At 62.5% G+C, this 115343-nt stretch carries 101 protein-coding genes and 1 pseudogene (2 of these 102 running past the window's edge); 44 read left to right on the top strand and 58 right to left on the bottom strand.

Annotated features, from left to right (window positions below):
• Window positions 1-1522 carry the 5' portion of a hydantoinase/oxoprolinase family protein gene (locus GGQ66_RS09575; RefSeq protein ID WP_183791829.1) on the bottom strand. 572 nt of this gene lie to the left of the window's left edge, so only the first 1522 of its 2094 coding nucleotides appear in the window; the start codon lies at window positions 1520-1522; its stop codon lies off the left edge, out of view.
• Window positions 1523-1690: 168 nt separating this feature from the next.
• On the opposite strand from GGQ66_RS09575, the gene GGQ66_RS09570 reads away from it, so the two are divergent.
• The gene (locus GGQ66_RS09570) at window positions 1691-2365 is read left to right on the top strand and encodes a TetR/AcrR family transcriptional regulator (RefSeq protein ID WP_183791828.1); all 675 of its coding nucleotides are present in this window, start codon (window positions 1691-1693) and stop codon (window positions 2363-2365) included.
• On the opposite strand, the gene GGQ66_RS09565 is transcribed toward GGQ66_RS09570, so the two are convergent.
• The 3 genes from GGQ66_RS09565 to GGQ66_RS09555 all read right to left on the bottom strand — a co-directional run bounded on the left by GGQ66_RS09565 (window position 2338) and on the right by GGQ66_RS09555 (window position 6955).
• On the bottom strand, window positions 2338-3102 hold the full coding sequence (locus GGQ66_RS09565; RefSeq protein ID WP_183791826.1) for an IclR family transcriptional regulator: 765 nt from the start codon (window positions 3100-3102) through the stop codon (window positions 2338-2340). The genes GGQ66_RS09570 and GGQ66_RS09565 overlap by 28 nt on opposite strands.
• Before the next feature lie 152 nt (window positions 3103-3254).
• On the bottom strand, window positions 3255-4904 hold the full coding sequence (locus tag GGQ66_RS09560) for a hydantoinase B/oxoprolinase family protein (protein WP_183791824.1): 1650 nt from the start codon (window positions 4902-4904) through the stop codon (window positions 3255-3257).
• Window positions 4904-6955, bottom strand: a complete 2052-nt coding sequence (locus tag GGQ66_RS09555) for a hydantoinase/oxoprolinase family protein (protein ID WP_183791822.1) — start codon at window positions 6953-6955, stop codon at window positions 4904-4906. Before GGQ66_RS09555 ends, GGQ66_RS09560 begins: the two co-directional genes overlap by 1 nt.
• Window positions 6956-7434: 479 nt before the next feature.
• On the opposite strand from GGQ66_RS09555, the gene GGQ66_RS09550 reads away from it, so the two are divergent.
• The 4 genes from GGQ66_RS09550 to GGQ66_RS09535 all read left to right on the top strand — a co-directional run bounded on the left by GGQ66_RS09550 (window position 7435) and on the right by GGQ66_RS09535 (window position 12699).
• Complete coding sequence (locus GGQ66_RS09550) at window positions 7435-8964, top strand: ABC transporter substrate-binding protein (protein ID WP_183791820.1); 1530 nt, start codon at window positions 7435-7437, stop codon at window positions 8962-8964.
• A 126-nt stretch (window positions 8965-9090) separates the two neighbouring features.
• Window positions 9091-10038 (top strand): ABC transporter permease, encoded by a 948-nt coding sequence (locus GGQ66_RS09545; RefSeq protein ID WP_183791818.1) that lies wholly within the window; start codon window positions 9091-9093, stop codon window positions 10036-10038.
• A complete protein-coding gene (locus GGQ66_RS09540) occupies window positions 10035-10850 on the top strand; it encodes an ABC transporter permease (RefSeq protein ID WP_183791816.1) in 816 nt (271 codons plus the stop codon). The genes GGQ66_RS09545 and GGQ66_RS09540 overlap by 4 nt, the downstream gene beginning before the upstream one ends.
• A 16-nt stretch (window positions 10851-10866) precedes the next feature.
• Complete coding sequence (locus GGQ66_RS09535; protein WP_183791814.1) at window positions 10867-12699, top strand: ABC transporter ATP-binding protein; 1833 nt, start codon at window positions 10867-10869, stop codon at window positions 12697-12699.
• A gap of 3 nt (window positions 12700-12702) precedes the next feature.
• Here GGQ66_RS09535 and GGQ66_RS09530 read toward each other — a convergent pair whose 3' ends face one another.
• From GGQ66_RS09530 to GGQ66_RS09490, 9 genes are all read right to left on the bottom strand, one after another.
• On the bottom strand, window positions 12703-13518 hold the full coding sequence (locus GGQ66_RS09530; protein ID WP_183791813.1) for a DeoR/GlpR family DNA-binding transcription regulator: 816 nt from the start codon (window positions 13516-13518) through the stop codon (window positions 12703-12705).
• A gap of 138 nt (window positions 13519-13656) precedes the next feature.
• Window positions 13657-14082, bottom strand: a complete 426-nt coding sequence (locus GGQ66_RS09525) for a RidA family protein (RefSeq protein ID WP_183791811.1) — start codon at window positions 14080-14082, stop codon at window positions 13657-13659.
• A gap of 34 nt (window positions 14083-14116) precedes the next feature.
• Window positions 14117-15433, bottom strand: coding sequence for an NAD(P)/FAD-dependent oxidoreductase (locus tag GGQ66_RS09520; protein ID WP_183791808.1), 1317 nt, complete (start codon window positions 15431-15433; stop codon window positions 14117-14119).
• 169 nt (window positions 15434-15602) lie between these two features.
• Window positions 15603-17054, bottom strand: coding sequence for an aspartate ammonia-lyase (locus GGQ66_RS09515; RefSeq protein ID WP_183791807.1), 1452 nt, complete (start codon window positions 17052-17054; stop codon window positions 15603-15605).
• A gap of 1 nt (window position 17055) precedes the next feature.
• Complete coding sequence (locus GGQ66_RS09510; protein ID WP_183791804.1) at window positions 17056-18372, bottom strand: NAD(P)/FAD-dependent oxidoreductase; 1317 nt, start codon at window positions 18370-18372, stop codon at window positions 17056-17058.
• A 123-nt stretch (window positions 18373-18495) separates the two neighbouring features.
• Window positions 18496-19242 carry an amino acid ABC transporter ATP-binding protein gene (locus GGQ66_RS09505; protein WP_183791802.1) on the bottom strand — a complete coding sequence of 249 codons (747 nt, stop codon included), beginning with the start codon at window positions 19240-19242 and terminating at the stop codon, window positions 18496-18498.
• Window positions 19239-20051, bottom strand: coding sequence for an amino acid ABC transporter permease (locus GGQ66_RS09500; RefSeq protein ID WP_183791800.1), 813 nt, complete (start codon window positions 20049-20051; stop codon window positions 19239-19241). The genes GGQ66_RS09505 and GGQ66_RS09500 overlap by 4 nt, the downstream gene beginning before the upstream one ends.
• A 3-nt stretch (window positions 20052-20054) precedes the next feature.
• Window positions 20055-20780, bottom strand: a complete 726-nt coding sequence (locus tag GGQ66_RS09495) for an amino acid ABC transporter permease (protein WP_370686321.1) — start codon at window positions 20778-20780, stop codon at window positions 20055-20057.
• 10 nt (window positions 20781-20790) lie between these two features.
• Window positions 20791-21621 (bottom strand): transporter substrate-binding domain-containing protein, encoded by an 831-nt coding sequence (locus GGQ66_RS09490; RefSeq protein ID WP_183791796.1) that lies wholly within the window; start codon window positions 21619-21621, stop codon window positions 20791-20793.
• Between the two features lie 199 nt (window positions 21622-21820).
• Here GGQ66_RS09490 and GGQ66_RS09485 point away from each other — a divergent pair, with 199 nt between their 5' ends.
• Window positions 21821-22591 carry an IclR family transcriptional regulator gene (locus tag GGQ66_RS09485; protein WP_183791794.1) on the top strand — a complete coding sequence of 257 codons (771 nt, stop codon included), beginning with the start codon at window positions 21821-21823 and terminating at the stop codon, window positions 22589-22591.
• Here GGQ66_RS09485 and GGQ66_RS09480 read toward each other — a convergent pair.
• Complete coding sequence (locus tag GGQ66_RS09480; RefSeq protein ID WP_183791792.1) at window positions 22585-23286, bottom strand: SDR family NAD(P)-dependent oxidoreductase; 702 nt, start codon at window positions 23284-23286, stop codon at window positions 22585-22587. The two genes, GGQ66_RS09485 and GGQ66_RS09480, sit on opposite strands and share 7 nt — an antisense overlap.
• 479 nt (window positions 23287-23765) lie before the next feature.
• On the opposite strand from GGQ66_RS09480, the gene GGQ66_RS09475 reads away from it, so the two are divergent.
• The 8 genes from GGQ66_RS09475 to GGQ66_RS09440 all read left to right on the top strand — a co-directional run bounded on the left by GGQ66_RS09475 (window position 23766) and on the right by GGQ66_RS09440 (window position 31084).
• Window positions 23766-24830, top strand: a complete 1065-nt coding sequence (locus GGQ66_RS09475) for an extracellular solute-binding protein (RefSeq protein ID WP_183791790.1) — start codon at window positions 23766-23768, stop codon at window positions 24828-24830.
• A gap of 85 nt (window positions 24831-24915) precedes the next feature.
• Complete coding sequence (locus GGQ66_RS09470) at window positions 24916-26052, top strand: ABC transporter ATP-binding protein (protein ID WP_237358853.1); 1137 nt, start codon at window positions 24916-24918, stop codon at window positions 26050-26052.
• Window positions 26049-26930 carry an ABC transporter permease gene (locus GGQ66_RS09465; RefSeq protein ID WP_183791787.1) on the top strand — a complete coding sequence of 294 codons (882 nt, stop codon included), beginning with the start codon at window positions 26049-26051 and terminating at the stop codon, window positions 26928-26930. The genes GGQ66_RS09470 and GGQ66_RS09465 overlap by 4 nt, the downstream gene beginning before the upstream one ends.
• A 13-nt stretch (window positions 26931-26943) precedes the next feature.
• A complete protein-coding gene (locus GGQ66_RS09460) occupies window positions 26944-27735 on the top strand; it encodes an ABC transporter permease (protein ID WP_183791785.1) in 792 nt (263 codons plus the stop codon).
• Window positions 27736-27762: 27 nt separating this feature from the next.
• Window positions 27763-28497, top strand: a complete 735-nt coding sequence (locus tag GGQ66_RS09455) for an HpcH/HpaI aldolase family protein (protein ID WP_183791783.1) — start codon at window positions 27763-27765, stop codon at window positions 28495-28497.
• Between the two features lie 17 nt (window positions 28498-28514).
• Complete coding sequence (locus GGQ66_RS09450) at window positions 28515-29336, top strand: carbon-nitrogen hydrolase family protein (protein WP_183791781.1); 822 nt, start codon at window positions 28515-28517, stop codon at window positions 29334-29336.
• An 11-nt stretch (window positions 29337-29347) separates the two neighbouring features.
• Entirely contained in the window at window positions 29348-30019 is a 672-nt protein-coding gene (locus GGQ66_RS09445) for an RraA family protein (RefSeq protein ID WP_183791779.1), read from the top strand.
• A 126-nt stretch (window positions 30020-30145) separates the two neighbouring features.
• Complete coding sequence (locus GGQ66_RS09440) at window positions 30146-31084, top strand: LysR family transcriptional regulator (RefSeq protein WP_183791777.1); 939 nt, start codon at window positions 30146-30148, stop codon at window positions 31082-31084.
• Window positions 31085-31143: 59 nt separating this feature from the next.
• On the opposite strand, the gene GGQ66_RS09435 is transcribed toward GGQ66_RS09440, so the two are convergent.
• Together GGQ66_RS09435 and GGQ66_RS09430 are read right to left on the bottom strand one after the other, a co-directional pair.
• Window positions 31144-31968, bottom strand: coding sequence for a transporter substrate-binding domain-containing protein (locus GGQ66_RS09435; protein WP_183791775.1), 825 nt, complete (start codon window positions 31966-31968; stop codon window positions 31144-31146).
• A gap of 179 nt (window positions 31969-32147) precedes the next feature.
• Window positions 32148-33068, bottom strand: coding sequence for a LysR family transcriptional regulator (locus tag GGQ66_RS09430; protein WP_183791773.1), 921 nt, complete (start codon window positions 33066-33068; stop codon window positions 32148-32150).
• 207 nt (window positions 33069-33275) lie between these two features.
• Here GGQ66_RS09430 and GGQ66_RS09425 point away from each other — a divergent pair, with 207 nt between their 5' ends.
• The 9 genes from GGQ66_RS09425 (at window position 33276) to GGQ66_RS09385 (ending at window position 41842) form a co-directional block, all read left to right on the top strand.
• Window positions 33276-34448: an NAD(P)/FAD-dependent oxidoreductase gene (locus GGQ66_RS09425; RefSeq protein WP_370686320.1), complete on the top strand. Its 1173-nt coding sequence runs from the start codon at window positions 33276-33278 to the stop codon at window positions 34446-34448.
• Entirely contained in the window at window positions 34445-34699 is a 255-nt protein-coding gene (locus tag GGQ66_RS09420; protein WP_183791771.1) for a 2Fe-2S iron-sulfur cluster-binding protein, read from the top strand. Before GGQ66_RS09425 ends, GGQ66_RS09420 begins: the two co-directional genes overlap by 4 nt.
• The gene (locus GGQ66_RS09415) at window positions 34692-36035 is read left to right on the top strand and encodes an FAD-dependent oxidoreductase (protein ID WP_183791769.1); all 1344 of its coding nucleotides are present in this window, start codon (window positions 34692-34694) and stop codon (window positions 36033-36035) included. The genes GGQ66_RS09420 and GGQ66_RS09415 overlap by 8 nt, the downstream gene beginning before the upstream one ends.
• A complete protein-coding gene (locus GGQ66_RS09410; RefSeq protein ID WP_183791767.1) occupies window positions 36032-37429 on the top strand; it encodes an aldehyde dehydrogenase family protein in 1398 nt (465 codons plus the stop codon). The genes GGQ66_RS09415 and GGQ66_RS09410 overlap by 4 nt, the downstream gene beginning before the upstream one ends.
• A gap of 10 nt (window positions 37430-37439) precedes the next feature.
• Window positions 37440-38180 carry a 4-hydroxy-tetrahydrodipicolinate reductase gene (locus tag GGQ66_RS09405; protein ID WP_183791765.1) on the top strand — a complete coding sequence of 247 codons (741 nt, stop codon included), beginning with the start codon at window positions 37440-37442 and terminating at the stop codon, window positions 38178-38180.
• A gap of 10 nt (window positions 38181-38190) precedes the next feature.
• A complete protein-coding gene (gene dapA, locus GGQ66_RS09400; RefSeq protein ID WP_183791763.1) occupies window positions 38191-39108 on the top strand; it encodes a 4-hydroxy-tetrahydrodipicolinate synthase in 918 nt (305 codons plus the stop codon).
• Between the two features lie 192 nt (window positions 39109-39300).
• Window positions 39301-39966, top strand: a complete 666-nt coding sequence (locus GGQ66_RS09395; RefSeq protein WP_183791761.1) for an amino acid ABC transporter permease — start codon at window positions 39301-39303, stop codon at window positions 39964-39966.
• A gap of 11 nt (window positions 39967-39977) precedes the next feature.
• Entirely contained in the window at window positions 39978-40760 is a 783-nt protein-coding gene (locus tag GGQ66_RS09390; RefSeq protein ID WP_183791759.1) for an amino acid ABC transporter ATP-binding protein, read from the top strand.
• Window positions 40761-40771: 11 nt separating this feature from the next.
• Window positions 40772-41842 (top strand): saccharopine dehydrogenase family protein, encoded by a 1071-nt coding sequence (locus GGQ66_RS09385; protein WP_183791757.1) that lies wholly within the window; start codon window positions 40772-40774, stop codon window positions 41840-41842.
• 4 nt (window positions 41843-41846) lie between these two features.
• On the opposite strand, the gene GGQ66_RS09380 is transcribed toward GGQ66_RS09385, so the two are convergent.
• Both GGQ66_RS09380 and GGQ66_RS09375 read right to left on the bottom strand, forming a co-directional pair.
• The gene (locus tag GGQ66_RS09380; protein ID WP_183791754.1) at window positions 41847-43109 is read right to left on the bottom strand and encodes a DUF3422 family protein; all 1263 of its coding nucleotides are present in this window, start codon (window positions 43107-43109) and stop codon (window positions 41847-41849) included.
• A 215-nt stretch (window positions 43110-43324) separates the two neighbouring features.
• Entirely contained in the window at window positions 43325-44485 is a 1161-nt protein-coding gene (locus GGQ66_RS09375; protein WP_183791752.1) for an acyl-CoA dehydrogenase family protein, read from the bottom strand.
• A gap of 154 nt (window positions 44486-44639) precedes the next feature.
• Between GGQ66_RS09375 and GGQ66_RS09370 the strand changes: the two genes are divergently transcribed.
• Together GGQ66_RS09370 and GGQ66_RS09365 are read left to right on the top strand one after the other, a co-directional pair.
• On the top strand, window positions 44640-45662 hold the full coding sequence (locus GGQ66_RS09370; protein WP_183791750.1) for a zinc-binding dehydrogenase: 1023 nt from the start codon (window positions 44640-44642) through the stop codon (window positions 45660-45662).
• A 10-nt stretch (window positions 45663-45672) separates the two neighbouring features.
• Window positions 45673-46449, top strand: a complete 777-nt coding sequence (locus GGQ66_RS09365) for an enoyl-CoA hydratase-related protein (protein WP_183791748.1) — start codon at window positions 45673-45675, stop codon at window positions 46447-46449.
• A gap of 166 nt (window positions 46450-46615) precedes the next feature.
• Here GGQ66_RS09365 and GGQ66_RS09360 read toward each other — a convergent pair.
• The 3 genes from GGQ66_RS09360 to acuR all read right to left on the bottom strand — a co-directional run bounded on the left by GGQ66_RS09360 (window position 46616) and on the right by acuR (window position 49774).
• Window positions 46616-47775, bottom strand: a protein-coding gene (locus GGQ66_RS09360) for an IS3 family transposase (RefSeq protein WP_237358852.1) whose coding sequence is annotated in 2 segments (ribosomal slippage) — window positions 46616-47502 and window positions 47502-47775 — 1161 coding nt in all. Because the reading frame shifts where the segments join, the coding sequence is not laid out codon by codon here.
• 348 nt (window positions 47776-48123) lie between these two features.
• Complete coding sequence (gene acuI, locus GGQ66_RS09355; RefSeq protein ID WP_183791746.1) at window positions 48124-49101, bottom strand: acrylyl-CoA reductase (NADPH); 978 nt, start codon at window positions 49099-49101, stop codon at window positions 48124-48126.
• A gap of 25 nt (window positions 49102-49126) precedes the next feature.
• Window positions 49127-49774 (bottom strand): acrylate utilization transcriptional regulator AcuR, encoded by a 648-nt coding sequence (gene acuR, locus GGQ66_RS09350; RefSeq protein ID WP_183791744.1) that lies wholly within the window; start codon window positions 49772-49774, stop codon window positions 49127-49129.
• 405 nt (window positions 49775-50179) lie between these two features.
• On the opposite strand from acuR, the gene GGQ66_RS09345 reads away from it, so the two are divergent.
• Window positions 50180-51346, top strand: a complete 1167-nt coding sequence (locus GGQ66_RS09345) for an aminotransferase (RefSeq protein WP_183791742.1) — start codon at window positions 50180-50182, stop codon at window positions 51344-51346.
• A 118-nt stretch (window positions 51347-51464) separates the two neighbouring features.
• On the opposite strand, the gene recQ is transcribed toward GGQ66_RS09345, so the two are convergent.
• On the bottom strand, window positions 51465-53327 hold the full coding sequence (gene recQ, locus GGQ66_RS09340; RefSeq protein WP_183791741.1) for a DNA helicase RecQ: 1863 nt from the start codon (window positions 53325-53327) through the stop codon (window positions 51465-51467).
• Window positions 53328-53528: 201 nt separating this feature from the next.
• Here recQ and GGQ66_RS09335 point away from each other — a divergent pair, with 201 nt between their 5' ends.
• On the top strand, window positions 53529-54200 hold the full coding sequence (locus tag GGQ66_RS09335) for a DUF6656 family protein (protein ID WP_183791739.1): 672 nt from the start codon (window positions 53529-53531) through the stop codon (window positions 54198-54200).
• Here the strand turns inward: GGQ66_RS09335 and hutC are convergent.
• The 11 genes from hutC to hutI all read right to left on the bottom strand — a co-directional run bounded on the left by hutC (window position 54181) and on the right by hutI (window position 65866).
• Window positions 54181-54918 (bottom strand): histidine utilization transcriptional repressor HutC, encoded by a 738-nt coding sequence (gene hutC / locus GGQ66_RS09330; RefSeq protein WP_183791890.1) that lies wholly within the window; start codon window positions 54916-54918, stop codon window positions 54181-54183. The genes GGQ66_RS09335 and hutC overlap by 20 nt on opposite strands.
• Before the next feature lie 37 nt (window positions 54919-54955).
• Entirely contained in the window at window positions 54956-55744 is a 789-nt protein-coding gene (locus GGQ66_RS09325) for an ABC transporter ATP-binding protein (protein ID WP_183791737.1), read from the bottom strand.
• Complete coding sequence (locus GGQ66_RS09320) at window positions 55741-56514, bottom strand: ABC transporter permease (protein ID WP_183791735.1); 774 nt, start codon at window positions 56512-56514, stop codon at window positions 55741-55743. Before GGQ66_RS09320 ends, GGQ66_RS09325 begins: the two co-directional genes overlap by 4 nt.
• A gap of 160 nt (window positions 56515-56674) precedes the next feature.
• Window positions 56675-57616, bottom strand: a complete 942-nt coding sequence (locus tag GGQ66_RS09315) for an ABC transporter substrate-binding protein (protein WP_183791733.1) — start codon at window positions 57614-57616, stop codon at window positions 56675-56677.
• A 97-nt stretch (window positions 57617-57713) separates the two neighbouring features.
• The gene (locus tag GGQ66_RS09310) at window positions 57714-58268 is read right to left on the bottom strand and encodes a HutD/Ves family protein (protein ID WP_183791731.1); all 555 of its coding nucleotides are present in this window, start codon (window positions 58266-58268) and stop codon (window positions 57714-57716) included.
• Between the two features lie 6 nt (window positions 58269-58274).
• Complete coding sequence (locus GGQ66_RS09305; protein WP_183791729.1) at window positions 58275-59399, bottom strand: acyl-CoA dehydrogenase family protein; 1125 nt, start codon at window positions 59397-59399, stop codon at window positions 58275-58277.
• Window positions 59396-60598, bottom strand: coding sequence for a CaiB/BaiF CoA transferase family protein (locus tag GGQ66_RS09300; protein WP_183791727.1), 1203 nt, complete (start codon window positions 60596-60598; stop codon window positions 59396-59398). The genes GGQ66_RS09305 and GGQ66_RS09300 overlap by 4 nt, the downstream gene beginning before the upstream one ends.
• Window positions 60599-60601: 3 nt before the next feature.
• Window positions 60602-62275: a urocanate hydratase gene (gene hutU, locus GGQ66_RS09295; protein WP_183791725.1), complete on the bottom strand. Its 1674-nt coding sequence runs from the start codon at window positions 62273-62275 to the stop codon at window positions 60602-60604.
• Window positions 62276-62287: 12 nt separating this feature from the next.
• The gene (gene hutG / locus GGQ66_RS09290) at window positions 62288-63088 is read right to left on the bottom strand and encodes an N-formylglutamate deformylase (protein ID WP_183791723.1); all 801 of its coding nucleotides are present in this window, start codon (window positions 63086-63088) and stop codon (window positions 62288-62290) included.
• A 1-nt stretch (window position 63089) separates the two neighbouring features.
• Complete coding sequence (hutH, locus tag GGQ66_RS09285; RefSeq protein ID WP_183791720.1) at window positions 63090-64625, bottom strand: histidine ammonia-lyase; 1536 nt, start codon at window positions 64623-64625, stop codon at window positions 63090-63092.
• Entirely contained in the window at window positions 64622-65866 is a 1245-nt protein-coding gene (hutI, locus tag GGQ66_RS09280; RefSeq protein WP_183791718.1) for an imidazolonepropionase, read from the bottom strand. Before hutI ends, hutH begins: the two co-directional genes overlap by 4 nt.
• Window positions 65867-65948: 82 nt before the next feature.
• Here hutI and GGQ66_RS09275 point away from each other — a divergent pair, with 82 nt between their 5' ends.
• Window positions 65949-67292: a formimidoylglutamate deiminase gene (locus tag GGQ66_RS09275; protein WP_183791716.1), complete on the top strand. Its 1344-nt coding sequence runs from the start codon at window positions 65949-65951 to the stop codon at window positions 67290-67292.
• 85 nt (window positions 67293-67377) lie between these two features.
• On the opposite strand, the gene GGQ66_RS09270 is transcribed toward GGQ66_RS09275, so the two are convergent.
• The gene (locus GGQ66_RS09270; protein WP_183791714.1) at window positions 67378-68340 is read right to left on the bottom strand and encodes a class 1 fructose-bisphosphatase; all 963 of its coding nucleotides are present in this window, start codon (window positions 68338-68340) and stop codon (window positions 67378-67380) included.
• A 162-nt stretch (window positions 68341-68502) separates the two neighbouring features.
• Complete coding sequence (locus GGQ66_RS09265; RefSeq protein WP_183791712.1) at window positions 68503-69516, bottom strand: zinc-binding alcohol dehydrogenase family protein; 1014 nt, start codon at window positions 69514-69516, stop codon at window positions 68503-68505.
• 104 nt (window positions 69517-69620) lie between these two features.
• On the opposite strand from GGQ66_RS09265, the gene GGQ66_RS09260 reads away from it, so the two are divergent.
• The gene (locus GGQ66_RS09260) at window positions 69621-70034 is read left to right on the top strand and encodes a winged helix-turn-helix transcriptional regulator (RefSeq protein ID WP_183791710.1); all 414 of its coding nucleotides are present in this window, start codon (window positions 69621-69623) and stop codon (window positions 70032-70034) included.
• 5 nt (window positions 70035-70039) lie between these two features.
• Here the strand turns inward: GGQ66_RS09260 and GGQ66_RS09255 are convergent, their stop codons facing one another.
• Entirely contained in the window at window positions 70040-70834 is a 795-nt protein-coding gene (locus tag GGQ66_RS09255) for an SDR family NAD(P)-dependent oxidoreductase (RefSeq protein WP_183791708.1), read from the bottom strand.
• Between the two features lie 113 nt (window positions 70835-70947).
• Between GGQ66_RS09255 and GGQ66_RS09250 the strand changes: the two genes are divergently transcribed.
• Entirely contained in the window at window positions 70948-71901 is a 954-nt protein-coding gene (locus GGQ66_RS09250; protein ID WP_183791706.1) for a GlxA family transcriptional regulator, read from the top strand.
• A 41-nt stretch (window positions 71902-71942) separates the two neighbouring features.
• Here GGQ66_RS09250 and GGQ66_RS09245 read toward each other — a convergent pair whose 3' ends face one another.
• The 3 genes from GGQ66_RS09245 to GGQ66_RS09235 all read right to left on the bottom strand — a co-directional run bounded on the left by GGQ66_RS09245 (window position 71943) and on the right by GGQ66_RS09235 (window position 77261).
• Window positions 71943-75128, bottom strand: coding sequence for an efflux RND transporter permease subunit (locus tag GGQ66_RS09245; protein ID WP_183791704.1), 3186 nt, complete (start codon window positions 75126-75128; stop codon window positions 71943-71945).
• Between the two features lie 120 nt (window positions 75129-75248).
• On the bottom strand, window positions 75249-76430 hold the full coding sequence (locus GGQ66_RS09240) for an efflux RND transporter periplasmic adaptor subunit (RefSeq protein ID WP_183791702.1): 1182 nt from the start codon (window positions 76428-76430) through the stop codon (window positions 75249-75251).
• A gap of 42 nt (window positions 76431-76472) precedes the next feature.
• A complete protein-coding gene (locus GGQ66_RS09235; protein ID WP_183791888.1) occupies window positions 76473-77261 on the bottom strand; it encodes an alpha/beta hydrolase fold domain-containing protein in 789 nt (262 codons plus the stop codon).
• Window positions 77262-77403: 142 nt separating this feature from the next.
• Here GGQ66_RS09235 and GGQ66_RS09230 point away from each other — a divergent pair, with 142 nt between their 5' ends.
• Window positions 77404-78348: a LysR family transcriptional regulator gene (locus tag GGQ66_RS09230; protein WP_183791700.1), complete on the top strand. Its 945-nt coding sequence runs from the start codon at window positions 77404-77406 to the stop codon at window positions 78346-78348.
• A gap of 75 nt (window positions 78349-78423) precedes the next feature.
• Here GGQ66_RS09230 and GGQ66_RS09225 read toward each other — a convergent pair whose 3' ends face one another.
• Complete coding sequence (locus GGQ66_RS09225) at window positions 78424-78930, bottom strand: hypothetical protein (protein ID WP_183791698.1); 507 nt, start codon at window positions 78928-78930, stop codon at window positions 78424-78426.
• A 137-nt stretch (window positions 78931-79067) separates the two neighbouring features.
• Here GGQ66_RS09225 and GGQ66_RS09220 point away from each other — a divergent pair, with 137 nt between their 5' ends.
• Window positions 79068-80789, top strand: coding sequence for an amidase (locus GGQ66_RS09220; protein WP_237358850.1), 1722 nt, complete (start codon window positions 79068-79070; stop codon window positions 80787-80789).
• Window positions 80790-80812: 23 nt separating this feature from the next.
• Here the strand turns inward: GGQ66_RS09220 and GGQ66_RS09215 are convergent, their stop codons facing one another.
• The 8 genes from GGQ66_RS09215 to GGQ66_RS09180 form a co-directional block, all read right to left on the bottom strand.
• Entirely contained in the window at window positions 80813-82303 is a 1491-nt protein-coding gene (locus tag GGQ66_RS09215) for a sensor domain-containing diguanylate cyclase (RefSeq protein ID WP_183791696.1), read from the bottom strand.
• A gap of 182 nt (window positions 82304-82485) precedes the next feature.
• Window positions 82486-82641, bottom strand: coding sequence for a hypothetical protein (locus tag GGQ66_RS09210; protein WP_183791694.1), 156 nt, complete (start codon window positions 82639-82641; stop codon window positions 82486-82488).
• Between the two features lie 74 nt (window positions 82642-82715).
• A complete protein-coding gene (locus GGQ66_RS09205; protein WP_183791692.1) occupies window positions 82716-83858 on the bottom strand; it encodes an RHE_PE00001 family protein in 1143 nt (380 codons plus the stop codon).
• A 191-nt stretch (window positions 83859-84049) separates the two neighbouring features.
• Window positions 84050-84232, bottom strand: a complete 183-nt coding sequence (locus GGQ66_RS09200; RefSeq protein WP_183791690.1) for a hypothetical protein — start codon at window positions 84230-84232, stop codon at window positions 84050-84052.
• Between the two features lie 156 nt (window positions 84233-84388).
• Entirely contained in the window at window positions 84389-85795 is a 1407-nt protein-coding gene (locus GGQ66_RS09195; protein ID WP_183791688.1) for an adenylate/guanylate cyclase domain-containing protein, read from the bottom strand.
• Window positions 85796-85895: 100 nt separating this feature from the next.
• A complete protein-coding gene (locus tag GGQ66_RS09190; RefSeq protein ID WP_183791686.1) occupies window positions 85896-87539 on the bottom strand; it encodes a metallophosphoesterase family protein in 1644 nt (547 codons plus the stop codon).
• Window positions 87536-88021, bottom strand: a complete 486-nt coding sequence (locus GGQ66_RS09185; RefSeq protein WP_183791684.1) for a class I SAM-dependent methyltransferase — start codon at window positions 88019-88021, stop codon at window positions 87536-87538. The genes GGQ66_RS09190 and GGQ66_RS09185 overlap by 4 nt, the downstream gene beginning before the upstream one ends.
• A 3-nt stretch (window positions 88022-88024) precedes the next feature.
• The gene (locus tag GGQ66_RS09180) at window positions 88025-89365 is read right to left on the bottom strand and encodes a nucleotide sugar dehydrogenase (protein ID WP_183791682.1); all 1341 of its coding nucleotides are present in this window, start codon (window positions 89363-89365) and stop codon (window positions 88025-88027) included.
• A 143-nt stretch (window positions 89366-89508) separates the two neighbouring features.
• On the opposite strand from GGQ66_RS09180, the gene GGQ66_RS09175 reads away from it, so the two are divergent.
• Together GGQ66_RS09175 and GGQ66_RS09170 are read left to right on the top strand one after the other, a co-directional pair.
• On the top strand, window positions 89509-90597 hold the full coding sequence (locus tag GGQ66_RS09175) for a glycosyltransferase family 4 protein (RefSeq protein ID WP_183791885.1): 1089 nt from the start codon (window positions 89509-89511) through the stop codon (window positions 90595-90597).
• Window positions 90594-91319: a polysaccharide deacetylase family protein gene (locus GGQ66_RS09170; protein ID WP_183791680.1), complete on the top strand. Its 726-nt coding sequence runs from the start codon at window positions 90594-90596 to the stop codon at window positions 91317-91319. The genes GGQ66_RS09175 and GGQ66_RS09170 overlap by 4 nt, the downstream gene beginning before the upstream one ends.
• A 3-nt stretch (window positions 91320-91322) precedes the next feature.
• Here the strand turns inward: GGQ66_RS09170 and GGQ66_RS09165 are convergent, their stop codons facing one another.
• On the bottom strand, window positions 91323-92306 hold the full coding sequence (locus GGQ66_RS09165; RefSeq protein WP_237358849.1) for a glycosyltransferase family 32 protein: 984 nt from the start codon (window positions 92304-92306) through the stop codon (window positions 91323-91325).
• A 189-nt stretch (window positions 92307-92495) separates the two neighbouring features.
• Between GGQ66_RS09165 and GGQ66_RS09160 the strand changes: the two genes are divergently transcribed.
• The 9 genes from GGQ66_RS09160 (at window position 92496) to GGQ66_RS09120 (ending at window position 103945) form a co-directional block, all read left to right on the top strand.
• Entirely contained in the window at window positions 92496-94385 is a 1890-nt protein-coding gene (locus GGQ66_RS09160; RefSeq protein ID WP_183791678.1) for an ABC transporter ATP-binding protein, read from the top strand.
• A complete protein-coding gene (locus GGQ66_RS09155; RefSeq protein ID WP_183791676.1) occupies window positions 94382-96292 on the top strand; it encodes an ABC transporter substrate-binding protein in 1911 nt (636 codons plus the stop codon). Before GGQ66_RS09160 ends, GGQ66_RS09155 begins: the two co-directional genes overlap by 4 nt.
• Window position 96293: 1 nt before the next feature.
• Entirely contained in the window at window positions 96294-97292 is a 999-nt protein-coding gene (locus GGQ66_RS09150; protein ID WP_183791674.1) for an ABC transporter permease, read from the top strand.
• Window positions 97289-98449: an ABC transporter permease gene (locus GGQ66_RS09145; protein ID WP_183791672.1), complete on the top strand. Its 1161-nt coding sequence runs from the start codon at window positions 97289-97291 to the stop codon at window positions 98447-98449. Before GGQ66_RS09150 ends, GGQ66_RS09145 begins: the two co-directional genes overlap by 4 nt.
• Window positions 98450-98515: 66 nt before the next feature.
• Window positions 98516-99718, top strand: coding sequence for a glycosyltransferase family protein (locus GGQ66_RS09140; RefSeq protein WP_183791670.1), 1203 nt, complete (start codon window positions 98516-98518; stop codon window positions 99716-99718).
• A gap of 3 nt (window positions 99719-99721) precedes the next feature.
• On the top strand, window positions 99722-100972 hold the full coding sequence (locus GGQ66_RS09135) for a glycosyltransferase (protein WP_183791668.1): 1251 nt from the start codon (window positions 99722-99724) through the stop codon (window positions 100970-100972).
• Entirely contained in the window at window positions 100969-102144 is a 1176-nt protein-coding gene (locus GGQ66_RS09130; RefSeq protein ID WP_183791666.1) for a glycosyltransferase family protein, read from the top strand. Before GGQ66_RS09135 ends, GGQ66_RS09130 begins: the two co-directional genes overlap by 4 nt.
• 233 nt (window positions 102145-102377) lie before the next feature.
• Entirely contained in the window at window positions 102378-102992 is a 615-nt protein-coding gene (locus GGQ66_RS09125) for a hypothetical protein (RefSeq protein ID WP_183791664.1), read from the top strand.
• Window positions 102989-103945, top strand: coding sequence for a hypothetical protein (locus tag GGQ66_RS09120; protein ID WP_183791662.1), 957 nt, complete (start codon window positions 102989-102991; stop codon window positions 103943-103945). Before GGQ66_RS09125 ends, GGQ66_RS09120 begins: the two co-directional genes overlap by 4 nt.
• A gap of 238 nt (window positions 103946-104183) precedes the next feature.
• Here the strand turns inward: GGQ66_RS09120 and GGQ66_RS09115 are convergent, their stop codons facing one another.
• The 7 genes and pseudogenes from GGQ66_RS09115 to GGQ66_RS09085 form a co-directional block, all read right to left on the bottom strand.
• The gene (locus tag GGQ66_RS09115; RefSeq protein WP_183791881.1) at window positions 104184-105095 is read right to left on the bottom strand and encodes a polysaccharide lyase family 20 protein; all 912 of its coding nucleotides are present in this window, start codon (window positions 105093-105095) and stop codon (window positions 104184-104186) included.
• Between the two features lie 162 nt (window positions 105096-105257).
• Complete coding sequence (locus GGQ66_RS09110; protein WP_183791660.1) at window positions 105258-106961, bottom strand: adenylate/guanylate cyclase domain-containing protein; 1704 nt, start codon at window positions 106959-106961, stop codon at window positions 105258-105260.
• Window positions 106962-107050: 89 nt separating this feature from the next.
• Window positions 107051-107914: an MBL fold metallo-hydrolase gene (locus GGQ66_RS09105; protein ID WP_183791658.1), complete on the bottom strand. Its 864-nt coding sequence runs from the start codon at window positions 107912-107914 to the stop codon at window positions 107051-107053.
• A 34-nt stretch (window positions 107915-107948) separates the two neighbouring features.
• Window positions 107949-108407, bottom strand: a complete 459-nt coding sequence (locus GGQ66_RS09100; RefSeq protein WP_183791656.1) for a cyclic nucleotide-binding domain-containing protein — start codon at window positions 108405-108407, stop codon at window positions 107949-107951.
• 34 nt (window positions 108408-108441) lie between these two features.
• Complete coding sequence (locus GGQ66_RS09095) at window positions 108442-111165, bottom strand: ABC transporter transmembrane domain-containing protein (RefSeq protein WP_183791654.1); 2724 nt, start codon at window positions 111163-111165, stop codon at window positions 108442-108444.
• A gap of 149 nt (window positions 111166-111314) precedes the next feature.
• A pseudogene (locus GGQ66_RS09090) lies at window positions 111315-112295 on the bottom strand (NAD-dependent epimerase/dehydratase family protein); the annotation flags it as partial.
• 230 nt (window positions 112296-112525) lie between these two features.
• The gene (locus GGQ66_RS09085; protein ID WP_210287215.1) at window positions 112526-113575 is read right to left on the bottom strand and encodes an NAD(P)H-dependent flavin oxidoreductase; all 1050 of its coding nucleotides are present in this window, start codon (window positions 113573-113575) and stop codon (window positions 112526-112528) included.
• A 101-nt stretch (window positions 113576-113676) separates the two neighbouring features.
• Here GGQ66_RS09085 and GGQ66_RS09080 point away from each other — a divergent pair, with 101 nt between their 5' ends.
• Complete coding sequence (locus GGQ66_RS09080; RefSeq protein WP_183791648.1) at window positions 113677-114579, top strand: LysR family transcriptional regulator; 903 nt, start codon at window positions 113677-113679, stop codon at window positions 114577-114579.
• A gap of 62 nt (window positions 114580-114641) precedes the next feature.
• Here GGQ66_RS09080 and GGQ66_RS09075 read toward each other — a convergent pair whose 3' ends face one another.
• On the bottom strand, window positions 114642-115004 hold the full coding sequence (locus GGQ66_RS09075; protein ID WP_183791646.1) for a ribbon-helix-helix domain-containing protein: 363 nt from the start codon (window positions 115002-115004) through the stop codon (window positions 114642-114644).
• A gap of 24 nt (window positions 115005-115028) precedes the next feature.
• Window positions 115029-115343 carry the 3' portion of a DJ-1/PfpI family protein gene (locus GGQ66_RS09070; protein ID WP_183791644.1) on the bottom strand. It continues 243 nt past the right edge of the window, so only the last 315 of its 558 coding nucleotides appear in the window; its start codon lies beyond the right edge, outside the window; it ends in the stop codon at window positions 115029-115031.

The raw sequence follows: 115343 nt of genomic DNA, 5'->3' as shown, positions 1-115343 counted from the left end.
CATGGGCCGCGATATGCGTTTCCACGAAGTCATGGCGCAAATCGGAGATAAGCTGGCCAAGCGCGCAGAGAATGCCGGGCGTGGGCGGTACCATCACACGCGGCATTCGAAGGTCCCTCGCCACGGGGCTGCCATGCATCGGCCCCGCGCCACCGAAGGGCACCAGCGCGAAATCACGCGGATCATAGCCGCGTTCAACCGAAACGACGCGGATACCGCGCACGATATTGGCATGGGCCACGCGGAGAATGCCGGCCGCCGCCTCGTAGACATCGAGGCCGAGCGGCTTCGCGATGTGGTCTTCGATGGATTTGCGCGCCCCGTCGAGATCAAGCGTCATCGTGCCGCCGAGGCGCGACTGCGGCGAGAAGCGGCCGAGCACGAGATTGGCGTCCGTAACCGTGGGAAGCGTACCGCCGCGTCGATAGCAGACCGGACCGGGCACAGCCTCCGCACTCATTGGTCCTGCGCGCAGCGCGCCGCCGTCATCGATCCAGGCGATGGAGCCGCCACCGGCGCCGATGGCGTTGATATCGATTACCGGCAGCCGGATCGGCACCGTCTCCAGGCTGGCGGAGCGTGTAATCTCCGGGCGGCCGGCGCGAATAAGGCTGATATCCGTCGATGTGCCACCGATGTCCATGGTAATGATATCGGCAATGCCGGCGAGCGCCGCGACATGGGCACTGGCGACCACCCCGCCCGCCGGGCCGGACAGAACGGTATGAACCGGCTTGAGACGTGCGCTTTCTAGGCTCATCAGACCACCGGCCGCATCCATCACCATCACCGGCTTTTCGGCGGAAAGGCCAAGCCCCTCCTCCGCATCCTGCAACATGCCGGACAGCGAACTCAAATAGCGGTCCATCACCGGCCGCAGATAGGCATTGAGCACTGCGGTGGAGCCGCGCTCATACTCGCGAAACTCGGCATTGACCTCGATCGAGGCGGAGATTGCCACACCCGGCAGCATTCCCGCCAACAGGTCGCGGGCGCGCAGTTCGTGGGCGGGATTGGCATAGGAATGCAGGAACAGGATGGCGACCGCCTCGATGCCGGCCGCCTTCATCGCCTCACCTGCCGCCTGCACATCCGCTTCATCGAGCGGCTCAAGCACTTCGCCGGTCGGCAGGATGCGGCCACGCGCCGTAAAGCAGAGATCGCGCGGCACCAAGGGTTCAGGTTTCACCTTCGTCAGGTCAAACAGTGTCGGGCGGTTCTGACGACCGATTTCCAGGAGATCGCGAAAGCCGTGATTGGTCAGAAAGGCAGTCTTCGCCCCGTTGCGCTGGATCACCGCATTGGTCGCCGTCGTCATGCCGTGGCCGATATAGGCCACATCCGCGCCCGTCGCGCCCTGAAGGCCAAGCGCCTTCCCAAGCCCCTCAACTGTGCCCATGGCCCGGTTCACCGGCGTTGTCGAAACCTTGGAGACGGTGATCCGCCGGGTTTCCTCGTCATAGGCGATGCTGTCGGTAAAGGTTCCGCCGACGTCGGAAGCGACACGAATGCGCGGTGCCATGTTTAATCCTTGTGTAACGGTAACGTTGACGTTACAAAATCAGAAGCGCCTGTCACTGTAAAGAGGCTGGGCCGCGTCGCCCGCTGAAAAATGCAACATTGCGTTCAGGACACGGGCAAGGACAGCCGGCCGCGATAATGCTATGGACCTCGCGCGGGGAGGACACGAATGACGGACGACATGAACGCTTCAAGCCAGGAAACGGCATTGCCGCGCTCCCATGCGGAGCGCACGTCGCGCACACGCCGGGCGATCCTTGTCGCCGCCGCATCCGAATTCGTGGCGCACGGTCTCGAAGGCGCCAATATAGAGGCGATCGCGACGAGCGCCGGCGTTAACAAGGCGCTCGTCTACCGTCACTTCTCCCGCAAGGAAGTGCTTTTCCGCCATGTGCTGGAAGATGCCTACCGGACGATGCGCGACGCCGAGGAAAAGCTTCAAATGCCCGACGACCCCGTCGCCGCGCTGGATCGCCTGACGGCGTTCACCTTTGACTACTACACCGAGAATCCCGGCTTTCTGACGCTGGTCGGCATCGAAAACCTGCATGGCGGGGACAATATAAGGGATTCGGACCCCGATGCGGTCCATGCCGGCAACATCGCACGCATGGTGGCCGGCATTCTGGAGCGTGGTGCCAACGCCGGCCTTTTCCGGTCGGGCATCGACCCGGTGGAACTCTGGCTGTCCATTTCCGGCCTGTGCTGGGCCACAGTCTCGACCGTCCATACGATCCGCTTCAACTTCGGCCGCGACCTTCTGGACCGGCAGGAACGTGCCGTGCGCCTTGCTCACATACAGGAAATGATCCGGCGCTATACCCTGCGGCCAGACCACTTGTAGGGAAGTGCCTGCGTCATCAGGGTGAGGCCGCGCTTGGCCTCCTCATCCGAAACGCTGTCGGCAAGCGCCAGAAGCGAAACGGCCGTTTCGCCGTAGCGATTGTCGCCCGGAGCAGGCGCAAGGCAAAGCGTCCACACCTCATAGCCCGCCGCCTTGCGACGGCCGATCACATGCCCTTTTTCCAGAAACATCTCGATTTCCGCGCGGATCGTATCCGGCTCGATCTGCCATTGCTCGTAATGGGGAGCGTTGATTTCCATGATGCGCTCGCGCGATTCCGGGTCGAGACGCGCCATCATGCAGACGCCGGCATGGCCAACACCGAGCGGCAGACGGCCACCAACACCCGAAAGCAGGGGTTGAACCGGTGAGGCGCCGAGTTGGAAATCGAGGCAGACGGATTCGAAACCGGATCGCGCCATCAGAAAGCTTGAAATGCCGGTGCCGGCAGTGATCGAGATCAGTGCGGGGCGAAACAGATCAACAAGATCGCCGATGCCCGGCATGCGCTGGGCGAGCGCATAGATGGCGCTGCCGAGCCGGTAGTTACCACGGCGGCCGCTCTGTTCGACGAAGCCGTAATGGGACAGACCGGTCAACGCACGATGAATGGCCGATTTGGCATCGCCCACGCTTTCCGCAATCTCGGCAAGGCTCATGCCGTTTACACCGGCAATGCCGAGCGCAAGGAGAATTTCGGCGCCACGCTCGACATTGCTGGACGACTGTTTGGCCATGCTTCCTCCGATTACCTCAACAAGAGGCGTCGCATAATCCGATTATTGGAACCGAGTTATGCGACGCAACCTTGTCCGTCAATAGGAAACCTGTCATTCGCAGAAAAGAGACCCGATTCCCCGAAGGGAACCGGGCCAGTCCTCGGGGGAAATCAGAGGCCGTAAATGGCCTTGGCGTCTGCGCTCGAAATACGTCCGTCGCGAATATCCGTGGCAACCGCTGCCGGCGCCCGATCGGCAGGCTTGCCATAACCACCGGCGCCGGGCGTCACGATCTCGAGAATATCGCCCTTGAAAATGTCGCCAGCACCGTTCACCAGCCGATCGGGCGCACCGAGCACGGTAAACGAGCCGAGACCGCCTTCAAGACCACCGCCTAAACCCCATGGGCGGGAGATGAAGCGCGAACCGCCAACCGACACCCGGCAATCGGCTTCGGCGCGATAGACGCGGCGCAGGCCCATACCGCCGCGGAATTCTCCCGCACCGCCGGAACCGTCCACCAGTTCGTAGGCAACAAGTGTCAACGGATATTCCGTCTCGAGCGATTCCAGCGGCAGGTTGGAGGTGTTGGTCATGTGCACATGCACGCCATCCAGCCCGTCCTTGTTGTAACGCGCGCCGAACCCGCCGCCGATGGTTTCCAGATAGACCCAGAGACTGCCATCGGCCCGCGTGCCGGAAAAGCTCGCAACCGCCACCGAGCCGTTGCAGGCGGCGGTGACGCGATGCGGCACGACCTGCGCCAGCGCCCCGTGAATGAGATCGACCACGCGTTGGCAGGCGGCAATGCGCCCGTCGACGGCGGCGGGATGGGCGCAATTGAGCAAAGTGCCCTTTTGCGCCGTCACATGGATCGGCCGGGCAAGGCCGGCATTCGGTAGAACAGTCGGGTCCACCACCGTCTTCACCGCGTAATAGACCGTGGAAAGAAGCGCTGTGTAAACGACATTGAGGCCGGCGCGCACCTGCGGCGGGCTGACGAAGTCGAGGTGCATCTCATCACCCTTCACGGTGATCGTCACCGAAAACTCCAGTTGCTCCCGCAGCGATTCCGCGTCGAACAGATCGGAAAAGCGATAGGTGCCATCTGGAATGGAAGCGATGCCGGCGCGCATCTTGCGTTCGGCATAATCCATCAGTTCCCGACCGGCGGCGAGAACCGTTTCGGTCGAATACTTGTCGCAGAGTTCCTTGAGACGCGTCACGCCAAGGCGGTTCGCAGCCATCTGGGCGCGCAGGTCGGACATGCGCTCATGCGGCACCTGGCAGTTCAGCAGGAACAGCTTCTGAATGTCTTCCTGAAGAATGCCCTTGCGATAAAGCCGCACCGGCGGAATGCGCAGACCTTCCTGATAGATATGCGCGTGGCCACGATCGGCGAAGTCGGAGTGGTGGGCGGTGTTGATCGCCCAGGCAATCAGCTTGCCATCGTGAAAGATCGGCTCGGCCAGAACGATATCCGGCAGGTGCGTGCCACCGCCTTCATAGGCATCGTTGCCGATGAAGACATCGCCGGGCGCCAGCGTTTCGGCTCCCACATGCTCGAGAACATAGGGAATGAAGCCGATGAACGAGCCGAGATGCATCGGAATATGCTCGGCCTGGCAGAGCATGGCACCCGTGGCGTCGAACAGCGCGGTCGAGCAGTCGCGGCGTTCCTTGATGTTGGTGGAGTAACTCGCCCGCACCAGTGCCTCGCCCATCTCCTCGACGGTCGAGGCGAAGGCTGAACCGATGACTTCGACGGTGATCGGGTTGAGCGCGGCGGCAGAGCTTTGCGCAAGAGCTGCGTTCGTCATCACTTTTCCTCCACGATGAGGTTGAGATAGGCATCGACCTTCGCGACATAGCCGGGCGGCAGAACCGTGGTCGAATCCATCTGGTCGATGATTGCCGGACCGGCCACGATGTTGCCGGGTTTGAGCAGATCGCGGTTGTAAAGTGTGGCGGACGTAAAGCCGCCTGCTTCCGCCATCCAGACGTCCCGCCTGCCGGAAATCGCGGCGGAGGAATCCTCGCCCTCGATTTCGCGCGCCTTGAAGGCGGCCTTTTCGACCAGACCGCTCGCGACAAGTCGATAGGTGACAAGCTGCACCGGCTCGCCTTCGGCAATGAAGCCATAGAGTTGGCGGTGGGCCTGTTCGAAGCCTTCCTTCACCAGACGGAAGGCTTCTGTCGTGATCGGACCTTCCGGCAGGGCAACGGCGATTTCGTAGTTCTGGCCGGCATAGCGGCAATCGACGGTACGGGTCAGGACGCGGGCCGTCGGCGCGATCTTTTCGCGCTCGAACCAAGCTTCAGCCTGGGTCTCGAGACCGGCATAAAGCGACGCAATGGCTTCCGGGGCCACCTGATCAAGACGATGCAGGACAGTTGCCGAGAAATCCGTACGCAGATCGGTCATCAGCAGGCCGAGGGCGCAGAGAACCCCGGGCGTCTTCGGCACGATGATGCGTTTCATGCCGAGTTCGCGGGCAAGGCGCACCGCATGAACCGGGCCGGCACCGCCGAAGGCAACCAGCGCATAATCGCGAGGATCATGCCCGCGCTGCACGGAGATGACCCGTATGGCCTTGGCCATGTTGGCGGTGACGATGTCAAGAATGCCGTTCGCCGTTTCCAGAACGCCCATGCCAAGCTTGTCGGCCAGCTTTTCGACGGCTTTTACCGAAAGCGAACGGTCGATCTTCATGCGGCCGTTGAGCAGATATTCCGGATTCTGGGTCTGGAGAACGACATTGGCGTCCGTCACTGTCGGCTCGTCATTGCCCAGACCATAGCAGGCCGGGCCGGGATTGGCACCGGCCGACCGCGGGCCGACCTTGAGGTGATTGCCGCTGTCGATATAGGCAATGGAACCGCCGCCGGCACCCACTGTGTGAATATCGAGCATCGGCGCCTTGATAGGATAGCCGTGGACGACGGATTCGGACACGACGCGGCACTGGCCATCGGCCAGAAGCGCTACGTCCGAACTCGTGCCGCCCATATCGAAGGTGATGAGGTTGTTGATGCCGGTCATGCGGCCGACAGCCTGTGCGGCCACGACGCCGGTCGAAGGACCGGAGAGAACCGTGCGCACCGGCATGTCCGCGGCGGCATCGAAACCGATCACCCCGCCATTCGACTGGGTCAGTTGCGGCGCGACCTGAAGACCGAGATCGGCGAGCTTGCCGGAAAGCGCCTTCACATAGCCGCGCATGACCGGACCGAGATAGGCATTGACGACCGTGGTCGACAGACGCTCGAACTCGCGGAATTCCGGCGCGATACGATGTGACAGGGAATGGAAGGCTTCCGGAAATTCTTCCTCAAGAATGCGCGCCGCCACCTTTTCATGGTCCGCATGCATGAAGGAGTACAGGAAGTTCACGGCAACGGCCTTGACGCCTTCGGCCTTCAGGGCACGCACGGCTTCGCGCAGCGCCGCCTCATCCAGCGTCTTTTCGACGGTGCCATCAGCCAGAACGCGCTCTTCGATGCCAAAGCGCAGATGGCGCTCGACCAGAAGCTCAGGCTTGTCGGCCTGCAGGTCATAAAGATCGGGGCGCTTCTGCCGGCCGATCTCCAGAAGGTCACGGAAGCCGCCGGTGGTCAGCAGCCCGGTCTTGACGCCCCGACCCTGGATCAGCGCGTTGGTCGCAACCGTCGTGCCGTGACCGAGATAGGACACTGCGCCAGCGCTGGTACCAACCCGCTCGATTCCGTCGGCCACGCCCTGCGTGATGCCGCGCGAGGGGTCGTCCGGCGTCGAGGAAACCTTCCAGATCACCACTTCACCGGTCTCGTCCTCGAAAAGGCAGACATCGGTAAACGTGCCGCCGGAATCAACGCCAATCCGCCATGCCATGGCAAGCTCCTTCTTCATGGTCCGCTGGGGTGAAGCGCCCGAACTGGCACCCCCCGTTTTCTTGCACGCGCCGCCAGCGTCCGGTCCTGCCTGGAAACCGCTCGCCGATGACGACCGGGATGCCGCCCCGGCTGTTGGTCAAACTGTATGATCGGGTTTTGCCGACTGTCAATTGCAATTCCAATATTACGATCAAAATATAATACATATTCCATTTATCGGATTAAAATGCAAAAATGACCTGACAAACGACAGGGATCGATGTTTTGTTCCATTATTTGGATTTTATAAATTTCATTGGATCAATTAATGGAATTTTTCTTGACACCCCGAAAAAGCTCTCACTATTGTTTTCGAGAACGGCGGGACCGGCAGCGACGGCGCTGACGGCGGGAAGCAATCTTCCCGAGCGATGGCTCAAGCGAGATCGTCCACGCCGGCTGGCATGCATGTATCAACACAAAAATGGGGAACCAGACATGATACTCGACCGCCGTACCCTGCTGAAACTCACTGCCGCTTCAAGCGCCGCCCTTGCCTTCGGCGCCCATGCTTCCTTTGCTCAGGCCCCGGCGGATACGCTGCGTATCGGGCTTTCCACCTATCCGGCGCACCTCAAGCCCTGGGTCAATGTCGGTTATGCCGGCCAGCTCGTCTCCTCGCTCATCAACCGCTATCTCATGACCTACACCACCGAGGGCAAGCTTGTCGGCGAACTGGCCGAAAGCTTCGAGCGCGAGGGAGACAAGGCCTGGGTGGTAAAGCTGAAGGACGCAAAGTTCTCCAACGGCCAGCCGGTCACCGCCGCCGATGTCGAATGGAACATCGAGAAGATCAAGGCTGAGGGTTCGGGTGCCTATACCCGCGACGCCATGCTGGAAGTGGAAAAGGTCGAGATTGTCGACGACCGGACGTTCAAGCTTCTGACGAAGACGCCGAACGCTGCCCTGCCGGCGCTGTTTGCCAATCCCTTCCTGCAGATCATTGCCAAGGGTTCAACGGATACGCAGGATCACGGCGTCGGTGCCGGACCCTTCACGCTCGCCAATGCGGAAAAGGGCGTCGGCCTCGATTTCGAAGCATCGCCGCATTATTTCAAGACCGGCTTCCCGAAGTTCAAGAAGGTCAAGGTCACGGCCTATGCAGACGAAAACCTGCGCGTCGCGGCCATCACTGCCGGCGATGTGGATGTGATCGACTACGTGCCGTGGAGCGCCATGGACCAGATCGGCGCCGATGCCAATCTCGGGCTTGAAACGGTTGCCACCGGCGCCTTCATGTTCCTGTCGTTCAACGGCGCCGGCGCCTTCAAGGATCACCGCCTGCGTCGCGCCGTCGCGCTTTCCATTCGCCGTGAGGAAATCGTCAAGGGTGTGTTCTTCGGCCATGGCGCACCGCTCGAAGGCGTGCCGCGCTCGGCAACGACCCCCTTCTACAATGCCGAACTCGCCAAGGGCCAGACCTATGACCCGGATCGCGCCAAGGCGCTGATCAAGGAAGCCGGTGCGGAAGGCGTAACCGTCAACCTGCTGTCGACAGCACAATACGGCATGCACCGTGATACTGCCGTCATCGTGCAGGGTCATCTGGCCGAGGTCGGCATCAACGTGACCCTCACCATGCCCGACTGGTCGACGCGCGTGACCATGGGCAACAAGGGCCAGGGCGACTTCGCCATTCAGGGGCTTGGCCTCGATACCTTCGATCCCGATGCCGTCAGCGCCCTGATCGACCCGACGCTTTCGCCCACCTTCTTCCGTTCGCGCAATTTCGAAGTGCCCGGCCTCTCCGCCCTGCTCGCCAAGGGCCGCGCGGAATTCGACCTTGAAAAGCGCAAGGCCATCTATGCGGAGGTGGACAAACTGGTGGTGGAATACACCCCGTTCTGCGGCCTGTCCTATCGCGCCACGGGCTTTGCCCGTCTGAAGCGGGTCAACAACTTCAGAATGCTTCCCGACCAGATTTCTCCCTTCTCGGGACGTCTTTTCGACGAACTGTCGCTGTCGTAACATCGGAAACAGCCGGGCGGCCCCTGATCCGCCCGGCATCCATGTCTCGTCTTCCATGCGAAGAAGGCCCGGGACCATCTTGTTCCGGAACCCTTTGGCGTGGCCGACTGCCGGAGGGCTGTCTTCATGTTCTGGTTCCTGCAGCGAATTGCAATTTCTCTGGCGCTGCTCTGGGTCGTCACCAGCCTCGTCTTCCTGTCAATCTATATGGTGCCCGGCGATCCGGCAGAGCTTCTGCTTTCCGGGGATGGTGCGACACCCGACCCCGCCTCGATTGCGCAATTGCGCGCCGATCTCGGCCTCGACCAGCCGATCCTGGCCCAGTATGCCGAACGCATGGCCGGCCTTGCCCGCTTCGACCTCGGCAATTCCATGGTGGATGGCTCCGCAGTCTCCGCCGAAATCGCCAAGCGCCTGCCTCGGACCCTCGAACTCGTGGCCGCGGCGGCTGTGCTCAGCCTTCTCATCGGCATTCCCGCCGGCGTCATCGCCGGATTGAAACAGGGCGGCCGCTTCGACCGCATGGCGAATTTTCTCGCTGGCTTCGCGCAGGGCATTCCCGTCTTCGTCGCGGGCACGATCATCATTCTGTTGTTTGCCCAGATCTGGAAACTCACCCCAGCCGGCGGCTTCGTCGCCTTTACCGCTGATCCCGGCAAGCACATCGTCCTCCTGGCAATGCCTGCCTTCGCCATCGCACTCGGCCTTGCGGCCATCGTCTTTCGCATCGCGCGTGCTTCCGTGCTCGATGTATTGCCGCTGGATTATGTGCGAACCGCCCGCGCCAAGGGGCTGCCGCAGGGCCGCATCGTCGCCCGGCATGTGCTGCGCAATGCGCTGATGCCCGTCATCACGGTCTTCGCGCTCAATCTCGGCGGCCTCTTCGGCGGAACGGTTCTGGTGGAATACGTCTTCAACTGGCCGGGCCTTTCCGGCATGCTGGTCAGCGCAGTCAATTCGCGGGATTATCCGAGCGTCACCGCCGTCATCCTCGTCATCTCCGCCCTGTTCATCACGCTCAATCTCGTCGTCGATATCCTCTACGGCGTCACCGATCCGAGGGTTCGCAAATGAAGCGCTCGCTCCGCCTTATCTGGCCAGCCCTGCTCCTGCTCATTGCCGTGATCTGCCTTGCCGCACCGGTTCTCAATCTGTCCGATCCGCTGAAGATGAGCATGGGCCAGCGCTTTGCCGCCCCCTCCTACGCCTTCCCGCTCGGGCAGGATGAAATGGGTCGGGACATTCTCTCGCGCCTGATCTTCGGCATGCGCATTTCTCTCTTCATCGCCCTTTCGACCGCAATACTCTCCGGCATCATCGGCACGGCGCTCGGCATTTTCGGCGGCTACATGCGCGGGTTCAGCGAGATCATTACGCTGCGCGCCATGGATGTCGTACTGTGCTTTCCGCCGCTGCTGCTCGCCATGCTGGCGGTCACCCTCTATGGCCCCGGCCCGATGACCCTCATTCCCGTTCTGTCGGCGGTCTTCGTCCCCGGCTTCACCCGCATCGCCTATTCCAGCGTGCTGACCGTTCGCTCACAGGATTACGTGGAGGCGGTGCGCGCCATGGGGGCAAGCAACGGCCACATCATGTTGAAAACCATTCTGCCGAACATCATGGGGCCGATCCTTGTTCAGGTGAGCTTCGTAACGGCCGCAGCGGTCGTGCTCGAATCCGGCCTGTCCTTCCTTGGCCTCGGCGTCGTGCCGCCAGCCCCCTCGCTCGGCCTCATGATCGGAACGGGGGGTGCCGCCATCGCCCATCAGCCCATGCTGCTGCTTTGGCCCTGTCTTGCCCTCGTCGCCATGATCCTCGTCCTCAACGGCGTCTGCGATCTGCTGCGCGACTGGCTCGACCCGCGCAACGCCGCACGTGGCGCATGAGAAAGAACCGGAACCGATGACCGACACAGCCCAGACTTCCGAAAGTCCCGTCCTTTCCATTCGGGACCTCAAGGTATCCTTCCGGCGCGACGGCACCTTCACACCTGTCGTTCGCGCGCTCAATCTCGATATTCACGCCGGTGAAACGCTTGCGATCGTCGGTGAAAGCGGCTCGGGCAAGAGCGTGACAGCCCTGTCCGTCATGCAGCTTCTGCCCGAACAATCGAGCCGCATCGAAGGTTCGATCCGCCTCAACGGCGAAGAACTGGTCGGCTCATCTCCGGCGCGCATGCGCGAAATTCGCGGCGACCGAGTGGCGATGATCTTTCAGGAGCCGATGACCTCGCTCAATCCGGTGCTGACGGTCGGTGAGCAGATCGCGGAATCGCTGATCGCCCATCGCGGCATTTCAAAACGCGAAGCACGGGCCGAAGTGCTGAAGCTGATGGAAAAGGTGCGTATTCCCTCCGCCGAGCGGCGCATGGACGATTATCCGCACCAGTTTTCCGGCGGCATGCGTCAGCGCGTCATGATCGCCATCGCGCTGGCCTGTCGTCCGGCCCTCCTGATCGCCGACGAACCCACGACGGCCCTTGATGTCACGATCCAGGCGCAGATCCTCGATCTCATCAAGACCCTGCAGAAGGAGGAGGGCACGGCCGTTCTCTTCATTACCCATGACATGGGCGTCGTGGCCGAGATTGCCGACCGGACACTGGTGATGTTTCGCGGCGATCCGATCGAAACCGGCGACACCATCGCAATCTTCGCGGCCCCCGAAAAGCCCTACACGCGGGCGCTGTTATCTGCTGTGCCGGAACTCGGTTCCGCCGGTGACGGCGGGCCGCGCCCCTTCCCCATCATCGACATGGAAACGGGCCGCCCGCTTCCCGTACCGCAGCGCGGGGACACCGTCGACAAGAGCGATACGCCACTTCTGGAAGTGAGCAACCTTTCGGCCCGGTTTGAGATCCGCTCCCCCTACACCCGCATGGTGCAATCGCGCGTCTACGCCGTCGAGAACATCACCTTCACGCTGGCCAGGGGCGAAACGCTGGCGCTTGTCGGCGAATCCGGCTGCGGCAAGTCGACGACCGGGCGCCTGCTGGCCGGTCTCAACCGCCCGCATTCCGGCTCGATCCGCATTCACGGTACGGCGGTGCGCGATTTCACACGCGCCGATCTCGCCCGCCGGGTGCAGATGATCTTTCAGGACCCGTTCGCAAGCCTCAATCCGCGCCTGACCGTGGAGAACGCGATTGCCGAACCCCTCCTGATCCATGGCCTCGAAACACCGAAGAGCGCACGAAAACTGGCTCGGGACCTTCTCGGCGAAGTCGGCTTGTCCGGCGAGATGGGAAGCCGGTATCCGCACGAATTCTCCGGCGGGCAACGCCAGCGCATCTGCATTGCCCGGGCGCTGGCGCTTGAACCTGGTCTTATCGTCGCCGACGAGGCGGTTTCGGCGCTGGACGTCTCGGTGAAGGCGCAGGTGGTGAACCTGATGCTCGACCTGCAGGAGCGGCTGAAGCTGGGCTTTCTGTTCATCTCGCACGACATGGCGGTGGTGGAACGCATCAGCCACCGGGTTGCGGTGATGTATCTCGGGGAAATCGTCGAGACCGGCCCGCGCGCTGCGGTGTTTTCCAACCCGCAACATCCCTATACGAAACGGCTTCTGTCCGCCGTTCCATTGCCGGACCCGTCACGCCGCAACATTGAGCGCAAGCTGCCTGATCGCGAACTGAAAAGCCCGATCCGCGACAAGCATTTCGTGCCGCCCGAGCGCGAATACCGCGAAGCCGGCCCCGGCCACATGGTTCAGGTCTGGGGTGAGGAATGGGCGTAAACGTCAGGCTTCCTGTACCGGCACGATCTTCAGGTTTGCGCCGTGCGCTTGAAGGTGATGGCGGCTTTCCTCCGCCAGCCCGTCATCCGTGAGGATCATGCCAACCTGATCGAGCGAGGCGACCCGGTAGAGCGCCCGAGCGCCGAAGCGGCTTGAATCCGCCATCAGCACGCTGGAAGCCGCCGCCGCGATCATCGCGCGCTTCAACTGGACGAGTTCGAACGACGTATCCGAAACGCATTCGCCGTCAATGGCCTGGGCGCAGAAGAAAAGCTTGTCGCAACGCAGGTCCTTGAGAAGCGTCAGGCCGGGCTCGCCCAGCAAGGTAAAGGCGCCGGGGCGGCAATGCCCGCCGGGCACGATGAGCTTGATGTGTTGGGTATTGGCCAGCGTCGTCGCCACGAAAAGATCGTTGGTGACGACGGTCAGCGGCACGGATAGCCCGGCCACAACCTGCGCAAACTGGTGCAGGGTCGAACCGGTGTCGATGAGAATGCTCATGTCCGGCTCGATCAGCTCGGCCGCCGCCGCTGCGATCGCCCGTTTTTCTTCAATTGCGGTTTGCCGGGCCTGATCGGTCGTCGGCTCAAAGGCTGCCTTGCGTCGCACCCTAACCGCTCCACCATGCGTCCGGCGGATCAGGCCCTGGCTGTCGAGCTGATCAAGGTCGCGCCGGATGGTCGAGATGGAGGCGCCCAGAAGCCGCGCAAGATCCTGATTGCTGGCTGCAACATTCTCTTCGAACCACTCAAGGATCTTCTGGCGACGCTGCTCCGGCAGCATATCCTCGATGGTCTGATTGTCGGGTTCCTGCTGCATCATCGGCCTCCAGTCCCTTCCTCATGCCACCGGCGTCCGGTGCTGGCAACCTTGGCGAAAACAAAAAAGCGGGCGAGACAAATCCCGCCCGCGAAGTGCGTCCGGCAAATGGAGAACGCCGGACGCGGGGAAACCGTGTCAGAGGTCGATCTTGATGTATTTCGCCTTTGTCTGGCCGACACCGCGATGGGCCGTCACTTCGATCTCGACGCGGTATTCACCGGCAAGCGGAGTTGCCGTGATGGTCGAGGCCGGATCGATGCCCTTGAACTTCTCACCGAGCACGGCCATCACCGCTTCCTTGTCCTCCGCATAGGGAATGGCAACGCGCGAACGCACGACATCGGCCAGCGTGGCATCGACAGCGGCAAGCGCGGCCTCGATGTTCTTGAAGCACTGCAATGCCTGCTCGCGGGCATCGGGTGACATGATGCGGGTCTTGTAGTCGAGACCGGCGGTGTTCGCGACAAAGATCATGTCTCCCACCTGGGTCACGCGCGAGTAACTCACCTTTTCTTCGTAAAGGCTGCTCGTCTTGATCTTTACGACCTCAAGTTCACTCATGTTATTCCTCTTTTTGGCGGGGTGTTCCGGCAGATCAGGCGAAGGCCTTCAGCCGGCTAAAACGCTCCATCCGGAACGGTCTGGGGTCGACGCAAGGGGTGGCGCCGGTGATGAGATCGGCCATAAGCGCCCCGGCCCCCGGCCCGATGCCGAAACCGTGGCCGGAAAAGCCGGTGCAAAGATAAAAGCCGGGAAGAGACCCGACCGGCGCAATGACCGGCACAGCATCGGGCGTCACGTCCATGAGACCACCCCACATCTGCGTCAGTTTCGCCGCACCGAAAACCGGAAACGCCTGACGCAGGTAATCGATACCGCCATGGACGAAGCGCAGCGACGGGTCGGGATCGAGAATACGAACCTGTTCGAACGGCGTCACGTCATCGGCCGACCATTTGCGCGCCATGCCCCACTCGCGCACGAACTGGCCGTTGACGCGCAGCGTCAACTCCCGCCAGCTCTTGATAAGGGTTGGCATATAGTCGACGAACAGGCGAAAACTGTCCGGCGTCAACGGCGCGATATTGGCATTGCGCTGGGCGACGGTGAAGCCGCCATCCAGCCGGCGACGGAAGGAAAAGTTGCTGGCGCCGACGGCCATGTCCGGCACGCCATCGATCGAGGAAAGCCGTGCCACGCTGCCGAGAATGGTCAGCGACGGGAAATCGATGCCCATATTGCCGGCAAACCGCCGCGACCACGCCCCACCGGCCAGAACCACCGACGCGCAGCGGATTTCGCCGCGCTCGGTGACGACGCTGCTCACACGGCCGGCTGTGCGCTCCACCGTGCGCACCGCACAGTTCGTCAGGATATGCGCGCCCTTGGCGGCTGCGCCGCGGGCGATGGCCGGCGCCGCCAGCATGGGTTCGGCTTTGGCGTCGCTTGACGTGTAGAGCGCAGCCTTGAATGGCTTTGCGGCACCGGGCACAAGCGTCTGCAGTGCCGCTCCGGTCACGAGCCGGGAATCGAGCCCGAGCGGCAGCGCGTGCTTCAGCCAGTCCTCATACATCGCGACATCGGCATCCGTCTCGCAGAGATAGGCAATGCCCGCCTGCCGGAAACCCGTCTCGCCATTGATGCGTTCATTCATGCTTCGCCACAGGCGCAGACTTTCGATGGCCAGCGGCAATTCAGCGGCATCGCGCCCCATCTGGCGCACCCAGCCCCAGTTGCGCGCCGATTGCTCGGCTCCGATCAGGCCCTTTTCGCAGACGGCAACCCTCAGCCCTCGCTCCACCAGCGACAAGGCCGTCGACACACCGATGATGCCGCCACCGATAATGACGACATCGACCTCGGCGGGAAGCTCCTGCGGCGTCACCACTACGTCTGGAAGAATTCTGGACATCGCACCCTCTCGCATCGTCACGATGAGACATCGTTGCTCGTATTTGAAATTTTGTGATCGATTCAGCACGCTATTGCAAGTGTCGATTTCAAAATATCACTAAAATCGTCGAAGTGCGGCAAATTGAGCCACAGATGCACCTCAAAACGCCAAAATCACGCATTATCGGTCATGAAATACTATGAGCCGCCCTGAACTGCTCGATCAGGGCCTCCGTGCGCATGGGATCCGTGAAGGCGGAGATATCGGCAAAAAGAGAAGCCGCCGCCGCCCCACCCATCAGCCCGCAGGCAACCGCCGCATCGCGAATGGCCAGACCATGCTGCGCAGCGTACTTAGCGACAGCCGAGGCCGTCGGATAATCATAGATCGCCGCGAGGGCGGTCGAGAGCGCCAGCGACCCTTCGGCATCTTCTCTGCACCGGTCGATTTTTGCCGAAATGCCCGCGACACACCCGGACACGAACAGTGGGATACCGCGCACCATGAGGCGGACGGATTCGCTGACGGCCTCAAGGATGATCGATTCCCAGACATTGAGATCGAGCTCCCCCTCGACGGCGCGGGTGATTGTCGCGTCATTGCCGATTACTCGAAAAGCGACCTGCATCATCATTTCCGGCATGACCGGATTGACCTTGCCGGGCATGATGGACGAGCCAGGCTGCACGGCGGGCAGGCCAATCTCGCCGAAACCGGCACGCGGGCCGGACGACATGAGGCGCAGATCGGCTGAAAATTTGGAAAGCGTTAGCGCAACGGCCTTGAGGGCCGCCGACAGGCGCAGCCAGAAATCGGCGTTCTGAAGCGCGTCGAAAAAATTGTCCTCGGCGTGCCACGCCTTGCCCGTAATCGCTGCCAGTTCCCGCAAAACGGCATCACGATAGGCAGCGGAAGCACCAAACGCGGTCCCAACTGCGGTCGCGCCGAGCGGCAGGCCCAAACAGGCCTCTTCAATTCGAGCAATATCGGCGCTCTGCCGTTCGAAGGCGGCGCGATAGCCGGAAAACTGCTGTGCAAGCGTGACCGGGAGCGCGTCCTGCAAGCAGGTTCTGCCAAGCTTCACGACGCCGGAAAACGCCCGCTCCTTCTCCTTCAACGCGTCCACCAACCCCGTCAATACATCGCGCAAGCTTTCAAGCTGGCCCGCCACGGCGATTTTCATGGCAGAGGGAATGACGTCATTGGTGGACTGGCCCATGTTGACGTGGGTGTTCGGGTGAACCGGGTGCGGCCCCTTCCGTCCGCAAAGGATTTCGCTGGCGCGGTTCGCCAGCACTTCGTTAACGTTCATGTTCGCCGCCGTGCCGCCGCCACCATGATAGATGTCGACTGGAAAGTCGGCACGCAGGACTTCGTTAAGGCAAGCCTCAGCCGCCGCGCAGATTGCTCCGGCAATGACCTCGGAAAGCCCGCCCGTCTTTTGGTTGGCCCGGGCGGCCGCCAGCTTGATGGTGACGATCGCCGGCACGAAACCTTCGATATCCGCAATCGTCCGGCCGGAAATCGAAAAGTTCTCGACGGCTCGCATCGTCTGGATGCCATAGGCGCAGTCGACCGGCAGATGTCGCGTGCCGAGTGCGTCGGCCTCCTGGCGGAGTTCGGCCTGAGTATCACCCATCTCAGCGCCCTGGACGATCGATGAAGTCGCGCAGGCGATACCAGCCGGTGAATACCGGCAGGAACCACGGCTTACCGGAATAAAATGGCACGGCGGTGAATTTCTTCCTCTCGAAGGCAGATGGCGTGTTCTGCTGACCGAGGATCTTCCGCGCGGTCTGATAGCCCAGATAAGTCATCAACGCCACGCCGTTGCCGTTACAACCGACGGCGAAATCCCCACCGTCGCGCTCGCCGAGATGCGCAATCTTGTCGACTGTCATCGCCACGCTACCGATCCACGAATGCGTGATCTTTACGCCGTCAAGCTGCGGCCAGATGGCGAGCATACGGGCGTAAAGCCGTTTGGCCGCCTGCGTTTCCGACATTTCAAAAACGCCGGGTCGCGAACCGAAAAGAAGCCGGGTGCCATCCGGCGAGGGACGGGAGTAGATGAGATCGCGGCGCGTGTCGGAGATCATTCGCGCCTGCGGAATGAGTTCTGCCAGCAAATCGGCCGGCAGAGGTTCCGTTGCAATCTGGTAACTCTTAACCGGCACGAGGCGGCGGGCAAGCGCCGGTGACTGGTCGGCGCCTGTATAGCCATTGGTAGCGATGATGACGTTCATCGCACGAACTGCCCCGCGTACCGTCGGAACGATCTTCTCGTCCCCCGGCCCTTCCTGCACCACGCTTGCGCGCGCATGCGAGCGTAGCATAACGCCGGATGCCTTGGCCCGTTCGCGCAGCGACCGGTGATAGAGGCCCGGATGCAAACCGCCGTAATCATCAATCAGCATACCACCGTGATAGAAATCAGAACCGATAGCGGCGCGCTGATGCTCACGGTCGAGGAAATGCACCTTCACGCGAGTCTTTTCCGCCAGAAGCGCGCCGTGACGCTTCAGCGTCTCATAATCATTTGCAGTGTGCGCACCAAAGAAGCGACCGGTGATGTTGAGACCGGCATCGAGCTTTTCAGTATCGATCAGCATCTTGAGGTAATCATAGCTCTCATTGCTCTCTCCAATAAGACGCGCGACCAGTGCCGGGTCAATACCCTTGATCGCGCCGCCGACAACGAGCTTCTGGCCACTTGAGACCATGCCGCCCGAGCGGGAGGAGCAGCCCGCGCCAATCCGGTCGCTGTCGAGCACCACGACGGAGCGGCCGGACCGCGCCAGATGGGTCGCCGCGTTAATGCCGGCGTAGCCCGAGCCGACGACGACGACGTCGGCACGCTCCGGCAGAGGATCGAGATTTGTTTCCGGCTCGGCACCTTCCCACCAATAGGGATCGGCCTTGAAGTTTTCCGCGAAAATAGTGTCGTAACGGGGCATAACATGCCGAGCCCTAGGCTCGCCTTTCCTTCATGACCGGGCGCAGTGCCGCGCAGCAACCACTCCCGACCGGTAACTGTCTGCGCCGGGCCGTGCCAACTTGAGCCCGGCCCGGTGGCGCGATCAGAGAACCTGACCGAGGAACTCGCGGGTGCGCGGGTCCTGCGGATTGTCGAAAAGCTCGACAGGCGGCGCGCTTTCGACGATGAGGCCGCGATCTGTGAAGCACACGCGGTGCGAGACTTCCCGGGCAAACTTCATCTCATGGGTTACAAGAATGCAAGTAAGGCCATCCTCCACGAGTTCGCGGATGGTGAGCAGCACCTCCTTGACCGTTTCGGGATCGAGCGCCGCCGTTACTTCGTCAAAGAGAATGACTTCAGGGTGCATGGCCAGTGCGCGGGCAATCGCCACACGCTGCTGCTGACCGCCGGAAAGCTGGCCGGGATAGCTGCCGGCCTTTTCCGAAAGCCGCACCTTCTTCAAAAGCGCGCGGGCGCGCGCCTCCACCTCCGCCCTATCATGGCCGAGCACCTGCACGGGTGCCATCATGATGTTCTCAAGGGCGGTGCGATGCGGGAAGAGATTGTACTGCTGGAAGACCATCGCCACCTGGTGGCGCAGCGGCCGCATCTGCTTCTCGTTCTTCATCTCGTGCACGCGGTGGTCGCCCACCCGAATAAAGCCTTCATCAATGGGAATGAGCCCGTTGATGCAGCGCAGAATGGTGGATTTTCCCGAGCCGGAAGGGCCGATGATGCACACCGCCTCCCCCTTCTGCACAGAGAGCGAGATGCCCTTGAGGACCTGAAAGTCGCCGAAGGATTTGCGGATGCCGTCGATTTCGATCAGCGCGTCGGAACGGTTCATAGATTGTCTCCTTTGACTGCGCGTTCCAGACGTCGCGCCAGAAGCGCAATCGGGTAGCAGTAGGCGAAGAACAGGAAGAGGATGGTGAGGTAGAAATAAACAATGACCCGCTCACTCTCCATCGCCAGCGACGTGTTGAGAATGGTCAGCACGTCCTGAATGCCGGTCACGGTGGCAAGCGCCGTGGCAATCATCAACAGCGCATAGAGGTTCATCCAGCCTGGAATCATGCGGCGCAGCGCCTGCGGCAAGATCACGTGGCGGTAGATCTGGCTCGTGGTGTAGCCGAGCGACCGCGCTGCTTCCCACTGGCCACTGTGGATGGACTGGACCGCACCGCGAATGACTTCGGAAAAGTTTGCCGCTGTCGGCAAGGCAAGACCGATGACCGCCTTGACGAAAGGCGGGAACGGAATGACGAAGCCGAATACCCTGACCTGAAACGGCAGGATGTAAAGCATGGCAAACAACAGAACGAGCCAAGGCGAGTTCCGAAGGAAGTTCATGATGAGAAATGCCGGTATGCGCACAAGCGGCGATTTTGCAAGCGTCGCGAGCCCCATGAACGTGCCGAGCAACGTCGCAAGCAGCATAGAGGCAAGGGACAGCAGAATGTTAAGTACGAAGCCGCCGGTAATCGGCCAGCCTGAACCTTCTCCTGTCAACAGCAACGGCAGACGTATGAGAACGCGCTGCCAGTACACCGAGCCGCCGGCCATCGCGTCAAGCGCCACCCACACCACCACGAAAAGTGCGATGATGATGAGAACAGCTCGTTTTTTGTCTTCATAGGAAAGCAGGGTGTCCATAGATCAGTGCCCCTTCCCGTAGCCGGGAAAAGCCATAAAAGCTTCCAGCCGCGCCATTGCAAAGGTCAGGATGGAAACCAGCGCAACATAGATGACGAGCACGAGAAGCATGACTTCCAGCGTGCGAAATGTGTCGTTATAAATCTGCCCGGCGTAGTACATCAGCTCCGGAACGGTAATGACAGAAGCCTGCGAGGTCGTCTTGAACAGGTTTGTCAAGATGTTGGTGAGACTGGGCAGGCAGATGCGGGCGGCAATAGGTGCCTCAATGCGCCAGAATCTTGCCCAGCGACCATACCCCAATGAACGGGCCGCCTCGATGATTGAGCGCGGCATGGTATCGATGCCAGAGCGGAAGGCCTCGATCGCGAGCGCGCCGCCGAACAGGCTGAGCGCGATCGACGCGCAGGCAAAGGCACTGAGGAGCGGCACCGAAAGTCCTGTGGACGGATCGGTGACCTTCAGGCCAAGCGTCGACAGTGTGAAGTAGGCAAACAGCATCTGCAACAGTGGCGGTGTGTTGCGGAAGACTTCGACAAACAGCTCGATCAAAGCGTCGAGCCAAAAAAGGCGCAGTGTCAGACCAAGAGCGCCAAGCATGCCGATGAGCATGGCAGCGATCGACGAGATCGCTGCCAGCTTCAAGGTGTTGAGCACACCCATAAGCAGCCATTGCTGGTAGGCCGAGTCCGCCAGCCAGGAGTAATCAAGACCGAACAATGGCCACACTCCCGAAATTTCAGTTCTTCTTCGCAGCAGCGGCCTTGGCGCGGTCCGCAATGTACTGCGAATGCGGCATGCCGAATTCGGCTTCCCACTCGATCAGCTTGCCTTCGGCTTCGGCCTTGGTGATGGCGGCGTCAACAGCGACCTGGAACTCAGCGTCGCCCTTGCGTAGACCACCAGCCATGGGAAGGAACTCGTAGGGCGCGACGGCGACCTTGTAACCGGTCCAGTCAGCTTCCTTGATCTTCTGCTGCAGGGTCATGTCGTCAAAGACAAAGCCGATGCAACGATTATCCTTAAGCGCGCGATAGGCCTCGGGCTGAGTCTTGAAGGCCACGAGATTGATCCCGAATTCCTCGGTCATCTTCTTATTGTAGTAGGAGCCCTGGATGCCGCAGACCGGCTTACCCTTCAGCTCTTCCCACTTGGAAATCGTCGCGTCCTTGGCCATCAGGACCGAAGGACCGGCAGCGGAGACATACTCTGTGGTGAAGTCGATGACCTTTTTGCGGTCTTCGGTGACGCCGAGCGTTGCGAAGATGGCGTCGATACGGCCAGCCGTCAGGAATTCGATACGGTTTGCGGCAACCACCGGCACCAGTTCGATCTTGTCTTCCGAGCCCAGAAGCTCCTTTGCAACGTATTTCGCTAGCGAAACCTCGAAGCCGACGATCTGCCCCTTGTCATTCAGCATGCCGTAAGGCGCATAGTCATTCTTAACGCCGACGACCAGCTTGCCGCGAGCCTTAACATCTTCGAGCGTCCCGGCAGAAGCCATGGATGTTGAGCCGGCAAAGGCGGCGATAGCCACAATGCAGGTGCCGATTTTTTTGATTTTTGTCATTTTGTTCCCCAGAACACAGTGCGCCGTTGGCGCGTTGCAAGAAGCAGCGCCGCTTCAGCCGTGGGCTTTTCGCGGATGCATGAACTGGAACGGCTAAAATTTTTGCAGTAATCTTGTCCGATCCAATTTTCGCCATTGATGCCGCATTTTTCTCATTATACAAGTTATCCACCTTCTATTTTTCATAATATGGTATTTAATGTCAGAAATCACGATTTCCCCCTCCGGCGGGGCACAGTTACTCGACCGCGCCGTCATTCTTCTCGACCTCGTTGCAGATGGTGAAGCCGAAGGCGTTACGCTAAAACAGCTCGCGTCCCTTTCCGGCCTCAACACGGCAACCTGTCACCGTATTCTCAACACGCTGGTGGGCCACAAGCTTCTGGCGCGTGACGACAAGAAGAAGTGCTATCGGCTGGGGGCTCGCATGGCGATTTACGGCGCGCGGGCAGCCCGTGGCCCCGGGCTCATCAGTCGCTGCGAAATGGTGCTGACACGCATTCGTCGAAAGACCGGCGACACGATCCATCTCCTGGCGCGTTTCAATCACGATTCTGTCTGCCTGGACCGGCGCGACGGGGAATGTGTGGTGCCGACGCTTACCGGATCGATTGGCGGCTCTGTGCCGCTGGGTGTCGGGCCAGGTTCGATCTCGATGCTCGCCTATCTCGATGAAGACGAACAGGATTTCATCATCCGCGCCAATCTCGAGCGTTACTCCGCCTATCGCGACCTGACAGCGGCAAAGGTCCGTCGCCTGATTACCGATACGCGGGAGCGGGGCTATGCCGTCGACATCGGGGAATTGATCCCCGGCATCGCCGGCGTCGCCATGCCGATCCTGACCGAGGACAACAGGCCGACCGCATCGCTGGGCTTCACCCTGCTCTGCGCCAAGCTTGCCCCCGGCGTGATCGAGCAATATGCCGCCCTGCTCAAGGAAGAGATAGGCGGAATTCTCGGTCAGTAGGAATCGTCTAGCAGGCAGTTGACCCAGAACTCGGAAACGCTGGCGCGGTTCGGCAGGCTCACGACATGGACGATCGAGCTCGCAATGTCCTCGGGCTGCGTCAGCGCATCGACCGGCGTCGCCGTTGCCAGCGGCACCCCCATATCCGTCGCCACGAAGCCGGGGCAGACCGCAGTTGCCCGCACGCCCTTGTCAAATCCAGCCTGACGAATGGCGTGCGAAAGACCGAGCGCCGCAAACTTCGAGACGGAATAGGCCCCGGAGATAGCCGATTTGACACGCTTGCCCGACAGCGAGGCGACGATCACCACCCGGCCGGAACCACTGGCGACGAGCGGTTCCCAGCAGGCTTTCACCAGCCGGCGCGGGCCGTTCACGTTGACGTTCATCAACGATTCGAACTCCTCATCGGTGGCGTCGATGGCGGTCTTGCGCACCATGATGCCCGCATTGGCAACGACGGCGTCGATGCGCCCGAACCGGGTGAGAACGTCGGCGGCCCAGACCTGCGGCGAGGCCGCATCCAGCGCGTCATAGGCGTGAACGTCAACCGTTTCCGGATTGGCCCAGTCCGGCAGAACCGGATTGCGCATACCGAGCGATACGTTCCAGCCGGCTTCCATGAAAGCCCGACCCGCTGCGGCACCGATGCCGCGATTGCCGCCTGAAATAAGGACGGTTTTCTGATTGGTCATAACGTGATTTCCTTCTTCAAGCGTGGAGTGGACCTATGGCCCTCTCCCTGCGGGCCGCACGGGCACCCTGATACCGGAAGTCGCGAAGCCTCGGCTTCGGAGCGATGGAGCCGGCCGCCGCGATCGCTCCACAAACGAGCGAATGTGGCTCCCGGTAACAATGGTGAGGATGTGCCGGCGACTTACCGTCGCAGCATCATGATTGGCAGAGAAAGCGGCCGATCGTCAAATTCAATCTCACAATACAAATCAACGAATTCCGATTTTTTATATAATGAAATTTCCGCCTAATCCCGTCCCCCTCGTTTACAGCGCGGCCTGGAAAAGCTTTGTCAGCGCGGCGGCCTGCGCCTTCCGCAGCGCCATCGGAAAGTTTTTTCAAACAATCGCAAAGAATTCCCCGTTGGACCCTCCGGTTTCCTCGCCCCTATCGTTGCCGCAACAAGAACGGCCACACAGGCAAAGCAAGGGAAACAGCGATGAAAAGCAGTCATTTGAAAGCATTGGCGACGGTTGGACTTCTGTCTGCAATCACGGCTACGGCACCTGCGGGCGCAGCCGAAATCACCGTGATGGGCTATCGTGGCGCCTTCGAAGAAAACTACGTCAAGGCCGTGATCCAGCCATTCATGGCGCAACATCCCGACATCAAGGTGAACTATTTCGGCGTGCAGAACGCGGCGACCTCTCTTGGCAACATGCGCGCCCAGAAGGATGCGCCGCAGGCCAATGCCGTGATCTTCGATCTTTCGGTGGCCAAGATCGCCAAGGAAGAAGGGCTGGTGGCAGACCTCGATCTTGCCAAGGTCACGCCTTACGCGGATATCGCCGATATCGGCAAGGAACTCGCTGGCGCGGCCATTCCGCTGACCTACGACACCTTGACGCTGATCTATAACCGCGACGCTTTCCCGAAGCCTCCGACAAGCTGGGAAGCACTTTGGGATCCGGCACAGAAGGGCAAGGTGACCATCCCTGCCCAGGGTGGCGGCGACATTCAGGCCATTCTTCTGACGGTCATCGCCAACCGCCTTGCAGGCGAGGATGATTACAAGAAAACCATTGAACCCGGCGTGGAAAAACTGGTCAAGCTTGCGCCTTCCGTGCAGACTTGGGAGCCCAAGCCGGATGCATACACGCTTGTGGCCAACGGCACCGTCAACCTGTCGATCGGCTACAACGCCCGGTCACAATATTATCTCGACCAGACCGAAGGACGCCTGCAGTCGCTCGGCCCGGTCGAAGGCACCGCCTCCCAGATCAACGTCATCAGCGCCATTGCCAAGGCGCCTGAACCGGAGGCTACACTTGCCTTCGTCAACTACGTGCTGAGCCCGGAGGCACAGGCAGCCTTCGCCAAGGCGATGTTCTACGCGCCCACCAACACCAAGACCGCCGTCGATGATGCGACGAAGGCACGCATTCCGCTGATGGACCCGGTCCAGCGCGAAAAGCTGATCGCCGTCGACTGGATGAGCATCGGCGATATGCGCGAGAGCATTCTTCAGCCCTGGCGACGCCAGATCATTCCTGCCAGCCGCTGATCCCCGCGCGGCTTGACTGGGGGCGGCCAGCAACAGAGGGCCGCTCCCCTTTTCTCCCCACGGTTTCCCACGACAGGATTGACCCATGCAGATGGTGGAACGACGCGGCGCGTCCGCGAACGGTGATGCGCGCCCCGGCGACAGCGAACCGGCCTTTCTCAAGCTGGAAGGCATCACGAAACAATATGGCACCTACACCGCGGTCGATAATCTTCATCTCGATCTGCCGCGCGGCAAGCTTCTTGGCCTTCTCGGCCCATCCGGCTGCGGCAAGACGACGACGCTGCGCATGATCGCCGGTCTGCTGTCCGTCAGCGGCGGCCAGATCAAGGTCGGCGGTGACGACATCGCCCAGAAGCCGCCGCACAAGCGCGACATCGGCCTCGTTTTCCAGAATTACGCCCTCTTTCCGCACATGACCGTCGCTGAAAACGTCGCATTCGGCCTGGAAATGCGCGGCGTTGCGAAATCCGAAATCGCCACACGGGTGGAAGAAGCCCTCGAAATGGTGCGCCTTCCCGGTTATGGCACCCGCAAACCGAAGGAAATGTCAGGCGGCCAGCAGCAGCGCGTATCACTCGCCCGCGCGCTGGTCATTCGCCCACGCATTCTCCTGCTGGATGAACCGCTCTCCAACCTCGATGCCAAGCTGCGCGACGAGATGCGCGTCGAAATACGCGAGATCCAGCAGCGTCTGTCGATCACTACGGTTTTCGTCACCCACGACCAGGTCGAGGCGCTGACGATGTGCGACTGTGTCGGCGTCATGTCCGGCGGCAAGCTTGCCCAGCTCGGCTCACCGGAAGACATTTACGAGAGGCCTGCGAACCTGTTCGTGGCCGATTTCGTCGGCCGCGCCAATGCGCTGGAAGGCAAAATCGAGGATGTCGATACCGTCCGCTTCGGCGATGGCGTCTACAAATGCGATACCCACGGCGCGCGCAACGGCAAGGCAACCATCGTCATCCGCCCGCACCGGGTGCACGTGACGCCAAACCGAGACCGCACCCTCGTCAGCGTCATGACCAACAGCGTGCACGGCCGCGTGCTGCGCGTGACCTATATCGGCGACGTCGTGCAGTACGATATCGACACTGGCACGCATGTGCTGAAGGCGGAAGTCCACACCGCCAGTGGCGGCCATGCCTTTGCGGCCGGGGAAAAAGTGCTGTGCGAGTGGAAGCCGCAGGACATGCTGGTCTTCGCCGGAGGCGGCCAATGAACCAGACCGTCGACGCCCTTTCGCAGCGCGCCGGCCAGCGGCGCTTCCCGCTTATCGCCCTCGTGCTGCTCGTGCCGATGGCGATCATCAACCTCGTCGCCTTCGTGCTTCCGGTCCTGCGCCTCGGCCAGATTTCCTTCATGGAAAGCCGCAGCGGCGGCGTTTTGACCGGCAACTACTCCACGGAAAGCTATATCGGCTTCCTGACCGATCGTTTCAGCCTGGATCTCATCGGCAACTCGCTGTTCCTGTCGTTGTCAGTCACCTTCATCACCCTGTGCTGCGCCTACCCCATCGCGCTCTTCCTGCATCGGGTCTCGCCACGCTGGCGCAATGTTCTTTTCGTCGTCACCGTTTCGCCGCTGCTCGTATCCAGCGTCGTCAGAACCTATGGCTGGATGGTGATCCTCGGCGAGCAGGGCTTCGTCAACGGCCTGCTGATGTCGAGCGGGCTGATTTCCTCGCCGCTGCGCCTCGTCAACAACTGGATGGGCGTGACGATCGGGCTTGTGGAAGTGCTCATCCCCTACATGGCGCTGTCGCTGATCGCCGGCTTCGGCCGTCTCGACGTCAATCTGGAGGAAGCTGCCGCCTCGCTTGGCGCCAATGCCTGGACCCGCTTTCGCCGCGTCGTCTTTCCGCTGACACTTCCCGGTGTCGCACTGGGCTGCCTGCTGTGCTTCGTGCTGTCGATCTCGTCCTTCATCACCCCGAAACTGCTCGGTGGCGGCCGCGTCTTCCTGCTGGCGACCGAAATCTACGACCAGGCCGTCATCCAGCTTGAATGGCCCAAGGCCGCCGCAACGTCCGTCATCGTTCTCGTCATCTTCGGTCTGGCGCTCGCATTCTATTCGCGCGTCGTCCGTCGTTTCGAGTGAAAGGGAGCGTCCCATGATCGGCAAGATCACCATTCCGTTCCGCATTCTCGTCCTGTGCATCTATCTCTTCCTGCTGGGCCCGATGCTGATCGTCCTGCCGCTGTCCTTTTCGAACGACAGCTACCTGACGTTTCCGCCGCAAAGCTGGGGCGTGCGCTGGTACACAGCGATGTTCGGCCACCAGAAACTGATGGAGGCTTTTCAGATCAGCCTCGGCATTGCCTCAACCGTCACGGTTCTCGGTCTGGCAGCGGGCCTGCCGGCAGCCTACGCCATCCGTCGCTACAGCTTTCCGGGCCGCGACGCAGCGATGAGCCTCTTTACCGCGCCGCTGCTTTTACCTTCCATCGTGCTCGGCCTCGCCATTCTGCTCGTCTTCGTGCAGGCAAGGCTGCTCGGCACGTTCACCGGACTGGTTGCAGCGCATCTCATCGTCACGACGCCCTACGTCATCCGCATCATGACAACGGCCTTTTCGACGCTGCCGCCCTCGGTCGAGGAAGCGGCAACCATGCTGGGCGCCTCGCCCTTCACCGTTTTCCGCCGCATCACCCTGCCGCTCCTGATGCCGGGTTTCGTTGCAAGCGCCGCCCTTTCCTTCCTCATCTCGTTCGATGAGGTGGTCATTTCCCTCTTCATCACCGGTCCACGCATGACGACCCTGCCGGTGGAGATCTTCGACTATGTCGAAAGCCGAACCGACCCGATGACGGCCTCGATCTCCGTCTGCCTCATCGCTGCGACCCTTCTCATCATCTTCATCATCGAACGCACGCTTGGCCTTTCAAAAACGATCGGCAAGTGAGCCCGCCTTAACGGAGTAACGACTGAAATGGATAACATCGCATTGTGGATGTCGCAGCCGCATTACGGCTATCTGGAGATTGCCAGATCGTGCGGCGTAAAATCGCTGGTTCTGGAGCTGGAACACGGCACCTTCGATCTCTCCACGCTCGACCAGTTTCTGGCCTTCACCAAGGCGCTGGGCATGCCTGTCATCACCAAGATCATCGCCCCCAACGCGGAGTCGATCCAGCAGGCGCTTGATTTCGGTTCCGATGGTGTCGTCGTGCCGCATGTTCTCGGCGTCGAACACGCCCGTGCGGTGACGAAAGCGGCAAAGTACCCGCTCACCGGTGTGCGTTCCTATGCCGGCGGCCGCGTGTTCGGCTATGCGCGCCCTTCCAGCGAAACCTTCGCGGCAGAGAATGCCCGCACCAAGTGCTACGCAATGATCGAAACGGCGGAGAGCCTCGCCGATGTCGAGAAGATCATCGCGCTCGATACCGTCGACGGCCTGTTTCCCGGCCCCTCCGATCTCGCCCTTGCCCGTGGTCGCGGCGCCTATGCCTTCACTGACGAGGACCGTGCCGACCTCAGACGCATTGCCAAGGCAGCGCGCGATGCTGGCAAGGAATGGGTCATGCCCGCCTGGACGCCTGCCGAGCGCACCTTCGCGCTGGACGAAGGCGCCGCCCTTCTCGTCGTCGCCACCCAGACCATGACGCTGCGCGCCGGCATCATGTCCACCATCAACGCACTCAAGCAGGAAAACATCGTCGCCTGACGACCAAGGAGAAAACGATGAAAATCAGTCTGATTCAGACCAATCCGCAGCAGGACCGCGACAAGAACCTCGCCGAGGTCCGCGCCCTGATGGAAGACGCCTACAAGGCGGACCAGCCGGACCTGATCGTTCTTCCGGAATATTTCGAGGTCTACGGCACCTCGACCGAGGAGAAGCTTGCCATGGCGGAACCCGCCGGCGGCGCAGCCTATCGGCTGGCGCAGGATTTCGCCCGCGAACACAAGGTCTTCGTCCATGCCGGCACGATCATGGAAAAGGTCGAAGGCGAAAATCGCATCTACAACACCTCCTTCGTCTTCAACCGCGAGGGCGTGGAAGTCGCGGCCTACCGCAAGATCCACATGTTCGACATCGTCGCGCCGGACGGCACGGCCTACAAGGAATCCGCCACCGTCAAGCCGGGTGAGGATATCGTCACCTACGAACTCGACGGCCTGAAGGTCGGCTGCGCCATCTGCTATGACATCCGTTTCTTCGAACTGTTCCTTCAGCTCGAAAAGGCCGGTTGCGATGTCATCGTGCTGCCGGCGGCCTTCACGCTCCAGACCGGCAAGGACCATTGGGAAGTGCTGGCTCGCGCCCGCGCTATCGAAACCCAGACCTATTTCGTTGCCTGCGGCCAGACCGGAGCCGTGACGGTGAACGGTGAAAAGCGTGCCTGCTACGGCCATTCGCTGGTTTGCGACCCCTGGGGCCACACCATTGCGCGCGCCTCGGACGGCGTCGGTTATGTCACCGCCACGATCGACACCAGGCAGATCGCCCGCGTGCGCACCCTCATCCCCATGACACAGCATCGCCGTATCGCCTGCGGCTGAGGAGAACGCTGATGTATACGATCAACGCGATGCCGGAACAGGTTCCGGCGGAAGACCTCGACCTCCTTTCCGGCGTGGAGACGGCAACCGTCGGCCACTGGCGGCTGATGGGCTTCATGAACCGCGCCATTCAGCCGCTCCTGCCCGGCCGCCGCGTCGTCGGCACGGCGGTCACGCTCGCGATTGCGGGGCCGGATTCCACGCTGCTGCACCATGCAGCGGGCCTCTTGCGTCCCGGCGACATTCTCGTCATCGATCGCCTCGGCGATGACAAATATGCCTGCTGGGGTGGTGGCGTCACGGTCGCCGTGAAGGCGTCGGGGGCGACGGCCGGCATTGTCGACGGCCCGTGCACCGATCTTACCGAGATCATCGATTCGGACTTTCCGATGTGGTCGCGCGGCCTTTCGCCCATTACCACGCGTATCTACGATCTCGGTGGTGGCATGAACATTCCCGTCAGTTGCGGCGGGGCGGTGGTCATGCCGGGCGACGCCATCCTGGCCGACGAAAGCGGAGTTCTCGTCGTTCCCCGCAACGAGGTTCGCGCGGTGGCCGAAAAGGCGCTGGGCATGCAGGAGCGTGGCAAGCAACGGGAAGCGAGCGTGCGCGACCGCGTCGAAAAGCTCGGCGACCTTTCCGGTGCCAGCGCCAAGGTGCTGGCAAAGCTGGGGCCGGCCTGACGCGACCGGGCCGGAACGCAAGGCGCTCCGGCCCGAGCTTGCGGCAACCGTCAAGTTGCTCGTAACATCGACAGGGGGCAAGCCTGAAAAGAGACGTGGCCCACCCTTCGCAGGAGCAGCCAGACCATGAATATCCGCTTTCTCGAGACGATGATCTGGCTTTCAGAGCTGAAGAACTTCCGGGTCACGGCGGAACGCATGAACATGACGCCCGCGGCAATTTCAAATCGCATCGCCGCCATGGAACAGGAACTCGGCGTCAAGCTTTTCGAACGAGACACGCGTGAAGTGCGCTTGACACAGGAAGGCGTCGCCTTCGTGGAAGGTGCCCGCGATATCGTGGCGCGCTATGGCCGGCTTGTCACGTCGGTCAGCCCCACCACCGCCATTGAAGGCGCGGTGAAGATCGGCCTTCTGCCCAGCATGGCGCTGACGCTTCTGCCGGGCATCATGGAGGTTCTGAAGCGGAAGTTTCCCAGAGTGCGGGTTGCCATCACCACGGATTCGTCGACCGTGCTGCTGGACAAGCTGGAAAGCCGCGAACTGGATGTCGTACTCGGCTTTCCTGGCCAGCCGCGCGAAAACCTGCGCGTGATGATGCTTTGCACCTTCGGCATGTTCTGGATCGCCAATGGCGAGATCGATCCCGGCGATGAGGTCATGACGAGGCAGGATATCCTGCAGTTCCCGATCATTTCCTATGAAGCGGGCGCGCATAACCATCGCCGCATGATCGACTATCTGCCCCCCAACAGCTTCGATGAAACCGTGGTGCATTACTCCAACTCGCTGGCGACAACGGTCAGCATGATCGCCGCCGGCGTCGGTATCTCGGTCCTGCCCCCGATCGTTATCCAGAACGAACTGCGGGCCGGCACGCTACGTGTGCTCAATGTGAAGCCGGCCTTTCCGTCGACCGACTATTTCGCCATCTATCTGGAAAATCCGTCATCTCGCCTGTCGCCCCTCGTCGCATCGATTGCCCTCGATGTCGCCTCACGCTTCTGCGCCCTTTACGACAATGCACTGGCGGCACGGCCGGAAAACAGCAGCCCGGCGGGTTGACAGCCCAAAGGCCCCGGTTTGCACCGGGGCCTTGCATGCACCTCTGCAAAAGGGCTGGATCAGCCGCCGAAGCCGAAACCTTCGGGAATGTCTTCCAGCTTGATGCCCTGCGGCTCGAGGCTGTTGACGATCCAGGTCTGGTTGTTGCCGATGCGGCGGTTGTAATCGGCCCAGCCGGAAATGAAGCCCTTGAACACCTGATCCGCGTTATAGTTGATGGCGATGACGGAGGGAGCCGCCAGCACAGGGGTCGGCACCTTCAGCTTGCCGATGGTCGGCGCCTTCTTGGATATCACGAGCCCGTTCAGCATGGTCGAGACGAGACCGTCGGCCTTGCCGGTCGTGGCGGCCACGATGGCTTCATCGCGGGTCTTGAAGCGGAGAATGTTGGCCTTGGGCAGATATTGCTGCGTCATCAGATCCTGCGACGAGCCCATGTCCACGGCGAAGGTGTACTTGGCGTCGTTCAGTTCGGACCAGGTCTTGCCCGTCAGCTCATCCTTGGCGGAAACGATAACGAAGCTGTTGTAATAGGTCGGCGACGAAAAATTCACCGAAAGAGCACGGGCGGGCGTCGCCGTCACGGCGAAGGCCAGGTCCACCTTGCCGCTCTGCACATCGAGAATGGCGTTGGCCCAGCTCGATTCCACCACTTCCAGCTTCACGTCCAGCGTCTTGGCTATGTCGTTCGCCATATCGATGACGAAGCCCTTCCACTCGCCGGTGCGCGGGTCCTTGTTGAAATAGGGCACTTCGTTGAGAATGCCCGGAATGCGAAGCACGCCGCGCTGGCGGATTTCATCGATCGTTCCGGCCTGGGCTGCCCCCGCGACCAGTGAAAGCGCGACGGCGGCAGCGCCACAGATTTTCTTGAACAAGTTCATGTGCGGTCTCCATGTTCCCCAAAACTTCTTGAGCGCCCCGGCCCGGCTCCCCCTCAAGGGTTGAATGCTGGCAAAAGGCGTTGAGGAAAGCGTATCGGACAATTGGTTCGGGACAATGCTAGAGACACAAGCCCGCTTATGGCATTTTTTGTATGTGCGCCGCATCTGGCTGTGAACGATCAGGCCAGCGGCTCCTCCCCGCGCGGCGGCTCCAGCACCGTGCCGACCAGTTCGCGCCGACAGTCCTCGAAAAGCTGCTGCACGTTCGGGTGTTTCTGCAGGAAGCCGGCATTGCCGAAATAGACGCGCACTTCCGGCAGGCCGGTAATCGGCACGGTCTCGATCGTCACATCCTCCGGTGAAACGCACCACGAGGGAATGATCGAAAAGCCGAGACCTTCCTCCACACAGCGCTTGACGCTGGAGCTGCCGGATGTGGAAATGACCGGCTGCACGGAGGCCCCGCCACGCTCAAGAAAATCAAGCGCCAGATTGCGAAGCGTCTGGCCGGGTTCATAGGTGATGAAAGGCTTGTCCTCCGCCCAGCGGGCGATGTCCTTGGGGTCCGGCGCCGCCCCCCATTCCCGGGGATAGACGAGACTTAGCCTATATGAACCGAGCAGGCGCTGCGGCACGACGGGATCGCCGAAGTACCGTTCGGAAATACACACGTCGAGCGAACCGTTCTTCACGAGTTCGGCGAGCACCGTATCGCGCTCATAAACGGAGAATTCCATATCGGGAAACTGTTCGCGGAAGCGCTTGAGAACGCGCGGAAACAGGTAAAAGAAAATCGCCTGCGGCATGCCGACGCGAAGCGACGAACGCTGGTTCTCGATCAGCTTGGTCAACCGTTCCAGCATGATGTCGAGTTCCGGATGCAGCAGATTGTAGAGCGCCCGCCCGCGCGGCGTCAGCGCGATGCGTTTGGCCCCCTGCTCGGAATCGATCAGCTTGCCCTTCAGCAGTTGTTCCAGCCGCCGCACATGGTTGGCCGCCGACTGGTAGGAAAGGTTCAGTTCCCGCGCGGCCCCCGAAAATGAGCCGTGGCGAGCGACCTGATAGAAGGTCTGGATAAGGGTCAGGCTGATTTTTGACATGGTTTCGATCCGGATGGGCGGGGCGACGAGTAAAAAAGACGGGTGGCTGTTTTGCAGCGCATCCGACAGTCAGGCGGATCATCGCGCCGCTTGAGCCGATATCTCGATACAAATTTCGTGCAAACGCAAGGCCGTGATCTTGTATCGACGTCGACCGCCCCCCGCCGTCAATATCGGAGCCACAACGCAAACAGCCTGGTTCCGCCCGTGACCCGAACAGAACTCCCCAGCTCCGTATTGATTGCCGGTTGCGGCATCGTCGGAGCGGCAACCGCCTTCTTCCTCGCCCGGCGCGGTGTCGATGTCACGATCATCGATCGCGAAGGTCCGGCAGCAGCAGCGACAGGCGCCGCCGATGGCGCGGTGTCCGTCGCCAGCAAGCGGCCCGGCCCGATGATGGTTGCCGCACTTTCGGGTGTTGCACTTTATCGCCAGCTTCTGGCCGAAGGTGTACTCGCAGACCTGTTCACGCCGCGCTCCACCTTCATCATTGCCGCCTCGGATGAGGAATGCACCGTGCTTGAAGCTCACGGCGCAGCCCTTTCGGGCGAAGGTGTCACCGTCGAAACGCTGGGGCGCACAGCCTTGGCGCAGCGTTTCCCCGCCCTTTCGCCTTCCGCCCGCATGGGGGCAGAGGTGAAGGGCGACGGCCATGCCATCGGCTATCGCATCGTCAACCGGTTGCTGTCCACCTCCGGCGTCACCGTCCGGCGCGGAGTGGCCGCCAAGCATCTGATCGAAGCCGCCAACGGCCGGATCGCCGGCATCGCGACCGACAAGGGTGAGTTCCGCGCCGATGCCGTGGTGATCGCCGCCGGTAATGGCGCTGCCTCGCTGCTTAGGCTCGATGGTGTGATGAAGCCGCGCAAGGGCCAACTTCTCGTGACCGAACGCGCACCAGCGCTGAACGCCTCCATGCCCGGTTCCATCATGTCGGGCCGCTACCTTCTCTCCAAGGGCAGCCAGAAAGGCGGCCCCGCCTCCGGGCGCGGTTACGGTCTGGTGGTCGATCCGCTCGTGACCGGCCAGTTCCTGATCGGTGGCACCCGCGAGGATAGCGACGCCCGCCAGACCAATGATTTCGACGCGGTGAAGCACATTCTGGCCGATGCCGTGGCGCTGGTTCCGGGCCTTGCCGACGTGCGGTTGCTGCGCGCCTTTGCCGGTGTCCGCACCGCCGTCGTCGACAGCCTGCCGCTGGTCGGTCGCTGGCCCGTGCACGACAACCTTTTCGTCGCTGCCGGTTTCGAAGGCGATGGTATCTGTCTCGGTCCGGTCATGGGTCAGGCAATTGCTGCCCTCGTCTGTGGGGAACAGCCCACGCTCGACCTCTCGCCCTTCACACCTTCCCGTTTCTCAGCCTGCGAGGTGGCGGCATGAGCGACAACACCTTCTTGTGGCAGGGTCAGCCGATTGCCTTCACGGCCGGCGAAAGCATTGCCGCCGCACTGACGGCGGCTGGCATCATGAACTTCGGCCCGGATATGGCCGGGCGCGACACCCGCTATTTCTGCGGCATCGGGGCCTGTCAGGGTTGCCTGGTGCAGGTCGATGGCCGCCTTACCGAATCCTGCCTGACACCGGCCAGCGCCGGTCTTCAGGTCACCAATGCCGGAGGCACGCATGGCTGAGGTCATCATCATCGGCGGCGGCCCGGCGGGTCTTTCTGCTGCCGGCACGCTGGCAAAGGCCGGCATCGCCTCAACCCTTCTCGAACAGCGCGCAACGCTCGGCGGTGCGATCCACCGCCAGCCCGTGGGCTCTGCGAAACCGGTTTCCGTTTCCACCGCGGCCCGCCACCGTTTCGAACGGCTGATGCAGGGCATCGCCACACCGCTCGTCCGGCTGCGGGTGTCCACCACGTTCCTCGGCATTGATGGCGACGGCTGCATGCTGACCGAAAGCCGGACAGACGGCACGGTCGCGGCGCTGAAGGCGGATGCGGTGATCCTCGCAACCGGTGCCGTCGAAAAGATCCGGCCGGTTCCCGGCTGGGATCTGCCCGGCGTTTCCACCGCCGGCGGCCTGCAGGTCATGCTGAAGGAAACCAGCACTCCGCCAAAAGGCCGCATCCTGCTCGCCGGTAACGGCCCGTTGCTGATCGCGCTTGCCGCACAGATGATCCGCGCCGGAAATCCGCCGTTGATGATCGTAGAGGCCGGCAATCCGCTCGCGCATCCGGTCGCCGCCTTCGGCCTTCTTGCCCACACCACTCTTCTGCGTGAAGCCACGGGCTATACGCTCGATGTCTTGCGCTCCGGCATACCATGGAAACGCGGCGCCTGCCTGACCGGCATCACCGCCAGAGACGATGCGTTGGAGGCAACCATCCTCCACGCCGATGGCCGCACGGAAATCGTGGCCGCGGACCGCATCGCGCTGCATGACGGCATTCGCGAAAACGATATTGGCCTTCCCGCCGCCCGAAACAACGGCAAGCCCATCATCCTCAAGGCCGGCGATTGCCGGCAGGCGCTCGGTGTCTTCGCCGCCGTTGCGGATGGCGAACGGGCGGGTTCGGAAGCGGCAAGCCTTCTTCGTGGCAACAAGGCCGCACTCACCCGTTTCGAGCGCCGGATCGACAGGCAGGTCGCCGCACAGAGGCTTCTCGCGCACATTTTCGCGCCGGCTCTGCCCCTGCCGCCGCTGTCGGCCCTGCCGGATGATTGCACGCTCTGCCGCTGCGAAGGCCGCACGGTGGGCGATCTCAAAGCGCTGCTGACTGTCAAGGACGGCCTTTCAGGCCGCGAGGTCAAGCATAACGGCCGCTTCGCGATGGGAAGCTGCCAGGGCCGTTTCTGCGCCGCCAACACGGCAGCGCTCATGGCGGCGCTGAGGCCGGATGTGCCGGCACCCACCCTGCGGGATCTGACCGGCCAGCGCTGGCCGGTTCGTCCCGTCTCCATTGCGGCGCTCATCGGTGCCGCTTCCAATGAAACGACCAACGATCACGAGGTCCGGTCATGAGCATTCTCAACGCGGTCGCCACCGCCTCTACGGGCTTTACGGTCCACAACCCCTTCAACGGTCAGCCGGTCGGTGAGGTCGCCACCGCCACGCCCGCCGAAATCGTCACGGCCATTACCCGCGCAAAAAGCGCGCAGGCCGCCTTTCGCCGCTCGATGCCAGCCACGCGCCGCGCCCTTCTCAATGCGTTGGTCGCCGAAATCGCAGGCGATGCCGATAATCTTGCCCGCATCATTTCTTCCGAAATGGGCAAGACCATCCGCGAGGCCCGCAACGAGGTGCGCCGCGCGCAGAACACGCTGAAGCTTTCCGGCGACGCCGCGACCTTTCTCGATGGGGAAGCCCTGCATTGCGGCATCGTGGAAGGCGGTGCCGACCGGCTCGCGACCATCACCTACGAGCCGGTCGGTGTCGTCGGCGCCATCACGCCCTTCAACTATCCGCTGAACCTGCTTTGCCACAAGCTCGGGCCGGCGATTGCCGCCGGGAACGCCGTCGTCGCCAAACCCTCGCCGAAAGCACCGCTGGCCGCCGCACGGCTGGCCGAACTGGCCGAAAAGGCAGGCTGGCCGCGCCATCTCTTCCAGGTCGTCCACGGTGGCGCCGATGCCGCTCTGGCGCTGGCGCGCGGCCCCATCGATCTTCTGTCCTTCACCGGCGGCCCGGCAGCCGGGCTCGCCCTCAAGAACGCCTCCGGTCTCGTGCGCTGCCTGATGGAACTCGGCGGCAACGATCCGCTCTTCGTGCTGCCCGATGCCGATCTGGACAAGGCCGTCGCCACCGCCATCGGTCACCGTTTCGAGATTGCGGGCCAGAGCTGCGCCGCCGTGAAGAAGCTTTATCTCCACAAGGACATCGAAAAGGCCTTTACCGAAAAGCTGCTTGCCGCCGTCGATGCGGTGGAGTTCGGTGATCCCGCTCTTGAGGACACCGACATGGGACCCGTCATCGATGGCCTGGCGGCCAAGATGGTCGAGGAGCGCGTCAACGCCACGCTTTCCATGAACGGCGCGAAACTTCTGACCGGTGGCACCCGCCACGACACTCTGTTTACCCCCACCGTGATTGCCGGTATCGCCGCCGATGCGCCGGTGATTGCCGACGAAACCTTCGGCCCGATCATCGCTATCCGCTCCTTCACGGATGCAGCGGCGGCCATCGCGGAAGTCAATGCCGGGGTCTACGGGCTTCAGGCCGGTGTCTTCACCAATGACCATGCGCTCATCCGCCAGTTCTCGCGCGACCTCATCGTCGGCGGCGTGATGATCAATGAAGGGCCGGATTTCCGCGCCGAGCACGTACCCTTCGGCGGGGTCAAGAAGAGCGGCCTTGGCCGCGAGGGCGTGCGCATCACGCTTCGGGAAATGTCGGAAACCAAGGTCGTCATCGATTAAGGAGCGTTCCATGCGTATCGGCATTATCGGTGCTTCGGGGCGGGTCGGAACCCGGTTGATCGAGGCGATACTCGCCAGTCCGGGGCTGGAGCTGGCGGCGGCGCTCGTGTCGCCCGGCTCGCCGCTCATCGGCAAGCCGGTGGCCGGTGCGCTGGAATACCGTCCGGCAGAAAAGACGATCCGCAGCCATTGCGATGTGATGATCGACTTCTCGACACCCGCTGCCTCGCTCGCCTTTCAGGATTTGCTGGGCGACCAGCGGCTTCCCGTCGTCATCGGCACGACCGGCTTCACCGTCGCCGATGACGCGGCGCTGACCGCTCATGCTTCTGCGCGGCCGTTGCTCGTCAGCGCCAATTTCGCCCATGGTTTCGAAGCGTTCAAGCAGACCGCGCTTGGCTTTGCCTCCAAAATGCCGGGGGCCGAACCACAGGTCATCGAAACCTATTACGCCCGCAAGAAAGCCGATCCTTCGGGCACCTCGAAAATGCTGGCGAGCGAAATCGCAGCGGTCCGCAGCCTCGCCATGGGCTTTGCCGCCCCCGAAACGCCGATTGCCGTCAACCGCGAGGGCGACACGGTCGGCATCAACGAAGTCCGCTTCAATCTCGGCTCTGCCGAAGCGGCCTTCCATTTCACCGTTCATACGCTCGCGGCCTATGCCGAGGGCGCCATCGCCGCCGCGCAATGGCTGGTCACGCAAGCCCCTCCCCCGGGGCGCTACAGCCTTGCCGACAGTTTGACCCGATAAAGGAAGCACAATGGATACTCTTGCAGACCGTTTCAAAGGCGTTTTCACGGCGCTCATCACCCCCTTCCAGGACGGCGCCGTCGATTTCGAAGCCTATGACGCGCTGGTGGAACGCCAGATCGAGGCCGGCGTCGCCGGTCTCGTTCCCGTCGGCACCACCGGCGAGGCCGCCACGCTTTCGGACGAGGAAGCCGAAGCGCTGATTGCGCGCACCGCAAAGCTTGCCGCCGGCCGCGCCCTCATTCTGGCGGGTGCGGGCGCCAACGACACGCACAAGGCGGTGGAGAAGGCCAAGCGAGCCGAAGCCGCCGGCGCGGATGCGCTGCTAGTCGTGACCCCCTATTACAACAAGCCGTCGCAGGCCGGCCTCATTGCCCATTACACCGCTATCGCCGAAGCCGTTTCGCTGCCCATCGTGCTTTATTCCGTGCCCGGCCGCTGCGGCGTGGAAATCGCGCCGGAAACCTGCGCGGCGCTGATGGAACGCTGCGGCAATATCGTCGCCATCAAGGAAGCCGGTGGCGATGCCGCCCGCGTCACCCGGCTGCGCGCCGCTTGTGGCGACCGGCTGATCGTCCATTCCGGCGATGACGGACTGACGCTGCCCTTCCTGTCGCTCGGCGCCGTCGGTGTCACCTCCGTCGTTTCCAACGTCGCACCCCGCGAAATGGTGGCGATGGTCAAGGCCTGGCATGATGGCGATCTTGCGAAGGCACTTGCCCTGCACGAGGCAATCGCCGAACTCACCGACAGCATGTTCATCGAAAGCAATCCCGGCCCGGTGAAGGCGGCGCTCGCTCTTTCCAACCTCGCCGGCCCGGAAATGCGCCTGCCGATGGTGCCGGTTTCCGGCCAGACGCGGGATCGCCTTGCCGGTGTTCTCAGCCGTTTCGGCCAGACCGCCGCAGCGCTGCGGGAAATGCGATAAGAGACGCAGGCATCCCGCCGCGATCGTGGCGGGATGCTTTCAGCCAGACAGGAACCGGATGCGGCAGGGAGAAGCCGAAACCGGAAGAGCCAGAGGGAAAAGCCATGAACGCCCCATCGCCAGCCGAGGCGCGTCCCCACCGGAACGCCATGACACACGACAACCGCATGCCGGACAGGAAGGGAAGCTGCGATGACCTATAACTGGGATTTCCACTCCGTCTGGCAATATTACGACCTCTTCCTGTGGGGACTGTGGATCAGCCTCGTCTACACGGTGGGTTCCATCTTCTTCGGCGTCATCATCGGGTTCATCACCTGTGCCGCCCGCCTTTCCGGCTGGAAGGTGCTCGATATATTCGCCCGCTGCTATCAGGAACTCTTCCGCTGTACGCCGCTTCTGGTCCAGCTTTTGTGGTTCTACTATGCCTTCCCGTTGCTGGTCGGCGGCTCCATCGACAACCGCCTCGCTGCCATGTTGACGCTGTCGCTCTATGTCGGTGCCTTCTATGCGGAAATCTTCCGCGGCGGCATCGTTTCCATCGACAAGGGTCAGCGGGAAGCGGCGGCCGCCATCGGCATGAGCCCGTGGCAATCCATGACGCGCATCATCCTGCCGCAGGCGCTGAAACGCATGCTGCCATCCTTCATCAACCAGTCGGTGATCCAGTTCAAGAATACCTCGCTGGTCTCCGTCATCTCCGTCGCCGACCTCGCCTACATGGCCGCCGTCGTCAACGGCCAGACCTACCGACCGCTCGAATCCTACACCGTGATGGCCCTGCTCTACATCGTCATGCTGCTGCCCATCACCCAGGCCGCGGACTGGATCGAAAAGCGCCTGCGGGTCAGTGATTGAGGAGAGATATCATGACCATTCACGAAAACCGTACCACGGCGGAAGCCCCGATCATCGAAGCCGTTGCGCTGCGCAAGAGCTATGGCAACCATGAAGTGCTGAAAGGCCTCGACCTTTCGCTGGCCCGTGGTGAAGTCGTTGCCCTGATCGGCCCGTCCGGCTCCGGCAAATCCACCTTCATCCGCTGTCTCAACCACATGGAAGTGCCGACCGATGGCACGATCCGCTTTCGTCAGAAGACGGTGGGCGATGCCTTTCGCGACAAGGGCGAGGAGATCGGCTACGGCACGCTGCGCCGCCATGTCGGCATGGTGTTCCAGCACTTCAACCTGTTCCCGCACAAGACCGTGTTGCAGAACGTTATCGAAGGCCCGATCACGGTGCTGAAGCGTCCGAAGAAAGAGGCAGAGGAACTGGCGCTCGACCTGCTGGGGCAGGTGGGGCTTGCAGCCAAGCGCAACGATTACCCCAACCACCTCTCCGGCGGCCAGAAGCAGCGCGTCGCCATTGCCCGTGCACTGGCCATGCAGCCGGAAGTGCTGCTGCTCGACGAGGTAACCTCGGCGCTCGACCCTGAACTGGTCGGCGAAGTGCTGGCCGTCATTCGTGGCCTTGCCGAAAAGGGCATGACCATGGCCATCGTCACCCACGAGATGGCCTTTGCCGCCGACGTCTCGAGCCGCGTTCTCTTTCTCGATCAAGGCGTGATCGCCGCCACCGGTTCGCCGGAGGAGATCATTCGCAACCCCGCCAACGAACGCCTCAGGGGCTTCGTTTCGCGGTTCCACGGTTAAGGGGAACGCTCATGGCGCCAATGCGGGTCATCATCTTCGGGGCGGGCAATGTCGGCACTGCGCTCGCCGGGGCGCTTGCCACCCTGCCGGACCTTTCCGTGACGCTGGCCGACAGCACCGACGAGGCGCTGGATACGGCCCGCGGCCTCGGCATCGATGCCCGCTTCCGCGCCGGCCATTTGCCGGACGATATGAAAGCCATGGCCACCGGCCACGACATGATCGTGGCGGCGGTGCCCGATCGCGCTGTGTTGCAAATCGCGCGGCTGGCCGCGGAAACAGGCACCCACTACCTCGATTTCTCCCGCCCCGCCGCCGAAACGCTGGCGGTCCTTCACCCACTTGGCGAAAAACGGGCGGTTCTCACCGGATGCGGCGCGTCTCCCGGTCTGGTCGAGACCATCGCAACCGGCCTTGTCCGGCAATTTTCAAGCATCGAAGACCTGACGATACGGGTCGGGGCCATTCCCCGCCACGCCGTCAACCGGCTGGGCTATGGCCGTATTTGGAACATGGACGGGCTGTTTGACGAATATCTCCTGCCGAGTGCCGCCCTTAGGGATGGCAAGCCGGTGGCGGTTGAACCGCTGGAAGGCCATGAAGCTCTGTCCATTGATGGCGCGGCCTACGAAGCCTTCGTGACCTCCGGTGGCATGACCGAGGATTTTGCCAATTGCGGCGTACCGATCCGCAACCTCACCTTCAAGACCATCCGCCATCCCGGCCATCTCGATTACATGCGCTTCCTGCTGGATGATCTCAACCTGCGTAAACGCCGCGACATGCTGAAATCGTTGCTGTGCAACGGGCTGCCGGTGGTGGGGGACGATATGGTGATGTTCTTCGTCACCGCACGCGGAGAAACTGACGGACGGACCATCGAGCGCTCCGCTTTCCACCGTCTCGCACCCAGTTTCCAGGCCGGGCGGTTCAATGCGCTGACCCGCGTCGCCGCCGGCTATGCCGCCACCCTGATCCGACTCCTGACCGAAGGCGGCTTGGCCCGCAGTGGGCGCATTGCCCATTCCGATCTGCCGACAGGCGAAATCCTCGAAAGTACCTTCCTCGAGGGCGGTTCCTGAACCGTCAATCGGAGTGCCCGCGGCGGATGGCGCGCACCCCGGTCCACACCGCCAGCACGACGAAGGGAACGGCGATGCCCGTCACCATGACGGGATCGACGGTGCTGTCGACATGCTCCCCCGCCTTGGCGAGATAGCCGATCAGCCCGACGATGTAATAGGAAAGAGCCGCAACCGACAGCCCTTCCACCGTCTGCTGCAACCGAAGCTGCATCTTCGCGCGCCGGTCCATCGACGCCAGCAATTCACCGTTCTGCCGTTCCAGTTCCAGATCGACCCAGGTGCGTAGCTGGATGGTGGCGCGTGACAGCTTGCGCGACAGGTTTTCCTGACGTTCCTCAACCGACTTGCAGGTGCGCATCGCCGGGCTGAGGCGCCGTTCCAGAAACGAGCCGAGCGTTTCATAGCCCATCATGCTGGTTTCGGCGAGGTTACGGATGCGCTCCAGCACGATCTCGTGATAGGCGCGGCTGGCGCCGAACCGATAGAGGCTGAGGGCCGCACTCGCCTCCAGTTCGGCGGCAAGCGCGGAAATCTGGCCGAGCAACTGGTCGTCGTCTCCGCGTGCGGGCGCCTTCATGCGCTGGGTAATGTCCGCCAGACTGTTTTCGATGGACCGCACCTCGGATGAGAGGGACTGCGCCAGCGGCAGGCCGAGCATGGCGAGCGTGCGATAGGTCTCGATATCAAGAAGGCGCTGGGCGAGCGCGCTGACGGCAGCCGTCGTCAGCCCCCTGTCGATCAGCAGCATCCGCGTCAGTCCATCGCCGTCCTGCTGGAAGTCGGTGGCGATTTCGGCCTGACCGTCCTTCACGGACGAGCGGCAAAGGCTCGTCAGATCGAACTGCTTCAACGCCGCCTGAAGAGCCGATTCATCGCTGCGAACCTCAAGCCGGACGGCAGAAATCAGCGGCCCCGGCGGCGCAAAGCCACTGCCAAACGGGTGCCCGTGGAGCGGTGCGCCGAATTCCTCCGCTGCCGGGCCTTCCCACAGATAGGTGGAAAATTCCGTGTGCCGCTCCCAGCGCAGCGTGCCCGCGCCCCAGCGCATCTGATGCAGGCTTGCGCCCTCCGCCGGTGCCGCGGTTCCCCTTGCCCGTGACAGATCCGAAACCAGCGCATGATCGCCGTCCCCTTCGCGCAGGAAGGCGAATTGCAGGATCACCCGTTCGGGCTGGATCAGCACATAGGGGCGCGCGTGGATTTCCCCGAGCGCCTGCCGCCGATGCATCGCCTCTGGAAACGATGGGAAAGCACGTTCGTTCATCAACAACCCCTCATGCGGAAAGAGACCGCATATCTTCCGGGGCGATCCTGTTGAATCCGACACGGCGGGTCAATCCCCGTGAGGTAAGGTGAACCGGACCTGTTGTCACAACGGCGATCCATTTTATCGAAACTTTACGACCGGAAACCGGTCAGGATCGCACTTGCCAAAGGCCGCCCCACTGGAAGCGGCCTTTGCAAGGGGTACCAGAAAAATCAGATCCGCCCCTTTGCCTCGGCGACCAGCGCCTTGGCGATGACGATCTGCTGGATCTGCGTCGTGCCTTCGTAGATACGGAACAGGCGGGCGTCGCGGTAAAGCTGCTCGGCACGGTATTCGCGGATATAGCCGTTGCCGCCATGCACCTGCACATTGCGGTCGGCAATGCGACCTACCGCTTCCGAGGCGAACATCTTGGCGCAGGATGCCTCGACGCTGACGTTTTCACCGGCATCGCGCTTGCGGGCGGCATCGAGCACCATGCAGCGTGCCGCATAGGCATCGGCCTTGGAATCCGCAAACATCGCCTGCAAAAGCTGAAAATCGGCCAGCGGCTTGCCGAACTGGGTGCGCTGAACCGCATAGGCCAGCATGTCATCCAGAATGCGCTCGGATAGACCGACGCAGGCGGCGGCGATGTGCAGACGGCCCTTGTCCAGCACCTTCATCGCCGTCTTGAAGCCCTGCCCTTCAACGCCGCCGATCAACGCCGAGGCCGGCACGCGGCAATTGTCCAGAATGACGTCACAGACATGCGCGCCCTGCTGGCCCATCTTCTTTTCCGGCTTGCCGAGGTTGAGGCCCGGCGTGCCGCGTTCCACCGCGAAGGCGGACACACCGGAAGCGCCCTTTTTATCCGGATCGGTGCGGGCCATGACGGTAAAAAGCCCGGCATGCGGTGCGTTGGTAATGAAGCGCTTGGTGCCGTTCAGCACATAGAAATCGCCGTCGCGCCGGGCCGTCGTCTTCACCGAACCGGCATCGGAACCGACATCCGGTTCCGTCAACGCAAACGAGCCGATGATCTCACCGGAAGCAAGCCCCGGCAGATATTTTTCCTTCTGCTCCGGTGTACCGTCAATCGCGATGCCCTGCATGCCGATGCCGACATTGGTGGCAAACATCGAGCGGAAGGCGGGGGCTGCGCGGCCCAGTTCGAAAACAGCCAGAACTTCCTCCTCCATCGTCAACCCCAACCCGCCGAACGCCTCCGGTGCAGTCAGGCCGAACAGGCCGAGATCGCGCATTTCCGCCACCAGCCGCTCCGGGATGGCGTCGGTTTCAGCCACCTCCGCCTCCGCCGGAATAAGCCGTTCGTCAACGAAGCGACGGATCGTCCCCAAGAGCTGTTCCAGCGTTTCCTTATCCATGGACATGATGTCCTCCTCACATCATTTATATAAATATATTTACACATATCACGGTGACTGATCGGCGATCAATGCCATTTAACAACGAGTAAATGTTGTAAAAATCAACCTTGATCTAAAATTAATATCAATATATTTACATTAATGGGAGGAGTGAACCATGAAAGCGATCGTATTGAACGAGCGCGGGCCAGATGGCGTGCGCCTTGTGGAAAGGCCTGAACCGGAGTGTCCGGCGGGCTTTGCGAAAATCCGGATGCTGGCCGCATCCGTCAACCGGGTCGATCTCTACATGCGCGACAGCGGCGCGGGGATTACCCACGAATTACCGCTTGTCATGGGCGTAGACGGGGTTGGCGAGGTCATCGAAGCCGAGACCGGAAGCGGGCTTGCCGCTGGCGACCGGGTCATTCTTTACCCCTACGAATTCTGCGGAAAATGCCGTCATTGTCTGGCTGGCGACCAGCCGCTGTGCACCTCTGCGAAAATTCTCGGCGAACACCGCCACGGCACCTTTGCCGAATGCGTGGCGCTGCCGGCCCGCTCCTGCGTTAAGCTGAAACCGGAGACAGATCCGGTGCAAGCCGCCGTTCTCGGCGTCGCCTATCTGACAGCGTGGCGCATGGTTTTCGGCAAGTCGCCCGCCGGGCCGGGCTCCGTCGTGCTGGTGCAGGGCGGTGGTGGCGGTGTTTCCTATGCCTCCATGCAACTTGCCCGCATGGCCGGTGCGCGCGTCATCGTCACCACGTCCGGGACGGACAAGCTCGATCATTTCCGCGCGCTTGGCATCGAGGCCATCGATTACCGCACCGAAGACGTACCTAAGGCCGTGATGCGGCTGACGGGTGGCGAAGGCGCCGATCTCGTAGTCGACAATGTCGGCGAAAAGACGTGGGGCAGTTCGCTGCGTTCCATGGCGCGCGGCGGCCATCTCGTCACCTGCGGGGCAACGACCGGGGCGCATCCATCCGCCGATATCCAGCGCCTTTTCGTAAGACAGCTTTCGCTCCACGGCTCAACAATGGGCAGCATGGAAGAATTCCGCAAGCTCATTGCCGCGTTCGAGAACGGCGCCTTCACCCCGCTGATCGACAATATCCTGCCGCTCGAGCAGGTGCCCGATGCTTTTGCCCGCCTCGACAACCCCGCCCGCATGGGCAAGATCGCCATTCGCATCGGCTGAGGAACCCGCCATGTCCTACACATCCATTCTCGTTTCCATCGATGGCCCGGTCGGCATCATCACCCTTAACCGGCCGGAGGCGCTGAACGCGCTGAACGATACGATCACCCGCGAGATAGCCGAGGCCGTGGCGACGTTCGAAGCCGCCGAAAGTATCGGCGCCATCGTACTCACCGGCTCGGACAAGGCCTTCGCCGCCGGGGCCGACATCAAGGAAATCAAGGACAAAAGCTTTTCCGAGGTCTATGCGGAAAACTTCATCACCGCCCACTGGGAGGCGGTCGCCAAGGCGCGCAAGCCCACCATCGCCGCCGTTTCCGGCCATGCCATCGGTGGCGGCTGCGAACTGGCGCTGATGTGCGACATCATCATCGCCTCGGAAACCACCCGCTTCAGCCTGCCGGAAACGAAGATCGGCATCATTCCGGGTGCAGGCGGCACGCAGCGACTGACAAGGATCGTCGGCAAGGCGGTGGCCATGGACATGATCCTGACAGGCCGCGTTCTGTCCGCCGAGGAGGCACGGGCGATGGGCCTGGTTTCCCGCGTAGTGACAGCAGGACAGCAAGTCGAGGATGCCGTGACGCTCGCGAAAGCCATCGCCGCTTCCTCGCGACCCATCGTCATGCTGGCCAAGGAGGCCGTGAACAAGGCCTATGAAACCCATCTGGCCGAAGGCATCTATGTCGAGCGCCGCCTGCTTTACGCCACCTTCGCCACCGAGGACCGCCGCGAGGGCATGAATGCCTTCGCGAGCAAGCGCAAACCCGAATTCCGCAATCGGTGAATGCCGGGCGGGGGCGCGCACCTCACGGCGGTCGCACGCTATCGTCGTTTATCGAACCGGAGCATGTTCAGCAGAAGTGTGAAACAACTTCGCGTCCAGAAATACTCCTGGCTCCGCTCCGATGCGCACTGGACTTGCCCGGAAAAAGTGGAGAGCGAAACTCGGTCTAGGATGCCAGCTTGAGAGAGATGCTCTCGAACTTGATCGGGCTCATGTCGCCTAAGGCGAAATGCCTTCCGCGGGGGTTGTAGAAACCATCGATATACCCGGATATCGCGGTCTCTGCCTGCAGGCGCGTTTTGAAGATCGTGCGCCAGATCAGCTCGGACTTGATGGTCTTGAAGACGGTTTCGACCATCGTATTGTCGTAGCAATTTCCCTTTCCAGACATGGACAGGATAAAGCCGTTACCAGTCGAGAGCGTTTGATAAGCATCCGAACAATATTGGCTACCGCGATCGGAATGATGAATGACGCCGCGCGGCGGTCGGCGAATAGCAATCGCCCGTTTCAAGGCATCAAGGGCCAAGTCTTTCTTCATCCGGTCGCTGACCGCCCAGCCGATAATGCACCGGGAATAGAGGTCGAGCACGATGGTCAGGTAAAGCCAGCCTTCCGCCATCCAGATATAAGAGATATCGACACCCCACTTCTGGTCGGGAGCCGTCGCCTCAAAATCCTGGTCCAGAATATTGGGGGCAACCGGGCCGCCGTGGTCGCTGTCGGTCGTCTTCTTGTAACGTCGTTTCTGCAAAGCTTTCAGTCCATTATCCCGCATCAGGCGCGCCACGCGATGACGCCCCACCTGAATTCCGTCTTCCTGAAGCTCAACCGTCATGCGCGGGCTGGCATAGGTTTCGTGCGACGTGGAAAATTGTGAGCGGATATGCGCCAGCAGAACCATTTCGTCCTTCTGCCGCCGACTGAGCGTGCGACCCTTCCAAGCGTAATAGCCGCTCACACTCAATCCAAACAAAGCGCAACTGCGATGAACGGGTATCGAAACCTTCTCCGTATCGATAACCCGAAACATCACCTCGTGGTCTCCTTCGCGAAGAAGGCGGCTGCTTTCTTTAATAAATCGCGCTCCTGGCGCAAAATCTCGTTTCCCTTACGTAGCCGCGCCAGCTCCCGGCTCGTATCCGAATGCGGTCCCGATAAAAGCGCCGCTTCTCGGTGTTGTGTCAGCCAGCGTGTCAGCGTCGATTTTCCGATTCCCAGATCTTCGGCAATCTTCCCAACGGGGCGGCAACTCGTCTCAACAAGACGCACTGTTTCTGCACGGAACTCCGGCGTCACGCCCGCATGGCGGCCACGACCGCCCAATGTCTTCTTCTCTTCTTTAATGGATCAAACTCCTATCAAATTTGAGGAGTTCGCCCTCCACTTTTTCCGGGCAAGTCCAAATCCACGTCGCATGTGATTGCGATTGTTCATTCATAAAACATCCGTTCTGCGTCGCAGCCCGTCTAACGGTCCAGGCGTGGAGGCCTCTCAATCACTATGTAGAACCAGTCCAGTCCTCCACCGACGGTGGAGGTTTACTTGCTTCATAATGAATGGCGACCGGAGTACCGCTCGCCTTGCCTTCGTTCCAGACATGCCGTCGTAAAGCTGGGTCGGCAGGAGATGCTTGAACCTGGATCATGCCGAAGAGCCCAAATATCTCGTCGTTCAGGCAATCGGCACGACGACGCGCCCACGCACCATTCCGTCCAGAAACTTCGGTGCCGTCTCTATGACGTCAGAGAAGGGGACCGTCGTGATCATCTTCTCAAGCTTGTCCATGTCGAGGTCGGTCGATAACCGTGACCAGGCTTCCAGACGGTCGGATTTCGGACACATGACGCTATCGACCCCCGCCAAAGTCACGCCCCGCAGAATGAAGGGCGCGACAGACGCTGGCAGATCCATACCCGCCGCCAGACCGCAGGCCGCTACCACGCCGCGATAGTTCATCATCGAAATCATGTTGGCCAGCACCACGCTCCCGGCGACGTCGATCCCTCCAGCCCAACGTTCCTTGCCGAGTGGTCTTACTTTGCCGGTCAACTCGGCGCGGTCGATCACGGAGGCGGCACCGAGCTCGCGCAGGTAGTCCGTTTCGGAGGCGCGACCGGTAACCGCTGCCACTGCATAGCCTTTGGCCGCCAGCAGCGCCGTTGCAACGCTGCCGACGCCGCCAGCCGCGCCGCTCACGACAATCTCGCCCTTGTCGGGTGTGATACCATGCCGCTCCAAGGTCAGCACACACAGCATCGCCGTATAGCCTGCGGTGCCGATTGCGGCAGCCTGTCGCAAATCGATGCCCTCCGGCAACGGGACAAGCCAGTCACCTTTGACCCGGGCGCGCTCGGCCAATCCCCCCCAATGGGTTTCGCCGACACCCCAGCCATTATGGACAACCCGGTCGCCGGGCTTGAAGTCCGGGTGATTGCTTTCTGCGACTGTTCCAGTGAAGTCGATGCCCGGAACCATGGGGAAGAGTCGCACCACGGGCGCCTTGCCGGTGATCGCCAGCGCGTCCTTGTAATTCAGCGTCGAGTAGGAGACGTCGACCAGAACGTCACCGTCAGGAAGTTTCATTTCATTCACATCAGTCAGCGAAACGCTCTGCGTATCTTCCGGCTTTTCAATCAAGATGGCTTTCATGGCAGGCTCCTTTCAATGTTGGTCGTCAGTTTTCGATCAGACGGAAAAACGTCTTGGCAAAGCGGCGGAGAGGATCAGGGCGCAGCTCAAGCTTCGCGCGAAGCACCGCACCTTCCCAGCCAATCCAAAAAGCTTCGGCAAGGGTATCGGGGTCCTGATCAGAACCGAGCGCACCCTCTGCCTGCGCCTGGCGAAACACATCCGCCGTGCGCACCTGCCATGCCTCCAACGCGCCAATGAGTGCCGCGCGAAAATCGTCTGGCAACGCCCCCATCTCCTGCCCGAGATTCCCGACGAGGCAACCGCGCCGGAAGCCATGTCGCGCCATGCCTTGCTCCGCCCTTTCAATGAAGTCTTTGAGACGATCCAGCGGTGCACGGGCCTCCTGGATAAAGTCCCGGTCCAGCAATTGAATAAAGTAGTCGTTGTAGGCGGCGACGAGCGCGAGGCCGAAATCGGCCTTGTTGCGAAAGTGGTGGTAGAAGCTGCCCTTTGGCACGCCGGCAGCCTTGAGGATCTCGTCGATACCGACTGCGGAGTAGCCTTTCTCGGTTAGATGCTCGAGGCCGGCTTTTATGAGATTTTGTCGTGTCGAAGAATCTTCCGGCGCAAGGCGTGGCCGGCCGCGGCTGGCTTTCTGGGCTTCGGAATCAAGCGGGCTGGTCTGGGTCATGGATATTAAATAGACTGATCGGTCTATTTAATCAATCGAAAAATGCGCGAGGCCGACAGACCAATGCGAACAATGTCAGGCTTCATGTTCCGGAGCCGTCAGAACGGCGTATGCCAGCACCTCAACGGAAACTGATCGTCGTCTTGCTCGCATACGTCTCACCAGCGGAAGTCTCCGGCAAAGCTGGGACAGCTCACCATGCTCAAACGAAAAGCGGGCGACATCAGGGTGGGAAAGCGCTTCTAAAACCGGCCGAACTGGGATAGCGCTAGAACGTTTCCGCTACCATGGAGTCGCGGAAACGCTTCAGCTCTTTGTTTTACGCATTTCCGGACGCAAAGCCGCTAGGCACTTTTGCCGGAAATGCTGCAGAACCCATCGTCAAGGCACGCCACGGAACCGCCCATGCCCCGCTTCAATCCTCGCGTCGCAACACTTGCGCCGCCGCCCGTTCCCTCCGTTCATGCCTGGGGCCGCGCCTATGATGGCGCACTTGGTCCGGTCATCGATCTTTCGCAGGCCGTCCCCGGCTACCCTGCCCATCCCGACATGCTGCGCTGGCTGGCCGAAGCGGCCTCCACCACCGCCTCCACCGGTTATGGACCGATTGAAGGCGACACCACGCTTCGCACGGCCTATGCGCGCCATGTCAGCGCCCTTTATGGTGCAGCGCTCGGGGCGGAAAACATCCACATCACCGCCGGCTGCAATCAGGCCTTCATCGCCACGGTCATCGCGCTGGCCGGCGCCGGCGAGACCGTTCTGCTCACCAACCCCTTCTATTTCAACCACGAAACCACGCTTTCCATGCTCGGCATCAAGGTCGAGACGGTAACCTGCGACGCCGAACATGGCTTCGTGCCGGATCTGGCGGCGATGAAGGCGGCCCTTCATTCCGGTGTGCGGGCGCTGGCACTGGTTTCACCGAACAATCCCACCGGCGCCGTCTACCCCGCCGAACTGATCGCAGAGATCTTCGCTCTGTGCCGCGCCAACGATACCTGGCTGATCCTCGATGAAACCTATCGCGACTTCCTCGAGACCGAGCGCGCTCCGCATGGTCTGTTTTCCGATGCCGCCTGGCAGGACGGCTTCATCGGGCTTTATTCCTTCTCGAAATCCTTCTGCATTCCCGGCCATCGGCTTGGGGCCATCACCGGCAGCGCGCGGGCGGTTTCGGAAATCGCCAAGGTCATGGACAATGTGCAGATCTGCGCGCCGCGCGCCGGCCAGATCGCCCTTGCCCGCGCCCTGCCGGCGCTGGATGACTGGCGGGCGGAAAACCGGGCCGAGATCATGCGCCGCGCCACCGCACTGAAAACCGTCATGGCGAGACTGCCGGCCTGGACGGTCGAGGCACAGGGCGCCTATTTCGCCTATGTCCGCCACCCCTTCCCCGGCACGGCTTCGACGGAGGTTGCCCGGCATCTGGCGACACGCGCCGGCATCGTCTGCATTCCCGGCGACTTCTTCGGGCCGGGACAGGGCGAATTCCTGCGTTTCGCCTTTGCCAACGCCAATGTGGAAACGATCCTCGCGCTTGAGGAACGGCTGAAGACATTCGCGCTCTGACGGGAAAGCCCGGCGGCTGAGGTGTGGATCTGACGCCCCTCAGTCAGACGGACCGCCGCGCGGAAGGAAACGCGTGCTGTCATAAAGGCCGCCTCCTGACATGGTGGGGCGGCGCGTTCTATCGCTCGTGTTCCAGAATAACCTCGAGAAACGCCTCACCGAAGCGCTCTGCCTTGGAGTGTCCGATGCCGGAAATATCCAGCATTGCATCGAGGTCGAGCGGACGTTCGGTGGCCAGCGCCACGAGCGTCGTATCGGGAAAGATCATGTAGGGCGGAATGGCGAGTTCGCGGGCAAGCTCCCGGCGCGTCACGCGCAGCGCCTCGAACAGTTCACCATCACGCCCCTCCAGCGTCGATCTCGCCCGCTGGGAACTGGCCGATGCCGAACGCGCCGCCTTGCCCTTGGTTGGCCGGTCCTTGCGGAACCGCACCTCGCGTTCGCGTTTGAAAACGGCGCGCGCCTCCGGCTCCAGCTTCAGCGCACCGAAGGCCTCGTGATCGACCCGGATCAGCCCCGCCGCCATGAGCTGGCGATAGACCGATTGCCAGGTTTTCGCCGGCAGGTCCGCACCCGCGCCAAACACCGGCATTTCGGTATGCCCGAATTTCCGGGTCCGTTCGTTGTCGTGGCCGAGCAGGACGTCGATCAGGTGCCCCGCACCAAAACGCTCGCCGGTGCGATAGACGGCGGCCAGCGCCTTGATCGCCGCTTCCGTGCCATCCCACGTTTCCACCGGCTTCAGGCAGGTATCGCAATTGCCGCAACGGCCGGGATGCGCCTCGCCGAAATGGGCAAGGATCGCCTGTCGCCGGCAGCCCGGCGTTTCGCAGATGGCGAGCAGCGCATTCAGCTTGGCGCGCTCCACGCGCTTCACGTCATCCCCGGACGAGCCGCCATCGATCATCCGCCCGCGCTGGATGACATCGGCCATGCCATAGGCCATCCACACTTCGGATGGCAGGCCGTCGCGGCCGGCGCGGCCGGTTTCCTGATAATAGGCCTCCACCGAGCCAGGCAGATCGAGATGGGCGACATATCGCACATTCGGCTTGTCGATGCCCATGCCGAAGGCGACGGTGGCGACAAGGCAGAGCGCGTCTTCCTTCAGAAACGCATCCTGATTGGCATCGCGCACGGCACGGTCCATGCCGGCGTGATAGGCGAGCGCCCGAATGCCCTGCCCGTTCAGCCACTCCGCCGTTTCCTCCACCTTGGCGCGCGACAGGCAATAAACGATGCCGCTTTCACCCTCGTGGCGGGACAGAAACCGCAGAAGCTGCTGACGCGGCTGATCGCGCTCGACGATCTCATAGGAAATGTTCGGGCGGTCGAAGGAGGTGGTAAACACCGCCGCATCCTGCAAGCCCAGCCGCTCGATGATGTCGTCGCGCGTGTGCGGATCGGCGGTTGCAGTCAGTGCCATGCGCGGTACGCCGGGGTAAAGCGCGCCAAGCTGACCGAGTTCGCGATATTCCGGGCGGAAATCGTGCCCCCATTGCGAAACGCAGTGGGCTTCATCGATGGCAAAGAGCGCGATCTTCGCGTCGCCGATGGTTTCGCGAAAGGCAGGGGTCACGATGCGCTCGGGCGTGACGTAAAGAAGGTCGAGTTCACCGCGCCCGATCGCCCGGCGGATCTCCACGAACGCCTCACGGGTGAGTGAGGAGTTGAGCGCTGCGGCCCTGACACCTAGCTGTCTCAGTGCTTCCACCTGATCGCGCATCAGCGCGATCAGCGGCGAAACGACGATGCCCACGCCCTCCCGGCAGAGCGCCGGAATCTGGAAGCACAGCGACTTTCCGGCCCCGGTCGGAAACAGCACCACGGCATCGCCACCGGAAACGACCTGCTCGACCACCGCCGCCTGCTTGCCGCGAAAGGCGGAATAGCCATAGACGCGCTTGAGCACGGCAAGCGGGTTTTGCACGCCTTCGCGATCGAAGAACGGGTCGATGCGGTTCTGGGGGGCTACGGTCATGGAATCGCTTTCATGGTGAAGCGGCATTATGCACGGCTTGATCGCGGAGGCGACCACCTTGTCAACGGCCTCCCCAACCGCATTCCCGATGGGCCGGTGAGGCAGGAAGTCGCATTTCGTTAAAATTGTAATTCAAAAGGTGAGGTCCTTTTATCATTTGTTGCCCTACTCTTAACAATCTGGAGGAGATGGGAGTGAACAATGCCTGTTGGATCGCAGACGCCCCATACGAACCGCCCACCGGACAGCGCCATGCCGGTGGGCCTTGTGATGCAGAATACGCCGCCAAAATCACCCGCACTGGAGCGGCATACCCGATATCTGCGCTGGTTTCTCGATGACCGGCCCACACCCCTTCAGCCCGCACGCGACGCGGGCGGACAGAACCCGGAGGATGTTGCCGTTCGCACCCACCAGTCGCTTCAGCGCGCGGGAGAACGGGTTGGACAGCACATGATTTCCCGCTTGCCGCCGGGACACAAGGTGCGGCGGGCGCTGCGATCCGCCGTGCTTGCGCAGCATCCGCAGTTCGGGGCCTGCAAGTTCGGTGAGGTCGTGACGGACAAGGAGCGCGGTATCCATCACGCTACGCAGATGTTCTTTGCCAATTTCGACGGCGCGCTGAACCTCTCCGGCACCGGTGATTTCCTCACCCCTCTGCGCGAGGAGGAAGACCGGATGTTCTACGGCATTCACGTTCTGGTCGATCCGAACGGCAATCTTCTCGATTTCGACCGGAAACGGGGCCGGGGCGGCATCGCCTTCCGCACCAGAAATGCAGACAAGGCGCTGCTTTCCATTGCCGCCATCGGCACGGGGCTTTCGCTGGAGGTCCTGCTGGTCAGCCTCGGCTTTATGCCTGTGAGGGCGTGAACGCCGCGACAAGCTGGTGACGGTCGCCGGGATAGGTCAGCCTCACCTGCGTGATGTGCTGGTCGGAAATCCAGGTGCGTCGCTCGATGACGAGACAGGCCGTGCCCGCCGGAATGGCGAGGGCATCAGCGATTTCAGGTTCCGCCGCCACGGCGCTGATGCGGTTTTCGGCGGCGCTCCACGGCACCTGCTGCAAGAGCCAGGTGCCCGGCCCGATATTGCCGTCGAAAGCTTCGCCTTCCGCTTCCGGCACGGCGGCCAGACTGATGAGGCGATCCTCATGACAGAAGGGCTGGCGACCGGCGAGATGACAGCCGGTCACGGCAACGACCCGGGATCTGGCCGGCAGATCAAGCCGCTTGCGGTCTTCGGCACGGGCGCTGCGCACTGTCCTGGCTTCCCGCTTCCAGGCATAAGGAAGGCCCATGGCCTCGACTTCCTGACGGATGTCGTGGACTTCCAGCACGGCCGACTGAACCTGCGGGTGGGCGACGAAGCTGCCGGACCGGCGGCGTCGCTCGATCAGGCCGCGCCGGACGAGATCGCCCAGCGCCTTGGACACCGTCATGCGTGAGCAGCCATATTGCCGCGTCAGTTCGTGCTCGAAGGGAATGCGGTGGCCGGGCGGCCATTCGCCGGAAAGGATGCGGGCTTCAACCTCGGAGAGAATCCTCTGGTGCAATGTTGCATCCGGCGTCTTCTCCACCCGCTCATCCATCCCCTGCTCCTTGCCCGCCAGCCTGAGCACCATGCTCTCAGTGGTCTGTCGCCGCCGCAATTGCCTCGGACCGGATTTCCTCGGTCAGCTTCAGGCGAAGCGCCGAAAATTCCGGGCTGGATTTTACCGTATAGTGTCGCGGATGCGGCAGGTCTACAGGCGTTATCGATTTGATGCGGCCCGGACGCGCCGTCATCGTCACGACACGGGATGCCATGAACACGGCTTCCTCGATATCGTGGGTCACGAAGATCACCGTCTTCACCTCCCGCTCCCAGATGCCGAGCAGCAATTCCTGCATCAGACCGCGCGTCTGGTTATCGAGTGCGCCGAAGGGTTCATCGAGCAGGAGGATGCGCGGATTGTTGGCGAGCGCGCGGGCAATCGCCGTGCGCTGTTGCATGCCGCCGGAAAGCTGCTTCGGCCAATGGTTCTCGAAACCGCGCAGACCGACCTTGTCGAGATAGCTGTCGACGATCTCGTTCTTTTCCTTTTCCGCCATGCCTTTTTCGCGCAGGCCGAAGGCAACGTTCTCGCGGATCGTCAGCCAGGGAAACAGCGTGTAGGACTGGAAGACCATGCCACGATCGGCGCCCGGCCCCTTTACCGGCTGGCCGGCGAGCGTGACGGAGCCCGTGCTCGGCTTGTCGAGGCCGGCGACAATCCGCAGCAATGTCGATTTTCCGCAGCCGGAAGGCCCGAGGATGGTGACGAAATCGTTGCGGGGAATGTCCAGATTGGTCGGCTGGAGAGCCGTTACGGGTGCGCCGCCATTCACACCGGGAAAGACACGCGAGACATTGGAAATGACGAGTTCGGCGCTCATGCGAGCCTCCAGGCGAAGAGACGGCGATTGACCGCCTTGAAGAAGAAATCCGAGATGAGGCCGATCAGGCCGATGACGATGATGCCGAAGATGATCTGGCCGGTTGCCATCAGCGCCTGCGAATTGATGATCATGTAACCGATGCCCGAGGAAGCGCCGATGAGTTCGGCAACGATGACATAGGTCCAGGCCCAGCCGAGCACCAGCCGCAGCGTTTCGGCGATATCCGGCGCATTAGCCGGAATGAGCACGCGCTTCACCACGCCGGTATCGGTCGCGCCAAGCGTATAGGCGGCCTCGACCAGATCGCGGCGGGTATTCGCCACGCCGACGGCAATCATCAGGATGATCTGGAACACCGAGCCGAGGAAGATGACGAGCAGCTTCTGCAACTCGCCGATGCCCGCCCACAGGATGAGCAGCGGTACGAAGGCCGAGGCCGGAAGATAGCGTGCGAAGGAAACAAAGGGTTCCAGCAGCGCCTCGATCGGCTTGTAGGCCCCCATGGCAACGCCAAGCGGCACGGCCACGATGGTGGCCAGAACGAAACCGCCGACCACACGCCAGACGGTGACGCCGATATCCGTCAGAAAGCCCTGTTCCGTCAGAAGATAGAGCCCGTCCTTCACCATGGTCACGGGGTCGGCCAGAAAGGTCGGTGAAACGAAGCCACCGAGGGTCGCAGCCCCCCAGAAAGCAAAGAAAAGCACGAAAAACAGAATGCCGAGCGCGATCCGCGCGCCACGACCGATGGGCTGCAAGGGTTGCATGGTATTGATCCGGTTCTAGAGCATGTCCAGCAGAAACGTGAAACGGTTTTCATCAGGAAACGCATCCGCAACAACAGGATAGTGCATTTCCGATGCTTGCGTCCCCCGCGGGGGAGAAGGTGGCGACAGCCGGAGGGCCAGCCGCCACTTGCAAGCGTGCTTACTGGATAAACGAGGTATCCGCCAGCTTGTCGAGGTCAGGCTTCGACTTGATCACGCCGATTTCCAGCAGCAGGTCGGCGGCTTCAGCCGTGAACGTCTTGAACTCGCCCTCGAAGAAGGCCTTGTTGGCGGCCTTGTCCTGCCATTCCAGGAACTTGGCGGAACCGCCAAAGGCTTCCGCGGACTGCTTCACATCCGCACCCATGATGCCATAGGACTTTTCCGGTTCGGCCTTGATGAGGTCGAGCGCCTCGAAATAGGAGGTGGCGAGCGCCTTGGCAGCGGCCGGATTGTCCTTGAGGAAGGAAGGCGTGCAGCCAAACGTGTCCATCACCGCCGGGTAGTCCAGCGTGGTGGCAATGATCTTGCCCTTGTCCGGGGCAGCGCGGACCGTCGAGAGATAGGGCTCATAGGTCATGGCCGCATCGTTCTGGCCGGCCAAGAAGGCCTGAGCAGCCGGACCCGGCTCCATGTTCACGACCTTGACGTCCTTCATCGTCAGGCCGTTCTTCTTGAGAATGTAGGACAGGAAGAAGTAAGGCGAGGTGCCCGGAGCCGAAGCGGCGACCGTCTTGCCCTTGAGATCGGCAATCGTCTTGACGTCGGGGCGCACGACCATGCCGTCCGCGCCATGCGACTTGTCCATCTGGAAAATCTGCGTGGAGGCGACGCCGTTGGCGTTCCACACCACCCATGTTTCCACCGTGGTGGCGGCGCACTGGATATCGCCGGAAGCAAGCGCCAGATGGCGGCTGGCCTGCGGGATCTTCTTGATCGTCACGTCAAGGCCGTTCTTCTTGAAGATGCCGGCTTCCTTGGCCAGCGTCAGCGGTGCAAAACCCGTCCAGCCGGACATGCCGATGGTGACGGCGGTTTCGGCCTGCGCCACGCCTGCGGCGAGAATGGAAATAAGTGCACCTGCGATAATGGAAGATTTCATGGTCGTTCCCCTGTTGTGTTGTCTGACCGGATGATGACGATAGTGTAGGCACGCGACTTGGATTTGTCTATACAAAAAACGCCATTAAAAAGGGCACTCACACCTCCTGCAAAAGAACAAGGCAGAAGCGGCCCTGTCCCGAAAGATGAAGCGTGCCGGCCCCGGACACCAGCGTATCGAACCGGCCGAGCGCGGCGCCATTTACCTCGGCGCGACCTTCACGGCAAAATAGCAGGGCCGTCCCGCCTTCGACAGACACGTCCCGGTGACCGTCAAGCGCAATGGCCTCGACCGTATGTACGAAACGTTCGCGCCGGGTCATCACGTTCAGATCGCGAATGGCTCCTTCGACCAGCCGCGCCATCACAGGCACATCGCCGGGAAAGGCGAATGGCGGCGTCTGATCATCGAGCCTCACATCGCCCTGCCCTTCGACGGCAAGGTCCATGCCCTTTCCCTCAAGCAGCGTCAGCGTCCGGTCGATGCCGGGAAAGGTCGAGAACGGTCCATCGCTTGCCACATCCGCCATGGAAAGGCGCCAGTCGAAATCCGCCATCATCGCGTCCGGCGGAAAGACGGCGATTTCAGCCGTCGTCCCGCCGCCATTCTTCCACGGCACCTGCCGGTAGGTCTCAGCCTTGATGATGTGCATGACGCGTCACCCCAGGATCGTGCGCGCAATGATGTTGCGCTGGATTTCCGAGGACCCTTCGTAGATCCGCATGATCCGCACATCGCGTGCAAACCGCTCCAGCGGAAAATCGCGGGTGAAGCCGTAGCCACCATGGATCTGGATGGCCTTGTCGGTCACCCGGTGCGCCATTTCGGAAGCAAACAGCTTGGCCATCGAAGCCTCAAGGCTGTAGCGTTCACCGGCGGCCCGCTTTGTGCTGGCCGCCTGCGCCAGACCGCGCGCGGCCGCGATATCGACCGCCATGTCCGCCAGCATCCACTGCAACCCCTGGAACTGGCCGATCGGCGCGCCACCGACCTGCCGCGTCCGCGCCCATTCGAGGGCAAGGCCCTGCGCCGCTTCGGCAACGCCCACGCAGCAGGCGGCGATATCGAGACGACCGGCATCCAGCACCTTCAGTGCGGTGCGGAAACCGCTTCCTTCCGCGCCGATGCGGTTTTCTTCGGGAACGACGGTATCGATCACAACCTCGAAGACATGACCGCCGCGCAGACCCATGGTGCGCTCCGGTTCGCCGAACTGAAGATTGGCGTGCTCACGCTCCACATAGAAGGCAGAGATGCCGCGCCCGCCAGCGTCGGGGTCGGTCTTGGCGTAGACGATCAGAAAATCCGCGACGGCAGCGTTGGAAATGAAGTGCTTGGTGCCGCGGATGCGATAGCCTCCCTCCTCGCGCCGGGCCACGGTCTTCATGTCGGCGGGGTTCGAACCGGCATCGGGTTCGGTCAACGCAAAGGCGCCCAGCCGCTCTCCGCTGGCCGCAGACGGCAGCCAGCGTGCCTTCTGCTCATCGCTTGCGCCATACTGGATGGAATCGGTGGCGAGATAATGCGCCGTGACCATGGAGGCCGTGGAACCGCAGGCGCCGGCCAGAAGGGCGACGCACTCGAACAGCGTGAAGGGATCGATGCCGACGCCGCCCAGCGCCTCCGGCAGGTTCAGGCCGAAGAAGCCCATTTCCGCCAGTGCGGTGCGGTGCAATCCGGCAAACCGTCCGGTTTCGTCGATTTCGGCGGCTTTCGGTGCAATCACCTCGCGGCAGAAGGTTGCCACTGCATCGACGATGTCGGTTCTGGCATGGGCGTTCATGACATGGATCTCCAGGCGGCGTGCGGGGCGGCGGCGATTTCGGCCGCGTGTTCGCCAAGGGCAGGTGCGGCGGAAAGACCGCCGCGCGATGCACCCGAAAAACGGGCCGGCTGTTCCGGTACGTCCATCGGGCCAAGTTGCGGATGCTCGACGCGCTGCGTCACGGGGCGGCCGTCCGCTGCCGCCGCGGCCAGCGCCTCTGCGGTGTTCTGCACCGCCGCTGCGGGAATGCCGGCGTCCACGAGGGCCGCGACAGCGGCCTCGACCGTCAGCGCTCCCGACCAATCCTCGATCCGCGCGCGGAGCGCCGTCTCGTTGGCAAGCCGCAAGGGATCATCCGCAAAGCGTGGGTCGCTTTTCAGGTCCGGCTGGCCGATGAGGTCGGCCAGGGCATGGAAAAGCTTGTTGTTGAGAACAGCGAGGACATAATCGCCATCACTGGCGCGGAACGCACCGAAGGGAGCGGACAGCGCATGGCGATTGCCGACGCGCATCGGTGCTTCGCCGCTCGCGAGGCACCGCCCGACGATGATCGGCTGAAGCGCAAGCATCGAGTCGAACATCGAGACATCGATCTGCCGGCCCTTGCCGGTGCGCGCCCGCTCGACAAGCGCCGCAAGGATGGCCCAGGAACCGAACAGGCCGGCGGTCACATCACCGATGGATTCACCGATCAGCGTCGCCTGCCCGTCCGGTTCGCCGGTCACCGCCATGATGCCGCTGAGCGCCTGCACCACGATGTCATAGGCGGGGCGGCGGGCGCGGGCGCCCTCCTGCCCGAAGCCGGAAATCGACGCATAGACCAGCGCCGGGTTCAGGGCCTGAAGGGCAGCAGCGCCAATGCCGAGCTTGCCGGCCACGCCGGGCCGGAAGTTCTCGACCACGACATCGGCACCGCGCGCCAGCGACACCGCAAGGTCGCGGTCGCTGGGCTGGGCGAGATCAAGCACGATGCTGCGCTTGCCGCGATTGACGGTCTCGAACAAAACGCTCTGCCCGCCGGCGTGGAACGGTCCGACATGGCGATAGTCATCGCCCTGCGGCGGCTCGACCTTGATGACATCGGCGCCGAGATCGGCCAGCAACGCCGTGCAATAGGGACCGGCCAGCACCCGCGTGAAATCGAGAACACGGATGCCATCGAGTGGTCTGCCGCCCTCCCCGGGCGGCGGGGTGTTGTCGGAGCGGCTCGTATCCATGGCTCAGTTCCCGAGAATGCCGGGCAGGCGCAGGCCCATCTTCTTCGCATGATCCAGCGCGATGTCGTAGCCCGCATCGGCATGGCGCATGACGCCAGTCGCCGGGTCGTTCCACAGCACGCGCTCGATGCGCCGTGCCGCATCATCCGTGCCATCGCAGCAGATGACCATGCCGGAATGCTGCGAGAAGCCCATGCCGACGCCGCCGCCATGGTGCAGCGAAACCCAGGTGGCGCCCGACGCCGTGTTAAGCAGCGCATTGAGCAGCGGCCAGTCGGACACGGCGTCCGATCCGTCCTTCATCGCTTCCGTCTCGCGGTTCGGCGAAGCGACGGAACCCGAGTCGAGATGATCACGGCCAATGACGATCGGTGCCTTCAGCTCGCCGTTCTTCACCATTTCGTTGAAGGCAAGGCCAAGGCGATGGCGATCGCCAAGACCGACCCAGCAGATGCGTGCCGGCAGGCCCTGGAAGGAAATGCGCTCCTTCGCCATGTCCAGCCAGTTGTGCAGGTGGGTGTTGTCGGGCAGCAGTTCCTTGACCTTGGCGTCGGTCTTGTAGATGTCTTCCGGATCGCCGGACAGCGCCGCCCAGCGGAACGGGCCAACGCCACGGCAAAACAGCGGGCGGATATAGGCCGGCACGAAGCCGGGGAAGGCAAAGGCATTTTCCAGCCCCTCTTCCAGCGCCATCTGGCGGATGTTGTTGCCGTAATCCAGTGTCGGAACGCCGGCATTCCAGAAATCGACCATGGCCTGAACATGGACCTTCATGGAGGCGCGGGCGGCCTTTTCAACGGCCTTCGGGTCGCTTTCCTGCTTCTCGCGCCACTCGGCAACGCTCCAGCCCTGCGGCAGATAGCCGTGGACCGGATCATGCGCCGAGGTCTGGTCGGTGACGATATCCGGGCGCACGCCGCGCTTCACCAGTTCCGGGAATATGTCGGCGGCATTGGCAATGAGCGCGATGGACTTCGCTTCGCCTGCCTTCGTCCATTCGGCAATCTTCGCCAGCGCTTCATCGAGGCTGTGGGTCTTTTCATCGACATAGCGGGTGCGGATGCGGAAATCAGCGCGGGTTTCATCGCACTCGACCGCAAGGCAGCAGGCACCGGCCATGACAGCGGCGAGCGGCTGGGCGCCACCCATGCCGCCGAGGCCACCGGTCAGGATCCACTTGCCCTTGAGGTTGCCGTTGTAATGCTGGCGGCCGGCTTCCACGAAGGTTTCGTAGGTGCCCTGCACGATGCCCTGCGCGCCGATATAGATCCACGAACCCGCGGTCATCTGGCCGTACATCGCCAGACCCTTCTTGTCGAGTTCGTTGAAATGGTCCCACGTCGCCCAGTGCGGCACGAGGTTGGAATTGGCGATCAGCACGCGCGGCGCATCCTTGTGGGTGCGGAATACGCCGACCGGCTTGCCGGACTGCACCAGCAGCGTCTCGTCCTCGTTCAGATCCTTCAGCGTCGCGACGATGCGGTCAAAATCCGCCCAGGTGCGGGCGGCGCGGCCAATGCCGCCATAGACCACGAGTTCGTGCGGACGCTCGGCCACATCCGGGTCGAGGTTGTTCATCAGCATCCGAAGCGGCGCTTCGGTCAGCCAGCTCTTGGCGTTGAGTTCGGTGCCCGTCGGGGCGTGGATTTCGCGTTCATTGTGGCGCGGATCGGACATGGTCATTTCCCCTTACGTGTTCTTGGAAAGCGCGAAGGCTTCGATTTGCGTGAGAATGGCTTTGAGCGGCACGCGAAGCTGTTCGGCCTTTGCCGCGTCATAGGCAAAGGGCAGGTCTTCGCTCTGCAAATGGGTGGATTGCGCCAGTTCCATCTGGATGGCGTGAACGCGGGTTTCCGGCTTGCCGTAATGGCGCGTCGTCCAGCCGCCCTTGAAGCGGCCGTTGAGAATGGACGTGTAGCCCTCGGCCTTCGTCGTTACATCGACGGCGATGCGTTCGATCTCCGCCGCGCAGGTCTTGCCCATGTCTGTGCCGATGTTGAAATCCGGCAGCTTGCCTTCGAACAGGAAGGGAATGTGCGAGCGGATCGAGTGGCAATCATAAAGCACCGCGAAGCCGTGGATTGCCTTTACCCGCGCGATCTCGGCGGCAAGTGCGGCGTGATAGGGCGCGTGGAAGGCGGCAAGCCGTGCGGCAATATCGGCCTCGCCCGGCTCCTCGCCCGCGTTCCAGATCGCCACGCCGTCAAAATCCGTTTCGGGCACCAGGCCGGTGGTGTTCTGGCCGGGATAGAGGCTTGCCCCCGCCGGGTCACGGTTGGCATCGATGACATAACGGTGAAAGGTTGCGCGCACCGTCGTCGCATCGTCCAAGAGCCCGTCATAGAGCGTGTGGATGTGCCAGTCGGTATCGGCCAGCTTGCGGCCATTGTCGTTCAGCCGCGCCCAGATGTCGGCGGGCACATCGGTTCCCGTATGCGGAAAACCGAGAATGACGGGCGATGTGCCCTGCTTGACTTCGAAAACGGTCATCTTACCCCTCCAGTGCCGGCAGCACGCCGGTCGAAACGGAACCCGTCAGCACGCCGGACGCCACCAGTGCGGCAGCGGCCTTGAGATCACCGGCCATGTAACGGTCTTCCTCCAGCGCCGGCACAGCGGCGCGGATGGCGGCGAGCGCCTTCAGAAGCTCTGAACCCGTCTTCAGCGGCCCGCGCAGTTCCACCCCTTGCGCCCCGGCCAGCGCCTCGATGCCGAGAATGGCGAAGAGGTTCTCCGTCATCGGCAGCAGGCGGCGCGCGCCGTGGCAGGCCATGGAAACGTGATCCTCCTGATTGGCAGAGGTCGGCGTCGAATCCACCGAGGCCGGATGCGCCATCTGCTTGTTCTCGCTCATCAGCGCGGCGGAGGTGACTTCGGCAATCATCAGGCCGGAATTGAGCCCGGGCTTTTTCGACAGGAAGGCCGGCAGGCCATAGGACAGCGCCGGATCAACCAGAAGCGCCACGCGCCGCTGGGCAATCGCGCCGATTTCGCAGATGGCGAGCGCCGTCTGGTCGGCGGCAAAGGCCACGGGTTCCGCATGGAAATTGCCGCCGGAGACGACGGAATTGTCGGAAAGCACCAGCGGATTGTCCGTCACCGCATTGGCTTCGATTTCGAGCGTGCGGGCAACCGAGCGCAGGAGGTCGAGGCACGCGCCATCGACCTGCGGCTGGCAGCGGATGCAATAGGGGTCCTGCACGCGCTCATCGCCCTCGATATGGCTGACGCGGATTTCCGAACCTTCGAGCAAGGTGCGCAGGGCCATCGCCGTATCGATCTGGCCCTGATGACCGCGCAGCGTGTGAATATCCGGATGGAACGGGGCGGACGAACCCATGGCGGCATCCGTGGACAATGCGCCCGTAATCAGCGCCGCCTGCAGCGCGCGGTGGGCGCGGAAGAGACCGGCGAGCGCCAGCGCGGTGGATGTCTGCGTGCCGTTGATGAGCGCGAGCCCTTCCTTGGCGGCGAGAACCACCGGGGCAAGGCCGGCCCTCTCAAGCGCCGCGCGACCCGAAAGCCGCTCGCCGGCATAGAAGGCCTCGCCTTCGCCCATCATCACCGCCGCCATGTGGGCCAGCGGCGCGAGATCGCCGGAAGCGCCGACCGAGCCCTTTTCGGGAATGACGGGAATGACGCCCTTTTCCAGCATTGCCTCGATGAGCCGCACCAGTTCCACCCGAACGCCGGACGCGCCGCGCCCGAGCGAAATCAGCTTCAACGCCAGAATGAGCCGAACGACATTTTCCGGCAGCGGTTCACCCATGCCGCAGCAATGGGAGAGGATGAGGTTGCGCTGAAGTGTGGCCACATCCGCCGCGTCGATCTTGATCGAGGCAAGCTTTCCAAAACCGGTATTGATGCCATAGACCGGGGCATTGCCGGCGGCGATTTCAGCGATGCGCCGGGCAGCCTTCTCGATCACCGCATCGAAGGCGGGATCGAGCCGGGCGGTGCCGTTGTTCCAGTAGATGGCGGCGAGCGTTGCCAGCGGCACCTGGCCGGGGGTGAGAAGCACGGTCATTGCGAAACCTTCCTGCCCTTGAAGACGCGGGCATGCAGTGGGTTGAAACCGATGCGGTAGACGAGTTCGGCAGGGCGTGTGGCGTTCCAGAGGGTGAAATCGGCGGATTTTCCGGCTTCGAGCGTGCCGGTTTCCTCAAGAAGACCGAGCGCGCGCGCTGCCTCACGGGTTGCACCGGCGAGGCATTCCTCGACGGTGAGGCCGAACAGCGTCGCGCCCATGTTCAGCGTCAGAAGCAGCGAGGTCAACGGCGACGTGCCGGGGTTGCAGTCCGTCGAAAGCGCCATGCGCGCACCGGCAGCCCTCAGAAGCGCCACGGGCGGCGCCTGCTTTTCCCTCAGCGTATAGAAAGCGCCGGGCAGCAGAACGGCCACCGTTCCGGCCTTCGCCAGGGCATCCGCCCCCTCGGCGTCGAGATATTCCAGATGCTCGCAGGACAGCGCGCCGTAGGAGGCCGCCATTTTCGCGCCGCCCAGATTGGAAAGCTGCTCGGCGTGAAGCTTCACCGGCAGGCCGAGTTCCTTCGCCCTGTCGAAGACGATCCGCATCTCTTCCACCGAAAAGGCAATGCCTTCGCAAAAGCCGTCCACGGCATCCACCAAACGCTCCGCATGGGCCAGTTCCAGCCCCGGAAGCACGACATCGCGGATGTAATCGCGATTGCGGCCCTTGTATTCGGCGGGCGCGGCATGGGCCGCCAGCCAGCTTGTGACGACACGCACCGGGCGGATTTCGCCAAGGCGGCGCGCGGCGCGCAGCATGTTCAGTTCCGCCTCGACGGTCAGTCCGTAGCCGGACTTGATCTCTACGGTCGAAACGCCTTCGGCAAGCAGCGTATCGAGACGCGGCAGGCTCACGGCCACCAGTTCATCGACGGATAGCGCCCGCGTGGCCGAAACAGTGGAAACGATACCACCGCCGGCGCGTGCGATCTCCTCATAGCTTGCGCCGTTCAACCGCATTTCGAATTCCATGGCGCGGTCGCCGCCGAAAACGAGGTGGGTGTGGCAATCGACAAGCGAGGGCGTGAGAAGGCGCCCGCCGCAATCGATGGCTGGCAGCGCTGTCAGGCTTTCCGGAACCGCGCTTTCAGGCCCCGCATAGGCAATGCGGCCATCCACGACGGCCACTGCGCCATGTTCGGTGACACCGGCATTTTCAGCCATATCCGCAAGGCGCGCATTGCGCCACAAACCATCAGCTTTATCCTCGAAGGTGGCCAAGGAATTGTTCCCGCTCATTGTCTTTTGCCTTTCCTTTGGTCTTAATATGTATATACATAATGAAAAGGCTGACAAGATGAAAAAATCGGGGAATGAAGGGATGAAAACGCTTCACGCCAGAACGGCACTGACCTCAACGGGCTGGAAGGCCGATGTTAGACTGACATTGGAAGGCGGACGCATCGCGCGCGTGGAAGCCGGCGTTTCCCCCGCCCCCGGCGACGAGCGCCACGATGCGTTTCTGCCCGCCATGCCCAACCTCCACAGCCACGCCTTTCAGCGCGCCATGGCCGGCCTGACCGAGCAGCGCGGCGCGGGCGATGACAGTTTCTGGAGCTGGCGCACGCTGATGTACCGCTTCGCGCTGTCGATGACGCCGGATCAGATCGAGGCGGTGGCCGCCCAGCTTTACGTGGAAATGCTGGAGGCCGGTTTCGGCCGCGTCGGTGAGTTCCACTACCTGCACCACGACAAGAACGGCGACCCCTATGCCGACATCGCGGAAACGGCCGGGCGCATTGCCGCCGCCGCATCCGAAACCGGCATTGCGCTGACGCTGCTGCCGGTATTCTACGCCCATTCCGGGTTCGGCGGCCAGGCGCCGGGCGAAGGCCAGCGACGCTTCATCAACTCCACCGGGCGTTTCGCGCGGCTGATGGAGAGCGCGGCAAAGGCGATCGGCCCCTTGCCGGAAAGCCGCATCGGCATTGCGCCCCATTCGCTGCGCGCGGCAACGCTTGAGGAAATCGCGGAAATCCTGCCGCTTGCGAAGGGCGGGCCGGTGCATATCCATATCGCCGAGCAGATGAAGGAAGTGGAGGATTGCATCGCCTTTGCCGGTCTGCGACCGGTGGATTACCTTCTGGCGAATGCTCCGGTGGATGCGCGCTGGTGCTTCATCCACGCCACCCACATGACCGACAGCGAGACCATCGCCATGGCGAAAAGCGGCGCAGTGGCCGGCCTTTGCCCTGTCACGGAAGCCAATCTCGGCGACGGCATCTTTCCCGGCACCGATTTCCTCGCCGCCGGCGGCGCCTTCGGCGTCGGTTCGGATTCCAATGTGCAGATCGGCCTTGGCGACGAATTGCGCCAGCTTGAATATTCGCAGCGTCTGGCGCGGCGCGCCCGCAATGTCATCGCGCCGGTCAACGGCTCCACGGGCCGGGCGCTTTTCGACGGCGCGCTTGCCGGCGGCAACCGGGCGCTTCAGGGCGATGCGGGGCTTGCCGCAGGAGCGCCCGCCGATCTCGTGTCCCTTGATCTTTCCGCCCATGATTGGCTGGCGGAAGATACCCTTCTCGATCACCTGATTTTTGCCGGCCACCCAAAGCCCGATTGCGTTTGGGTCAACGGCGTCAAGCAGGTGGAAGGCGGCCGCCACCGGGACCGCACGCGCATCGAGACCCGCTTCCGCCAGACCATGCGGGCGCTGCTCGCCTGACATCCTGCCAGACACAATTCAGCCGCCGCCCCGGTTCAGGGAACGGCGGCTGAATGAACATTCGAGCCGGAGAATAGCTGAAAGATCAGGCCTTGGCTTCGGCGTAGCGACGTTCGACGGCCTCGACTTCATCGAGCGCACCGAGGATGACCGGCACGCGCTGGTGCAGTTCCTTCGGCTGGATGTCGAGAATGCGCACCAGACCCGTGGAGGCGCCGCCGCCGGCGGCTTCCACGAGGAACCCCATCGGGTTGGCTTCGTAAAGCAGGCGCAGGCGACCGCCCTTCTTGGCGATTTCGGCATCGTTCGGATAAAGGAAAATGCCGCCGCGATGCATGATGCGGTGAATATCCGCCACCATCGAACCGACCCAGCGCATGTTGTAACGCTTGGCATAGACCCCTTCGCCGGCAAGGCTTGCGGCGATGTAATCCTGCACCGGCTTGTCCCAGAGGTTCTGGCGCGAGGTGTTGATCGAGAACTCGGCATTGCCGCTCGGGATCTTCACGTCGGCATCGGCCAGTTCGTATTCCTCATCGGCGTTCAGCGAGAAGAAATCGACATCGTCACCAAAGGTCAGCACGAGGCTGGTGGACGGGCCATAGGCGGCATAGGCCGCGAAGACCTGATTGCGGCCCGGTTGCAGCAGCTCGCTGGCAGCCTTGGCCGGAATGACCGAAACGATTGAACCCACGGTGACGTTCACGTCGAGGTTCGAGGAGCCGTCGAGCGGGTCGAAGATGACCGCATATTTACCGGTGGCGGAAACCGGGATCTCGTTATCCTGCTCTTCCGACACCGCGAACGACACGGCGGCGGAGGTCTGACAGGCTGCCACGAAAACGTTGTCGGCGATCACGTCCAGCGGCTTCTGCACTTCGCCCTGAACGTTGGTCTCCTCGGTGGCGCCGACGTGCCCGTGCAGAACGGCAACGCGAAGCTGCCTGGAAATCTTGATCGTCGCATCGGCGATCGTCTGGACGAGTTCAAGCAGATCGGGATCAAAACCCCGTTCGCGCTTGGCATTCAGGAATTGCTTCAAAATCATAGGGACCCTCAACCGCGCCGCCCGTTCCGGCCATTTTGCCGCAACGCAAAAAACACACGCAAATGCTCTAGTCCGAGCATGGCGGCGCGGTCAATCCATCCGCGAAAAAAGCCTTGTTTTCTGCCTGTCTTCGCCAGCACTCAACCGGCTTGGACCCATGGGTCAGAAGCCGGTCAGCACCACCTTGCCGCGCGCCTTGCCGCTTTCGAGAATGGCGTGGGCGGCCTTCAGGTTGGCGGCGTTGATCGGTGAAAGCGTCTCGGTCATCGTGCTGCGGAGCCTGCCCGCGTCGATCATGTCGGCAACCTGGTTGAGCAGCTTGCCCTGTTCGCCCATGTCAGCGGTCTGGAACAGCGAACGGGTGAACATGAACTCCCAGTGGAGCGACACCGACTTGCGCTTGAAGCCCATCGCATCGAGACTTTCCGGATCATCGATCAGACCGAAGCGACCCTGCGGCGCAATCAGGTCGATAATCTCCTGGAAGTGGCGATGCGTCTCTGTCGTGGAAAACACGAAGGCGGGCGCCCCGATCCCGAGGGCGGCCACCTGCGCGGCAATCGGCCGGGTGTGATCGATCACGTGATGCGCGCCGAGGCTCCGCACCCAGTCCTGCGTCTGCGGTCGCGAGGCCGTGGCGATTACCGTCAGATCTGTCAGGGCGCGTAAAAGCTGTATGGCGATGGAGCCGACACCGCCCGCCCCGCCGATGATGACAATGGCCCGCGCCGCACCCGGCACCGGCTTCAGCACATCGAGCCGGTGGAACAGCATTTCATAGGCGGTAATCGCTGTCAGCGGCAGTGCGGCGGCTTCCGCATCGCTCAGCGACGCGGGCTTCCTGCCGACGATCCGCTCATCGACCAGATGAAATTCACTGTTGGCGCCGGGGCGAATGAGCGAGCCGGCATAAAACACCTCATCCCCCACCTTGAAATCCGCAACATCGGGGCCTGTCTCGACCACTCTGCCGACCGCGTCCCAGCCCAGAACCTTCCACTGGCCGGTTTCAGGCGAAACGTTACGGCGGATCTTGGTATCGACGGGATTGACGGAAATCGCCGATACCGCGACCAGAAGATCGCGCCCTTCCGGTGTGGGGCGGTCAAGCTTGATATCGACGAGCGAATCCGCGGCTTCGAGCGGACCCGCTTCCCTGTATGCAATGGCTTTCATGGCTTTGCTCCTTGCAACTGATTGCCTGTCACCAAAGTTGGGCCTATATTCGTTTTACTGCAATATGCACAAATTCTACACATAGTACCAAAATGGATACTGTCATGGCCAAGGCCCGCCATTCTCGTTTCGATTGCTCACCCGGCTGTGCGGTGGAGGCTGCCATCGGCCTTATCGATGGCAAGTGGAAGTCGGTCATCCTGTTTCACCTGCTGTCGGGCACCCTGCGGTTCAACGCCATTCGCCGGCATTTAGTGAACGTGACGCCGCGGATGCTGACCAACCAGTTGCGCGAACTGGAAGAGGATGGGCTTATCGAGCGCAAGGTCTATGCGCAGGTGCCGCCGAAGGTGGAATACCGCCTCTCGCCGCTGGGGCGCAGCATGGAGCCCATTCTTCTCGCCCTGAAAGATTGGGGTGATGCCAATATTGGCCTTTACGGCAAGCCGCGCGACATCGATCCGCGCGACAAGCTCCCCGACGACAGTGCGCCGGGGATAGTAGCGGAAGAAGCCTGAACGGATCAGGCTGGGCGGTAGCGTTCGGCGGGAACCGCGCTCGACAGGTGCGGCAGCATCGCCGCGCGGGCCGCTTCCCAGGCCTCCCATTCGGATGCGTCCAGCAGCGAGGGAACGGTGGCGAACTCCCCCCGGTCGAGACCGACGAGGGCGGCATCGACCAGATCCTCCGCCGACATGACCCATTCGCTCGGCAGGTTGCTGGCCGGCAGGCCGGCAATATCCCAGAACTCGGTGCCCGTGGCGCCCGGCAGCACGACCTGCACGGAAACACCGGTATCGGCCAGTTCCTTGCGCAGCGACTGGCTGAAGGCCAGCACGAAGGATTTGGTGCCACCATAAACGCCGTTCAGCAGTTCCGGCCCGATCGCGACGATGGAAGAAATATTGATGATCACGCCGCGCGCCCGCGCCTTGAACTTCGGCACCGCCGCGTAGGCCAGACGCATCGGCGCGATCACGTTGATCGCCACCATGGCCTGCATGTCCTCGATTTTGGCCTCCTCAAGCAGTGCCGCACTGCCAAAGCCGGCATTGTTGACGAGATGCGTGATCGTCTCGTCCGTCGCCAGCAGGGTCTCGACCACCTCCAGACCGGCCCGGTCGGCAAGATCGGCAGCGACCGTACGCACCTTGACCCCTTGGCGCTTCGTCAATGCCGCCGCCACATCGGCCAGACGGCCGGCATTGCGAGCTACCAGAATGAGATCGTGCCCCCGTGCCGCGAAGCGATCCGCGTAGATCGCGCCGATGCCGGAAGATGCGCCGGTGATGAGTACGGTTCCCTTGTGAACGGTCATTGCCCTGTCCTTTTCTGATGCCCGGTGGCGTTTCGATGGGGACAAGGTAGCGCTGGACAGTTTTGTCTTAAATGACATATAAACGTCAAATAAGGACACGACGGAGCAAGACCATGCATTCGGTCGGTTTCATTCTCGAAGACGGGTTCCAGGTCATGGGCATGGCCGCTCTTTCGGCCTTCGAACTGGCGAACGAGACGCTTGGCCGGGTGGCCTACCGTCTCACCGTCATGTCGGAAGCGGGCGGCACGGTCCGCACCTCGCTTGGCATGCGTGTCGAAACCGAACCGCTCGGCGATTTCCCCGATACGCTGATGGTGGTGGGCGAATTGGTGCCGCGCGCCATTGCACCGGGCTTGCGCGCCTATATCGCCGAAGCGGGGCGGCAATCGCGCCGGGTGGCGGGTGTCTGCACCGGCGCTTTCCTGCTGGCCGAGGCCGGCCTGCTCGATGGTCGGACCGCCACCACCCACTGGGCGCATGCGCACGCGCTTCAGCAGCGCTTTCCGCTGGTCAAGATGGATGAGGATCGCATCTTCGTGCAGGACGGGTCCATCTGGACCTCTGCCGGCATGAGTGCGGCCATTGATCTGACGCTGGCCCTGATCGAGGATGATCACGGCGCGGAACTGGCGCGATCCGTGGCCCGCAAGCTGGTGGTCTATCACCGCCGTCCGGGCGGGCAATCGCAGTTTTCGGCCCTCCTTGAACTCGAACCGCGCTCCGACCGCGTGCGCCGCGCCCTCGTTCACGCGCGGGAGAACCTGCGCAACCCCTTGAGCGTCGAGGAACTGGCGAATGCGGCAAGCCTCAGCCCGCGCCAGTTCAGCCGCATCTTTCGCGAGGAAACCGGTCAGTCCCCCGCCAAGGCGGTGGAGCGGCTGCGGCTGGAGGCCGCCAAGGCGATGATGGAGGAAGGGCGACATTCCCTCGATATCGTTGCCCGCGACACCGGCTTTACCGATCGCGACCGCATGCGCCGGGCCTTCCTGCGCTTTTTCGGGCAGCCACCGCAAAGCCTGCGCCGCAGCCTGCGGCTGATGGAAGGCGAAGACACCGCCGCCTGAACGAAAATCCCCGCCGGGGCATGCCCGGCGGGGATCGCTGTTTATTCCGCCGCCACCGGCGTCGCAGCCGGTTGCGGATGGTCGTGGTGTACCAGCGGCCGGTTGCCCGCAATGCGCCTGACCAGCACATAGAAGACCGGCGTCATGAAGATGCCGAAGAAGGTAACGCCGATCATGCCGGAGAACACCGCGACGCCCATGGCCGCACGCATTTCCGCGCCTGCCCCGGTCGAGACGATGAGCGGCACGACGCCCATGATGAAGGCCATGGAGGTCATGAGGATGGGCCGCAGGCGAAGGCGGCTTGCCTCGATGGCCGCCTGAACCGGCGTGCGCCCCGCAAATTCCAGTTCGCGGGCAAATTCCACGATCAGGATGGCATTCTTCGCCGAGAGCCCCACGAGAACGACAAGGCCGATCTGCGTGAAGATGTTGTTGTCACCGCCCGTCAGCCACACGCCCGTCAGCGCCGCCAGCACGCCCATGGGCACGATCAGGATGATCGCCACCGGCAAGGCCAGGCTTTCATATTGCGCGGCAAGCACGAGGAAGACGAGAAGCAGCGCCAGCGGGAAGACGACGAGGCTGGAATCCCCGGCGATGATCTGCTGATAGGTCAGGTCCGTCCATTCGAAGTCGATGCCGGCGGGCAGCGTGTCCGCCGCGATGCGTTCGATGGCGGCCTGCGCCTGCCCGGAAGAAAAGCCCGGTGCCGGTGCGCCGTTGATATCGGCGGCAAGGAAGCCGTTATAGCGCGTCGTCCGCTCCGGCCCGGTCGTCGCATCCACCTTGATGAGCGCCGAAAGCGGGATCATCTCGCCGCTTTGCGAGCGCACCTTGAGTTCGCCGATATCCTCCGGCTTGCCGCGGAAGGCCGCATCGGCCTGCGCGCGCACGCTGTAGGTTCGCCCGAAGGCGTTGAAGTCGTTCACATAGAGCGAGCCGAGATAGATCTGCAGCGTTTCGAACACATCCGTCACCGCCACGCCAAGCTGCTGGGCGCGGGCGCGGTCGAGATCGGCGTAAAGTTGCGGCACGTTGATCTGGTAGGAGGAGAAGATGCCGGCGAGTTCCGGCGTCTGGTAAGCCTTGGCGATGAACGCCTTGGTGGTTTCGTCCAGCACCGCACCGCCCAGACCGGCGCGATCCTCGATCTGCAGCTTGAAACCGCCCGTGGAGCCCAGACCGTTGACCGGCGGCGGCGGGAACATGGCGATGAACGCATCCTGGATCACCGCATATTTCTGGTTCAACTGCATGGCAATCGCCCCGCCGGAAAGCTCCGGCGTCTTGCGATCTTCAAAGTCATCGAGAACCGCAAAGACGATGCCGGCATTGGAACCGATGGTGAAGCCGTTGATGGAAAGCCCCGGAAAGGCCAGCGCGTGCTTGACGCCCGGCTGTTGCAGGGTGATCTCGCTCATGCGCTTGATCACCTCTTCCGTGCGGTCCAGCGTGGCGCCATCCGGCAATTGCGCGAAGCCGATCAGATACTGCTTGTCCTGCGCCGGCACGAAGCCGCCCGGCACGACGGTGAACGCCGCATAGGTGGCGCCGACCAGCGCAAGATAGACCACCATGACGATGCTCTTGCGCGAAACGAGGCCGCCCACGCCCTTGCCATAACCGTTCGAGGCCGCGCCGAAACCACGGTTGAACAGCCGGAAGAAGCCGCCCAGCACCTTGTCCATGCCCCGCGTCAGCCAATCCTTCGGCGCGTGGTGGTCCTTCAGCAGAAGGGCCGCCAGCGCCGGCGAAAGCGTCAGCGAATTCAGTGCGGAAATCACCGTCGAAATGGCGATGGTCAGGGCGAACTGCCGGTAGAACTGACCCGAAAGGCCGGTGATGAAGGCCAGCGGCACGAAAACCGCGACGAGCACAAGGGCAATCGCCACGATGGGGCCGGACACTTCCCGCATGGCGCGGTAGGTCGCCTCGCGCGGCGAAAGCCCGTTCTCGATGTTGCGCTCCACATTCTCGACCACCACGATGGCGTCATCCACCACGATACCGATGGCCAGCACGAGGCCGAACAGCGTCAGCGCGTTGATGGAAAAGCCGAAGGCATACATGACGGCAAAAGTGCCGATGACAGAGACCGGAACGGCGATCAGCGGAATGATCGAGGCTCGCCACGTCTGCAGGAAGAGAATGACCACCAGCACCACCAGCGCGATGGCTTCAAGCAGCGTGTCGACCACCTTGTCGATGGAGGCACGCACGAAATTGGTGGTGTCGTAGACGATGTCGAAGCGTACGCCTTCCGGCATCGCCAGTTGCAGATCGGCCATGGTGGCCTGCACCGCATCCGAAATGGCGATGGCGTTGGAGCCCGGTGCCTGGAACACGGGGATGGCAACCGCCGGATCGCCGTCGAGCAGCGAACGCAGCGTATAATCGGCGGCCCCCAGTTCGATGCGGGCGACATCCTTCAGCCGCGTGATCGCACCATCGGCGCCGGTCTTGACGATGATCTCGCCGAACTCTTCCGGCGTTTCCAGACGGCCCTGCGCATTGACGTTGAGCTGGAGATCGACGCCCGGCAGCGACGGCGAAGCGCCGATGATGCCGGCGGCGGCCTGAACGTTCTGCTGGCGGATGGCGTTGGTAATGTCACTGGCGGCCAGCCCGTGGCCTGCCGCCTTCTGCGGATCGATCCACACGCGCATGGAATAGTCGCCCGCGCCGAACACCTGCACCTGACCGACGCCCTCGATGCGGGCCAGGCGATCCTTGATGTTCAGCGTCGCATAGTTGCGCAGATAGGTCAGGTCGTAGCGCCCGCCCTCGGACACCAGATGCACGACCATCATCAGGTCGGGAGAACTCTTGATGGTGGTCAGCCCGAGCGCCCGGACTTCCGCCGGCAGGCGCGGCTCGGCCTGCGAAACGCGGTTCTGCACGAGCTGCTGCGCCTTGTCGGGATCGGTGCCGAGCTTGAACGTCACTGTCAGTGTCAGCACTCCGTCGGAGGTCGCCTGGCTGGACATGTAGAGCATGCCTTCGACGCCGTTGATCTGTTCCTCGAGCGGCGTCGCCACCGTCTGCGCGATCACCGAGGGGTTGGCGCCGGGATAGGAGGCACGCACGACGATGGAGGGCGGCACCACATCCGGATATTCCGAGATCGGCAGGGCGCGCAGGCCAACAAGGCCAGCCACCACGATGAGGATGGAAAGAACCGCCGCAAAGACGGGCCTGTCGATGAAGAAGCGGGAGATATTCATGGGTGGCCCTCCGGGCACGACGGACAAATCGGGTCTTCGCCGCCCGCGCCCGGCGCGAAACGACGTGATGACCGGCAGTGATGAAAAGGGGCCGGCGAGGTTTCCCCCGCCGGCAGGCCGTTACTGGCTGGCGACTTCGCCGTCATCGGTGGGCGCGACCTGCGCGCCGGGGCGGATGCGTTGCAAGCCGCTGACGACGATGCGCTCGCCGGGGTTCAGGCCTTTTTCGACGATGCGCTTGCCATCGACCTTCGGTCCGAGTTCGATCTGGCGATAGGCGGCAACGTTATCGGCACCGACGACCATGACGAATTTCTTGTCCTGATCGGTTCCGATGGCGCGTTCGCTGATCGTCAGGCGGTCCTCGGCCTGCGGTTGGCCCAGACGAATGCGCACGAACTGGCCGGGAATGAGCCGCCCGTCGGCGTTGCTGAATTCTGCGCGCAGGCGGATCGTGCCGCTTGAGGCATCCACCTCGTTGTCCACCAGTTGCAGGTGGCCACGCACCGGGGCTTGCCCATCGCCAAGCGCGGTGATTTCCACCGGCACCCGGTCGATCACCGCCGTACCGTCAACCATCGGAAGATTGGCAAGCAGACGTCCGACGAGCTCCTCTGAAACATTGAAGCTTGCATAGACCCGGTCGACGGAAACGAGCGTCGTCAGCACCGGCGAGGCAGCACCAGCGGAGACGAGATTGCCGGGGGTGATTTCGAACTTGCCAACCCGGCCTGCAATCGGCGCGCGGATTTCGCTGTAACCAAGATCGAGCTTCGCAAGCCGCAACGCCGCTTCCGCCGAGCCGAGAGAGGCGAGCGCCTGCGCCTTTGCGCTTTCACGCTGCGCGAACTCGCTCTGCGAAATGGTGCGGCTTGCCGAAAGCGCCTTGCCGCGCTCAAGTTCCAGTTCGGTCAGATCAAGCCGCGCACGCGCCGCCGTCACCTGTGCTTCGGCTTGCGCCACCGCCGCCTCGAAGGGGGCGGGATCGATGGAGACGAGCAGATCGCCCGCCTTCACCAGACCGCCCTCGCGGAAATGAACGGCGCGGATTTCACCGGCCACCCGCGAACGGATGGTTACGCGGTCAACGGCTTCCAGCCGGCCGGAAAACTCCTGCCAGGTGGTGATGTTCTGTGCCCGCAGCGTCGAAACGGTGACGGGCATGGCGGGCGGAACGGCGGCCTGCGCCGTTTCGGCATGGGCGGAAGACGGCAGGTCGAAATGGGCGATCGCGGCGATTGCGGACAAAGCAAGGCCCGTACCGGCACCCCACAGGGCCCAGCGATTATGTCTGGCGGTCATGGTTTTCTCCTTGGGCGCCGGCGGGAAACGGAGCCGTGGGTTTCAGTGTTTCAATTCATGGACGAAGGCGGAAAACGCATCCGCGACCGTATCGAGCCACGGGCCCTCGTCATGGCTGTAAAGCCCGGCCCAACCGGAGCCGGCCGGCAGAACATGCCGGGTAACCGGCGTGCCGGCGGCCAGAAGCCGGTCGGCATAACCAAGCGTCTCGTCACGCAGCGGATCGTCATCCGCCGTCATGATCAGCGCCGGCGCCACCTGCGAAAGCCGCGTGCAGCGGCAAGGCGCGGCATAGGGGTGGAACAGGCCGCAGGCAGCCCGCAGATAACGGCTCCACCCGTCGGACCAGCGGCCCATCATCCCGATCTCGTCAGCCCGGCGAATGGAGCCGGAGACCATCATCGGATCGATCATCGGCGAGAGCAGAACCTGACCGGACAATTCGCCCGGCATCTGGTCGCGCGCTTTCAGCGCTACACCCGCCGCAATGTTGCCGCCGGCTTCCTCACCGGCAATCAGAAGCGGCGAGCGCGCACCGCCGAACTTCTTGCGGCAGCCGTTGAGGCCGGCCAGGACATCGAACATCCGTTCCATCGCCTCCGGAAAGACGTTGGTCGCCGACCCGGCATAATCCGCCTCCATCACGAAGGCGCCGCGTTCGGCCAGACGGCGGGCAACCGGCAGGTCGCCCTGCCGCTGTTCGGCCTGCTGGAAGGCGCCGCCGGCGAGGTAAAGCACCACCGGCATCGTACTCGTACGCGCACCGCCATCAAAGATACGGACGCGGGCGGTGGTCGCGCCGAACCGCATCTCCTGCCACTGCGCTGCCATCGAAGCCTGCTCCTTGCCGAACCGGCTTGCCGTTTCGTTGCCCTTCATATTATTATCCTTCTTCAAAGTGAGAAGATGGCTTTCACGGGCAACACTATTCCGAATTCGCGGACAATAGCGCCATATCCCAGGAGCAGCAGGCATGGACCAGCTTTCGGCAATGCGGGTATTCGTCCGCGTCGTGGAACTTGGCAATTTCACCCGCGCGGCTCAGGCGCTGAACATGCCGAAAACCACGGTGACCAATCTGGTGCAATCGCTGGAGGCGCACCTGAGCACCCGGCTTTTGAACCGCACCACCCGCCGCGTGGTGGTGACGACGGACGGCGCGCTCTATTACGAGCGGGCCACCCAGATCCTCGCCGAACTGGATGAGCTGGATGGCAGCCTTTCCCATGCGCAGGCCCAGCCGACCGGACGGCTGAGGGTGGAGATGTCCAGCGCCTTTGCCGACAGGATCGTGCTGCCGGGCATCTGCGATTTTCACAGCCGCTATCCCCAGATCCAGCTCGATATCGGCATCGGCGACCGGCTGGTGGACTACATGGCGGAAAATGTCGATTGCGCGCTGCGCGGCGGCACCCCCACCGATCAATCGCTGGTGACGCGCAAGGTGGGTGAACTGAAGCTGCGTTGCTATGCCTCGCCGCTCTATCTCTCGTTTCACGGCATGCCGGACCATCCAAGGGATCTGGCAACGACGCATTATTGCGTCGGCTATCTCAACGCGCCATCGGGGCGGGTGTGGCAGATGGATTTCAAGCGCGGCGATGAGGTCCACGAAATCGATCCGCGCTACATCATTTCGGTCAACGATCACCGGACCTATGTCAGTGCCGGCCTGTCCGGCATCGGCGTGATCCAGTCCACCTCCTTCTTCGTGCGCGATGCGCTGGCGGCAGGTGACCTCGTGCCCGTTCTGGAGGACTGGGAATGCGAGACGATCCCGCTCTACATCGTCTATCCCGGCACGCGGCACATTTCCAACAAGGTGCGCGTCTTCGTGGACTGGATCGTCAAGCGCCTGCAGCAGATGGACGCGCCGGATGCGGAAGAGCCCGCGCTCTGTCTGGCGAAGACGGCCTGACGCCGGCCCTCAAAACGCGTCGCGATCTTCCGGATTCGCGTCCATCGCCTTGCGTCCTTGTTTTCATGCGTGTCGTTATCGCCACTCGAACAGCTTCTGACCGCTGAAGGGCCGCTCGCCCGCCTGCACCAGCCGGTGATTTTCGCTTTCGGCAAAGGCAAGCGCATCGGCATCGTCGTTGAAGCCGATGAAGATCATCAGCGTGGAGCGGAACTGCGGCTCACCCTTCTTGCGATAGGTGAAGTTCACGGCGCAATGCGGATACTCGTCCTTCACCGAGGGTGCATCCACATCCGCTTCCGCCTTGAGCGCAACGAACTGGCCAAGGCCGAAGAAGCGGTCGATGGCCGAAAACGCCGCGGCTTGCGTCATCTTCTGGCTGGTTCCTGTGCTGGCCGGACGGCCGAAATAAACACTGTCCGTCTGGCCCTTGGCCCTTTTGGTTTCGTAGACGACCAGATTGCCCGCCGCCAGAAGATCGACATGCAGGCTGAAGGTCTGGAAGCGCTCGGGATGCTGGTCGAGTTCGGCGAAAACGGACCTCAGCCCGGCGATGTAATCGGCGTAGAATGCAACGTCCATGAAAGGGTCCGTATGTTGAAAGCGAGGGGCTCTCTAGCACAACTTGGCGATGGCAACAGGTCTTTTGCATGAAAGCCCCGTCTTGGAGGTGGCGGAACGAGCCGCTATAAACACTCATCCCCATGCACGAACCGGGTATGACGATGCCGCACGAGCCCCATGCCGCCTTTCCGCTGGTCGAAACCTCCATTGCCGATCTGCGCCGGGCGCTCGAGGAAGGCCGCACCACGGCGGAGGCGCTGGTGTCAGGCTATCTCGAGCGGATTGCCCGTTACGATCACGACGGCATCCGGCTGAATTCGGTGATCGTCATGAACCCGGGCGCACTGGACGAGGCGCGCGCCGCCGACAAACGTCGTGCGAAGGGCGAAACGCTGGGCCCGCTGGACGGCATCCCCTACACCGCCAAGGATAGCTACAAGGTGCGCGGCCTGACGGTCGCCGCAGGTTCGCCCGCCTTTGCCGGTCTCGTCGCTACTGAGGATGCCTTTGCCATCGCCCGCCTGCGCGCGGCGGGCGCGGTGCTGATCGGCCTCACCAACATGCCACCCATGGCCAATGGCGGCATGCAGCGCGGGCTCTACGGCCGGGCGGAATCACCCTATAATGCCGATTACCTCACCGCCGCCTTTGCCTCCGGCTCCTCGAACGGCTCGGGCACCGCGACGGCGGCAAGCTTCGCCGCCCTCGGGCTGGGCGAAGAGACCTGGTCGAGCGGGCGCGCGCCCGCCGCCAATAACGGGCTGTGCGCCTACACACCGAGCCGCGGCGTGATTTCGGTGCGCGGCAACTGGCCGCTGGTGCCGACCATGGATGTGGTCGTGCCGCACACCCGCTCCATGGGCGACCTTCTGGAACTCCTGGACGTGATCGTGGCCGACGATCCCGAGACGCGCGGCGATCTCTGGCGCAGCCAGCCCTGGGTGACGATCCCGAAAGCTTCCGACATCCGCCCCCTCTCCTATCCGGCGCTCACGGCAAATGCCTCGCTGAAGGGCAAGCGGCTCGGCCTGCCGGCCATGTATATTAATGCCGATCCGCTCGCGGGCACGGCGAGGGAGCCGGGTATCGGTGGCCCGACAGGCCGGGCGATCGAGACACGCGCCTCGATCATCACACTGATGGAGGTCGCCTGCGAAGCGATGCGCGCCGCCGGGGCCGAGATTATCGTGACCGATTTCCCGGTGGTCTCGAATTATGAGGGCGACCGGCCCGGTGCCCCGAAGATCGGCACGCGCGGCCTCGTCAGTCCGGATTATCTCCGGCGCGAAATCGTCGATCTCTCGGTCTGGTCATGGGATGATTTTCTGGCCGCCAACGGCGACCCGGCGCTCCCGCGTCTGGCCGATGTCGATGGCCGGATGATCTTTCCCGCACCGCCGGGCAGCCTGCCCGACCGTTACACTGGGTTCGGCGACGATATCGCCGATTATCCCGCCCATGCCCGCGCCCATCCCGTTGGTTCCTTCCTCGATATTCCGCATCTGGAAGCGGGCTTCCGGGGGCTGGAGGAAACGCGCAAGCGCGATCTGGAAGCGTGGATGGACGGGCTTGGCCTTGATGCGGTGATCTTCCCGGCGGTGGCCGATATCGGCCCGGCGGATGCGGACGTGAACCCGGCTTCGGCGGATATGGCCTGGCGTAACGGCACATGGGTCGCCAATGGCAATCTCGCCATCCGCCATCTCGGCATCCCGACGGTGACATTGCCCATGGGCATGATGGCGGATATTCACATGCCCGCCGGCCTGACCTTTGCCGGCCGCGCCTACGACGATGCTGCCCTGCTCATGCTCGCAACGGCCTTCGAAGCCACCGGGCGCTATCGCCGGCCACCACTGCGTACGCCGGAACTCTGAAGAGCCGGCGACGCGTCAGGCCGTCAGCGCTTGCCGTTCTTGCCGCCGGTGGTGCGCGCTAGGAGCGTGGCGCTCACCTCCGCCGCGTTCTTCTTTTCATAATAGGCGCGCTTCTGCTCATACATCATCTGGTCGGCACGTTTGACGACCGATTCCATGCTTTCGCCCGGCTCGCTCGTGGCAGCACCACAGGACATGCTGAGCTGGGCGCTGGAATAGAACTGGTTGTTGATGGTCAAAAGCGCATTGATCGTCTCGATCATGGCGCTTGCCGCCTTCGCGTCGGCACCCGGCATCAGCACCGCGAATTCATCGCCGCCGATGCGAGCGGCGTGGTTGGGTTTCAGAACCGCCCCGTTCAGGATTTCGCCGAACCGGCGCAGCAGCGCATCGCCGGCATCGTGGCCAAGCTGATCATTGGCTTCCTTCAACCCGTTGATATCGATGATGATTGCTGATACCGGCCGCAGAGACTTGCGCTCCATCCGGTTGATTTCCTCGGCATAGAAGGCACGGTTATAGAGCTTGGTCAGCACATCGTGCTTGCCGAGATATTCGAGATAGGCCTCGGCCTTCTTGCGGGCGGTGATATCGGTCAGCGCGATCTGCACCCGCGACCAGTCATTCTCATGCCCGGGGAAAACCGAGAAATGCAGCAGGATATGCCGCTCGGACCCGTCCAGCGCGTAGTTGATGACCTCGCGGTGATGGAACAGATTGCCGTTCCACAGTTCCATGAGCTGTTCGCGGAACGGCTTTTCCATGGCGTCGCGGAAGATTTCGCCCAGCCGGTGCAGAAGCTCCATGCGGTCCGGCGCGCAGAACAGTTCAAGCGTGGCCTTGTTCACGTCGATGACACGGATTTCGCTCATGCACTGGCGCACGAATTCCGGATGGACATCCATGAATGTCCTGAAATCGCTGATACCGGAAGCGCGGACGCTTTCGATCAGGATCTTGATGCGGCTGAAATCCTCGACCCACAACGACACCGGCGAATGCTCGAAAATGCCTTCGGCGTAAAGCCGCTGGTGCGCTTCCGCGCGGCGCGCATCTTCCCGCTCGGTAATGTCTTCGGTGGTCAGCAGCACCTTGCCCAGCGTCGCCTCGTGCCCCGGCAGGACACTGCCGCGAAGCTGGATGTCGAGCCGCCGCCCCGAAAGCGTGTAGTTGACCGTGGTGCTGGAGAAGGACTGTGCGCCATCGAACAGCGCCGCCAGTTCGTTGATATGGGTTTCCAGCATGTCGTCGCGGAAAACCGTCGCCAGGTTCGCCCGCAGATGATCGGCATCGTCGGCCTCGAACAGGGCCAGCGTCTTGCGGTTGACGTCGAGCACGCGGATACGCTGCGAAGAGGCCGCCACCCGCGACAGGTCTTCCCGCAGGAAGGCCCGAATGTCGGTGACACCCTGCGCACGCCACGTTTCGAACAGCGCCTGAACCCCACTGAAATCCTCGATCCACATGGCGATGGGAGCGAGATTAAAGATATCGGAGTCGAAAGCCTCTGTCATTGCGGCACCTGCTCGAGATGGGAGAAGACAATACGCGCAACCCGCGTGCCGTCTGCAATCGCGCTTATATTAGCGCCCAATAGTAAACCCGGCCTTTCCGTCATGGTGCTAACAGACACGGCCCCCCAGGCCTGACTGGCGCTGCGGCCCGCGATGGGTTCGCGTGAACCGGCACGCATCATTCAGAGAGTGAAATCGCCCGAGACCAGGGCGGTCGAGGTGGTGGCGGCAATCTCGAAATCGGCGCGGCCATCGCCGTTCACGTCGCCCGGCTCGCCGACGACGGAAGCAAATCCGGCGGCAGGGCGAATGTCATTACCGTCCTCCGCGACGTTCACGATATTGTCATTGCCGTTTCCGCGGCACCCTTCTGTTCCAAAGGGAACAGGCGGAGCCTCCCGATGCCCATCGATCAGACGATGCCCCAGGCGCGGAACCGGCCCCGGCCGGTCAGTTCCCTGAGGTTCAGTTCCTGCACGAGGGCGAGCGCGGCCCTCGGCGTTATTTCCAGGGCCTTGGCCACCATGCCCGCCGAAACCAGCGGGCGCGACAGCACGAATTCCACCAGCTCCGGCAGCTTCGAGGTCTGCCGCCGACCCGCCAGCCGGCGCTCCATCGTCTGCCGGGCAAGAAGAAGCCTGTCATGCTCCTTGAACCCGGCTTCGGTGGCCAGAACGATGCCTTCCAGACGGGCCAGCAGGCGGGCTTCCCGGTCCCTGTGCGTGCGCCGCTCGATGCGGACGGCCTTCAGGCCGAGATTGACGGTGGCGAGGTGGCTCGCTGTCGTCAGCCCGGCATCCCGCAGGCAGGACGCCGCCAGAAGACGCCCGAGCCACGCTGCATGCTGCAACACCGGACGCCTGTCCCAGGCATCGAGCAGAAGCACTGCCCGCAGCACTGGCGGCAGTTGTGCCGTCTCTGTCATAACGGCCCGCCATGCGTCGAGGCGCTCGTCCTCGTCCCAATCGGCATCATAGACCAGCGTGTTCTTCGCGCGCGCCGCGCCGCGCGCCGGCCTTTTCGCATCCGCCAGCGCCGCCTCGCTGCGGGCCAGAACGGCATCGATGGCCGCCAGTTCCGCCGCCAGCGGATCGGGGACCTCGTCTTCACTTTCCTCGATTTGCCCGCCTGCGGGCGAAGGGCGGGACGGCAGGGTTAGGTGCTCATCGGCGGCAGGCGCACTTTCCTCCGCGCGTCCTTCGCCCCGCAGGCTGCGCAACCCCTCCGCGCCCAGCGCCCAGCCGGCGGGTTGTGCGACGATCCGCCGGCGCGTGCGAAGCACGTCGCGGGCAATCGTCAGCTCATGGGTGGGCGTGCGGATGTCGGCGCCGGCATCATGCAGCACGAGATCCTCGATATGCACGAGTTCGCCATCCACCCACAGCGAGGCGCAGGCGTCGAGATAATGGGTACGCTCGATCCAGCCCTCCCGCACGGTCGAGCCGGCGAGGCGCTCGTCCAGTCGCGCCAGCGCCGCCGTCGCATCCGATACCGGGCGCAGAAGCGTCTGAAGCGGCAGGGTTTCGATATCGGAGCGCTTTGAAATCAAGGACATAATTTCCGGTAGAGAATGCCCGAACCGAATCAGGACCGGCTTCGGACCCGCCTGAAAAACATCGTGAAACCCTAGCACGCGCGGGCAACGACCGAAATCCCCGCCCGACGGAACCGGGCGGGGATCGGGGATGCGGAGAGTGCGACGCGCTCGGAGCAGGAAGTCGGACGCCGTCAGGGCGACATTGCCGGTCAGGCGACCGTCAGGTCGGCGTCGAAGACCGGCACGAGGCGAAACGTGTCGTTGGTTCCTGCGGTCGATGTATTGGCGTCGAGGGCCGAGAGATCGATCTTGTCGGTGCCGCGCACGCCAATGAGGTCGAACACCGAGCGAACTCGCGTGCCGGGCAGGCCAAGACCGGCCATAAGCAACATGGAAAAATGCCGCCGATCCATCACGATTTGCCGATCATTCCACATGGATTTGCTGTCCCTCCGGAACCGACGGGCAATGCACTGGCGGGTTGTTGCGTTATGAACGGCTCACACTTTCACGGAAACAAGGGGGCGGACAGCAGGCCAGAATGGGCATCAGGAGCGCAGGCACCAGACATCGACACTTGCATGCCGCCCGCGCAGCATGAGGCCCGGAAAGGGAACGAAGCCGGCAAGCGCGTCCTGCGGCAAGCCCTGCGCCAGCGCCTTGTCGACCAACGTGTCGGACAGGACGATCCGGGCCGACAGATCGCGCGTCACAGTCTCCAGCCGGCTGGCCACGTTGACGGTATCGCCCAGAACCGCAAATTCCAGCCTGCGGTCCGGACCAACATTGCCCACGATGGCGCGGCCGAAATGGGCGCCAACCACGACATGCAGCCCCTCGCCCATTTCATCGATGGCCGTCACGATGGCGCGGGCGGCGCGAATGGCGTTGGCGGCGTCCACCTGTCCGGGCAAGGGCGTACCGAAGGTGGCCATCACCCCATCGCCGAGAAATTTGTCCAGCGTGCCGCCATGCTCGAAAACCACGCACTCGATTGCGGCATAGTACCGGCGCAATAGCGCCAGAACCTCGCCCTCCGGCATACGTTCCGTCAGCTCGGTAAAGCCGACGAGATCGGCAAACAGGACCGCAATCTCGTGCGAGGCCGGCTGTGTCAGCGCTTCCGGCTGACTGGCCAGCCGTTGCACGATGGTGGGCGAGAAATAGCGCGACAGATTGGACCGCTCGGCGGCAGCCCTCGCCTGGTGGAACAGAAGCTGGTTGGAACGCCACCCTTTCAGCGTCAACGCCGCTGCCACGATGATGAAGATGACGATTTCCTGGAAGCGCTGGCTCCATTGAACGCCGTTCAGATCCAGAAAGGCCTGTAGATCGGCACGGCCAACCAAACGCGCCGTCTCTTTTGCGGCAGCCGTCAGCATGGGAATTTCATGACCGAAAATCGCAACGAGCGCTGTTGCTACCAACCAGATGGCAGACACGGCCAATCCGAGCGACCACACCGTGCGCCATGAGTAGCAAAGAACGGCAAAAGCCAGAAGAAGGAAGAAATGGTTGAAGACATTCCAGCGGTAACCAAGCGCGGCCGGCATCATCTCCGCTTCGAACGGGTTTGGTACCAGGGCAATGACCGTTATCAGCACGATGTCGAACAGGATCAACCCAACGCTGACCCAGGTCCTGCCGATGCTGCGAAATCGCGTCTGAAGCACACCACTGCCCCAGAACAGAAGCAGCAGAGCATCGTAATACAGCATGTCGAGGCCGAAATTCATGAAGGGCAGCAGGCATGCGATGACAACGACTGCAAGCTGGCGGCTGACCGAAACGATGGAATGACCAATCTCGCGTTCGCGAGCGAGCGCACGCATCAGAACCGGGTCCCGCGCCACCATTTCAGCTTCGGCATCGGCGCTGGCAAGGATGCGACGCAGAAAGCCGAACCGGATGGCAGGCACGTTGTGTACCGACGAAACGAAATCGGGATCGGTCATGGCGCTTCCTCGGGTCGGATGTCTGGCATCGGGAAGCCCTGCTCCCCGTTCGAGAGTTGACCGGAATCACCTTGATCCGCAAGCCGTGACGAACGGCATCTCATGCGGCAGGCCAGGCCGGCCCTCTTGCGCGTTCGAGATGAAACAGTCCGGCACGGAAGAACAGTCCGAGATAAGCGGCAATGGCCCTGTCCGTCGACGCTTCCGGCGTTTCGGCATAAAGCCGCGCGAGCTGTTCCAGTAGCGCGATGCGGCGTTCGCCGAGGCCGGCCAGGGCAAGCGCGCCGCCCTGGCGCAGGCAATACCAGTCGGCGATCAGCGCGATGACCGCCTCATCCGCGTCGCAACCGGGCGGCACATCGCCCGCAGGTCGCGTTCGTTCATCGGCAAGCAGGTCTGACAGTCGCATACCCTCGATGGCGGACACCACCTCCGCCGGCCATTCCCGGGGAAAATAACGGTGGCGCACCAGAGCCTGCGTGTGAAGCCGCAGGAACTCTCCATAGTCCCTCGCACCGGACACGGCATCGGAACCGCCACCCGTGCGGGCGGCCTCGCGCCCGTAAAGCGCCATGATATCCGCATCGAGCGGCAGGGCCGACAGATCGACCGTCTCCACCGCGACGGCTACCCCTTTCGCCTCGACGACGCAGAAGCCCGGCGGATAACCGCAGAGCGAGGGCACCGCGACGTTCACGAGATCCCCGCGCCGGCTTTGACCCGCCACATGCCAGTGACCGCTGAAATGCAGATCGATGCCCGCTTTCGACACCGCCTCGGCGACCGCTGGTTCGGGCCTTCGCTTCAGGATCGTGCCACCGGGAAACAGTCGTGGCTCGTAACCTTCGCGATCATCGAGCGGATCGATCACCGGATAATGCGAGAAGGTCAGAAGCGTCTTGCCTGTCGCCTTCGCCCGTGCCGCCACATCCGCCATCCATGTCAGGATGAAGGGCTTGAGGCGCAGCATGGCGTTCCAGCCTGCCGCGGTGCTGTCGATGAAGGCCCGCTTCGACCGGGGCTTGAAGACGCCGTTGCGCGGTTCGAACACATTGGCATCGATCATCATGAGCCAGAGGCCGTCTTCCGGCTCCACCAGATAGGAAGCGTCCATCAGCCGATGGCGGGTTCGCCCGTCGGCGGAAACCGCTTCATAGCTGCGCGCCTCCGGCGCATCGTTCAGACCGAAGGGCGTTTCCCAGTGCAGGAATTCCGGGCGGCGGAAATAGCCGAAGCGCGCCATGGGCAAAAGGCCCGCCGGCAAACCTTCGCAGCGAAAATCTGGTGTTACGACAGCGCCCGGCGGCGGCTCGCGGCCATCGCTCGTGACCAGCACGGAACGGCCGTCGGCCCTCAGGAAATCGCCCGAGCGGTGACGCCCGAAGGGGCCGAAAACATCGTGATTGCCGGGCAGCGCGTAAAAGCGCAAGCCGTGCTCTTCTTCCTGTCGGGTCAGAAGGCGGGCGAGGCTTTCCGTCGTGCGGCGCTGGCCATCGTCGGTGTAGTCTCCGAGCAGCACCACATGGCGGATACCGCGCGCCGCGACCTGCTCCAGCGCCGCCGAGAGGGCAGCCGCGCTCTCGTTGAAGACGCGGGTGGATTCGCGGGTGCGCGCCCAACTGTAAAGGGTCAGGCGGCGTTCGCCCGCAGGCACGCCCGGAAGGCCGTAATCGCCGGCGATATCGTGAAAATGCGCGTCGGCAATGACCGCAAGCGAAAAGGGCGGAGTTTCGCCGCCCGTCATCCGCCGGCCTTGCGGTAGAAGAAATAGCGTTCCGGGTCGATATGGCTTTCGACCGGCAGGCGCTCAAGTTCCGGCGCATCGAGCGGCAGGCCGCACAGGACATAGCCGCCGGGGGCGAGCATGCCCACCACCATCTGCGGCAGCCAGGTCAGCGTCACGGCATCCTTGTCCGCATCGCCCGTGCCGATATCGGCGTGAACGAAGGCCGCATCTCCCAGCATGAAGGCGCGGCCGGTCTCGGCGATTTCGCCCAGCACGAGGTCACCCTCCGGCGGAATCGAGCTTTTGTGGGCGAGAAGCTGGCGGTCGAAAACGACGATGCGGCGGCCGGGAAAGTTTTCCCTCAGATGGCTGTAGGTGCGGCCATTGCCAAGGCCGACCTCGAAAATCGGGCCCTGCGGCAGCGCGACCCGGTCGCGAATGGCGTTCAGCATGTCGCGCTGGGCGCTCATGCGGTTGATGAAACTGTCCAACCGGCTCATGGATCAGGCCTTCACGACGTTTTCGACGGCAAGACCGCGGCGGGCAAACACGTTGCGCGTATCGACCACCAGCGGCACCCATGCCGCCAGCGCCGCATAATCCACGTCATCGTGATCAGTGGAAACCAGCGCGAGATCGAAGCCGCGCACCGTTTCCTCATCAAACGCCACGCTCTTCATGCCCATCAGATCGGCATATTCCCGCGTCTTCGGCACCTCGGCGATGAAGGGGTCGTGATAGGCCACATCCGCACCGCGTTCGTTGAGAAGCTCCAGAAGCCGCAGCGAGGGGCTTTCGCGGATATCCGGCACGTTCTTCTTGTAGGCCAGGCCCATGACCAGCACGCGCGAGCGGCTGAGCGCCTTGCCGGCGCGGCGGTCGAGCGCTTCCGCCACCCGGTCCACCACATAATGCGGCATGGCGGTGTTCACCTCGCCGGCCAGTTCGATGAACCGGGTCGGGCGATCGAACTCGCGGGACTTCCAGGTGAGGTAGAAGGGATCGATCGGGATGCAATGGCCGCCGAGACCCGGACCGGGATAGAAAGGCATGTAACCGAAGGGCTTGGTCTTCGCCGCCTCGATCACTTCCCAGACATCGATGCCCATGGCCTCGTAGACGAGCTTCAACTCGTTCACCAGCGCGATGTTGACGGCGCGGAAAATGTTTTCCGTCAGCTTCACGGCCTCCGCCGTCGCCGTGGTGGAAACCGGCACCACCGTCTTTACCACCGCGCCATAGAAGGCGACCATCAATTCCTGTGCATCGGCGCCATCGCCGGCCACGACCTTCGGAATGGTCGAGGTCTCGAAATCGCGGTTGCCGGGGTCTTCACGCTCCGGCGAAAAGCCGAGGAAGAAGTCCGTACCCGCAACGAGGCCGGTTTCCTCCAGAATAGGCTTCATCACTTCTTCCGTCGTGCCGGGCCAGGTGGTCGATTCCAGCACGATCAACTGGCCGGGGCGAAGCGTCGCGGCAATCTGCCGGCAGGTCTTCTCGACATAGGAAAGGTCGGGGTCGCGGTGGCGGGTCAGCGGGGTCGGCACGCAGATTGCGATCACGTCGCAGGCCGCAAGCCCGGCGAAATCGCAGGTGGCGGCGAAGCGCCCGGCCTCCACCTCACCCTTCAGGATGGCCGAGGGCACCGCCTCGATATAGCTCTCGCGGGCCTCGATGGCCTCGATCTTCGCCGGATCGATATCGAAGCCCGTAACGGTAAAGCCGCCGCGCGCCATGCTCATGGCCAGCGGCAGGCCGACATAGCCGAGGCCGATGACGCCTGCCTTCGCGGTTTTCGATCGAATAGCCGTGAGAAGTCCGGCGGCGGCGGGGGAGGATGACATGGGAAGGCTCCGCGAATGCTGTTGCCTGTCAGTTGCGTCCGCGCCGCCGCCATGTCAAGGGTGAGCGGGTTCACAGAGCGGTGTCGCGGCGAATAACCGCTCCGGCTCTTGCCTCGCGCGCGCTGTCGCGCTCTATAGCAGCCATGAGAATTGCCTTTTACGCGCCGCTGAAATCGCCCGATCATCCCGTGCCCTCCGGCGACCGGCTGATGGCGCGGCAATTGATGCGCGCCCTCGGCATGGGCGGCAATACCGTTCAGCTTGCCTCGGCACTGCGCAGCTTTCACGCCACGCCGGAAACCGTTCTGCCCGATCTTCACGCGCAGGCCGAAGCCGAGATCGAACGGCTTTCCCGGCAATGGGTGGCGGATGGGCCACCCGATCTCTGGTTCTGCTACCATCCCTATTACAAGGCGCCGGATTTGATCGGCCCGGCGCTCTGCCGGCGTTTTCACCTGCCCTATGTCACGGCGGAGGCGTCCTATTCGAAGCGGCGCAATCTCGGCTGCTGGGCGCGCCATCAGGACGATCTGAAGGCGCTGGTGGCAAGCGCGGCAGTCAATCTCTGCTTCACCGCGCGCGACAGCGCAGGGCTGGCCGAAGCCGTGCCGCCCGCCCGTCTGGCCCGCATCGCCCCGTTCATCGATGCCGCCCCGTTCCTCGAAACGGTCCCGGCAGCCGAGGTCGGGCGCCTGCTGACGGTGGCGATGATGCGGCCCGGCGACAAGCTGGAAAGCTACCGGGCGCTGGCGGCGGCATTGGCCCTCGTCCGCGCGGACTGGCGGCTGTCCATCATCGGCGACGGGCCGGAACGACCGGCGGTCGCGGCGGCTTTCGCCAACCTTCCGACAGGGCGGATCGACTGGCGTGGCGAACAAGACCGGGAGGGCGTGATCGCGGCAATGGCGCGCGCATCCCTTTATGTCTGGCCGGGGCATGGCGAAGCCTACGGGCTTGCCTATCTCGAAGCACAGGCCGGCGGCCTGCCGGTCATCGCCGAGCGCGTTGCGGGGGTGCCGGAAGTGGTGGCCGACGGGCGAACCGGTCTTCTGGTGGAACCGGGGCGGCCTGAAGCCTTCGCCGCCGCCATCGATGCCCTGCTTTCGGACGGGGTCAAACGCCAGAACCTCTCAACGGCAGCACGGCGCTTCGTTTCGGAGGAACGATCGCTGCCCGTCATCGCCGGGCGTCTCGAAAGCCTTCTCGTTTCCGCACTGGAGTATCCGCTGTGACCGACACCCTTCTTCGCGAAACGCTGGACCGCATTGCCGGCTCGGGCCGCAAGGTGAAGCTTTGGCTTCGCGACGACGATGCGGTGGAACCAACCCCGGCCCTTGACCGGTTGCTCGATCTGACCGGCGCTCACGGCGTGCCGGTGACGCTCGCCGTCATTCCCGAACAGACGGGAACGGCTCTTGCCGCCCGGCTGGATGCCGCGCCCCATGCGCTTGTCGCCGTGCATGGCTGGTCGCACCGCAATTACGCGCCCGCCGGCGAGAAGAAGCAGGAACTCGGCGCCCACCGCGGCGAAGACGTGGTGCTGGCCGAATTGAAGGCGGGCTTCGCCAAGCTTGAGAGCCTGCATGCGCCGCGCTTCAACGCCATGCTGGTGCCGCCGTGGAACCGTATCGCGGCCAGCCTGCCGCCCCGCCTCGGCGCGCTCGGCTTCACCGCCCTTTCCACCTTCGGCAAGGAGAAGGAAGGCGCGTCGATCCCCCTTATCAACACTCATGTCGATGTCATGGACTGGCACGGCACGCGCGGCGGCCGCCCTGCCGCCGATCTCTTCGCGGAACTGGCCGGATGGATCGCCCGGCCGGATGCCCCGCCGCAGATCGGCGTTCTGACCCATCATCTCGTCCATGACCAGACGGTCTGGGCCTTTCTCGAAAGCCTGTTCACGCTGACCGCCGATCACCCCGCCTGCGCATGGGTGAAGCCGGGCGCGGCCTGACCCCTACCAGGACTTCCAGTCGATGAGGAAGCCGCCATCCGTGCGCATGGCTTCCTCGCGGGCGGCCTGAACGTCGGCGAAGGGCGCGCGGCGCGGCAGGACCGCCGCCATCATGTCCACGGTCGCGAGCGTGACGCCGGCACCCCGGCAGGCATTGGTAAAGATCAGCGGCCCGGTGGACCACCAGGCCGGCGCATCCGGCAACGCCGCCATGACGCCCGGCATCGCCTCGATCACCCGGCGGATGACGGGATGGCGGGGCGGCGTGGCGATGAAGGCATTGGCGATCAGCAGCCCGCCGGCGCTCGTCAGGCGCGGAATATCCGCCGCGATGGCGGTGAAACCCACAAGGGCAATGAAATCCTCGAAACCGGCATCGTCGCGCGCGGGATACCAGTCGGCATCCATGTAGAGACCGCCGAACTTTTCGAGCACGAGATAGCGCGCCACATCGGCCGCACCCGGATAGTCCTTGCGCGCCATCATGCCACGGAAGCTCGGATGCGCGTCGAAGCCTTCGGCAAGAAGCGCATCCGCATCCCACAGCCGGTAATCCATGCCGTGGGCTGCGCAATGGCGACGCCAGGCTTCGATGGCAGGCGGCGCGGCCAGATCGCCGATCCACACCTGATGCAGCACGCGCGGCACCTTTTCGCCCGCAAGCTTCGCAATCACCCGCCGTTCCGCGCCGCTGAAGCGGGCGACATCGGCCATGACGGCGGGATCGGGCACGAGCGTGAATTGCAGGCCGGTGATACGCAACCGGTCTTTGGCGATCTTGGCGAGTTTCAGCCGGGCGGAATGCAGCTTGCGCGGCAGGCCGAGCACGGTCGGCGGGCCCAGTTCGGCGGCGGCCACCAGATCGGCATCGGCAATCAGGGCCTCGAGCCGGCGCCCGGCGCCCTCGATGTCGCCGCTGCGGGCCTGTTCCACACAAAGGTCAATGATCGCCCGGGCGCGGGCGCGCGGAGGGTCCGTGTCGTTCAAATCTCGTCTCCGGCAATCGCACTGCCGCTGTTTATCGGTAAATTCCCCGGCTTCGCAAGAGCCGCGCAAGGAAGGATCAATCTTCGCGATGGACAGTCTACGGCGGGCAGAATACGGTGTATGCGTCCAAGGTCTTATACGCGATATGTGCAGGGCTTGAACGACGCAGTTCCGGGGCGTGAATGGTTCATGAGCGTTAATACTGATTTGCTTTCCGTGGAAACGCTCAAGGTTTCCTTTCCGCTGATGCAGGGCAAGATCGAGGCCGTGCGCTCGCTGTCGATGCGGGTTGCACCCGGTCGCGTGACGGCGCTCGTCGGCGAATCCGGTTCCGGCAAATCCGTGCTCGGCCGTTCCATCATGGGCATCGAGGCGGATTACGCCGAGGTCAGCGGGCGGGTGATCTTCAACGACCCGCAGGGTGCCGTACCGGTCGATCTCGTTTCCCTGCCACGCAACGGACGTCAGATCCGCCAGATCCGCGGCAACCGCATCGGCATGATCTTTCAGGAGCCGATGACCTCCTTTTCGCCGCTGCACACCATCGGCAACCAGATCGAGGAAGTGCTGCGCATCCATTCCGTGATGTCGTCTGCCGAACGCCGGGAGCGCTCTGAGGAAATGCTGGGGCTTGTCGGCTTCGACAATCCCGCGCGCGTCTTCGACATGTATCCTTTCGAGCTTTCGGGCGGCATGCGCCAGCGCGCGATGATCGCCATGGCGCTGATCGGCAACCCGGCTCTGCTGATTGCCGACGAGCCGACCACGGCGCTCGACGTGACGATCCAGGCGCAGATCCTCAAGCTGCTCAAGGAGCTTCAGGAAAAGATCGGCATGGCAATGCTGCTCATCACCCACGATCTCGGCGTCGTCGCCAGCATGGCCGACGAGGTCGTGGTGATGTATCGCGGCGAGGTGATGGAATCCGGCAGTGTCGAGGAGATTTTCCGCAATCCCTCGCATCCCTACACCAAGGGACTGATGGCCGCCGTTCCCGGTTTCGACATGGAACGCGGCGAGCGATTGAAGCCGCTGCGCGAAATCAATGTCGATGCATCCGGCCTGCTCGGCAAGAGGCTCTGTCCGGCAACCGGCACCTCCGACGTGCTCCTTTCGGTTCGCAATGTCAGCAAGACCTTCAAGCCCAAGCGCTCCGGCGGGCTGTTTGGCAATGCCGCCCCGCCGATCCGCGCCGTGCATGACGTGTCCTTCGATGTGCGGCACGGCGAAACGCTTGGCCTTGTGGGCGAAAGCGGCTGCGGCAAGACCACGCTCAGCAAGATCCTCATGCGGGGCGTGACCGCCGACGAGGGTGTCGTCACCTATGACGGCGCTGCCGGCCAGATCGACGTCCTCAAGGCCGAAGGCGAAACCCTGCACGACCTGCGCGCGTCGATCCAGATGGTGTTCCAGGACCCGGTGTCCTCGCTTTCGCCGCGCATGACGGTGCGTGGCATCATCGGGGAACCGCTGGAAATTCACCGGCGCGGCACCGACCGGGAGCGGCTGGAATTGTCCAAAAGGCTGGTCGAGTCGGTCGGCCTGCCGGGCTCGGCGCTCGGGCGTTACCCGCACAGCTTTTCCGGCGGCCAGCGCCAGCGCATCGGCATTGCGCGCGCGCTTGCGCTCGGTCCGGGCCTGATGATCTTCGACGAGCCTGTGTCGGCCCTCGACGTGTCGGTGCAGGCGCAGGTTCTGAACCTGCTCAAGGACCTCAAGGGCGAACTCGGGCTGACCTATCTGTTCATTTCGCACAATCTGGCCGTGGTGAACTACATGGCCGACCGCGTGGCGGTGATGTATGCCGGCCGTATTGTCGAGATTGCGCCGTGCGAGGCCATCATGCGCAACCCCGTCCACCCCTACACCCGCAAGCTGATTGCGGCGGTGCCGCTGCCCGATCTCGACCGGCCCATCGATTTCGAAACCGCCGGTCAGACCTCCACCTCCGCCAAGGGCGCCTGGGCGCGCCACTTCCTCGATGACGGCGACCCCGACGCCCTGACCCATATCGATCTCGGCGGGGGGCATTACGTTCTCGCCCGACGCAACGCCGATGCCGGGGAGCTGAGGTCATGATGAACCGCCGCACCCTGCTGTCGCTGATGGCGTCAGCCGCCGCCTTTCCCCGCCCGCTCTTTGCCGCCTCCTTCGACAACGAGCCTGAACCGCTGCGTGAGCGGGTCGCTGCCGGGCAGTTGCCAGTCATGGCCGACCGGCTGCCGCGCGAGCCGCGCATCGTTGCGCTCGATGAACCCGGCCTCTCCCCGGGCCGGCTGGGCGGAAGGCTGCGTATCCTGGTCGGCAGCCAGCGCGACATCCGCTACATCCCGATCTTCAGCTACAGCCGGTTGATCGGCTTCGATCGCCATTTCCAGTTCCAGCCGGATATTCTGCGCGCCTACGAGGTCGAGCGGGAACGCGTCTTCACCTTCCACCTGCGTCCCGGCCATCGCTGGTCGGACGGAAGCCCGCTCACCGCCGAGGACTTCCGCTATGTCTGGGAGGATATGTTCCACAACAAGAAGCTGCACAAAGGCGGCATCCCGACCATGCTGCGCGTCGACGGCAAGGAGCCGCGCTTCGAGGTGCTGGACGAGGTCACGGTGCGCTACAGCTGGGACGATCCCAACCCCGATTTCCTTGCCGAACTTGCCTCGCCCGTCGCTACACGGCTGATGCAGCCATCGGCCTACATGAAGCAGTTTCATCCGAACTACCAGACGCCGGAGAAGCTTGCCGAACTCATCAAGCAGCAGAATGTCGAGGACTGGGTGGCGCTGCACCAGAAGATGTCGCGCTCGGCCCGCCCGGAAAACCCTGATCTGCCGACGCTCGATCCCTGGGTCAACACCACGGCCCCGCCCTCCGGCTACTTCGTCTTCAAGCGCAATCCCTATTTCCACCGGGTCGATCAGAACGGTGTGCAGCTTCCCTACCTCGATGAGGTCACGCTCAGCGTCGGCTCGGGCGATCTGATTTCCGCCAAGACCGCTTCCGGCGAAAGCGACCTTCAGGTCACCAATCTGGATTTTCCGGACTACACCTTCCTGAAAAGTGCCGAAGAGCGCGGCGTCATCGAAGTGAAGCTATGGAAACGCACGCAGGGGTCGCGGGTCGCACTCATCCCCAACCTCAACTGCACGGATCTCGTCTGGCGCAATGTGTTCCGCGACGTGCGCGTGCGCCGGGCCCTTTCGCTTGCCATCAACCGCGACGAGGTCAACAAGGCGGTGTTCTTCGGCCTTGGCCAGCCGAGCGCCAATTGCCCGCTGCCCGAAAGCCCGCTGTTTCGCCAGCGCTACCGCGATGCCTGGGCAAGCTTCGATCCCGACCGGGCCAACGACCTGCTCGATGAAGCGGGATTGACGCGGCCCGCGCCGCGGGCCGAGCGGCTTCTGCCCGATGGACGCCCGTGCAGCCTGATCATCGAGACGACAGCCGATTCCGGCTTCGAGACCGATGTGCTGGAACTGGTAACGGATTACTTCTGGAAGGTCGGCATCCGGGTTTTCACCCATGTCTCGCACCGGGAACTGTTCCGCCGCCGCCTGCTGAACGGCGATACCGTGATGACACTGTGGTGGGGCCTCGACAACGGCATTCCCGCCGCCGATATGTCGCCGCGGGAACTGGCGCCGACCACCAACGACCAGAACCAGTGGCCGCTCTGGGGCCTGCACGAGCTTTCGGGCGGCGGCGAAGGCCGCCCGCCGGAGCTGGAGGAAGCCCGCGCCCTGCTCGATCTCTTCCATCGCTGGCGCCGCGCCGAAACCTTTGGCGAGCGCGAGGCGATCTGGCATGAAATGCTCGAACTCTTCACCCAGCAGGTGTTCACCATCGGCATGCTGAATTCGGTTCTCCAGCCGGTGGTGAAGAACCGCCTGCTGCGCAACCTGCCCGACAAGGGTCTTTACGGCTTCGAGCCCACCTCCTATCTCGGCGTCTATATGCCGGATACGTTCTGGTTCGAGAAAGGCGCCTGAGATGCTGCGATATATTCTCTGGCGCATCGCCGTGATGATCCCGACGCTGATCATGATCTCCATGCTGGTCTTCACCATCATCGAGCTGCCGCCGGGCGATTTCTTCGAGAGCTATGTGGAGGAACTACGCGCCATTGGCGAAAAGGCCGATACGCAGGAAATCGAGGATCTGAAAGCGCGCTACGGTTTCGACAAGCCGGCACCGCTGCGCTATTTCGACTGGGTGGCGAATTTCGTGCGGGGCGATTTCGGCTACTCCTTCGAATACCGCATGCCGGTGGCCGATGTGGTGGGCGACCGCGTGTGGCTGACCGTGCTGGTGTCCACCGTCACCATCATCGTCACCTGGCTGATCGCCTTCCCGATCGGCATCTATTCCGCTACCCACAAATATAGCTGGGGGGATTACGGGCTGACGCTCGTCGGCCTGATCGGCATCGCCGTGCCGAACTTCATCCTGGCGCTGGTGATGATGTATTTCGCCAATATCTGGTTCGGCACCTCCATCGGCCACCTGATGGAGCCGAGCTTCATCAACGAGCCGATGAGCTGGGCGAAGCTGAAATCCATCCTCGAACATCTCTGGATTCCGGTGATCATCATCGGCACCGCAGGCACCGCCGGCATGGTGCGGCGGGTGCGGGCCAATCTTCTGGACGAGATGCACAAGCAATATGTGACGACGGCGCGCGCCAAGGGCTTGCATCCCTTCCGTACCCTCATGAAATATCCGTTCCGGATGTCGCTGAACTTCTTCATCTCCGATATCGGCTCCATCCTGCCCTCGATCATTTCGGGCGCTGAAATCACGGCCGTCGTGCTATCGCTCGAAACCACCGGCCCGATGCTGATCCGGGCGCTGCAGAACCAGGACATGTATCTTGCCGGCTCGTTCCTCATGTTCCTTGCGATCCTGACCGTGATCGGCGTCCTCGTCTCGGATATTGCGCTGGCGATCCTCGATCCGCGCATCCGGCTGCAGGGGGGGCGCACGAAATGAGCGACCGCACCCCCTCCTCATCCACGCATTTCGTGTCCGGCGCACCGTTCGACCCCTACCTCGTGGAGGCCGATAACGACAGGGGCGGCAGCCATGCCTCCCAGCTCCGGCTGACCTGGTGGCGGTTTCGCCGCCACAAGCTGGCGCTGATTTCCGCCATCCTGCTTCTGGCCGCCTATCTCGCCATCATCGTGATCGAGTTCCTGGCGCCCTATAACGTCGCCACCCGCAACGTCGACAACATCTATGCCCCGCCGCAGCAGGTGCACCTGTTTCACGAAGGCGCCTTTGTCGGCCCCTTCGTCTACGGCCGGACCATGACGCTGGACATGAAGACGCTGCGACGCAACTACACCGACGACACCGCCGACATCCAGAAGCTGCGCTTCTTCTGCCGGGGCGACGGCTACAGGTTCTGGAACATGGTCGAGGGCAATTTGCACCTTGTCTGCCCGGCGGAAGACGGCGAGTTCTTCCTGCTTGGAACCGACCGGCTGGGCCGTGACGTGTTGTCGCGCATCCTCTATGGCGCTCGCATCTCGCTCACCATCGGCCTGCTTGGCGTCATGACCAGTTTCGTGCTCGGCATCGTCATCGGCGGGCTGGCCGGCTATTGGGGCGGCTGGTTCGATATGGCGGTCCAGCGCGTGACGGAAGTGCTGCAATCGATCCCCAGCATTCCGCTGTGGCTCGCCATGGCCGCCATCATGCCGGCGGACTGGTCACCGCTCGTCGTCTATCTCGGCATCACCTTCATTCTCGGCCTTCTGGACTGGACGGGCCTTGCCCGCGCGGTGCGCTCCAAGCTTCTGGCGCTGCGCGAGGAAGACTATGTTCTTGCCGCCCAGATGATGGGGGCGAAGAGCCCGCGCATCATCGGACGGCATCTCGTGCCGGGTTTCATGTCCCACCTCATCGCCAGCGCAACGCTGACCATTCCGGGCATGATTCTGGGCGAAACCACATTGAGCTTTCTGGGTCTCGGCATCCGCCCGCCGATCACCAGTTGGGGTGTGTTGCTGACAGAAGCACGCACAGTCAACGTCGTGGCTCTTTACCCATGGCTGCTCTTCCCTGTAATCCCCGTGATCGTAATCATTCTGGCTTTCAATTTCATGGGCGATGGTCTTCGGGATGCAGCAGATCCATATAACTGACATTTCGACCATACCCCTTGCCAGGGCACCCTCCCGCCCTGCGCAAGTCCAAAGGAGACTACCCCGATGACCGAACGCACGCGCAAGGCGCGCGTCCTCATGTATAGCCACGATACGTTCGGCCTCGGTCATCTCCGTCGCTGTCGTACGATCGCGCATTCGCTGGTGGAAGATTATCGCGGCCTGCAGGTGCTCATCATCTCCGGCGCCACCATTGCCGGCGCGTTCGATTATCGCGCCCGCGTCGATTTCGTGAAGATCCCGAGCGTCATCAAGCTGCGCAACGGCGATTACACGTCGATGGACCAGCACATCAACATGACCGAGACGATGGCGATCCGCAAATCGATCATCCGCCACACCGCCGAAACCTTCCAGCCCGATATCTTCATCGTCGACAAGGAACCGCTCGGCCTGCGCGGCGAGGTGGAGGAAACGCTGCAAATCCTCAAGGAACGGGGCACGACCCTCATTCTGGGTCTGCGCGAGGTCATGGATGCGCCGCATCTGCTCGATGCCGAGTGGAAGCGCAACGATGTCATGCAGAAGATCGGCGCCCTCTATGATGACATCTGGGTCTATGGCCCGCCGGATTTCTACGACCCGCTCACCGGCCTCGATGTGCCGCAAAGCGTGCGTGACAAGATGCATTTCGTCGGCTTCCTGCAACGCAAGGCCTCCATCGAACGCCCGAGCAATCCCGACGAGGACTATCTTCTGGTGACGACGGGCGGCGGCGGCGATGGCGCCGATCTGGTGCGGGACGTGATCGCCGCCTACAAGACCGACCCGAGCCTGACCATCAAGGCCGTGATCGTGCTCGGGCCCTACATGCCGCACGAGCAGCGCAGCCGCTTCGTGGAGGAAGCCGCGGGCCATCCGCATCTCGAGATCATCGAGTTCGACAACCGCATGGAAGACCGTATCGCCGGCGCCAGGGCCGTCGTGGCCATGGGCGGCTACAACACCTATTGCGAGATCCTGTCCTTTGACAAGCCGGCACTCATCGTGCCGCGCACTCAGCCCCGGCTGGAACAGCTCATTCGCGCCCGCCGCGCTGCCGAGCTCGGTCTCGTCAGCATGCTGCCGCCGCAGGAATCGGCCGACAGCCAGCGTTTTGCCGAGGAAATCAAGGCTCTGCTTCACCGCGCACCGCCATCGGCCAGTCCCTCCGCCCGCCATCTCGAAGGTCTGCCCACCATCTCCCGTCTGGTCGAGCAGTATCTGAACGCAAAGACGGTGTCCGAACCGCTGGCGGCCCGGGGCTGACGCATGCAGGCCAAGAGAAAGATCGTCGTGCTGCTGAAGGGCTATCCGCGCCTTTCGGAAACCTTCATCGCGCAGGAACTGCTCGGCCTTGAGAAGGCCGGCTTTGAACTGGAACTCGTCGCCATGCGCCGGCCGACGGACAAGAAGCGGCATCCCGTGCACGACGAAATCCGTGCGCCGGTGCATTACCTGCCGGAATATCTGCACGAGGAGCCGCTGCGTGTTCTTCGTGCCCTGTGGAAGGTCCACACGCGGCCGGGCTTTGGCGCAGCCCTGAAGCAGTTCTGGCGCGATCTGAAGCGCGACGTGACCCGCAATCGCTTTCGCCGCTTCGGGCAGGCCGCGGTTCTGGTGGCCGAATGGCCGGCGGATGCCGGGTGGCTGCATGTCCACTTCATCCATACGCCCGCCTCGGTCGCAAGCTATGCCAGCCAGATCGGCGGCGTTCCGTGGACGGTTTCCGCCCATGCCAAGGACATCTGGACCTCGAAGGACTGGGATCTGGCCGAAAAGCTTGCCCGCGCCGACTGGGCCGTGACCTGCACCGGCGTCGGCTATGAAAAGCTGAAAAACCTTGCCGGCGATCGCAACAACGTGAACCTCAGCTATCACGGCCTCGACCTCGACCGTTTCCCGCATTTCGATGGCGCACGCCCGGCCCGCGATGGCAGTGATCCCGCCGATCCCGTGCGCATACTCAGCGTCGGACGCGCGGTGAAGAAGAAGGGCTACGACACCGTGCTGCGGGCGCTGGCGAAACTGCCGGCAAGCCTCAACTGGCATTTCACCCATATCGGCGGCGGCGACGAGTTGTCGAAGCTGAAGGCGCTGGCCGAGGAGCTCGGTCTTTCCGGCCGGATCACCTGGAAGGGCGCGATGGACCAGCGCGACGTGCTGACGCTTTACCGCGAAAGCGATCTCTTCACGCTGGGCTGCCGCATCACCGCCGATGGCGACCGCGACGGCCTGCCCAATGTGCTGGTGGAGGCGGCCAGCCAGCGGCTGATGGCGGTTGCGACCCATGTCTCCGGCATTTCCGAACTGTTCCTGAACGGCGAAAATGCGCTGCTGGTCGGGCCCGATGATGCCGACGCGCTATCGAGGTCGCTGGAGACGGCGGCGACCGATCCGGCGTTGCGCGAACGGCTGGGCACCGCCGCCGAAACGCGGGTGCGGCAGGATTTCGACTACCACAACAGCATTCACGATCTCGACCGGCTGTTCCATGAAGCCTGGGCACGGAGGGACGCATGATCTTGTCCGCCTCAGACACCGGCCAGCAGGGCCGCATCTTCTTCTACGTGCAGCATCTGCTCGGCATCGGCCATCTTGCCCGCGCCAGCCGGATTGCCGAGGCGCTGAAGAATGACGGTTTCGCCGTGACGCTGGTGACGGGCGGCGTGCCGGTGAAGGGCTTTCCCGGCCCGGGCATCGACCATGTACAGCTTCCCGCCGTCGTCGCCGCCGATGGCGGCTTTTCGGCGCTGGCCGATACCGAGGGCAACCCGGTGGATGCCGCCTTCGAACAGCGCCGCACCGCGCTGCTTCTCAAAGCCTTTCACGCGGCAAAGCCCGATGCCGTGATCATCGAGGCCTTCCCCTTCGGGCGGCGGCAGGTGCGTTTCGAACTTCTGCCGCTGATCGAGGCCATCGAGGCGGCGCAACCGCGTCCGCTGCTCTTCACCTCGATCCGCGACATTCTTCAGGAAAACCGCAAGCCGGGCCGCAACCGCGAAACCGCCGATCTGGTGCTGGCGCATTTCGATGGCGTGCTGGTACATGGCGATCCCTCCTTCGTGCGACTGGAGGATACCTTTGCACTGGCGGGCGAGATTGCCGAACGCGTCTCCTATACCGGCCTTGTCGCCCCGCCCGCTCCCGCTCCGGCGGCGGATCGTTTCGACACCGTGATCTCGGCGGGCGGCGGCGCCGTGGGCGCGGCGCTCATCGGCGCGGCCCTTGAGGCACGCCAGATTCTCGGCGACCGCTCGTCCTGGTGCGTGATCACCGGCCCCAACCTGCCGCAGGCCGATTACGACCGCTTCGCCGCGCAGGCCGATGACGGCGTGACGCTGTTCCGCTTCCGACCGGATTTCCCCAACCTCTTGCCGAATGCCCGGCTTTCGATCTCGCAGGCCGGCTACAACACGGTCTGCGACCTGCTTCAGTCCCGATGCCGGGCGCTGCTCGTGCCATTTGCCGCCGGTGGCGAGACGGAACAGAGTGTACGGGCCGAGAAGCTCGAAGCCCTCGGGCTTGCCCGTGTGGTTCGCGAGGCCGGCCTGACCGGCGAAGCCATGGCCGAAGCGATCACCGCAGCCCGCGCGCTGACCCTGCCGAAAAAGCTCCCGGTCTCACTCGACGGCGCCACCGAGACCGCCCGCATCATCCGCGCGCGGCTTGACGGGGTCGGGTCAGGCGGGTGAAATGACACGGGAAAAGGGTGGCGCCTGGGTTTGGCCCTGAGCGGTCGTTATCGGTGGCATGCCGAGGGACGGCTTTGCGCCCTGCAAGCGGGCGTCTAATGTATTCTAGAAATCTCCGAATTTCGGATGCTCCTGTCGACTACGAGGCCTACTAATTTATGCTCTAAATAAACGCAAATTCTTGCACTCTAATCCGACCATAGGTCACAGTGACCAAAGTACCGGAACTCAACATGGATGAGATTGTTTGGGGTGAAATCAGAGCAAAAGGATTTTATCAACGAAATCGTTCGCTAGGATCGGCATTGCCTAGCTTACGTTCTTTGATCGCTGACCTTAAGCCGCGCTCACTCAGGGTGGATAGACTTTACCCACGGAAGAAGAATGAGGCAAAGCCCAATAGCCTTTCTGCCTATTATGGAACTGGCGCTTTTCCCCCACACACCGATTTTGCTCTTAAGTCACTGCCTCCAAAGTATGTTGCGCTCTTTTGTCCCGTAGCACGATTGGGGATGACAACTTTGTACGATGGTTCATCACTTCGAGCGGCAGTCAAAAAGACTGGCACTTTTCGAATACACTCGCTCGGCAAGGCCTATTCTGCAAACTTCTTTAACAGTAACAAGTATGGTGAATTCTATCGCTATAACCGAGATCTGATGAAGCCTCTTGATGAAAACGCCCACAAGCTCGGCGATATGATCGAACACGCTTCACCTGATCACGTTATAGATTGGGAAAATATTGCATGGGTGCTTATCGATAACTGGAAAATCCTACATGGCCGGCAAGAGACTCATTCCACAGGCGGCTGGCTATGGCGGTATGCACTGGACACTATAAAATGACTTGGGATGCATCTAAATACTTTTCAAAAGCTAAGCGTTATTGGTCTAAGGCATCAGGAATGCCACGAGATGATGACCAATATTTATTATATGTCTCATTTTTCTGCGAAATGTTCATTCGCGGGGTTTTGGTAGCCAAAAGCCCGGTACTAAATGCAGATCTGACAGAAGACAGTATTCGGTACGCAGCAGACGTCGATGGCTTCGACAACGCCAAATCGGTCAGTCTAAAAACTGCTATTACACGGCTCAAAGATGCGTATCCCGACCTTAAGGCAACCAATCTCGATCCTATTCAAGTCCTTGTGGACGCTCGAAATCGCGAACTTCATGGCGAGAACGATGAGATAGGTTCGCAACGTACGAACGAGATTCTGCCGACGGTTTACCTGCTAATGGTTAAGGGGGCTGCTGTCGCTAAACAGGACCTAACTGACATAATTGGACCGGAGGACGCTGCGATCGCTTCTCAGGCCGCGGAGGCCGCGATTAAGGATCGTTCAAAGCGAGTGAGGGCCGACATCACAAACTGCAAAGATCGATTTTATGAGCGTAGTGGCGTCGAGCAAACAGAGTTACGCACAAAGCAGACCGCTTTCGCGTATGCTGTCCAAAACAATGGCATCCATCTCAAAATGCATAGATGCCCTGCCTGCGGCTCACAAGCTGCACTTGGTGGGAGGCCTGTTGGCGTAAGTCGAGAGTTCTTGAGGGATGGCTCTCTCATGTTTGAAACGCGCGTATTGCCGACTGCCTTCACCTGTGATGTTTGCGGACTCAAGTTAAGCGGCTTGGCTGAATTAATGGCTGCAGGCTTCCCCCACGAATTCACGACGTTGGACGAGAGGGATCCAGTCGATTTTTTTGGTGTCGATCCTATGGACTACGTTGATACTGATGAGATTATTAGGGAGTACAATGAAGAGATGGCATATCGCTATCAGGATGAGTAGAGCGTTGAACACGCCTCGAATTCAAGGACTACTTCTACGTTGCTGTCCTAAATGAGCGTTCGTCAGTTGTGCACACCGAGCAACCCTTCCCGACAGAAGTTTCAAGAGGGTTCCATCGGGACTATCGACGGTGCAGAGCGTCATTCCCCCTCCGCAACCGCCCCTTGACGCCAACCCAGCGCAAGGGCGGTGTGGGTGCGCCTCCGCAAACGCGGAAGCAACAAAGACCCGCGCCCGGTTATTTCACCGCAGCGCAGGCCTTTTCGTCTGCCAGCACGTCCATGCAGGCGGGTGAGCGGCGGAAATCGTCATAGTAGACGGTCCATTCGCCTTCCGCTCCGGCGCGGTAGGGGCCGAACTTGAAATACTGGTTCTTGCCAAGACCGGCATCGCCATGGCCGATATGGCCGGTCACGGTGGCAATCGGCACCTTGTCGGCGAAGATTTCGATCCGACCGCTGCCATCGGGACCGGGCAGGGACAGGATGGCGAAATCGATCCAGTCGGTGGAGGCCTTCGGCAGCGGGTTGTGGGTCACGACGGAAATCTGGTCGGTACAGCCGGGGAAGTCCTTTGCATCCTCGGCGGTCCAGTCGGTACCGGAGGTGGCCAGTGCGCGCATCTGCCGGGTCTCCGGCCTGAACCAGACCGGCGTCGAGCCGGTCGGGCACTGGCCGGCAATACCGCCCGCAGGTGCCGGACCGCTGCCGATGAAATTGGTTTCCACGGTGAAGAACATCTTGCCGCGATCGAGTCTCAGCGCCAGAAAGGGGCTGAAATCGCCCTCGGCTTCGGGGCCGATCTCGCGTTTCCACTGGGCCACGAGATAGCGGTGGTCATCCTTCGGAACGGGATCGGCCAGCTTCATGGCAAAGCCGAACCAGATCGGCGCATCATAGGGCACACGAAGCGGCGTCTTCTCCCAGATTTCGGCGCGTTCGCTGCATTCGAGATCCTTCGCATTGCATTGCTTCCGCACGCTCAGCTTCAGCGCGCCCGCACCCGTGCGTTTCACCGCGCTCTGGAACGTGTAGCTGCCCGCCGCCTGCTCATTGTTGTCACGGTAGTAAAGGCCGCCTTCCGGGGCGAAATCGCTACCGTCGAACCCGTCGATCAGCGGCTGGCGCCAGGCATCGTCCGCATTGGCCATTCCGGCCAGCAAACCCGACGCTGCAACGACGACCCAGACGAAATGCTTCAAGCGCACGCAAGCCTCCTTGCCTGGCGGGGCAGGATTCGCGCCGCCGGTTGGTTGATCATAAGCAAGCCCCACTGACCGGCAACACCCAAAAAAGGGAGGATAGCGGCCGGCTCAAGCATAACGCATCGCCTGCTCGGCGGAAAACAGCATGACCGGCATGTCGATCCGCCTACCCTTGAGCGACATGCGCCGGGGCGACACCTCCTCGTGGGCGACGCCGGACAGAAGAATGACCGTTTCCGACGCCGCCAGGGCCACGTTGAACCGCTTGGCGACCCCTTCGAGACGGCTTGCCACGTTCACCGTGTCACCGATCGCGGTCAGCGTCGCGACCTTGCCGTAACCGACGACGCCGACAATGGCGGGGCCGTAATGCAGGCCGATGGCCACTTCCAGATCGATGCCGAACTCGCTCATCAACTGCGTATTGAGCTTGCGCGTTTCCGCAATGATCTGGGCCGAGGCCGCAAGCGCCCTGCGGCACACATCCGCCGGCGCCGCGTCATCGAGACCGAAAATGGCCATCACGCCATCGCCGAGATACTTGTCCACGCGCCCGCCAGCGCCTTCGATCGCCTGCACCAGAATGGAGAAGTAGGAATTGAGCAGGAAAACGATGTCGTAGGGCAATCGGCTTTCGGAAATCGTCGTGAAGTTCCGGAGATCGGAGAACAGGATGAGGACTTCCTTCTCACGGCCGGTCTGCAGCGCCGACGGGTCGGAGCGTGGCTTGGCGCCGGATGGCGGCTCCAGCTGCAGCGCCACGACGACGTCGTATTCCGGGCGGAGCTGGCAGCTCAGCCGCATATCCGAAGGCGCCTGAATGCGTTCGAGCGTGGCAAGCTCAAGCGCATTGGGTTTGGGCAGGGGGCCGCTGCTTTCCAGAATGCGAACGCGGCAGGTGGAGCAGCGGCCATTGCCGCCGCACACCGAATAGTGCCGAACGCGGCCGATATGGCTCGCTTCCAGAATGGTGGTGCCGCGCGGCACGCGCACCTGTTCGCCATGCGCATAGGTTACGACGATGTTCGGTTCCTTCTCGAACAGCCGGCGAACACCACGCATGGCGATCACCAGCCCGAGGCCGAGCGCGAACAGGATGTAAACCCGGCGCTCGATGGTCTGGAGGTCGTATAGCTGCGCCGGAGCAAGCCACACACCGCCGAGTTCATCGGGCAGGCTTCCAAGCTCGTCCACCGTCGGCGTATCGGATGGCGCCAGCCTTTGGGCCGTTGCCCCGATGCCCGCCAGGGCGAGCGTGGGGACGATGATGGCCAGCGCAAACAGCGGCTGCCGAAACCTCGGAAACCAGTCCCGATGGCTGATTGCACCGTGAAGACCGATGCAGCCATGCAGCCAGACGAGAATGATCGCCGTCACCATCTGGACGCCAAGCATACCGCCATTCGCCCACATCGCTCTCAAGACGATGGCGTAATCGCTGTCGGTTCCCTTGAACAGGACGGGAATGCGCGCCGAGGTGACATGCTGTGCGATCAACAGCGGCACGAGCATGCCGGAAATGATCTGGATGTTGCCGACCAAACGCCAGGCAAACGAACGACGCAGATAAAGCAGACGCAGCGCCAGCAGAAAATGGATCGTCAACGCGCCATAAAGCAGGATCACCCCGAGCGGATTGCGCCAGATCATCTTGAAATAGCGCAGGACTGCCCCCGCCACATCCTCCGAAACCAGAAGCAGCGCATGGTTCAGCAGGTGCATCGATACGAAGGTGAACATGATGGTGCCCGTGATCAGCCCCAGCTTGCGCGCTGCCTTGTCGGGAAGAAACGGACGCACGGGGTTCGCCATAGGCGGGTGACCTTTCGAATCGGTAGAAAACACACAGTCCCTGCGCCGCTGGTGCGCCGAAACGGAGGCAAGGACGGCTCACGATCGCGTCAGATATCAAAAACCTGCCCGTCACGGACCACATCGACCCGGTCGAAGCGTGCACGGGCCAATTCACCGATGCGGTCGAGATCGGAATCGGTGTGGAAGAAGGAATGGTGGATCAGGCCGATATGACGCGCCTTGGCCACCGAAGCCAGACGGATCGCCTGCTGCCAGGAGGAATGGCCGAAACCGGCATACTTGCCCATTTCCTCATCCCCGTAGGATGCATCGTAGAGGAAGAGGTCTGTATTTTCGATCAACCGCAGAACATTGGCGTCGAGTTCACCGGGCACATGCTCCGTATCCGTGACGATCGCCACGCTCTTGCCGGCGAACGTGACGCGATAACCGACGGCGCCGCCGGGATGGTTCAGCCTGGCGGTTTCGATCGCGATCCCCGGCGCCGGTTCCAGCCGGTCGCCGGGCCGGAAATCCAGATAGCGGATATCCGCCTTGAGATAGCCGGGATCGATGGGAAACAACGGCGGCCGCATGAGTTGCGCCAGAACATCCCGTGTCGACATCCTGCCTTCGAGATGGCCGGAAGCAATGCAGGCGCGGGTGTGCGGCTTGTAGAGCGGCGCGAAGAACGGCAATCCCTGAACGTGGTCGTAATGGCTGTGGGTGAGAAACAGGTGGATTTCCCCCACCGCCTCGCCAACCAGACGCTTGCCGGCTGTAACGATACCCGTGCCGGCGTCGAAGATCAGCACCTCACCGCCACACCGCATCTCGATGCAGGTCGTATTGCCGCCGTAACGGGCGAATTCGCCACCGCAGAGCGGGGTCGATCCACGCACGCCCCAGACAGTCACCGTGAATTTTTCATTCCGGCCAGCCATCGCCGCGCCGGTTACCGTATCACTCATCTACCCCCCAGAACACCATGTCGGAACGGACACATCACGCGGTTTCATGCGCGCTCTTGTGTTTCGCCAGTTCCATCGTCGTGTGCGTCAGGCGGGTGGAAAGGACCTTGAGCACACCGAACATCATGCTCGGGCAGTCCTTCATCAGGTTCAGGAACTCATGCTTATCGATGCGCAGCGTTTCGAGCGGAGCCGACGCCGTCACCGTCGCCGTCCTGTAGCCATCGTTCAGAAGCGCGATCTCGCCGATGATCGAATTCCTGTCCGCCGTGGCGACCTTGATCGGACCCTGCGGTGTCTCCACGGAGACGTCCACCGTTCCGCTCAGGATGACATAGGCCGCATCCCCGGGATCGCCCTCGTGAAACAGCACCTGTCCCGGTGCAAAGCGCATGTGATCGGAGGTGAACGCCAGCCGTTTCAGCTTGGACGGATCAGCCGATGCGAAGAAAGGCAGGCTTCGCAGGCATCGTACCTCATCATCAAGTATCATTGCACACCTCCTGGACCGGCCGGCCGCCTTCGCGTTACCTGACGATCAGTTCGTTCAATACCCCGTCTTCTGCACCCATCAGATCATCGTGGCTCCCGTTTGCGCGCACTTCGCCGTGGTCGAAAATCACGATACGCTCAAAATGGTTACTCAGCCTGGGGTTAGACAAGACCCAGATGATAGTGCATCCATTGGAATGGCTACGCAAGAAAGAGATCACGTTCTTGACAAGTTGGGCTTGCAAATTCGGGTTCAGACCCGGCAAAGGCTGATTCAGCGTGTAATAATCGCCGCGACGGATGATGGCCCGGGCCACATTGAGCTTCTGCCGCTGCAGGATTGTCAGGCGCTTGCCCCCCGGCCCGACCTGGAAATCGAGACCGACGGTCAGAAGATCGTCATAGAGGTTCTGCTCCATCGCCAGTTTTTTGATCAGCGACAGGATGCGCGAATGGGAATCCGCGTAGACCCTGCTGATCTTGCCGAAAACGATGTTTTCGAGAAGCGTGGCGGAGGACTGGTATTCGGCTTCATTGTAGCGCGCGATGAGCGCCTGCAGGTTCGGCGGCAGGTTCTCGTAGAACCGGTGCCGGGCCTTGACGATCTTCGCGCGGATCTCGTTGGTGAGAACGCCGAAGCGGAACCGGCTTTCCACATAGGAGAAGGCGGTGAGGAAGAGTACGCGGCGCTGCTCCTCGTTGGCCTCTGAAAGACGCTTGCCCTCGACCTCCTTCTGGATGCGGACATATTCGGGAACCTCGCGGTCTTCCAGCAGAAGCATCTCGGGAAGAAGCGGATTGTTCTGCTGCTCGTCGCCGAACAGTTCCACCATGGTCGCGACGATCTTGCGGCCCATTTCGAACAGTTGCTCGGCCAGCCCGTCTTCGGAGACGATGGAGCGGAAATAGGCGCTGGAAATGATCGTCCGCGCCGCCGCATCACCGCCGATCAGCGCGCCGAACAAGAGGTTCTCGGCAATCGTCGCCTCGCTGTTATAGGCATCGAACTCGAAGGGAACGACGAGTTGCGGCAGATCCAGTTCGATCAGTTCGCCGCGCAGGGTCTTGCGCGCATCGATGGCAAAGCGGGCGATGGTTTCGCGCTGCTGCGGATCGACGACGCTGCGCATGCCCAGATCGAAAATATCCTCGCTCAGCAGAACCGTATCGAGCGCGGACAGCATCCATTCGCGCAGAATCTCGTCATCGGCGATGGTCGTCTGGCCGGCCACGCTGATCCATTCGCCTTCGGTGTCGAAATCGACGTTGCCGGCAAGCGCGGCCTCCTTGATTTCCCAGCGACGCCGGGCCGCCCGCTGTCCCTCGCGCACCGCCGGCTTCAGCGGCGCGTGCTTGAGACCGTAGAGCAGGTTGTCCCTCAGGCTGCCGTCGAAGAAATAGGTCTCCGTCGAGACATAGCTGATGCGCCGTCCCGTGGTGGATTCGGGCAGGTCGAGGATATCCATATCGCCAAGGCTCACCTTGCCGGAGGTCTGCCAGATGGCGCGCCCGAAGGCCTCGGCCACGGCCACGGCGGTCGAGCCGTTGAGATCGAGGAAAGCCACGGTCTCGCCCTTGCCGATCTCGAGCGAAACCTCATGGGCAAGCCGTCCGCCACTGTCGTCGTTCAGCGTCAGGCGACTGGCGGTCAGCGGACCGGGCAAGGGCGGCGGCACATCCGTGAAGACGCTCTGGATGCGTTCCGGCAGGATACCGTCGGACTGGAACTGCTCGACGACCTGCTCGAACTTCACCTGCACGTCCTGACGCCCCTGATCCCAGTCGATCAGGTCCTTCAGCGGGCTCGGCAATTCCTTGTAGGCATTGATGACGGCCACGAGCTGGCCGACGTCCAGACTGCCTTTGAGCGTCAGATAGCCGCCGATGCTGTAGAACAGGAACGGCGTGACCTGGGCGAGGAAGTTGTTGATGAACTTCACCATGAACTTCCACTGATAGAGGTCGTAGCGGATGGCGAAGATTTCGCCGAGCCGCTTGGCCATATCGGCGCGTTCATAGTTCGATGTATCGTAGGCGTGGATCGTGGTGATGCCTTCGACCATTTCGCCGACCCGGCCCGCCAGCCGGCGTGCCGTCAACTGGCGCTGGCGACCAAGCCGGATGAGACGGCGGCGCATGCGCGGGATGATGCCAAGCTGAAGCATGGCCATGCCGACGGCAATCATGCCGAGCCAGAAATTCTGGGCAAGGATGAAGGCAAGCGCGGCAACGACCTGGCCGCCAAGCATGGCCGGTGCGACGAAGGCATCGCCGGCGAAACCGCCCAGCGGCTCCACCTCGTCCTTGATCATCGTCGCGACTTCGCTGCTCTTGGTGCGCTTGAAATAGCTCGGCGGGAAGCGCAGCACCCGGTCGATCAACTGGAAGCGGATACGGCGAAGCAGGCGTTCGCCCAGCCGCCCCTTGTAGGTGTTGATGACGTATTTGAAGCCGTTGTTGATGACCACAAGCGCCAGAAATTCCAGGCTCAGCGCCATCAGCATGGACAGCCGGTCCAGCGGATAGCCGGCATAGATATTCAGATGGCCGATCAACGGCAGGTCGAACCCGACCTCGAAGAAGGGTTGCAGACTATCGGGCGTACCGAAACCATCACCCTGAATCGGGCCGTTGATGATCTGCTTCGGCAGGTCGAGCGACAGGAAATACGGAATCATCGACACGGCGACGATCGTCAGAATGACTATCTGCTGACGCCACGTATGCTTCCAGATGTATCGAGAAAGACTTTTTTCCATGGAACGCAAAATTTGACGTGAGCGATTGCTACCGTTCGTTTCTATTCACCCGATGACGGTTTGTCAAAAACGCCACCAATACTTGTCCCGGCAGGTCCTTCCTGGCACCGGCTTTCTTTGGCGGCGGCGACATCGCCGCGCCAGGCCCGGTACCAGCGCACGAACTCCCCGACGCCGTGTTCCAGCGGGGTGGCAGGCGTGAAGCCGGTCAGCGCCGTCAGCAGCCGGTGATCGGCATAGGTGCGCGGCACATCGCCCTGCTGCATCGGCAGGAACCGGCGAAGCGCCGGGCGCCCCACCGCCTGTTCCACGGTATCGACGAAACGGATGAGTTCGGTCGGTTGACCGCCGCCGATATTGACCACACGGAAAGGCGCGTTCCGCGACAGCGTATCCAACGCATCGCCGACCCGGTTTTCCTCCGATGGCGGCACGTCGGCAAGACACAGGATCGCCTCGACCAAATCGTCTATATAGGTAAAATCCCGGCTCATGCGACCCTCGCCGTAAATTTCGACCGGCTTGCCGTTGAGAATGGCATCGGTGAACTTAAACAGCGCCATATCCGGGCGTCCCCACGGGCCGTAGACCGTGAAGAAGCGGAACGCCGTCGTCGGCACCTTGTGCAGGTGCGCATAGGAATGGGCCATCACCTCCATCGACTTCTTGGATGCCGCATAGATCGTCAGCGGTTCGTCGGCCCGGTCGGTCTCCCCGAACGGTATGTGATCGTTCGCACCGTAGACGGAAGAACTCGAGGCCAGCAGCAGATGGCGGGGACGCACCGTCTTCGCCAGTTCCAGCACGTTCCACGAGCCAACGATGTTCGAGGAGAGATAGGCCTCCGGAGCCTCGATACTGTAGCGAACACCGGCCTGCGCCGCCAGATGCACGATGACATCCGGCGTGTCGGCAGCGGCCCGCTCCAGCGCTTCCCGGTCCTCGAGCATGGCCGTTATCCCGGTAAAGCCGGGAAAGCGCGCGAGAATGGCGTTGCGCTGCTCCTTGAGGGTAACGTCGTAATAGGGCGTCATGCCATCAAAGCCGGTCACGGCATGGCCGGCTTCAAGCAGCCTGTGGGCCAGATGGAACCCAACGAAGCCCGCAGTGCCCGTAATCAAATAACGCATTGCCTTTTCCTCGACCGCGCTTGCCTCGTCCCGGCTCCGGCGCGGGCATGGCCCCTGCGCCTGAACCTGAAATCCAGACGGCTATTAACGCTATTTCAACGACAGGACAAAGGCTACCTTCCGACCATCCATCACCTTGTGGTTTCGGCGGCGGATTTCGGGTCTTCCAGACCGGTCATCTGACAGGCACAAGAACAGCCAGACGGCTTCGGGACGGTCACCGGGCGGCTTCAATGCCCCAGGCCTGCCTCATCGATCAGCACCCGAACCAGTTCGCCGGCCGGGAGTTCGCGCGAAAGCGGTGCGCCCTGCCCCGCCCAGTGCGCGGCGAATTCTTCCACGCCGCAACGGGACGCGGCGGCGTGCAATTGCTTGGCGGCGTCATAGGCGACGGGATAGGCGGCAGGCCGTGCACCCGGCGGACCGTCGCAGGCTTCGATGAAGCGATTGACGATCCCCCGCGCCGGGCGGCCGGAAAGCACCGCCGTCAGCCGCGTACTGGCGGCGCGCCCGCTTTTCAGGTGGGCGCGATAGCCCGCATTGGCCGAGGATTCCGGACACAGGATGAAGGCGGTGCCAAGCTGTGCCGCAGCGGCGCCAAGATCGAGGGCCGCCCGGATGCCCTGCCCGTCCATGATGCCGCCAGCAGCGACAACAGGCAGCCCGCTGCTGCGGACAAGAAGCCGGGTCAGGACCAGCGTGCCGAGCCGTTCATCGTTTGCCGCGGGATCGAACACGCCGCGATGACCTCCGGCCTCGATGCCCTGGGCAACGATGGCATCGATACCCGCGGCTGCAATCGCCTCGGCCTCCTGCAGGTTGGTGGCCGTCGCCATTGTGCGGATACCGGCATCGCGCAACGCGGCGATCCTGTCGCCTTCAGGCACGCCGAAGTGAAAGCTGACCACGGCGGGCCGCGTCTCAAGCAGCACCTGCAAGGCATCGTCATCATCGAGAAAGGTCTTGTAGATTTCCGTGATCCCGGCGGGCACGGCAACGCCGAATTCCGCAAAAAACGGCGCCAGACGGGCAAGCCAGGCCGCCTCCAACCCGGCATCGCGCCGGGCCGGCTGATGGCAAAAGACATTCACGTTAAACGGCTTGTCGGTCGCGGCACGGGTCGCCTCGATCATCGCGCGCGCCTGCTCGGGCGTACTGGCGCCGATGCCGAGCGAGCCCAGACCACCGGCATTCGAAACCGCCGCCGCAAGGGCCGGGGTCGAGACCCCTGCCATAGGCGCCTGAATGAGCGGTACGGTCAGCCCCAGCCTGTCAAACATCGCATCTTGCTCCATAAATTCCAGAACAGGGAATTCACATTGACTTTCATTCTTTATTTGAGAATAAATGAATTACCGTTTTCCGCAAGAGAGAATTCCGGATGGACCACGCCTCGCTTTGTGTGTTTCGCGCCGTCGCCCGTGAGCAGAGCGTGACGCGCGCTGCCGCATTGCTTGGGCGCGCGCCGTCGAATGTCACGACCCGCATTCAGCAGATCGAAGCCGAGCTTGAGGTTCCCCTGTTTCAGCGCGATACCAGACGCATGCTGCTGACGCCCGAGGGCGAGACTTTTCTCGATTACGTCGAACGGATTCTCAATCTCGCGGATGAGGCGCTGCAGATGGTCAATCCGCGCACGCCGGCCGGCGTTTTGCGCATCGGGTCGATGGAGGCGACGGCCGCCACACGCCTGCCCGTGCCGCTCGCGCAATTCAATGCGGCGTGGCCTCAGGTCACGATCGACCTTACGATCGGGCCGAGCCGCTCGCTGGTCGATGCCGTACTTGCGCGGCGCATCGACTGTGCACTGGTTGCAATCACCGGCAATCATGAATGGCTTGCCCCCGGCGAAGTGGATCTCGTGCCGCTTTTCCACGAGGAGCTGGTTCTGCTGCTGCCGCCCGGCCATCCGCGGGTTGAACACCCGCGGGATGTCAGGCCACAGGCCCTGGCCGCCTTCGCGCCGGGCTGCACCTATCGCATGCTGGCGGAGGACTGGATATCAGGGCAAGGCGAACCGGCAGGCCGGTTTCGCATCCACGAGGTTCGCTCCTATCACGCCATGGTCGCCTGCACGGCGGCGGGATCGTGTTTTTCCATCCTGCCGCGCCGCGTGCTCGCGCTGATGCCCGATGCCGCTTGCTTCACGGTGAAGCCGCTGACAACGGCCACCACCAGCCTCGCCACGCGCCCCGGATACGGAACCCCCGCCTTCCAGGCTTTCCGGACGATCCTCGAGACCTTCGCGGATGCAGACGGCGGGTCCAGCGCTCATGCAGGTTGACCAACAGGCTCAGAGGCCGTTTTCCTTCGGCCGGCTGACATCATCGAGGACTGAACGTCCCCTCAGTTCATGACGGCATTGCGCCGGTCGGCCTCCCGCGCCAGGATCTCGCCCGCCGCGTGGTCGGCAATCGGAATACGAAGGTTGGCGGAAAGATCGCCCGCCGCAATCAGCGCATGATAGCGGGCGCAGCAGACCCTCAGAAACGAGGTGAAATTGCCAAGATCATGGTCCGCATCCATGGCTTCATGCCACATGCGGGTGATGAGCTGCGCGACCGTCATCCCGTCGCGCCGCCCGATCTCCGTCAGCGTATCCCAGAAATGGTTCTCGATGCGGATCGACGTCGCGACGCCATCAATGCGCAGACTATGGGTCCGGCTTTGCCACTGGTTGGCATCCGCCCTGATAAAGAGTTCGCACATCGAGAGCCTCCCATCCCGCGATGGCTAGAGAATAGCCAGAAACTGTTTCAGCCAGGCCGGATGGGCAGGCCATGCCGGCGCTGTCACCAGATTGCCATCGGTGACGGCCTCTGTCACGGGAATATCGGCAAAGGTTCCGCCCGAGGCGGTGACCTCGTAGGCGCAGGCCGGGTAAGCCGAGCAGGTGCGCCCCTTCAAAACGCCGGCGGCGGCAAGCAACTGCGCGCCATGGCAAATCGCCGCAACGGGCTTGCCCGCCTCGAAGAAGTGCCGGACCTTGGCCAGCACGGCCTCGTTCATCCGCAGATATTCCGGTGCGCGGCCACCCGGCACGACCAG

It is taken from the genome of Allorhizobium borbori (assembly GCF_014196535.1).
Classification (GTDB): domain Bacteria; phylum Pseudomonadota; class Alphaproteobacteria; order Rhizobiales; family Rhizobiaceae; genus Ectorhizobium; species Ectorhizobium borbori.
The sequence above is the reverse complement of the archived record's forward strand: the minus strand, read 5'-3'. Positions and strand labels throughout refer to the sequence as shown.

Coding starts and splice junctions, on each gene's coding strand:
- GGQ66_RS09570 (WP_183791828.1), top strand. CDS start 1,691: ATGACGGACGACATGAACGCTTCAAGCCAGGAAACGGCATTGCCGCGC.
- GGQ66_RS09565 (WP_183791826.1), bottom strand. CDS start 3,102: ATGGCCAAACAGTCGTCCAGCAATGTCGAGCGTGGCGCCGAAATTCTC.
- GGQ66_RS09560 (WP_183791824.1), bottom strand. CDS start 4,904: ATGACGAACGCAGCTCTTGCGCAAAGCTCTGCCGCCGCGCTCAACCCG.
- GGQ66_RS09555 (WP_183791822.1), bottom strand. CDS start 6,955: ATGGCATGGCGGATTGGCGTTGATTCCGGCGGCACGTTTACCGATGTC.
- GGQ66_RS09550 (WP_183791820.1), top strand. CDS start 7,435: ATGATACTCGACCGCCGTACCCTGCTGAAACTCACTGCCGCTTCAAGC.
- GGQ66_RS09545 (WP_183791818.1), top strand. CDS start 9,091: ATGTTCTGGTTCCTGCAGCGAATTGCAATTTCTCTGGCGCTGCTCTGG.
- GGQ66_RS09540 (WP_183791816.1), top strand. CDS start 10,035: ATGAAGCGCTCGCTCCGCCTTATCTGGCCAGCCCTGCTCCTGCTCATT.
- GGQ66_RS09535 (WP_183791814.1), top strand. CDS start 10,867: ATGACCGACACAGCCCAGACTTCCGAAAGTCCCGTCCTTTCCATTCGG.
- GGQ66_RS09530 (WP_183791813.1), bottom strand. CDS start 13,518: ATGCAGCAGGAACCCGACAATCAGACCATCGAGGATATGCTGCCGGAG.
- GGQ66_RS09525 (WP_183791811.1), bottom strand. CDS start 14,082: ATGAGTGAACTTGAGGTCGTAAAGATCAAGACGAGCAGCCTTTACGAA.
- GGQ66_RS09520 (WP_183791808.1), bottom strand. CDS start 15,433: ATGTCCAGAATTCTTCCAGACGTAGTGGTGACGCCGCAGGAGCTTCCC.
- GGQ66_RS09515 (WP_183791807.1), bottom strand. CDS start 17,054: ATGGGTGATACTCAGGCCGAACTCCGCCAGGAGGCCGACGCACTCGGC.
- GGQ66_RS09510 (WP_183791804.1), bottom strand. CDS start 18,372: ATGCCCCGTTACGACACTATTTTCGCGGAAAACTTCAAGGCCGATCCC.
- GGQ66_RS09505 (WP_183791802.1), bottom strand. CDS start 19,242: ATGAACCGTTCCGACGCGCTGATCGAAATCGACGGCATCCGCAAATCC.
- GGQ66_RS09500 (WP_183791800.1), bottom strand. CDS start 20,051: ATGGACACCCTGCTTTCCTATGAAGACAAAAAACGAGCTGTTCTCATC.
- GGQ66_RS09490 (WP_183791796.1), bottom strand. CDS start 21,621: ATGACAAAAATCAAAAAAATCGGCACCTGCATTGTGGCTATCGCCGCC.
- GGQ66_RS09485 (WP_183791794.1), top strand. CDS start 21,821: ATGTCAGAAATCACGATTTCCCCCTCCGGCGGGGCACAGTTACTCGAC.
- GGQ66_RS09480 (WP_183791792.1), bottom strand. CDS start 23,286: ATGACCAATCAGAAAACCGTCCTTATTTCAGGCGGCAATCGCGGCATC.
- GGQ66_RS09475 (WP_183791790.1), top strand. CDS start 23,766: ATGAAAAGCAGTCATTTGAAAGCATTGGCGACGGTTGGACTTCTGTCT.
- GGQ66_RS09470 (WP_237358853.1), top strand. CDS start 24,916: ATGCAGATGGTGGAACGACGCGGCGCGTCCGCGAACGGTGATGCGCGC.
- GGQ66_RS09465 (WP_183791787.1), top strand. CDS start 26,049: ATGAACCAGACCGTCGACGCCCTTTCGCAGCGCGCCGGCCAGCGGCGC.
- GGQ66_RS09460 (WP_183791785.1), top strand. CDS start 26,944: ATGATCGGCAAGATCACCATTCCGTTCCGCATTCTCGTCCTGTGCATC.
- GGQ66_RS09455 (WP_183791783.1), top strand. CDS start 27,763: ATGGATAACATCGCATTGTGGATGTCGCAGCCGCATTACGGCTATCTG.
- GGQ66_RS09450 (WP_183791781.1), top strand. CDS start 28,515: ATGAAAATCAGTCTGATTCAGACCAATCCGCAGCAGGACCGCGACAAG.
- GGQ66_RS09445 (WP_183791779.1), top strand. CDS start 29,348: ATGTATACGATCAACGCGATGCCGGAACAGGTTCCGGCGGAAGACCTC.
- GGQ66_RS09440 (WP_183791777.1), top strand. CDS start 30,146: ATGAATATCCGCTTTCTCGAGACGATGATCTGGCTTTCAGAGCTGAAG.
- GGQ66_RS09435 (WP_183791775.1), bottom strand. CDS start 31,968: ATGAACTTGTTCAAGAAAATCTGTGGCGCTGCCGCCGTCGCGCTTTCA.
- GGQ66_RS09430 (WP_183791773.1), bottom strand. CDS start 33,068: ATGTCAAAAATCAGCCTGACCCTTATCCAGACCTTCTATCAGGTCGCT.
- GGQ66_RS09420 (WP_183791771.1), top strand. CDS start 34,445: ATGAGCGACAACACCTTCTTGTGGCAGGGTCAGCCGATTGCCTTCACG.
- GGQ66_RS09415 (WP_183791769.1), top strand. CDS start 34,692: ATGGCTGAGGTCATCATCATCGGCGGCGGCCCGGCGGGTCTTTCTGCT.
- GGQ66_RS09410 (WP_183791767.1), top strand. CDS start 36,032: ATGAGCATTCTCAACGCGGTCGCCACCGCCTCTACGGGCTTTACGGTC.
- GGQ66_RS09405 (WP_183791765.1), top strand. CDS start 37,440: ATGCGTATCGGCATTATCGGTGCTTCGGGGCGGGTCGGAACCCGGTTG.
- dapA (WP_183791763.1), top strand. CDS start 38,191: ATGGATACTCTTGCAGACCGTTTCAAAGGCGTTTTCACGGCGCTCATC.
- GGQ66_RS09395 (WP_183791761.1), top strand. CDS start 39,301: ATGACCTATAACTGGGATTTCCACTCCGTCTGGCAATATTACGACCTC.
- GGQ66_RS09390 (WP_183791759.1), top strand. CDS start 39,978: ATGACCATTCACGAAAACCGTACCACGGCGGAAGCCCCGATCATCGAA.
- GGQ66_RS09385 (WP_183791757.1), top strand. CDS start 40,772: ATGGCGCCAATGCGGGTCATCATCTTCGGGGCGGGCAATGTCGGCACT.
- GGQ66_RS09380 (WP_183791754.1), bottom strand. CDS start 43,109: ATGAACGAACGTGCTTTCCCATCGTTTCCAGAGGCGATGCATCGGCGG.
- GGQ66_RS09375 (WP_183791752.1), bottom strand. CDS start 44,485: ATGTCCATGGATAAGGAAACGCTGGAACAGCTCTTGGGGACGATCCGT.
- GGQ66_RS09370 (WP_183791750.1), top strand. CDS start 44,640: ATGAAAGCGATCGTATTGAACGAGCGCGGGCCAGATGGCGTGCGCCTT.
- GGQ66_RS09365 (WP_183791748.1), top strand. CDS start 45,673: ATGTCCTACACATCCATTCTCGTTTCCATCGATGGCCCGGTCGGCATC.
- acuI (WP_183791746.1), bottom strand. CDS start 49,101: ATGAAAGCCATCTTGATTGAAAAGCCGGAAGATACGCAGAGCGTTTCG.
- acuR (WP_183791744.1), bottom strand. CDS start 49,774: ATGACCCAGACCAGCCCGCTTGATTCCGAAGCCCAGAAAGCCAGCCGC.
- GGQ66_RS09345 (WP_183791742.1), top strand. CDS start 50,180: ATGCCCCGCTTCAATCCTCGCGTCGCAACACTTGCGCCGCCGCCCGTT.
- recQ (WP_183791741.1), bottom strand. CDS start 53,327: ATGACCGTAGCCCCCCAGAACCGCATCGACCCGTTCTTCGATCGCGAA.
- GGQ66_RS09335 (WP_183791739.1), top strand. CDS start 53,529: ATGCCTGTTGGATCGCAGACGCCCCATACGAACCGCCCACCGGACAGC.
- hutC (WP_183791890.1), bottom strand. CDS start 54,918: ATGGATGAGCGGGTGGAGAAGACGCCGGATGCAACATTGCACCAGAGG.
- GGQ66_RS09325 (WP_183791737.1), bottom strand. CDS start 55,744: ATGAGCGCCGAACTCGTCATTTCCAATGTCTCGCGTGTCTTTCCCGGT.
- GGQ66_RS09320 (WP_183791735.1), bottom strand. CDS start 56,514: ATGCAACCCTTGCAGCCCATCGGTCGTGGCGCGCGGATCGCGCTCGGC.
- GGQ66_RS09315 (WP_183791733.1), bottom strand. CDS start 57,616: ATGAAATCTTCCATTATCGCAGGTGCACTTATTTCCATTCTCGCCGCA.
- GGQ66_RS09310 (WP_183791731.1), bottom strand. CDS start 58,268: ATGCACATCATCAAGGCTGAGACCTACCGGCAGGTGCCGTGGAAGAAT.
- GGQ66_RS09305 (WP_183791729.1), bottom strand. CDS start 59,399: ATGAACGCCCATGCCAGAACCGACATCGTCGATGCAGTGGCAACCTTC.
- GGQ66_RS09300 (WP_183791727.1), bottom strand. CDS start 60,598: ATGGATACGAGCCGCTCCGACAACACCCCGCCGCCCGGGGAGGGCGGC.
- hutU (WP_183791725.1), bottom strand. CDS start 62,275: ATGTCCGATCCGCGCCACAATGAACGCGAAATCCACGCCCCGACGGGC.
- hutG (WP_183791723.1), bottom strand. CDS start 63,088: ATGACCGTTTTCGAAGTCAAGCAGGGCACATCGCCCGTCATTCTCGGT.
- hutH (WP_183791720.1), bottom strand. CDS start 64,625: ATGACCGTGCTTCTCACCCCCGGCCAGGTGCCGCTGGCAACGCTCGCC.
- hutI (WP_183791718.1), bottom strand. CDS start 65,866: ATGAGCGGGAACAATTCCTTGGCCACCTTCGAGGATAAAGCTGATGGT.
- GGQ66_RS09275 (WP_183791716.1), top strand. CDS start 65,949: ATGAAAACGCTTCACGCCAGAACGGCACTGACCTCAACGGGCTGGAAG.
- GGQ66_RS09270 (WP_183791714.1), bottom strand. CDS start 68,340: ATGATTTTGAAGCAATTCCTGAATGCCAAGCGCGAACGGGGTTTTGAT.
- GGQ66_RS09265 (WP_183791712.1), bottom strand. CDS start 69,516: ATGAAAGCCATTGCATACAGGGAAGCGGGTCCGCTCGAAGCCGCGGAT.
- GGQ66_RS09260 (WP_183791710.1), top strand. CDS start 69,621: ATGGCCAAGGCCCGCCATTCTCGTTTCGATTGCTCACCCGGCTGTGCG.
- GGQ66_RS09255 (WP_183791708.1), bottom strand. CDS start 70,834: ATGACCGTTCACAAGGGAACCGTACTCATCACCGGCGCATCTTCCGGC.
- GGQ66_RS09250 (WP_183791706.1), top strand. CDS start 70,948: ATGCATTCGGTCGGTTTCATTCTCGAAGACGGGTTCCAGGTCATGGGC.
- GGQ66_RS09245 (WP_183791704.1), bottom strand. CDS start 75,128: ATGAATATCTCCCGCTTCTTCATCGACAGGCCCGTCTTTGCGGCGGTT.
- GGQ66_RS09240 (WP_183791702.1), bottom strand. CDS start 76,430: ATGACCGCCAGACATAATCGCTGGGCCCTGTGGGGTGCCGGTACGGGC.
- GGQ66_RS09235 (WP_183791888.1), bottom strand. CDS start 77,261: ATGGCAGCGCAGTGGCAGGAGATGCGGTTCGGCGCGACCACCGCCCGC.
- GGQ66_RS09230 (WP_183791700.1), top strand. CDS start 77,404: ATGGACCAGCTTTCGGCAATGCGGGTATTCGTCCGCGTCGTGGAACTT.
- GGQ66_RS09225 (WP_183791698.1), bottom strand. CDS start 78,930: ATGGACGTTGCATTCTACGCCGATTACATCGCCGGGCTGAGGTCCGTT.
- GGQ66_RS09220 (WP_237358850.1), top strand. CDS start 79,068: ATGACGATGCCGCACGAGCCCCATGCCGCCTTTCCGCTGGTCGAAACC.
- GGQ66_RS09215 (WP_183791696.1), bottom strand. CDS start 82,303: ATGACAGAGGCTTTCGACTCCGATATCTTTAATCTCGCTCCCATCGCC.
- GGQ66_RS09205 (WP_183791692.1), bottom strand. CDS start 83,858: ATGTCCTTGATTTCAAAGCGCTCCGATATCGAAACCCTGCCGCTTCAG.
- GGQ66_RS09200 (WP_183791690.1), bottom strand. CDS start 84,232: ATGTTGCTTATGGCCGGTCTTGGCCTGCCCGGCACGCGAGTTCGCTCG.
- GGQ66_RS09195 (WP_183791688.1), bottom strand. CDS start 85,795: ATGACCGATCCCGATTTCGTTTCGTCGGTACACAACGTGCCTGCCATC.
- GGQ66_RS09190 (WP_183791686.1), bottom strand. CDS start 87,539: ATGACGGGCGGCGAAACTCCGCCCTTTTCGCTTGCGGTCATTGCCGAC.
- GGQ66_RS09185 (WP_183791684.1), bottom strand. CDS start 88,021: ATGAGCCGGTTGGACAGTTTCATCAACCGCATGAGCGCCCAGCGCGAC.
- GGQ66_RS09180 (WP_183791682.1), bottom strand. CDS start 89,365: ATGTCATCCTCCCCCGCCGCCGCCGGACTTCTCACGGCTATTCGATCG.
- GGQ66_RS09175 (WP_183791885.1), top strand. CDS start 89,509: ATGAGAATTGCCTTTTACGCGCCGCTGAAATCGCCCGATCATCCCGTG.
- GGQ66_RS09160 (WP_183791678.1), top strand. CDS start 92,496: ATGAGCGTTAATACTGATTTGCTTTCCGTGGAAACGCTCAAGGTTTCC.
- GGQ66_RS09155 (WP_183791676.1), top strand. CDS start 94,382: ATGATGAACCGCCGCACCCTGCTGTCGCTGATGGCGTCAGCCGCCGCC.
- GGQ66_RS09150 (WP_183791674.1), top strand. CDS start 96,294: ATGCTGCGATATATTCTCTGGCGCATCGCCGTGATGATCCCGACGCTG.
- GGQ66_RS09145 (WP_183791672.1), top strand. CDS start 97,289: ATGAGCGACCGCACCCCCTCCTCATCCACGCATTTCGTGTCCGGCGCA.
- GGQ66_RS09140 (WP_183791670.1), top strand. CDS start 98,516: ATGACCGAACGCACGCGCAAGGCGCGCGTCCTCATGTATAGCCACGAT.
- GGQ66_RS09135 (WP_183791668.1), top strand. CDS start 99,722: ATGCAGGCCAAGAGAAAGATCGTCGTGCTGCTGAAGGGCTATCCGCGC.
- GGQ66_RS09130 (WP_183791666.1), top strand. CDS start 100,969: ATGATCTTGTCCGCCTCAGACACCGGCCAGCAGGGCCGCATCTTCTTC.
- GGQ66_RS09125 (WP_183791664.1), top strand. CDS start 102,378: ATGGATGAGATTGTTTGGGGTGAAATCAGAGCAAAAGGATTTTATCAA.
- GGQ66_RS09120 (WP_183791662.1), top strand. CDS start 102,989: ATGACTTGGGATGCATCTAAATACTTTTCAAAAGCTAAGCGTTATTGG.
- GGQ66_RS09115 (WP_183791881.1), bottom strand. CDS start 105,095: ATGGCCAATGCGGACGATGCCTGGCGCCAGCCGCTGATCGACGGGTTC.
- GGQ66_RS09110 (WP_183791660.1), bottom strand. CDS start 106,961: ATGGCGAACCCCGTGCGTCCGTTTCTTCCCGACAAGGCAGCGCGCAAG.
- GGQ66_RS09105 (WP_183791658.1), bottom strand. CDS start 107,914: ATGAGTGATACGGTAACCGGCGCGGCGATGGCTGGCCGGAATGAAAAA.
- GGQ66_RS09100 (WP_183791656.1), bottom strand. CDS start 108,407: ATGATACTTGATGATGAGGTACGATGCCTGCGAAGCCTGCCTTTCTTC.
- GGQ66_RS09095 (WP_183791654.1), bottom strand. CDS start 111,165: ATGGAAAAAAGTCTTTCTCGATACATCTGGAAGCATACGTGGCGTCAG.
- GGQ66_RS09085 (WP_210287215.1), bottom strand. CDS start 113,575: ATGTTTGACAGGCTGGGGCTGACCGTACCGCTCATTCAGGCGCCTATG.
- GGQ66_RS09080 (WP_183791648.1), top strand. CDS start 113,677: ATGGACCACGCCTCGCTTTGTGTGTTTCGCGCCGTCGCCCGTGAGCAG.
- GGQ66_RS09075 (WP_183791646.1), bottom strand. CDS start 115,004: ATGTGCGAACTCTTTATCAGGGCGGATGCCAACCAGTGGCAAAGCCGG.